107 protein-coding genes, 1 tRNA gene and 5 pseudogenes (1 of these 113 cut by a window edge) are annotated in these 115,343 nt (G+C 46.6%); 51 read left to right on the forward strand and 62 right to left on the reverse strand.

Annotation, left to right across the window (positions count from 1 at the left end; genetic code table 11):
• Positions 1 to 191: the start of a GapS4a family protein gene (gene gapS4a / locus NYE74_RS24050; protein WP_036624160.1), read on the reverse strand. Its footprint begins 733 nt before the window's first position; only the first 191 of its 924 coding nucleotides appear in the window; its start codon is at positions 189 to 191; its stop codon lies beyond the left edge, outside the window.
• A gap of 17 nt (positions 192 to 208) precedes the next feature.
• Positions 209 to 1,261: a nucleoid-associated protein gene (locus tag NYE74_RS24055; protein ID WP_036624161.1), complete on the reverse strand. Its 1,053-nt coding sequence runs from the start codon at positions 1,259 to 1,261 to the stop codon at positions 209 to 211.
• Positions 1,262 to 1,520: 259 nt separating this feature from the next.
• Between NYE74_RS24055 and NYE74_RS24060 the strand changes: the two genes are divergently transcribed.
• The 9 genes from NYE74_RS24060 to NYE74_RS24100 all read left to right on the forward strand — a co-directional run bounded on the left by NYE74_RS24060 (position 1,521) and on the right by NYE74_RS24100 (position 8,984).
• A complete protein-coding gene (locus NYE74_RS24060; protein WP_316560478.1) occupies positions 1,521 to 2,498 on the forward strand; it encodes a DUF3991 and TOPRIM domain-containing protein in 978 nt (325 codons plus the stop codon).
• Between the two features lie 371 nt (positions 2,499 to 2,869).
• Positions 2,870 to 3,349, forward strand: a complete 480-nt coding sequence (locus NYE74_RS24065) for a hypothetical protein (RefSeq protein ID WP_051985565.1) — start codon at positions 2,870 to 2,872, stop codon at positions 3,347 to 3,349.
• Positions 3,327 to 4,565: a MobP3 family relaxase gene (gene mobP3 / locus NYE74_RS24070; protein ID WP_036624164.1), complete on the forward strand. Its 1,239-nt coding sequence runs from the start codon at positions 3,327 to 3,329 to the stop codon at positions 4,563 to 4,565. The genes NYE74_RS24065 and mobP3 overlap by 23 nt, the downstream gene beginning before the upstream one ends.
• A gap of 273 nt (positions 4,566 to 4,838) precedes the next feature.
• A complete protein-coding gene (locus tag NYE74_RS24075; protein ID WP_036624165.1) occupies positions 4,839 to 5,543 on the forward strand; it encodes a hypothetical protein in 705 nt (234 codons plus the stop codon).
• A 13-nt stretch (positions 5,544 to 5,556) separates the two neighbouring features.
• Complete coding sequence (locus NYE74_RS24080) at positions 5,557 to 6,408, forward strand: hypothetical protein (protein WP_036624166.1); 852 nt, start codon at positions 5,557 to 5,559, stop codon at positions 6,406 to 6,408.
• The gene (locus NYE74_RS24085; protein WP_063836316.1) at positions 6,405 to 6,908 is read left to right on the forward strand and encodes a hypothetical protein; all 504 of its coding nucleotides are present in this window, start codon (positions 6,405 to 6,407) and stop codon (positions 6,906 to 6,908) included. The genes NYE74_RS24080 and NYE74_RS24085 overlap by 4 nt, the downstream gene beginning before the upstream one ends.
• Positions 6,868 to 8,457 (forward strand): VirD4-like conjugal transfer protein, CD1115 family, encoded by a 1,590-nt coding sequence (locus NYE74_RS24090; protein ID WP_316560476.1) that lies wholly within the window; start codon positions 6,868 to 6,870, stop codon positions 8,455 to 8,457. Before NYE74_RS24085 ends, NYE74_RS24090 begins: the two co-directional genes overlap by 41 nt.
• 65 nt (positions 8,458 to 8,522) lie before the next feature.
• Positions 8,523 to 8,795, forward strand: a complete 273-nt coding sequence (locus tag NYE74_RS24095; RefSeq protein WP_316560475.1) for an Mbov_0395 family pilin-like conjugal transfer protein — start codon at positions 8,523 to 8,525, stop codon at positions 8,793 to 8,795.
• A gap of 63 nt (positions 8,796 to 8,858) precedes the next feature.
• Complete coding sequence (locus NYE74_RS24100) at positions 8,859 to 8,984, forward strand: hypothetical protein (RefSeq protein WP_316560474.1); 126 nt, start codon at positions 8,859 to 8,861, stop codon at positions 8,982 to 8,984.
• A gap of 275 nt (positions 8,985 to 9,259) precedes the next feature.
• On the opposite strand, the gene NYE74_RS33395 is transcribed toward NYE74_RS24100, so the two are convergent.
• Positions 9,260 to 9,382, reverse strand: a complete 123-nt coding sequence (locus NYE74_RS33395; protein WP_373871801.1) for a 2Fe-2S iron-sulfur cluster-binding protein — start codon at positions 9,380 to 9,382, stop codon at positions 9,260 to 9,262.
• A 255-nt stretch (positions 9,383 to 9,637) separates the two neighbouring features.
• Here NYE74_RS33395 and NYE74_RS24105 point away from each other — a divergent pair, with 255 nt between their 5' ends.
• The 4 genes from NYE74_RS24105 (at position 9,638) to NYE74_RS24120 (ending at position 12,787) form a co-directional block, all read left to right on the forward strand.
• On the forward strand, positions 9,638 to 11,464 hold the full coding sequence (locus NYE74_RS24105) for a reverse transcriptase/maturase family protein (RefSeq protein WP_212978233.1): 1,827 nt from the start codon (positions 9,638 to 9,640) through the stop codon (positions 11,462 to 11,464).
• A 113-nt stretch (positions 11,465 to 11,577) separates the two neighbouring features.
• Positions 11,578 to 11,706, forward strand: coding sequence for a DUF6133 family protein (locus NYE74_RS24110; protein ID WP_316560487.1), 129 nt, complete (start codon positions 11,578 to 11,580; stop codon positions 11,704 to 11,706).
• Positions 11,707 to 11,736: 30 nt separating this feature from the next.
• Complete coding sequence (locus NYE74_RS24115) at positions 11,737 to 12,573, forward strand: conjugal transfer protein TrbL family protein (RefSeq protein ID WP_316560473.1); 837 nt, start codon at positions 11,737 to 11,739, stop codon at positions 12,571 to 12,573.
• Positions 12,574 to 12,577: 4 nt separating this feature from the next.
• Positions 12,578 to 12,787 (forward strand): mercury transporter, encoded by a 210-nt coding sequence (locus tag NYE74_RS24120; protein ID WP_316560472.1) that lies wholly within the window; start codon positions 12,578 to 12,580, stop codon positions 12,785 to 12,787.
• Positions 12,788 to 12,820: 33 nt separating this feature from the next.
• Here NYE74_RS24120 and NYE74_RS24125 read toward each other — a convergent pair whose 3' ends face one another.
• Positions 12,821 to 14,086: a HipA domain-containing protein gene (locus NYE74_RS24125; RefSeq protein ID WP_316560471.1), complete on the reverse strand. Its 1,266-nt coding sequence runs from the start codon at positions 14,084 to 14,086 to the stop codon at positions 12,821 to 12,823.
• 183 nt (positions 14,087 to 14,269) lie between these two features.
• Between NYE74_RS24125 and NYE74_RS24130 the strand changes: the two genes are divergently transcribed.
• From NYE74_RS24130 to NYE74_RS24225, 20 genes are all read left to right on the forward strand, one after another.
• Entirely contained in the window at positions 14,270 to 14,605 is a 336-nt protein-coding gene (locus NYE74_RS24130) for a hypothetical protein (RefSeq protein WP_316560470.1), read from the forward strand.
• Positions 14,602 to 15,039, forward strand: coding sequence for an A24 family peptidase (locus tag NYE74_RS24135; protein ID WP_341005324.1), 438 nt, complete (start codon positions 14,602 to 14,604; stop codon positions 15,037 to 15,039). Before NYE74_RS24130 ends, NYE74_RS24135 begins: the two co-directional genes overlap by 4 nt.
• A gap of 24 nt (positions 15,040 to 15,063) precedes the next feature.
• The gene (gene cpaB / locus NYE74_RS24140; RefSeq protein ID WP_316560468.1) at positions 15,064 to 15,816 is read left to right on the forward strand and encodes a Flp pilus assembly protein CpaB; all 753 of its coding nucleotides are present in this window, start codon (positions 15,064 to 15,066) and stop codon (positions 15,814 to 15,816) included.
• Positions 15,809 to 16,654 carry a hypothetical protein gene (locus NYE74_RS24145; protein ID WP_316560467.1) on the forward strand — a complete coding sequence of 282 codons (846 nt, stop codon included), beginning with the start codon at positions 15,809 to 15,811 and terminating at the stop codon, positions 16,652 to 16,654. The genes cpaB and NYE74_RS24145 overlap by 8 nt, the downstream gene beginning before the upstream one ends.
• Positions 16,651 to 17,994: a CpaF/VirB11 family protein gene (locus NYE74_RS24150; protein WP_316560466.1), complete on the forward strand. Its 1,344-nt coding sequence runs from the start codon at positions 16,651 to 16,653 to the stop codon at positions 17,992 to 17,994. The genes NYE74_RS24145 and NYE74_RS24150 overlap by 4 nt, the downstream gene beginning before the upstream one ends.
• Complete coding sequence (locus NYE74_RS24155; protein ID WP_316560465.1) at positions 17,991 to 18,929, forward strand: hypothetical protein; 939 nt, start codon at positions 17,991 to 17,993, stop codon at positions 18,927 to 18,929. Before NYE74_RS24150 ends, NYE74_RS24155 begins: the two co-directional genes overlap by 4 nt.
• A gap of 11 nt (positions 18,930 to 18,940) precedes the next feature.
• Positions 18,941 to 19,162: a hypothetical protein gene (locus NYE74_RS24160; protein WP_316560464.1), complete on the forward strand. Its 222-nt coding sequence runs from the start codon at positions 18,941 to 18,943 to the stop codon at positions 19,160 to 19,162.
• A 15-nt stretch (positions 19,163 to 19,177) separates the two neighbouring features.
• On the forward strand, positions 19,178 to 19,930 hold the full coding sequence (locus tag NYE74_RS24165) for a JAB domain-containing protein (RefSeq protein ID WP_316560463.1): 753 nt from the start codon (positions 19,178 to 19,180) through the stop codon (positions 19,928 to 19,930).
• A gap of 18 nt (positions 19,931 to 19,948) precedes the next feature.
• A complete protein-coding gene (locus tag NYE74_RS24170; RefSeq protein ID WP_316560462.1) occupies positions 19,949 to 20,821 on the forward strand; it encodes a secretion protein F in 873 nt (290 codons plus the stop codon).
• Between the two features lie 21 nt (positions 20,822 to 20,842).
• Positions 20,843 to 21,238 carry a DUF4320 family protein gene (locus tag NYE74_RS24175; RefSeq protein WP_316560461.1) on the forward strand — a complete coding sequence of 132 codons (396 nt, stop codon included), beginning with the start codon at positions 20,843 to 20,845 and terminating at the stop codon, positions 21,236 to 21,238.
• Positions 21,235 to 21,771, forward strand: a complete 537-nt coding sequence (locus tag NYE74_RS24180; RefSeq protein WP_316560460.1) for a hypothetical protein — start codon at positions 21,235 to 21,237, stop codon at positions 21,769 to 21,771. Before NYE74_RS24175 ends, NYE74_RS24180 begins: the two co-directional genes overlap by 4 nt.
• A 108-nt stretch (positions 21,772 to 21,879) precedes the next feature.
• The gene (locus NYE74_RS24185; RefSeq protein ID WP_316560459.1) at positions 21,880 to 22,455 is read left to right on the forward strand and encodes a DUF6550 family protein; all 576 of its coding nucleotides are present in this window, start codon (positions 21,880 to 21,882) and stop codon (positions 22,453 to 22,455) included.
• Positions 22,456 to 22,526: 71 nt separating this feature from the next.
• The gene (locus NYE74_RS24190) at positions 22,527 to 24,188 is read left to right on the forward strand and encodes a hypothetical protein (RefSeq protein WP_316560458.1); all 1,662 of its coding nucleotides are present in this window, start codon (positions 22,527 to 22,529) and stop codon (positions 24,186 to 24,188) included.
• 21 nt (positions 24,189 to 24,209) lie between these two features.
• The gene (locus NYE74_RS24195) at positions 24,210 to 24,890 is read left to right on the forward strand and encodes a hypothetical protein (protein WP_036624180.1); all 681 of its coding nucleotides are present in this window, start codon (positions 24,210 to 24,212) and stop codon (positions 24,888 to 24,890) included.
• A 3-nt stretch (positions 24,891 to 24,893) separates the two neighbouring features.
• Positions 24,894 to 25,718, forward strand: a complete 825-nt coding sequence (locus tag NYE74_RS24200) for a C39 family peptidase (RefSeq protein ID WP_036624181.1) — start codon at positions 24,894 to 24,896, stop codon at positions 25,716 to 25,718.
• 17 nt (positions 25,719 to 25,735) lie between these two features.
• Positions 25,736 to 27,550, forward strand: coding sequence for a VirB4 family type IV secretion system protein (locus NYE74_RS24205; protein WP_316560457.1), 1,815 nt, complete (start codon positions 25,736 to 25,738; stop codon positions 27,548 to 27,550).
• Positions 27,551 to 27,645: 95 nt separating this feature from the next.
• Positions 27,646 to 28,659, forward strand: coding sequence for a hypothetical protein (locus NYE74_RS24210; RefSeq protein WP_316560456.1), 1,014 nt, complete (start codon positions 27,646 to 27,648; stop codon positions 28,657 to 28,659).
• Between the two features lie 754 nt (positions 28,660 to 29,413).
• Positions 29,414 to 30,208 (forward strand): hypothetical protein, encoded by a 795-nt coding sequence (locus NYE74_RS24215; protein WP_036624184.1) that lies wholly within the window; start codon positions 29,414 to 29,416, stop codon positions 30,206 to 30,208.
• Between the two features lie 545 nt (positions 30,209 to 30,753).
• Positions 30,754 to 30,918: a transposase gene (locus NYE74_RS24220; RefSeq protein ID WP_082207860.1), complete on the forward strand. Its 165-nt coding sequence runs from the start codon at positions 30,754 to 30,756 to the stop codon at positions 30,916 to 30,918.
• Positions 30,919 to 31,726: 808 nt separating this feature from the next.
• Positions 31,727 to 31,945, forward strand: coding sequence for an RHS repeat domain-containing protein (locus tag NYE74_RS24225; RefSeq protein WP_172531697.1), 219 nt, complete (start codon positions 31,727 to 31,729; stop codon positions 31,943 to 31,945).
• A 203-nt stretch (positions 31,946 to 32,148) separates the two neighbouring features.
• Here the strand turns inward: NYE74_RS24225 and NYE74_RS24230 are convergent, their stop codons facing one another.
• From NYE74_RS24230 to NYE74_RS24305, 16 genes are all read right to left on the reverse strand, one after another.
• Entirely contained in the window at positions 32,149 to 32,313 is a 165-nt protein-coding gene (locus NYE74_RS24230; RefSeq protein ID WP_164815214.1) for a hypothetical protein, read from the reverse strand.
• Between the two features lie 64 nt (positions 32,314 to 32,377).
• A complete protein-coding gene (locus NYE74_RS24235; protein WP_036624185.1) occupies positions 32,378 to 32,569 on the reverse strand; it encodes a hypothetical protein in 192 nt (63 codons plus the stop codon).
• Positions 32,570 to 32,809: 240 nt separating this feature from the next.
• Positions 32,810 to 33,370, reverse strand: coding sequence for a helix-turn-helix transcriptional regulator (locus tag NYE74_RS24240; protein ID WP_127463415.1), 561 nt, complete (start codon positions 33,368 to 33,370; stop codon positions 32,810 to 32,812).
• A gap of 77 nt (positions 33,371 to 33,447) precedes the next feature.
• Positions 33,448 to 34,308, reverse strand: coding sequence for an ATP-binding protein (locus NYE74_RS24245; RefSeq protein ID WP_036624187.1), 861 nt, complete (start codon positions 34,306 to 34,308; stop codon positions 33,448 to 33,450).
• A 743-nt stretch (positions 34,309 to 35,051) separates the two neighbouring features.
• Positions 35,052 to 36,806, reverse strand: a complete 1,755-nt coding sequence (locus tag NYE74_RS24250) for a UvrD-helicase domain-containing protein (RefSeq protein WP_051985571.1) — start codon at positions 36,804 to 36,806, stop codon at positions 35,052 to 35,054.
• Between the two features lies 1 nt (position 36,807).
• Positions 36,808 to 38,910 carry an ATP-dependent nuclease gene (locus NYE74_RS24255; RefSeq protein ID WP_036624188.1) on the reverse strand — a complete coding sequence of 701 codons (2,103 nt, stop codon included), beginning with the start codon at positions 38,908 to 38,910 and terminating at the stop codon, positions 36,808 to 36,810.
• A gap of 313 nt (positions 38,911 to 39,223) precedes the next feature.
• On the reverse strand, positions 39,224 to 39,757 hold the full coding sequence (locus NYE74_RS24260) for a hypothetical protein (RefSeq protein WP_316560455.1): 534 nt from the start codon (positions 39,755 to 39,757) through the stop codon (positions 39,224 to 39,226).
• 4 nt (positions 39,758 to 39,761) lie between these two features.
• A complete protein-coding gene (locus NYE74_RS24265; RefSeq protein WP_341005206.1) occupies positions 39,762 to 45,017 on the reverse strand; it encodes a DUF6531 domain-containing protein in 5,256 nt (1,751 codons plus the stop codon).
• Between the two features lie 123 nt (positions 45,018 to 45,140).
• Positions 45,141 to 45,551 carry a hypothetical protein gene (locus NYE74_RS24270; protein ID WP_316560926.1) on the reverse strand — a complete coding sequence of 137 codons (411 nt, stop codon included), beginning with the start codon at positions 45,549 to 45,551 and terminating at the stop codon, positions 45,141 to 45,143.
• A 17-nt stretch (positions 45,552 to 45,568) separates the two neighbouring features.
• A complete protein-coding gene (locus NYE74_RS24275) occupies positions 45,569 to 45,949 on the reverse strand; it encodes a DUF4280 domain-containing protein (RefSeq protein ID WP_051985574.1) in 381 nt (126 codons plus the stop codon).
• The gene (locus NYE74_RS24280) at positions 45,949 to 46,479 is read right to left on the reverse strand and encodes a hypothetical protein (RefSeq protein WP_051985575.1); all 531 of its coding nucleotides are present in this window, start codon (positions 46,477 to 46,479) and stop codon (positions 45,949 to 45,951) included. The genes NYE74_RS24275 and NYE74_RS24280 overlap by 1 nt, the downstream gene beginning before the upstream one ends.
• Positions 46,480 to 46,494: 15 nt before the next feature.
• On the reverse strand, positions 46,495 to 47,241 hold the full coding sequence (locus NYE74_RS24285) for a pentapeptide repeat-containing protein (protein ID WP_316560925.1): 747 nt from the start codon (positions 47,239 to 47,241) through the stop codon (positions 46,495 to 46,497).
• The gene (locus tag NYE74_RS24290) at positions 47,178 to 47,606 is read right to left on the reverse strand and encodes a hypothetical protein (protein WP_316560924.1); all 429 of its coding nucleotides are present in this window, start codon (positions 47,604 to 47,606) and stop codon (positions 47,178 to 47,180) included. Before NYE74_RS24290 ends, NYE74_RS24285 begins: the two co-directional genes overlap by 64 nt.
• Positions 47,607 to 47,622: 16 nt before the next feature.
• Positions 47,623 to 49,122, reverse strand: coding sequence for a phage baseplate assembly protein V (locus tag NYE74_RS24295; protein ID WP_036624191.1), 1,500 nt, complete (start codon positions 49,120 to 49,122; stop codon positions 47,623 to 47,625).
• Between the two features lie 3 nt (positions 49,123 to 49,125).
• The gene (locus NYE74_RS24300; RefSeq protein ID WP_036624192.1) at positions 49,126 to 49,827 is read right to left on the reverse strand and encodes a hypothetical protein; all 702 of its coding nucleotides are present in this window, start codon (positions 49,825 to 49,827) and stop codon (positions 49,126 to 49,128) included.
• 411 nt (positions 49,828 to 50,238) lie between these two features.
• A complete protein-coding gene (locus NYE74_RS24305) occupies positions 50,239 to 51,081 on the reverse strand; it encodes a hypothetical protein (protein WP_036624193.1) in 843 nt (280 codons plus the stop codon).
• 551 nt (positions 51,082 to 51,632) lie between these two features.
• On the opposite strand from NYE74_RS24305, the gene NYE74_RS24310 reads away from it, so the two are divergent.
• Positions 51,633 to 51,971 (forward strand): helix-turn-helix domain-containing protein, encoded by a 339-nt coding sequence (locus NYE74_RS24310; RefSeq protein ID WP_051985576.1) that lies wholly within the window; start codon positions 51,633 to 51,635, stop codon positions 51,969 to 51,971.
• Positions 51,972 to 52,446: 475 nt separating this feature from the next.
• Here NYE74_RS24310 and NYE74_RS24315 read toward each other — a convergent pair whose 3' ends face one another.
• From NYE74_RS24315 to NYE74_RS24330, 4 genes are all read right to left on the reverse strand, one after another.
• Positions 52,447 to 52,758, reverse strand: a complete 312-nt coding sequence (locus NYE74_RS24315) for a hypothetical protein (RefSeq protein ID WP_127463416.1) — start codon at positions 52,756 to 52,758, stop codon at positions 52,447 to 52,449.
• A 260-nt stretch (positions 52,759 to 53,018) separates the two neighbouring features.
• Positions 53,019 to 53,201 (reverse strand): hypothetical protein, encoded by a 183-nt coding sequence (locus tag NYE74_RS24320; RefSeq protein WP_036624196.1) that lies wholly within the window; start codon positions 53,199 to 53,201, stop codon positions 53,019 to 53,021.
• A 345-nt stretch (positions 53,202 to 53,546) separates the two neighbouring features.
• Positions 53,547 to 54,101 (reverse strand): hypothetical protein, encoded by a 555-nt coding sequence (locus NYE74_RS24325; RefSeq protein ID WP_036624197.1) that lies wholly within the window; start codon positions 54,099 to 54,101, stop codon positions 53,547 to 53,549.
• Positions 54,102 to 54,196: 95 nt separating this feature from the next.
• Complete coding sequence (locus NYE74_RS24330) at positions 54,197 to 55,327, reverse strand: hypothetical protein (RefSeq protein ID WP_036624198.1); 1,131 nt, start codon at positions 55,325 to 55,327, stop codon at positions 54,197 to 54,199.
• Positions 55,328 to 55,710: 383 nt separating this feature from the next.
• Here NYE74_RS24330 and NYE74_RS24335 point away from each other — a divergent pair, with 383 nt between their 5' ends.
• A complete protein-coding gene (locus NYE74_RS24335) occupies positions 55,711 to 56,244 on the forward strand; it encodes a hypothetical protein (protein ID WP_036624200.1) in 534 nt (177 codons plus the stop codon).
• Positions 56,245 to 56,326: 82 nt separating this feature from the next.
• Here the strand turns inward: NYE74_RS24335 and NYE74_RS24340 are convergent.
• Positions 56,327 to 56,697: pseudogene (locus NYE74_RS24340) on the reverse strand (transposase); the annotation flags it as partial.
• A 451-nt stretch (positions 56,698 to 57,148) separates the two neighbouring features.
• Between NYE74_RS24340 and NYE74_RS24345 the strand changes: the two are divergent.
• Positions 57,149 to 58,543, forward strand: a complete 1,395-nt coding sequence (locus NYE74_RS24345; RefSeq protein WP_036624201.1) for a helix-turn-helix domain-containing protein — start codon at positions 57,149 to 57,151, stop codon at positions 58,541 to 58,543.
• A 274-nt stretch (positions 58,544 to 58,817) separates the two neighbouring features.
• Here the strand turns inward: NYE74_RS24345 and NYE74_RS24350 are convergent.
• Together NYE74_RS24350 and NYE74_RS33400 are read right to left on the reverse strand one after the other, a co-directional pair.
• A pseudogene (locus NYE74_RS24350) lies at positions 58,818 to 58,958 on the reverse strand (transposase); the annotation flags it as partial.
• Between the two features lie 350 nt (positions 58,959 to 59,308).
• Positions 59,309 to 59,428: pseudogene (locus tag NYE74_RS33400) on the reverse strand (DUF6492 family protein); the annotation flags it as partial.
• A gap of 195 nt (positions 59,429 to 59,623) precedes the next feature.
• On the opposite strand from NYE74_RS33400, the gene NYE74_RS24355 reads away from it, so the two are divergent.
• On the forward strand, positions 59,624 to 60,385 hold the full coding sequence (locus NYE74_RS24355; RefSeq protein WP_036628448.1) for a YheC/YheD family protein: 762 nt from the start codon (positions 59,624 to 59,626) through the stop codon (positions 60,383 to 60,385).
• 244 nt (positions 60,386 to 60,629) lie between these two features.
• Here the strand turns inward: NYE74_RS24355 and NYE74_RS24360 are convergent, their stop codons facing one another.
• The 4 genes and pseudogenes from NYE74_RS24360 to NYE74_RS24375 form a co-directional block, all read right to left on the reverse strand.
• Positions 60,630 to 61,376 carry a succinylglutamate desuccinylase/aspartoacylase family protein gene (locus NYE74_RS24360; protein ID WP_063836318.1) on the reverse strand — a complete coding sequence of 249 codons (747 nt, stop codon included), beginning with the start codon at positions 61,374 to 61,376 and terminating at the stop codon, positions 60,630 to 60,632.
• 445 nt (positions 61,377 to 61,821) lie between these two features.
• On the reverse strand, positions 61,822 to 62,121 hold the full coding sequence (locus NYE74_RS24365; protein WP_316560923.1) for a hypothetical protein: 300 nt from the start codon (positions 62,119 to 62,121) through the stop codon (positions 61,822 to 61,824).
• Between the two features lie 282 nt (positions 62,122 to 62,403).
• Positions 62,404 to 63,928: pseudogene (locus tag NYE74_RS24370) on the reverse strand (NTTRR-F1 domain); the annotation flags it as partial.
• A gap of 164 nt (positions 63,929 to 64,092) precedes the next feature.
• Complete coding sequence (locus NYE74_RS24375; RefSeq protein ID WP_127463417.1) at positions 64,093 to 64,290, reverse strand: hypothetical protein; 198 nt, start codon at positions 64,288 to 64,290, stop codon at positions 64,093 to 64,095.
• A 218-nt stretch (positions 64,291 to 64,508) separates the two neighbouring features.
• Here NYE74_RS24375 and NYE74_RS24380 point away from each other — a divergent pair, with 218 nt between their 5' ends.
• The 4 genes from NYE74_RS24380 to NYE74_RS24395 are packed head-to-tail and all read left to right on the forward strand — an operon-like array spanning position 64,509 to position 68,904.
• Complete coding sequence (locus NYE74_RS24380; protein ID WP_036624202.1) at positions 64,509 to 65,621, forward strand: tetratricopeptide repeat-containing glycosyltransferase family 2 protein; 1,113 nt, start codon at positions 64,509 to 64,511, stop codon at positions 65,619 to 65,621.
• On the forward strand, positions 65,618 to 67,225 hold the full coding sequence (locus NYE74_RS24385) for a glycosyltransferase family 2 protein (protein WP_036624203.1): 1,608 nt from the start codon (positions 65,618 to 65,620) through the stop codon (positions 67,223 to 67,225). The genes NYE74_RS24380 and NYE74_RS24385 overlap by 4 nt, the downstream gene beginning before the upstream one ends.
• A 35-nt stretch (positions 67,226 to 67,260) precedes the next feature.
• A complete protein-coding gene (locus tag NYE74_RS24390) occupies positions 67,261 to 68,202 on the forward strand; it encodes a hypothetical protein (RefSeq protein WP_063836319.1) in 942 nt (313 codons plus the stop codon).
• 36 nt (positions 68,203 to 68,238) lie between these two features.
• Complete coding sequence (locus tag NYE74_RS24395; protein WP_115311215.1) at positions 68,239 to 68,904, forward strand: class I SAM-dependent methyltransferase; 666 nt, start codon at positions 68,239 to 68,241, stop codon at positions 68,902 to 68,904.
• 374 nt (positions 68,905 to 69,278) lie between these two features.
• Here NYE74_RS24395 and NYE74_RS24400 read toward each other — a convergent pair whose 3' ends face one another.
• From NYE74_RS24400 to NYE74_RS24420, 5 genes and pseudogenes are all read right to left on the reverse strand, one after another.
• Positions 69,279 to 69,851: a hypothetical protein gene (locus NYE74_RS24400; protein ID WP_036624204.1), complete on the reverse strand. Its 573-nt coding sequence runs from the start codon at positions 69,849 to 69,851 to the stop codon at positions 69,279 to 69,281.
• A 14-nt stretch (positions 69,852 to 69,865) separates the two neighbouring features.
• Entirely contained in the window at positions 69,866 to 70,249 is a 384-nt protein-coding gene (locus NYE74_RS24405) for a hypothetical protein (protein WP_127463418.1), read from the reverse strand.
• 309 nt (positions 70,250 to 70,558) lie between these two features.
• Positions 70,559 to 70,876 carry an SIMPL domain-containing protein gene (locus NYE74_RS24410; RefSeq protein WP_051985578.1) on the reverse strand — a complete coding sequence of 106 codons (318 nt, stop codon included), beginning with the start codon at positions 70,874 to 70,876 and terminating at the stop codon, positions 70,559 to 70,561.
• A gap of 153 nt (positions 70,877 to 71,029) precedes the next feature.
• A pseudogene (locus NYE74_RS33405) lies at positions 71,030 to 71,200 on the reverse strand (SIMPL domain-containing protein); the annotation flags it as partial.
• 328 nt (positions 71,201 to 71,528) lie between these two features.
• The gene (locus NYE74_RS24420) at positions 71,529 to 71,732 is read right to left on the reverse strand and encodes an AbrB/MazE/SpoVT family DNA-binding domain-containing protein (RefSeq protein ID WP_051985580.1); all 204 of its coding nucleotides are present in this window, start codon (positions 71,730 to 71,732) and stop codon (positions 71,529 to 71,531) included.
• A gap of 622 nt (positions 71,733 to 72,354) precedes the next feature.
• On the opposite strand from NYE74_RS24420, the gene NYE74_RS24425 reads away from it, so the two are divergent.
• Together NYE74_RS24425 and NYE74_RS24430 are read left to right on the forward strand one after the other, a co-directional pair.
• Positions 72,355 to 72,735, forward strand: coding sequence for a sigma-70 family RNA polymerase sigma factor (locus NYE74_RS24425; protein WP_036624205.1), 381 nt, complete (start codon positions 72,355 to 72,357; stop codon positions 72,733 to 72,735).
• A gap of 72 nt (positions 72,736 to 72,807) precedes the next feature.
• On the forward strand, positions 72,808 to 73,008 hold the full coding sequence (locus tag NYE74_RS24430; protein ID WP_240751608.1) for a helix-turn-helix domain-containing protein: 201 nt from the start codon (positions 72,808 to 72,810) through the stop codon (positions 73,006 to 73,008).
• Between the two features lie 1,020 nt (positions 73,009 to 74,028).
• Here the strand turns inward: NYE74_RS24430 and ltrA are convergent.
• Entirely contained in the window at positions 74,029 to 75,429 is a 1,401-nt protein-coding gene (gene ltrA, locus NYE74_RS24435; protein ID WP_036624208.1) for a group II intron reverse transcriptase/maturase, read from the reverse strand.
• Between the two features lie 1,181 nt (positions 75,430 to 76,610).
• On the reverse strand, positions 76,611 to 77,801 hold the full coding sequence (locus NYE74_RS24440) for a M48 family metalloprotease (protein ID WP_036624210.1): 1,191 nt from the start codon (positions 77,799 to 77,801) through the stop codon (positions 76,611 to 76,613).
• Between the two features lie 712 nt (positions 77,802 to 78,513).
• On the opposite strand from NYE74_RS24440, the gene NYE74_RS24445 reads away from it, so the two are divergent.
• Positions 78,514 to 78,759, forward strand: a complete 246-nt coding sequence (locus NYE74_RS24445) for a helix-turn-helix domain-containing protein (RefSeq protein ID WP_036624211.1) — start codon at positions 78,514 to 78,516, stop codon at positions 78,757 to 78,759.
• 80 nt (positions 78,760 to 78,839) lie between these two features.
• A complete protein-coding gene (locus NYE74_RS24450; RefSeq protein ID WP_082207862.1) occupies positions 78,840 to 80,129 on the forward strand; it encodes a tyrosine-type recombinase/integrase in 1,290 nt (429 codons plus the stop codon).
• 2 nt (positions 80,130 to 80,131) lie between these two features.
• Here the strand turns inward: NYE74_RS24450 and NYE74_RS24455 are convergent.
• A tRNA-Leu gene (locus tag NYE74_RS24455) sits at positions 80,132 to 80,219 on the reverse strand.
• Positions 80,220 to 80,907: 688 nt separating this feature from the next.
• Here NYE74_RS24455 and NYE74_RS24460 point away from each other — a divergent pair.
• Positions 80,908 to 82,344 (forward strand): hypothetical protein, encoded by a 1,437-nt coding sequence (locus NYE74_RS24460; protein ID WP_326047996.1) that lies wholly within the window; start codon positions 80,908 to 80,910, stop codon positions 82,342 to 82,344.
• A 90-nt stretch (positions 82,345 to 82,434) separates the two neighbouring features.
• Positions 82,435 to 83,346: a hypothetical protein gene (locus tag NYE74_RS24465; RefSeq protein ID WP_124331547.1), complete on the forward strand. Its 912-nt coding sequence runs from the start codon at positions 82,435 to 82,437 to the stop codon at positions 83,344 to 83,346.
• A 74-nt stretch (positions 83,347 to 83,420) separates the two neighbouring features.
• On the opposite strand, the gene NYE74_RS24470 is transcribed toward NYE74_RS24465, so the two are convergent.
• A complete protein-coding gene (locus NYE74_RS24470) occupies positions 83,421 to 83,798 on the reverse strand; it encodes a hypothetical protein (protein ID WP_124331548.1) in 378 nt (125 codons plus the stop codon).
• An 825-nt stretch (positions 83,799 to 84,623) separates the two neighbouring features.
• Between NYE74_RS24470 and NYE74_RS24475 the strand changes: the two genes are divergently transcribed.
• Positions 84,624 to 85,706, forward strand: coding sequence for a hypothetical protein (locus NYE74_RS24475; protein ID WP_036624075.1), 1,083 nt, complete (start codon positions 84,624 to 84,626; stop codon positions 85,704 to 85,706).
• Between the two features lie 198 nt (positions 85,707 to 85,904).
• Here the strand turns inward: NYE74_RS24475 and uidA are convergent, their stop codons facing one another.
• Genes uidA through NYE74_RS24500 form a run of 5 tightly spaced genes read right to left on the reverse strand, consistent with a single transcriptional unit; the run spans position 85,905 to position 90,865 of the window.
• Positions 85,905 to 87,707: a beta-glucuronidase gene (gene uidA / locus NYE74_RS24480; RefSeq protein WP_155620203.1), complete on the reverse strand. Its 1,803-nt coding sequence runs from the start codon at positions 87,705 to 87,707 to the stop codon at positions 85,905 to 85,907.
• 11 nt (positions 87,708 to 87,718) lie between these two features.
• Positions 87,719 to 89,071, reverse strand: coding sequence for an ABC transporter substrate-binding protein (locus NYE74_RS24485; RefSeq protein WP_155620204.1), 1,353 nt, complete (start codon positions 89,069 to 89,071; stop codon positions 87,719 to 87,721).
• Between the two features lie 60 nt (positions 89,072 to 89,131).
• Positions 89,132 to 89,962 carry a carbohydrate ABC transporter permease gene (locus tag NYE74_RS24490; protein WP_036624077.1) on the reverse strand — a complete coding sequence of 277 codons (831 nt, stop codon included), beginning with the start codon at positions 89,960 to 89,962 and terminating at the stop codon, positions 89,132 to 89,134.
• A gap of 13 nt (positions 89,963 to 89,975) precedes the next feature.
• Entirely contained in the window at positions 89,976 to 90,173 is a 198-nt protein-coding gene (locus NYE74_RS24495) for a hypothetical protein (RefSeq protein ID WP_316560645.1), read from the reverse strand.
• Complete coding sequence (locus NYE74_RS24500; protein WP_341005208.1) at positions 90,161 to 90,865, reverse strand: carbohydrate ABC transporter permease; 705 nt, start codon at positions 90,863 to 90,865, stop codon at positions 90,161 to 90,163. Before NYE74_RS24500 ends, NYE74_RS24495 begins: the two co-directional genes overlap by 13 nt.
• Before the next feature lie 207 nt (positions 90,866 to 91,072).
• On the opposite strand from NYE74_RS24500, the gene NYE74_RS24505 reads away from it, so the two are divergent.
• Together NYE74_RS24505 and NYE74_RS24510 are read left to right on the forward strand one after the other, a co-directional pair.
• Positions 91,073 to 92,845: a sensor histidine kinase gene (locus NYE74_RS24505; protein ID WP_316560647.1), complete on the forward strand. Its 1,773-nt coding sequence runs from the start codon at positions 91,073 to 91,075 to the stop codon at positions 92,843 to 92,845.
• A gap of 14 nt (positions 92,846 to 92,859) precedes the next feature.
• Entirely contained in the window at positions 92,860 to 94,464 is a 1,605-nt protein-coding gene (locus NYE74_RS24510) for a response regulator transcription factor (protein WP_124331553.1), read from the forward strand.
• A 375-nt stretch (positions 94,465 to 94,839) separates the two neighbouring features.
• Here the strand turns inward: NYE74_RS24510 and NYE74_RS24515 are convergent, their stop codons facing one another.
• Together NYE74_RS24515 and NYE74_RS24520 are read right to left on the reverse strand one after the other, a co-directional pair.
• On the reverse strand, positions 94,840 to 95,862 hold the full coding sequence (locus tag NYE74_RS24515) for a Gfo/Idh/MocA family protein (RefSeq protein ID WP_124331554.1): 1,023 nt from the start codon (positions 95,860 to 95,862) through the stop codon (positions 94,840 to 94,842).
• A 47-nt stretch (positions 95,863 to 95,909) separates the two neighbouring features.
• On the reverse strand, positions 95,910 to 96,761 hold the full coding sequence (locus tag NYE74_RS24520; protein WP_155620208.1) for a sugar phosphate isomerase/epimerase family protein: 852 nt from the start codon (positions 96,759 to 96,761) through the stop codon (positions 95,910 to 95,912).
• Positions 96,762 to 96,929: 168 nt separating this feature from the next.
• On the opposite strand from NYE74_RS24520, the gene NYE74_RS24525 reads away from it, so the two are divergent.
• Entirely contained in the window at positions 96,930 to 97,841 is a 912-nt protein-coding gene (locus NYE74_RS24525; protein WP_278739212.1) for an AraC family transcriptional regulator, read from the forward strand.
• 44 nt (positions 97,842 to 97,885) lie between these two features.
• On the opposite strand, the gene NYE74_RS24530 is transcribed toward NYE74_RS24525, so the two are convergent.
• From NYE74_RS24530 to NYE74_RS24600, 15 genes are all read right to left on the reverse strand, one after another.
• Positions 97,886 to 98,914, reverse strand: coding sequence for a LacI family DNA-binding transcriptional regulator (locus NYE74_RS24530; protein WP_124331557.1), 1,029 nt, complete (start codon positions 98,912 to 98,914; stop codon positions 97,886 to 97,888).
• Positions 98,915 to 99,370: 456 nt separating this feature from the next.
• Positions 99,371 to 100,243: a triphosphoribosyl-dephospho-CoA synthase CitG gene (citG, locus tag NYE74_RS24535; RefSeq protein ID WP_227872649.1), complete on the reverse strand. Its 873-nt coding sequence runs from the start codon at positions 100,241 to 100,243 to the stop codon at positions 99,371 to 99,373.
• Complete coding sequence (gene citX, locus NYE74_RS24540) at positions 100,240 to 100,854, reverse strand: citrate lyase holo-[acyl-carrier protein] synthase (protein WP_063836313.1); 615 nt, start codon at positions 100,852 to 100,854, stop codon at positions 100,240 to 100,242. Before citX ends, citG begins: the two co-directional genes overlap by 4 nt.
• Entirely contained in the window at positions 100,851 to 101,912 is a 1,062-nt protein-coding gene (citC, locus tag NYE74_RS24545) for a [citrate (pro-3S)-lyase] ligase (protein ID WP_227872650.1), read from the reverse strand. Before citC ends, citX begins: the two co-directional genes overlap by 4 nt.
• A 5-nt stretch (positions 101,913 to 101,917) precedes the next feature.
• Positions 101,918 to 103,090, reverse strand: coding sequence for an NAD(P)-dependent malic enzyme (locus NYE74_RS24550; protein WP_036624086.1), 1,173 nt, complete (start codon positions 103,088 to 103,090; stop codon positions 101,918 to 101,920).
• Between the two features lie 63 nt (positions 103,091 to 103,153).
• Complete coding sequence (citF, locus tag NYE74_RS24555; RefSeq protein ID WP_213510030.1) at positions 103,154 to 104,704, reverse strand: citrate lyase subunit alpha; 1,551 nt, start codon at positions 104,702 to 104,704, stop codon at positions 103,154 to 103,156.
• A 19-nt stretch (positions 104,705 to 104,723) separates the two neighbouring features.
• Complete coding sequence (citE, locus tag NYE74_RS24560; RefSeq protein ID WP_036624088.1) at positions 104,724 to 105,596, reverse strand: citrate (pro-3S)-lyase subunit beta; 873 nt, start codon at positions 105,594 to 105,596, stop codon at positions 104,724 to 104,726.
• Positions 105,597 to 105,890, reverse strand: coding sequence for a citrate lyase acyl carrier protein (citD, locus tag NYE74_RS24565; RefSeq protein ID WP_036624089.1), 294 nt, complete (start codon positions 105,888 to 105,890; stop codon positions 105,597 to 105,599).
• 42 nt (positions 105,891 to 105,932) lie between these two features.
• Positions 105,933 to 108,179, reverse strand: a complete 2,247-nt coding sequence (locus NYE74_RS24570; protein ID WP_341005215.1) for an ATP-binding protein — start codon at positions 108,177 to 108,179, stop codon at positions 105,933 to 105,935.
• 46 nt (positions 108,180 to 108,225) lie between these two features.
• Positions 108,226 to 109,557, reverse strand: coding sequence for a 2-hydroxycarboxylate transporter family protein (locus tag NYE74_RS24575; RefSeq protein WP_036624090.1), 1,332 nt, complete (start codon positions 109,555 to 109,557; stop codon positions 108,226 to 108,228).
• Positions 109,558 to 109,781: 224 nt separating this feature from the next.
• Positions 109,782 to 110,477 (reverse strand): response regulator transcription factor, encoded by a 696-nt coding sequence (locus NYE74_RS24580; RefSeq protein WP_036624091.1) that lies wholly within the window; start codon positions 110,475 to 110,477, stop codon positions 109,782 to 109,784.
• Between the two features lie 188 nt (positions 110,478 to 110,665).
• The gene (locus NYE74_RS24585) at positions 110,666 to 112,030 is read right to left on the reverse strand and encodes an ABC transporter substrate-binding protein (protein ID WP_036624092.1); all 1,365 of its coding nucleotides are present in this window, start codon (positions 112,028 to 112,030) and stop codon (positions 110,666 to 110,668) included.
• Between the two features lie 120 nt (positions 112,031 to 112,150).
• The gene (locus tag NYE74_RS24590; protein ID WP_155620212.1) at positions 112,151 to 112,993 is read right to left on the reverse strand and encodes a carbohydrate ABC transporter permease; all 843 of its coding nucleotides are present in this window, start codon (positions 112,991 to 112,993) and stop codon (positions 112,151 to 112,153) included.
• 11 nt (positions 112,994 to 113,004) lie between these two features.
• The gene (locus tag NYE74_RS24595) at positions 113,005 to 113,895 is read right to left on the reverse strand and encodes a carbohydrate ABC transporter permease (protein ID WP_155620213.1); all 891 of its coding nucleotides are present in this window, start codon (positions 113,893 to 113,895) and stop codon (positions 113,005 to 113,007) included.
• Complete coding sequence (locus NYE74_RS24600) at positions 113,895 to 115,007, reverse strand: Gfo/Idh/MocA family protein (RefSeq protein WP_124331564.1); 1,113 nt, start codon at positions 115,005 to 115,007, stop codon at positions 113,895 to 113,897. Before NYE74_RS24600 ends, NYE74_RS24595 begins: the two co-directional genes overlap by 1 nt.
• Between the last annotated feature and the right edge of the window lie 336 nt (positions 115,008 to 115,343).

Here is a 115,343-nt window from a genome sequence, read left to right on the forward strand (position 1 = left end):
TGATTAATTAAAGGACTTTCAAATGAAAAAATATAATCGAGACCATGCTCCTTATTTTTTCTATCGTGTTCTTCATTGAAACATTCTATTGTTGGATTGTAATCAGCACTTCCCCAACCGATTAGTTTCAGTAAATTTAGGACAATCTTCTCTCCAAACTCACCAGAACTTTTTGAATTCTCTCCTGACATAAATATCGCTCCTTACTTTACTTTTCGCTACGAAAATAAACCTTATAGAAAGACATGTTTTTTTCTTCGTCAAAGCCCTTCTCTAGATATTTATCATTTACTACTTTTATTTCAAACCCAGTGTCTAACTTGATTTTGCTTTTAAATCGTTCTTTCAATTTCATAACAGTTGTAGGTGATATATTAAATGTTTCAATAGGAATTATGTGATTTTTTTCCTCATACCTTGCTTTATATTCAAGGAACTCATCTTTTAACTCTTCGTTATCAAAAACATCTTCTAGAAAATCGTTCAAAGAACATGTGCTGTTTTGTTCAAAGTAGTTATATGTAGAATTTTTAAACTTGAATGTATCATTGATGGTCGTATTATTCAGTTGATCAACATTAATATTCGACGAAAAGGAATTGCAGATTTTAAGGAATGCATCTGTGGTGTAATTATCATCCATAACCTCTTTTAAATTTAAGAAGCTATTTTTCCAATATTGTGCTTCATTATTTTGTGACTTAGCAGAAGCATCAATAATCAATACTTTAAATCCATTCTGCATTTCATCATTAATTACTAAACAACCTTTGTCTAGCTTATCAATATTAATTCCTCTATCATAATTGATGTTGAAGTTGTCATTGGCTTGATTTACCTTCAAATATGTATCTCTGTTCTCGGTCTTAAAAAGTCCTATTACATCAATTCTTTTATTGGTTAAAGAATGATTTTTAAAATACGCCACATAAAACTCGCCTGACTTAATATTCGGATGGTTTGATTTTTCATATAAGTGTTTTAAAATCCTAACCGATTCATCATAAAAGCTTCCTTTTCCAGTAAAGATATTCTTCACGTAGAAGTAGACTTCGTTTAAATCAAGCTGACCTTCATGTGTAAAATTGAAAAATTTCTCCGCTTTAAATGGTCTCAGGAAAAATTTCAAGAGTATTTCCTTCATACTTGAGTCATTTAAGTCATGCAGCCTCTGAGATATCTCGATTCCTTCATCTCGCATCTTGTTCCCAATTTTATGTACGACTAATTGCTCTATATCCAATTCATCAAATTCAACCATTAAGATTCACCTTCTCTTACTTAAAAATATTTTTATACACTTTACCCCTAAAATTTGATAGTTCAAAATACCGTCCCCAATAGACCTATAAGAACCTCATCGTTAGAACCTGTACTAATTTAAAAAGAGGCTAAAGAATCTTTTTTCATAAATGTAAGTATTATTTTCGACATTTTCCTATGAATTCCTTTTTTCTTTGATGATTTACAATCATCATTTTGAAAATTTTTCTCAATCATCTAATTTTGGAGGAAAAGTCATGAATAAGCCTCCCTTTACAAAATCCCAAATCACCCAAGCGAATAACATCAACCTAATCCAATTCGCCAAATTACATGGTTACATCCTCGAAAATGGCGGCCGCCGCGCGCTTCATGCGAAGCAAAGTGGCGGTCTTTACTTTTTCCGGGATAGCAACAAATACTACCATTTCTCAACCGATTCTCGTGGCGGACCCATCGACTTTGTAATGCAATTTATGCGGATGGATTTTAAAGAGGCCGTTGCGTATTTGCTTGGAACTGACTTACCGCAGCATCAATCCGCACCTATCCTTCCCAAACCTTCCGGCAAGCTGCAGCTCCCGGACAAAGCGCCCAATTATAGGCGTATTTCCTGGTATCTTATCCATGTTCGGGGCATTGAACCAGAAATCGTCTTCCGTTTGATGCGTGAAAAGAAGCTATACCAGCAGGATATGACCGGAAATTGTGTCTTTGTCGGGTACGATCAGGACGGTTCGGCCAAATACTGTTCCCTTCGCGGGACATGGGCGAATCGACCTTTCAAACAGGATCGACCGTTTTCGGATAAAAGTTATCCTTTCCATATTGCCGGAACCAGTCGGAAGGTCTATGTTTGCGAAAGCCCGATCGACGCGATGAGCCATGCCACCTTGTCGAAATTGGACGGTCAGGACTGGAAAGTCGACCATCGAATTTCGCTGGGTTGTTTGTCAGATCAGGCGCTGGAACGCTTCTTGCGGCATCACGACATCAAGAAGATCATTTTTTGCTTGGACAACGATGTTAACGCCACCTTTCAGGACAGCAGCCCGGCTCCCAATTGGGGACAAGAGGCTGCCTTTAAATTTGCCGCTAAGTACGCCTGCCTAGGATATGCAACCTCCGTCGAAACACCTGTAAGCAAAGATGTGAATGAAGATTTGTGTACCCGACGGTATATAATAGAGGAAGAACGAAAACGGAGTGTTCAAGAAGACATGCTTGAACGATAAGAACTAAGCACATCGAAGAGATCCTGCTTCAACACGCGCAGGAAACGGATATTTTATCACTGGTAGACGAATAAGAATTTGAGCATACTGCGATCTGCCACATTCCAAATGAGGGATGTGGCTTTTTGCTGTTCTATCCTTAATAAGGAGCGATGAAATCATGTCCCCCTCCCTTTTTTCTCATCGGATCAAAGAACTGCCGTCCTCCGCCCCGAGAGGCCCGCCTCTTGGGGTGGAGGTTAAAGGCAGGAATAGCAAAATGTCATTTTGCGTGAAACACCGCGTGGAAGCAGAGCTTCCACCGACATTTTTACCGGTTTTGCCCCGATGATCGAATGTCACACGGAATTCACAAAAGGAAGGTGGTGCCATTGGCCAATACCGAGAAAACAGTCCAGATCACCGTCAAGCTTCCCAAAAAGCAATATGAAGCGCTGAAGAAATACGCAGCCTCCAAACATCTTAGCATGGCAGATATTGTACGGGCTTTCGTACAAAAGGGAATGTCCATCGAAGCCTACACCCAGGAGATCGACTTCATCACCGGCATCATTCGGCAAGAGATCTCGATTGCCATTAACGGCCTTAGCAACCGTCTGGCCGGACTTGCCAGCAAAGACCTCATTATGTCCGCCGCGGCGTACTATTCCACCATAGCGATCATTGCCGATCTCATTGATACGAACCGCTATACCACCTTTCGGGAAATCGAGCGGAAAGCACGGCAGCTTGCGGTCGAATATACCAAGATGAAGCTGACCGATGCGGAAAAGCTGTTCCTCTCTGGCGACTCATTCGAGCGTAATTTGGAACGGTTACGCGGAGGTGATGGCGATATCGCTGATCTATAAACAACGTTTTTTTCATCCCAATCACCCGAAAACCGCAGTCAGCAACTATGTGCATATCGGTTATATTGCCACCCGCCCCGGTGCGGTTCGGCATGAAAACATGAGCCACGGATTGTTTGGCAAACTTAAGCCCGGCAGTCTGCAAACATTTGATTCCTGGCAGGAAGTCGCACGAATTGCCCGGCAAATTTCGCGGGAAGGCAAAAATATGTACCGCAGTGTCATTTCATTTCGAACCGAGACCGCGCTTGAACTCGGTTTAACGGATTTCACCGATTGGCAACAGTATATCGAACAGCATATCTCCACCCTTGCCGCTCATAATCGGATCAAGATTGAAAACTTGTGCTGGGCCGCTGCCTTCCATAATGAACGCAATCACCCTCATCTCCATATTGTGTTTTGGGACAAGTCGCAAACTATCATAAAGAACTTCACTCATCCCGAAATTCCGAACCGTATTCGCAAACAGCTCATCAAAGACACCTTCGCGTACAAAATCAGGGAATTTTGCGTGCAACGAGACCAATTCAAAACTGGTATCACCGAAGTGACGGACAGCATCATTGAAGAATTTGAAGCCTATATGAAGCGACTAAATCCAAGAGCTTTTCGAGCGTTACAACATCGATTTGAACAAGATGATGAGGATTCCCTGCTCCGCTACCCCAAGCATCACCTGATCGAACCCGATTCGGTCAAGCAATGGGCCAAAAAATTATTCGAGCTGCGCAGGAACATGCCGAAAAGCGGCAGACTTGTCTACAAGCTATTGCCCCCGGAAACCAAGCTACGAGTGGATGCAATGGTTCATGACATGCTGAATGACAATCGGTATTTGGCACAAATGGTAGAGAACTATGTGCAAGCCAAACTGAAGTTGGCTATGCTCTACGACAGCCATCCGGACCGGCTGGAAAAACTCCGTACGGGTTATCGAAACGAAGCGGAAAAACGTATTGCGAACCGTATTCTTCTAACCGTCCGGACGATGATTCAGTTGGAGAAGGAAGCCAAGTCGAGCATTCGAGAAGCCGATCGGCAATATGCGCTGGCCGAGCAGATGCTACTGGAACTGCTTACTGCGGCGGAAGGTTGGATGATGCGGGCAGAACTAGACTATGACGACAAAGCCAAAGTCATGGGCGGAGACTTCTCCAAGCTCGCCAAAAAGGAATGGCTGCTCCGGCACAAGGATCGCGGTATGGAATGGTAATCATAGGTAAACCTATAAAAAACCGAAAGGATGAAACGACATGCTTTTTACAGATGGACATCTGCAATCCCTGGAACAGTTAATGAAACAGCCTCCGCGCCGAAAATCCGTCCAATCGGACAAGTCCAAGCAAACGAATATGGCCGCTGCGCCTTCCGCTTCTCGGCCTGAGCAAAAGAACGACCGTGAAACCAAATGATCGATTGAATCCCCACGCTATATCCTCTTTCATCTAAAAACAAGCCGTCATATCCGAAAGGAACGAAGCGTTCAATGAAAAGCAAAAGTGAATTTTACAAGGCGTTCTTCACAGCCCTGACGGAACTGGGCATCGAAGTCAAACGCTCAACTTCGGCGGATTATTTGGCAGACCTTTATTTGAAGGACCAACTCGTCGCCTTCTATACCCGTACGGATTCGATCGAGCGCAATCCGTTTGTGACCGTCCCGGATCGGCTGATGTCACAAATACAGGACTTCGCCCGGAAGACGGCGCTGCAGCTTGGGATATGCACCGAAAAACCATATTCCGAGAATACGCCCAAAATTGCAAATGCTGTCTACAAACTCTGCGAATACGACAATGTCGTCCTGGCGTGCAAGCACCATCCGTTGTTTGAATACGTCTTTTCCACGTACCGCTTGTCTCCGGACAACGGCGCGCCGGTACAGCGGCAATACTTCTACAACAAGGAAGAAGCGCTGGAAAACTTCGCGTGCCGCAGCGGATTAGTGAATGAAAAGAAGCTGTTCTTCGAGAACGAACTTATCCTCATTCACGACGAAATGGTTAAATTCCTCATCAGCCCAAACGACAAAACGATCGACCAATTCGAACAGGCACAAATCCTGATAGAGAAACTGGAAGATGTGCTGCCCGAGCTAAAAGATCGGGACATTCAACTAAATTACGATCAGCAATTTGCCCACGATTATGACGGCAACCCTGAAGCACTGGAATTTGCCGAAGACCGCTGAAAGGAGGACTCCCATGCCCAGACCGGAAAGCTCCATCTGGGGCAACATTTTGACCTGCGCGGAGATTGCCCTGCATGTGTATGAAATAATAGCCGAACGGGGCAGCGGAATCGTCATCGACGCCGACCACGCCAAAGAACTGTTAGGCGAAGAAGCGCTCAACATCGGTGAACAACACGGTGACCATGTATACTTTGACGATGCCAAAAGTGTAGTTCCTGCCTACGAATTACTCCAAAATAATGCGATTACGGATCCTGAGTTCAAAGAGCGCTGCGGCAGTCCGGAGCAGCTTGCCAAGGAAGGCAAGTTTTTCGCTCCAGAATATTTCGGCTCACTACAGGCTCCGGAAAATACACCTTGGGGAACGGTGACAAATAGCCAACCTCTCCATAATGGACTGTATTTTTTGGAGAGCGACGGAAAATGGCAGCTTGCCGTGCACCAGACCGTCGCTAACCATTGCTTATCGGACTTTGCACAAGAGCACGCTGCAAATCACGGTGAATATTTGCATTATCCACTGGACCGTTGTGCGGTTCCTGTTTATGAGTTATCTGCCTCTCATCCCGCCGTCATGGCCCAGGTGGTCGATGAAGACAGTTTGCTGCATACGCTCTGCGTGGATGAGCCGCTGTATGTAGCAATGCATAACCAACACACCGAAGAATGGGGGCATATCCACGACCGCCCTGCACCCAAAACTATGTTTTTGCAACTTCAATTGGATCAGGTTGCGGAGCAAGCTCATAAACAGGAATACCGTACACCCCATGCTGCAAACAATCCCACCCTCATAACGTTATGTACCAATGAACTGGAGCCCGACGACTTTTTTGAACCGACCGAGGAACTGGAACTGTGAAAACGAAACAAAGATGGGCTATTTCTTTGCTTCTGTTCGGGATTGGAGGTATTCTAAATCTCTTTATCAGCACCGCCCTTCATCGTCTGTTGTCCGGCTATACGTCCCGACTTGCGTGGCCCCCTATCGAATCGTGCTTGTCTAGTCTGATATCAAATCGACAGCATGTTCTGCTGTTCGTCTGTTTGCAAGGCTTCCTTTTGCTGCTTGCCATTCTGTTTTTCACAGCAAACAGCCGTCCCTATCAAAGCAAGCTGCAACGGGTGGCCCCTGGAATTGAAACCCCGATTCCAACCGGTCAGCATCAACACGGATCGGCTCGCTGGTTAAAGGAAGAGGAATGGTCTCGAGCTTTTGACCATTATTCGCTTGATCTTAGCCATCCGCTGATCCGTCATTTGATCGATACCGGTTATGACGACTTAAACTTTCTAAAACCGCCGAAACAGGAGGAATGGCATGATGAAGCTGTTTCATCCGCAAACGATCCCCAAACCTGATTCACCCGCCAAGGAATATCCGCTCAACCTCAATTCCAGTGGTATCGTGCTGGGAATGAGTCAGGAACGCGGACGTGAGAAGCTTTACTTTGTCGGCGATGATGTGCACACGCTGTGCATTGGAGCAACCCGCAGCGGGAAATCCCGTTCGGTTGTTCTGCAATCCATCGGTTTGCTGGCCCTCGCAGGCGAATCGATGGTGATTTCTGATCCGAAAGCGGAATTGCTTCACTATAGTGGCCCCATGCTGGAGAAACTGGGCTACGAAGTGCTGGAACTCGACTTTCGCCACCCTGAAAAAAGTCACCACTACAATTTGCTTCAGCCGATTATCGATGCCGCTCTTGCTGGCGATCAGGAACAGGCCGAAATGCTCGCTTGGGATATGACAAATGTCTTGGTCGGCAAAGCCCAAGGAGAGAAGATCTGGACCAACGGCGAAATGTCGGTTATAGCTGCTTCCATTCTCAGTGTCGTATGGGATAATATCAAATGGCCCGAATACCAGAACTTGACCAATTCGTATTGGTTTCTGGCCGAGATGAACAAGCAAATCGGTAACAAAACGCCGATGCAAGAGTACGTCAAACGATTGCCGCAGCATCATCCGGCCCGAGCGCTGCTTAGTATCTCCGATATCGCACCTTCCCGTACCAAAGGCAGCTTCTATACGTCGGCATTAACGACGCTGCGGCTGTTCACCTCCAAATCCATATACGCGATTACCCATAAAAGCGACTTTTCTTTAGCCCAGCTCGGCGAAAAGAAACAAGCGCTTTTTATTGTTTTACCGGATGAAAAGACCACGTTCTACCCTGTTGCATCCCTGATGGTCTCGCAGCTTTATGAACTGCTAACAGCCGAGGCTGACAAGCGCGGCGGACGACTGAAACGGCGCGTTAACTTCCTGCTGGACGAGTTTGGCAACTTTACGCCGATCGCCGACTTCACGAACAAGCTGACGGTCGGCGGCGGACGCGGGATGCGTTTCAACCTGTTTCTGCAAAGCTTCGAGCAACTCAAAGAAAAGTATGATGCCCATGCCGCCAGCACAATCAAGTCTAACTGCCAGACGTGGATATATATGCAGGCTGACGACCTCGAAACCTTGCGAGAAATTAGCGAAAAGTTAGGAACATACACCACTTCCAGCTATTCGCTCTCTTCGTCGCACGGCAAATACTCGACACCGAGCACTTCGCATTCGCTCAATTTATTGGAACGCAAGCTGCTCACCGTGGACGAAGTGCGCCGCATCTCGCGTCCCTATCAAATCGTCCTATCCCGCAGTCATCCGGCCATGATGTATGCTCCCGATCTCGGTAAATGGGCATTCAACCGCATGATGGGGCTCGGGGACAAGGAGCATAACCGCAGAGTTCGGGAGGAACGGGAAGCACGGCGGCCGATTCGGACCAACACGCGAGAGGAGGTGAAACTATGGAACATATGGGTGTACTACCACAAGGACATCACCCGGCAACTAGCGGAACAGCAGCGTGCGGCGGCAGCGCAAAACGCTTTTTCCCCCTTTTCGTTCGACGATTGAAGAAAGGAGGGCAAGCGGTAATTCGGTACACGGTATCTGCAGCTTTGACAGGATTCCTTTTCTTTATGTCCGATTCCTCCGCCTTTGCCTCCGACATCAAAGATAGCAAGCTGGCTACCGGCACGGAAAAATTGATTAACGATGTGACCACATGGCTGATGATTTTGTCTCCTGTCGTGTCCGGCGTACTCATCATTTACTTTTTTATTCGTCGGTCCGCAGCAGACGAAATGGATCAGAAAAAATGGAATAATCGAATCATTGCCGCTGTCGTCTCCTGCATTGGCGCGGTACTCGGCTCGGCTACATTGAACATCATCGTTGGCTATTATAAGTAAGGCAAGCCTGCTTAATTACAGCAGGCTTTTTCAATTTTCATACCATTTAGGAGGTTACCCAATATGAAACAATGGCTGAAAGCTGCGAAAAAGAAAATCGCCCACTCGGTTACTCGGACCAAGCAAGCGCTAGGTAATCGGCGCGGTGAAGGGTTTGTTGATACGGCGGGTGCGTCCGTAAGAGCATAGTGACTGCACAAAGTCACTGTGTTCGCGGACGATGAGAAAATCTGCTTTGGCAAGCAGCAATGAAACATATCCAAATCATTGTCATCATCCCATTTATCCAAAAGGGAAACCTGGCGGGGAGTGTAGCATATGGGAAAATCCCTAAGTCAGCCTAACGATCAAGGCTGCGACTGCAAGGGTGAGATGAAACGTCAAAGACGAGGATCAAGGCTGAATTGCTTGAAGGATAGTCCGAGGGGTCATAGTCGAGACCTTAACGCAGGATCGTTGCAGCGTTAAGCGGTGCAGGAGCTGCATAGACTGCGGGTGCAGCCGTCCGGGATATGTGTACCGACCAACTGGAGTAACCAGTAAAGGACGAACGTCCGATCCGACACTTTGACATGCCTGTTTCTCATCGTCTAAACGGAGATTGCCTAAACCGGAACGCCGGAAAATCGGCTATGCGTAATGCCGCGAGGGGATAAATTTCAAGGGCTGACCCCCAAGAAAGATGACGCTGAATATCTGGCAAGGCAACGGAGCTTCCATAGTAGTCCGAGAACCCTGAATGGACAGGGAAAGCCGTAAAATCGGATGCGGATAATGCCGCTCACATGGCGAAGGGAAGCAGTCTGTCTCTTAATACAAAGAATGGAAGGATGCGAGAGGCATTGCGAAATCCAGTTGAAGTATTAAACAGTCTATCTAACCAAGCATGCAAGGAAGGCTATCGCTACGAACGTCTGTACCGCAACCTGTACAACGTAGAGTTCTTTCTGCTGGCTTATCAAAATATCTACGCCAGCGAAGGCAATATGACGGCAGGAACCGATGGTCAAACCATCGACGGTATGGGCGTAGCGAGAATCGAAACACTGATTGCCCGTTTGAAAGACCACAGCTATCAGCCTCATCCGGCGCGGCGTACTTACATCAACAAAAAGAACGGCAAGAAACGCCCGCTGGGTATCCCCTCCTTCGAGGACAAGCTGGTGCAGGAAGTGGTCCGCCTGATACTGGAGAGTATTTATGAGCCGACCTTTTCAAATCTATCTCACGGATTCCGTCCAAAGCGAAGCTGCCATACTGCTCTGCTGCAACTGCAAGCCCATTTTACCGGAACCAAGTGGTTTATTGAGGGAGACATTAAAGGATTCTTCGACAATATTGACCATACTGTATTGATCCAACTTCTGCGCAAACGAATTCGGGATGAATACTTTATCGCACTCATCTGGAAATTCCTTAAAGCGGGTTATGTCGAGGATTGGACCCTTCATGCCACATATTCCGGGACGCCGCAAGGCTCTATTGTCAGTCCGATTCTATCGAACATCTATTTGAACGAACTGGATGGCTACATGGAGCGGTTGATGAGGCAGTTCAACAGCGGCCAAAAGCGAACCAAAAGTGAGGCTTATGCCCATCTGGAACAAAAGCTGAAATACATGCGCTATAATAAGTGTTCCTCTTCCAACTGGGAAAAGCTTGATGCAGCAGAAAAGCAGCAAGCGGTGAAAACAATCAAAGGGATTCGCAGCGCCATGCACCAAACCGCCTACTCTGACCCGCAAGACAGTAGCTACAGGCGTCTTTTCTACATCCGGTATGCAGATGATTGGCTGTGCGGTGTCATCGGCAGCAAGGCGGATGCGGAGGAAATCAAGACGAACATCAAGGCATTTCTGGCCGACACGCTCAAACTGGAGCTATCGGAGGAGAAGACCCTGATTACCCATGCCCATGACAAAGCGCGTTTTCTCGGGTACGACATTTTTGTTGCGGACAATGAAAGCCTGCGAAAAGACAAAAATGGGTATACCCGGCGCACCCGTAATGGCAAGGTTAAATTGTTCGTCCCCCGTGAAAAGTGGCAGAACAAGCTCATCGAATACAAAGCTCTGGAAATCAGCGTTCACAGCGGTCAAGAAGTATTCCGCCCGACTCATCGCACGTACCTCATCAGCAATGACGACCTGGAGATCCTGAACCAATACAATGCTGAAATCCGGGGCATGTACAATTATTACCGCATCGCGGATAACGTAAGTGTCCTCGGTCACTTCAATTATGTGATGAAGTTCAGCATGTTCAAAACCTTTGGGGCCAAATACAAGCTTCGTATCAGCCAAGTGCGGAAGAAGTACGGATATAAACGCTTTGGCGTAAAATACCGCACGAAAGCAGGCAAAAAGACCTTGTATTTTTACGATGGTGGCTTCAAGAAGGATCAAACAGGAACAGCCAACGCCGATGTGGACATGGTTCCCAAAGTGTTTCGCAACAGTAATCCGACAAGTCTGATTACGCGGCTAAAAGCCAGCCGCTGCGAATGGTGTGAGACGGAAAATGTCTGTCTGGAAATTCACCATGTCCGCAAGTTAAAAGACTTGAAGGGCAAAAAACGTTGGGAGCGGCTGATGATCTCCCGAAGACGCAAGACATTGGCCTTGTGCGGTCCATGTCATGATCGTCTGCATGCTGGAAAGCTAGACTGATAGACAGATGGAGAGCCGGATACGCTGAGAGGTGTACGTCCGGTTCGGAGGGGAGTGTTTGAAGACCTGCCGCTCGTAAAACGGCAAGGCGTTGGGCGCTTACCCTACTCAAAATTTTGATGGGTGTTGTCATCGGGGCGCTGGTGCTGGCGGGGCTGTACCTTTTGTTTGAAGACACGATTCTGCCTACGTTATCGGAGCGAATTAAAGCTATGTTCGATTACGGGGGATCCTTACGGTGATCGAAGCAACCTCGTGAAAAGGAGAAGGCGATGGAGAAAATCCTGCTACTGCTCATCGTCGCGATTTTGAACGGTGCCCTAATTTACATGGACACATTGCTAAAAGACATTATGCCGATTTCCTTATACGCGGAACAGTTCATGTCGCTATCAACCGGCGTGGACCTCGCCGAAAGCTTGTACGACATTTTGTTCTCGTTTGGCATCGCTCTAATGATTCTCAAGTTTTTAAAGAAAGGATTTGAAATCTATGTACTGTGGACGGACGGCGACCCTGACGAAGAACCGCTATTTTTGCTAACCAACTTTTTCCGGGCGATGGCGGTTGCCGTTTGTTTTCCCACCATTTACTCTTGGCTTGCTCAAATTGTGGAAGAACTGACCGATTTGCTGCTTAACGCGATTGGGCAATCGACCAGTTATGACTGGCAAGTCTGGGTAGAGGCCATCAGTTCGGCGGGGCTTGTAACCGCGATTTTTGGGCTCATTTTTGTCATCTGCTTCTTCATTCTCTATTTTCAATTCCTGATGCGGGGACTGGAAATGTTCATCTTGCGTGTCGGGATTCCGCTTGCTTGCGCCGGATTGCTAGACAATGACCGAGGCGTCTTTCGTGCTTATGCCCAAAAATTCATGCAGTCCATGCTGGCGGTCGTTATTCAGATCGCCTTGGCCAAGCTAGGCGTCGGGCTGATGCTGCAAAACCACGTATTCTGGGGCATGGCCTGTATGGTGCTGGCTATTCGCACGCCGCGTTTCCTTTCGGATTTCTTGATCACTACAGGCGGCGGAGGCGGCATTGTGAACAATGTATACCACAGCGTCAAACTGGTTGGCATGGCTCGCAAGATGATGAAAGCCGGGTGATCCTATGGTCACTTTGGAAGAATTGGCACAAGCGCTCATTGTCCTGATTCGCCTGGGTTGCTCGGCCCGCTTTATTTATTGCATGGTGCGATTAGCCGGAGCCGATGAAGAGGCTGCTCGCTATAAAAAACGCGCCCGTAACGTGGCGCTGTTTTATGTGCTTACAGAAAGCATTTGGCAAATCAAGGAGTTGATTCTCTATTATTACCGGTAAAGGGAAAAGGACGATGACGCAGGCGCTTTCTCATCATTGTTCAGGTTCCCAATCGTCATCGGATAGCTCGCCGCTATAAGCTGTATTCTCCAGGACATCGGCGCTTCGATCATCCACCCAATAGCGGGTCGTGCGGGAATGCACAATTTCGGCAAGCATGTCTACCCGCTTTTGCAAGGCGGAGCAAAGAGCATCGCATCGAGCATCGTCAATAAACAGCGAACCCTTCAGGATCTCCCTAAACTCTTCATCCAGCCCATGAAGTTGGGACAAATCCAGCCAATCAAAAGATGTAACTAGTTTGATTTGCTCGTTATGGTCATTTTTGAAGGGCTTGCAGGTCAGTTTAACCGTTGGCGAAATGAGCGCCGGCGGCTTGGTAAACCAGAGAGAAGACCCGCTGTCGTAAATCGGAGCGGCCCCGATCCATTCCAGCGTTTCCACATTCCGAATGACACCGAAGTTATTTTGGTGCCTGTCCTCATTGGCAATAAGATAATCCACGACCATCATCCGATCAAGCGCATCGACGATGCCCGGAATGCCTAATGCCTCGCAGCAATTCACATAATGTTGATAAACCGAAATGTGATTCGCTTTTTGCCGGGTCTGCATCACATACCAGGCCGTCACCAGTTCCGTCTGCGGCGTGATGAAATTTTCGCAGACGCTAAATGGATAATTGTCCTGTACAAGAAGCGAGTAAGTAACATGGGGAATGCCCAGTCTCTGCATTAGCCGGCTGGCCAGCACTTCATTATAAGGTTCCTGCTGAATAGCGCCGCTTCCGCCCTTGATAAGGCAACGTTTCCCATCCAAGATCGTCCATTTCTTTTTTAACCAGCCATCCGAAGTGTTATCCGGTGACATCAAGCTTAAACTTTCACCATGTATGCCTCTGCCGAGCAACACATTTCCGACATCTTCAGAAAAAGCGTTGTCAAAAAAATTGACTCGCGACCAATCGACATCTGAATCAGAGGGGCAAATCCAATATTGGTCGGACAAGCTGAGGCCCAAACTTTTATCCAGCAATTTTTGGGTAGTAGCCAGCTTCAACTCGATCAGCGCTTCCTTAATGCCGTCCCGGCTAGCGGGAATGGCGCGGCCCCGCCACCATTCATTGAGCGCTGAACGATCAATGCGTCCTTTTTTAACCGGTATTCCGATGGGAACGTGGCGTTCGTCATATACATCGCCGATAGCGGAAATGGCGCTGGTCGCTTCGTCAAGCTCGATCTCCGCAACCGGAACGTTTTTGTGTTTTAACACATATTTTTTGTTCCATGCATCCGTCATTATCACCACTCCTCTTCCCCTCATCTTGTACGAACCTGCCGTGCATGAATCAATTCATGTACAAGCAGTTGCACGATTACTTCTATCATAGCTCAAATTCCTTTTTTTTGCTTCATTTTTGTCCGACCTTCCTTTGCTTAATAAAACCAGTCTCATCGTCACAAAAAGGAGGTTCCGTATTCCATGGAACAGGATCAATCCTTGTATATTCCTCTCGGCGTGAAACCGGAAGCGGAATGGTTTCCTGGCTTCGGTCAACGTCAGCTTGGTCAAACGGTCATTGGATCGCTTGCTGCCGCACTCACAGCCATCGTGTTATGGCTCGTGTGGGGCGGTGTGCCGATGGCCGTCGTCGTTTTTCTGATCGGGGTATCCGCTTCGGTGATGATGACGACTAAAGACCGGCACAATCTGTCTGTGCTCGATCAGATCACATTTATGATTCGCTTTATCAAAAGTCAGAAAACGTATCCTTATCGCCGCTTGGACGAATGGCCGCTGACGGAGTGCAAATCATGATGCTTACCCTTCTGATTGCCAAAGGTTTGTTGTTCGGTACCCTGCTTCTAGCGGCCAGCTACCATGACATCCGAACCCGTGAAATCCCCAATAGGTTGCCGCTCGCGATCTTCGGCACTGGCATGCTGCAAGTTTCCCTGATCTCAGCCGTTTCCGGGCTTGTTGTTGCCGGCCTTCCCTTTTTGCTTGCGGCTATCATCACCAACGGGAAGATCGGCGGCGGCGATATCAAGCTTATGGCGGCTTCCGGCTTTGTGCTGGGACCTATCGGTGCCTTAATGCAAAGCATCTTAGGTTTGTCACTTGTACTCTTCTTTGCAGCCGGACTTGCTATTTGCGGCGGCAAAGCAAAAGCCGCAAAAACTCCCTTGCCGCTGGCCCCTTTTCTTTCGGCCGGCGGTTTTGCGGCGTTTTGGCTGCTCCATTTTTGTTGAAAAACGAGGAGGATTCGACGGTCAATGAATTGGTTCAAAAATCGCTCCATCCTTGGAGCATGCTGCATTATCCTCTCCCTGATACTTTGCCTCGGCATTGCCCCGCTGCTTAATCAAAGTGCCAACAAAACGGTCGCCATTGTGCGGGTTATCGAAGACGTAGACAAAGGAACACCGATCAAATCCAAACAGGTGGAAACCGTTGAAGTGGGGGCTTTCCATCTGCCTCAAGAGGTACTGAAATCCGTCGACGATGTGGTCGGAAAGTATGCTGCGACGGACCTCAAAAAGGGGGACTACTTGCTGCCGTCCAAGCTATCGGCTGTTCCGCTTGACGCTTACCTGACTCGACTGGACGGACAAAAACAAGCTTTGTCCGTCACGATCAAAAGTCTTGCGGCAGGGCTATCGGGCAAGCTGATGCCCGGCGACATTATCAGTTTGATAGCCGCCGACTACGGCGATCTCCGCACGACAACCCTGCCCCCGGAACTGAAATATGTGGAGGTGTTGTCGGTAACGACCAGCAGCGGTCTCGACGCGCAGACCGGAAACAGCGGGGAAACTCCCGAGGATGACAGGGAACTGCCTTCCACAATTACTCTTCTCGTACTACCGGAGCAAGCGGTGCTTCTGACCGACATCGAAAACAAAGGCAAACTGCATGCAGCACTCGTTTATCGTGGAGATGCAAAAACCGCACAGATGTTTATCGACAAACAGGATGAATATTTTACGTCCAAACAAGTAAACACGGAGGACCTTGCCCATGAGTAACAAACTCATCGCCATCTGGGGCAGTCCAGCCAGCGGAAAAACGATTACTACGCTCAAACTGGCCCAAACTCTCGGCGCTAAAAACAAAAACGTACTCACGATCTTTAGCGATCCGCTTTGTCCCTCCATTCCGTTTTTGGTTCCGCAAATCGCGAACAAACAACAATCTCTCGGAGAACTGCTCAGCTTACCAGCGCTTGCCCAGGATGATCTGCTTCGTTTTTCGCTCTCGATCAAAAGCTCGCCTAGGCTGGGCCTTCTCAGCTACAGCAAGGGAGATCATGCCTTTTCGTATGCCAACTACGATCGGGAGCGGGCCGTGGACTTTCTGACCTTGGCAAGGCATATCGCCGATGTCGTTCTGGTGGATTGCACCAGCTACGTATCCTCAAGCTTGCTTTCCACCGTAGCGCTGGAATTGGCCGATAACGTATTCCGCTTCCATACTTGTGACTTGAAAAGCATGATGTTCTACGCTTCCAATTTGCCTCTGTTGTCCGATGCCCGCTTTCAGCAGGCCCCCTCTGTTTCGGTTCTATCCAACCTTCGGCCCGGACAGGACAGCCGTGCGTACAGTCAGGTTGTCGGCGGTATTCGGATTGAGCTTCCGCATCTCCATACCTTGGAGCAGCAAGCACTCGAAGCCCGTTTGCTGGAAGCACTGCCGGCCAGCAAGGAAACGGCTGCCTACCAACAAGGCATTGCTCAAATGATGCAGCTCATTGTACCCGAAGAACTTTCACCAATTCGGCCCAAAGCGTCCCCCGCACTGAATGGCGCGGCTATTGTTCAGGGTTTCAAGAAACTGCTTTTGAGACGGCGAGGTGAAAGAAAGTGAATCAAGCCGCCCTTTACTTTTCCAGCCAATCCAAACCGTTTGACGACGTATTGAAAGAAGTGCAAGTCTATCTTTCGGGTAAATATGCGACGTTGCTCAGCCGTCATCCGGCTGAACAAAAGCAGCAGCTAATCGCCTATATCAACCAGTACCTGATCGACCATCGCCTGCATGTACCGGGATTTTCTTTTGATGAATTGGCCGATCGATTGTACGCAGAGATGGTAGAGTATTCTTTCTTGACCCGGTATCTGTTTTCACGGGAAGTCGAGGAAATTAATATCAACAGTTATAACGATGTGAAAATCAGCTACACGGATGGTCGTATATTACCTGCCGACGAGCAATTTTCTTCCCCGGAACATGCGCTCAACGTCATCCGGCGTTTGCTGCATCAGTCCGACATGATTCTCGACTACTCGCAACCTATCGTTCGCGGACACCTGGCCAACAATATCCGCATTACCGTGTTCGGTGCGCCGGTTACGGACAAAGACAAAGGCATTTCCGCCTCCATTCGGATTGTCAATCCGCAGAAGCTTGTGCGAGAGGATTTTATCCGCGGCGGCACGGCAACCGGCGATATGCTGGATTTCTTGAGTCTTTGCTTGCGATACGGCTTATCCATCTGTGTCACCGGAGCGACCGGCAGCGGTAAAACGACACTGATGAGCTGGCTGCTATCCACGATTCCATATGACAAGCGTATCTTTACAATCGAAAATGGCACCCGGGAGTTTGACCTCGTTATTACCGACGATGATGGACGTGTATTGAACAATGTGGTGCATACGGTCACCCGTTCCAGCGAAGACCCCCGTCAAAATATCGATCAGGAGAAGCTGCTGGAATTTGCCTTGACAGCCAACCCCGACGTCATTTGCGTCGGGGAAATGAAATCCGCCGAAGCTTTCGCCGCCCAGGAAGCTGCCCGGACCGGCCATACGGTGATAACCACAACTCACGCCAATTCTTGCCCGGCCACGTATTATCGGATGGTAACGCTATGTACGCAAAAATACGAAATGAACGACAAAACGCTGTATAACCTGGTGACCGAAGCATTTCCGATTGTCCTATTCGTAAAAAAGCTGGAAGATAACGTCCGCCGCATTATGGAAATCACCGAATGCCGTATTTTGCCGGATGGAACCCGGGAAATCGTACCGTTATATCGCTACGCTGTCCGCTCCACCAAGCAAAATGCCGGGCAAATTCGCATTGAAGGAGATTTTGAAAAGGTAAACGATATCTCATCCGGACTGCAAAAGCGCTTAGTGGAAAACGGCTTGCCGCTGCCCGTTCTTGAGCAATTACTAGAAAGAGGTGAAGAGCTTTGACGTTCTTGCTGCTGCTCTCCTTTATCGGGTTGTCCGCTGGCATCCTGCTCCTGCTCCGCTTGTCCCCCCGGCTGTTATTTCAGGAGCTTGCCGACCGAATGCAGCACCGGCAAACCCGCAAACTGCCAATCGGCCGACATATCCGCATGGTGCAAAAGCCAAAAAAGCTAAAAGGTTGGCAGGCAACCGTTGCCGAGGCTAGAGCCATCATGCAGCAAACCGGCCACGGGGAGCGGATCGGATGGCTGTTTGTCCTCTCACTTTCGCTCGCTGTTGGCGGCGCAATGTTGGCGCTGCTGCTCAGCAATGTCTGGCTGCTGCCTGTACTCACAGGCGGCTTTGCTATGTTGCCTTTCTGGATCGTATTGTTTGCTGCCACATTCTATAAAAAGCGGCTTCACGCCGAACTCGAAACGGCGTTATCCGTCGTAACGACTTCTTATCTGCGGAGCGAGAACATTATATCTGCCGTAGAAGAAAATCTGCCTTACTTGCATCCGCCTGTTTCCGATGTGTTTCAAGCATTTCTGGCAGAATCCAAACTGATCCATACCAATCTTCGTTTGGCGCTCACGCAGCTGCGCCGGCGAATTGACAATGGCGTGTTCCAGGAGTGGTGTGATGCACTTATGGCATGCCAAGAGGACCGGACATTAAAAACAACGCTGATGCCGATCGTGACCAAGCTGTCGGATATGCGCGTTGTATCCGCTGAATTGGACGTGGCGCTGTACGAACCGCTTAAAGAGTTTCTGACTATGGCGCTATTGCTTATCGGCAATATTCCGCTGCTTTATTTCCTGAACCGGGACTGGTACAGCGCGTTAATGCACACGCTCCCCGGTCAAATTGTGCTGGCGCTATGCGTCTTGACTCTGCTGATCTCGTTGGCTGCGGCCATACGACTGACGCGCCCGTTAGAGTACAAACGATAAGGAGGAAGACCATGAACGACAATGAAATTGCCGTTATAATGGGTACATTGATTGATGCTGATGCCAAGGAATTCGATAGTCTGGAAAAGCTCATTCGGCTGTACGGACTGGACGATTTTTTTCGGCAGCTCCAAGAATGGTCGTCTTTCTCCGCCGCGAGTATAGAGAAGCTGCAGGCGGTGCAAGTCATGATCCGTCACTTTTCCGGACCAGATGCCCCGTCCGCACGCTGAAAGGAGGACACAGGCATGGACGACCTCGCCTCCATGGGGAAATACACCCTAGACTTTATTCAATCTGTTCATAAACTAACCCAAATCCCACTTCGCAAACTGGAACGATACGGTTCTTCAAACAATCTGATGAACGTGCTGGAACGCCCCCTTGCCTTGGAACCTACCGCCTTGCAGTTAAAAAAACTCGATCAGCTCAATGCCTTTCTGCGGGCCTATCGAATCCTGAAATGGGAAGAGGAACACGTCAAGCAAGTCATACGTTCCCCACATGACGCGGGAAGTTACTTTAACGCGCTGCTGGAAGGTGTCCGGGATCGGGAGCGATTTATGGTTGCCTTTTTGGACAACGGCAATCACATCATTGAAACGCGCACGCTTGCCGAGGGCAGCATCGACCAGGCTCCTATTTATCCGCGTTTTGTTTTGAAAGCAGCGCTCAACTGCGACTGTGCTTCGATGATTTTGGCTCACAATCATCCCGGCGGTACGATGAGGCCCACTACCGAAGATATCCTACTAACAAAACGTTTGGTCGACATCTTTGCGCCACTGCATATCGATATTCTTGACCATATCATTATCGGGAATACCGGCTACGTTTCTCTAGCCGAACTGGGGAAATTGCCGAAAATCGCTGAGAGAGTTGCAAATTATGAAGCCATTACCACGAATGTCATGGAACAGGCAGAATGGCCCTCCTACAATGAAACTTTGAAACCCTGGTGCGCCAATCAAGCCCCTCTTGAAGAGGAATGGGAACGGTAAAGGAGGTGTTACCCGAACATGACCGGTCTTCTCTTTAGCTTTGGAATGTGTTTTGCAGCCGGAGCTTATTTGCTGTTGGCCGACCTTTTTCATATCTCAACCCGGGCCAATACGAAAGCTATTTTGCAGGCAGCCAAGCTAGGAAAAACCAATACGTCAGGCTTGGAGGTATTGCTCTTTCGTCTTTCGGCATGGCTGGCCGAACGTTTGCCACTGACAGATTACTACAGGCGCAAAATGGAAGCTACGCTTCGTTCCGCAGGCATTCGTCTCACTCCTGAAGTATTTGTCGCGCAAGCAGTAATTAAGGCAGGACTCATTTTTTGCGCCGGTATCGCATTGCTCCCATTACTCCCGCTCCTCTCACCGCTATTGATCTTTCTGGCAATCGCTCTCTTTTTTAAAGACATTCGCTCCGCAGATGAGGCGGTAAGAAAAAAAAGGGAACAAATCGAGGCGGAACTGCCGCGTTTTGTCGCAACCATTTCCCAAGAACTGAAAGCTTCACGGGACGTCTTACGCATACTGGAAGTCTACGCCAGCAATGCCGGGGAAAGCTTGAACCATGAATTGCAAATGACGATTGCGGATATGAAAAGCGGCAATTTAGAAACGGCGCTGATGCGGCTGGAAACCCGAATCGGCAGCACGATGCTGTCCGATGTGGTACGTGGCCTGCTTGCCGTCCTGCGCGGCGACCAAGGCGTCGTCTATTTCGAAATGCTGGCGCATGATTTCAAGCTGTTGGAAATTCAGCGGTTGAAACGCATCGCGATGAAGCGCCCCGGTAAAATCCGAAAATTTTCGTTTCTGATGCTGGCTTGTTTCATGCTAACATACATGGTCATTATCGGCATGGAAATATTCAGAGCGCTCGGCAAGCTGTTTTAGTAGTTAGAAAGGAGGCTTTCTATGAAGCGAGTGATCGCCTCCCGCCGTGGAGAAGGGTATGTCGATGTGGTTGTTATCGTACTCGTTGCGCTGCTGTGTATCGCCCTTGCGATCAAAGTGTTCCCGGTATTTATAACACAACAGCAGCTTAACACGTTCGCCGATGAACTGGCGCGCGAAGCAGAAACCACTGGCAGAATCGGACCGGAAACGTCGCAGCGGATAAAAGAACTGCAAGAACAAACCGGATTACATCCTGCCATCGAATGGAGCAAAACCGGAAGGATTCAGATTAACGAGGAAGTGACGGTCATCCTTCGAACGAACGTTAACATTGGGTTGTTTGGGAATTTCGGTTCGTTCCCCATCGAACTGTCGGCCACCGCAACCGGAAAGTCCGAGGTATACTGGAAATGAACCTTTTTTGGAACAACCGATCCGGCAGCGGATACCCGTTTGCGGTGACCGTCGTATTATTCATCATGCTTCTCTCCTGCGGTATTTTTGAATATTTTCGGTTAACTATCATCGCCGCACAGGTACGAGACACCACTCAAAGCGCCATTATTGCTGTCGCGACGGAAAACTACAGCCATGTTTACAGTAGTTTGCGTCAAAGTTACTCTGGTGCTTTTAGCCGGTCCGGGAACGAGTGGCGGGAACTATGGTCGGCCGGCGATATTAATGGCCGAATTCGTCGCGATCTGGGGCTTGTGCAAGAGGGGACTGCGTACGTTCGAAAGTCCTCAGACCGAATCGAATACAGCATTTCCGGACTTGATGTCAAGATTCTCAATTCACCTTTTGCCCCGGCATCGCCAGGCTCGGCCCGCCAATTCACCGCCGAGGCGAAGATACATTTGAAGGTTCCGCTCTCTTTTGGTTGGGGCCACCTGCCCCCCATGCAAGCTGATTTGAAAGTGCAAGCCGTATACAGACCACGATTTTAACGACAAATCATATTACGGTTCGAGTTGGAATTTACAGATTTATACAGTATAATAAAAGTGAAATCATTCCTTTTCTCGATCCTCTTACGTAAAAGGAGATGAATCCGTATGAAGCGAAAAGCTTGGATACTGACAGGCGGTATTGTGGTGCTCGGGGCCATCGGAATATGGGTTCTTAGCCTCTCGTCGGATAAACCAGTTCAAACTGAACCCTTAACAAATGCAACTCCTTCCCCTTCTATTCCCAATCCCATTGTTATACCGGAAGATTCAACATCGAATTCTCCCGAAACTGAGCAACCAAGTTCTTCACCTAAAGTGTCAGACGTAAAACCGGAACAGGAACCAACAATTACTGAATCACCTATCCTACAGCCGGAAAAGGGCCCTCAGCACATTGAAGTTCCGATTACCGAACCAGAGTCTACGCCAAAACCGACAAAACCACCCAAATCCAAGCCACAAACGACAGACAAGCCGCAATCCCCGGTCTCTCCTTCGAAAAATGATGAACAGGAACCGAAGCCGAGCAAACCGAAGGAAGAGCCTAAGGCGGGCGAGCAAAATAGCAGCGGAAAGGTGTATTTCCCCGGATTTGGATGGGTTGAAAAAGGAGAGCCTAATCAGGGTAGTAAGAGCGAATCGGACGGGGATTGGGATAAGCAAGTGGGGACCATGGACTAGTCGAAATCTATAATAATACTTCAGGGAGTACAGGTGAAAACCTGTGCTCCTTTGATTTTTTGGAGGTGACTGTGTTGAAGCGGACACTCATCCTTCTCATCATTTCTATAATCACCGTTTCCTTTAGTGCAAATTGGGTTTTGGCGGACGGTGATGGAAATATCGATAACGGCGGAGGTGGAATGGGTTCAGGGACATCTCAAAATAAATGGACTTCTGGTTATGATGGGGTACGAATCACCGTCATCCGCTCAAGTGATAAAGCCGTAGTCTCTAACCCAATCGACTATACGAACAAGACATTACCTAATAATTTATTTCACTTCGGGAAGGTCAGTAAGATACAATACCAAAACCATGGCCGATTAACCCCCTACAATGATAGCTACAAGTACAAACAGCCTGCTGTTCCCCTCCCCAAAATCATCAGCTCCGGCGATTCAGTTACCGACATTGAGGTTATCAAAAGGTACTTTTGTTCAGAAGGCGCCGTTAAAATGGTCGCCAATGATACCGGAATCGATTACAACACATTGACGGACGGAAACTACAAACTTCTTTTGGAGCCCATTGCATATTTTACGTTCCAAGGTGGTTTTATGGGAATGACCGCGCATGAAGCCGCTCTGTACGACCAACTCTTAAATGGCGGTTTACGTTCTAAAATGGTCAGCCTTACGCATCAAAACTTGCCTTTGGCGATGTTTTTGGAAACTCCTGACCTTGGGTATCCCGCGTGGAACGGCTCTTCCAGCGGTCGCGTCAGCAATCATCAGATCATCACTTCCCTAGGGCTTGGTATTGTACGGTTTAATGAGGCGCCAGTGACGCCTCCGCCTAGCCAAAAAAACTTCCAGTACAGAACCAACACCGACGTCATTACTTCCGTATGGCTTTCGACCTCAGACCAGATCACACCCGATTCCCCGGCCAGCGTGACGTTCCGCATCTTGGGAAGCAGCTATAAGGTAACCGATATCGTCATTCCGGAAGGAGAAAGTCAGCTTGTTTGGATGAAGTGGCGTACACCTAGCAAACCGCAGGCTCTTTCCATACATGTTAGTTCCTCCACCGGAAATTTGAATGCTACCTCCATTACCGCCTCCATTGTCGATCTCAATCAAAATGTACCGCCCGACCCCAAAGCTACGGATCGAAATGACAGCTTCCGCCAACCCTCCGTCCCCTCCTACACTACGAAGACATCTTCCTCTTGGGGCGTCTGGTCGGCACATTGGCATTCGGATGGGGAAGGTCACGGCTGGTGGGAATTCGATTGGACAGATTATTTCGCCACGCTGTCTGCATCGCAATCCATTCTCCCCGACTCCAAATCCCCCTCAACAACCAATTTCCTCAAATCCGGATACGGTATTGATCTCCGCACGTCCACCATCTTATCTTCGAATGCACCTGGCAGCCATATCACTGGCGCGCAAACTGCCGTATCCTACTTTCCCGAATTTCTATATCAGTCGTATTGGCGGCTGCACGATCTGAAAACGGGCGGATATAACGTCAGCTTCTGGCTGAAGCCCAATGACTTTTCCACTTATGAGAGCCGCGTGCATTTCACCCCTATTTGGTACCCGGACGGATCGTACACTCCAATCACCCGGGTAATGGATGCATGGACGCCCGACGGCATGCTTACGTTACAACTTCAAACCCCGATAACCATTTCCGGCAACCTGTTTTCCGACTGGCATATCGCCCCACAAAAAAACAAATAGCGAAAGGATGGTGCTACGAACATGCTGCTGCCAATCCTCATGCTGCTTCTCTGCCTGTTCGGCGGAGGAGCAGCTTTCTTTTTTCTCCGTCATGGCAAACGCCGCTCCAAAGAAACGGCGGATCTCGCGGTGCAAACGGCTCAGCAATTTGTCAATGTCAGAGATATTCACGGTCATTTTCTCTACACCAAGGACAGCTACCTGCTCTGCTACCTGCGTATTTTCCCGATCAGTCTGGATTTACTAAGCTTGACCGAAAAGCGGCTGCTAATTCGCAAATTAACGGCTGAACTCTCCTCTATCCGGTTTCCCTTCAAGTTTCTAGCAGTCAGCCGGCCGGTTGACATTTCGCCATTGATCAACGATCTGTCCTCCCTGCTTCCCGCTGCCGACGCCACACAAAAGGAGTTGCTGCGCCATGAAGTGCTGGAAATGAACGCTTTAGCGTTATCGGGCGAGGTGGTGGAGCGTCAATTTTATCTGGCAATCTGGCAAAAGCAGGACACAGGCGGCGAACGGGAGCTTTTGGAGAAAGCCAAGCGGCTGGTTCAGCATTTTGAAGACGCCCAAGTACAGGCTCATCTTTTGAAACAACAAGAAATCGTTCGATTATGTAATCTGGTCAACAATCCGTCCTATACGCATCTGGACCTCGACGAACCGGAGAACGCGATTCCGTTTCTGGTACGAAAGGAGGCGTGATGGTTGGACCCGACAACGGCAAAACTGCTGGCACATCTGGCTGTAAAAGTCGCTCAAGATGAACAAGCCCGCAAGCAAATATTGATGTTGATCATCGCTCCAGCCGTGGCTTTCTTGCTGCTTGCTGCCATGGTGCTACAACTGCTGACCTCGCCTCTTGAAACGCTCAAACTTTGGCTGACCGAAGATGAAGCGTTCGTTGTAGATGAAATGCGAACCGATTACGGGTACACGCAGTTGGTTCAAAAAGACGATGACAGCTACAGGGAGAGCTACGGCCAGCAATACGAAGGTGTTGTGTTCAAAGACGGCAGCCGCGAGGTGGTGTACTACAACCAGCTCGATTCGCGTTGGGCGGATAAGCCTTATGGCCCTCGCGATACGATTGGGGTTGCCGGTTGTGGGCCGACATCACTGGCGATAGTCGTGTCCACGCTTACGGATAAAACCGTCGATCCCGTTTCCATGTCCAAATGGGCCTATGATAACGGCTATTTGGCGGAAGGGACCGGCAGTTACCATAGCTTGATTCCCGACGGAGCCAGACATTTCGGTTTAAAAGTAGATGGAGCTACGGCCAAAGAGCAACAAAAAATCATCGACGCCCTGGCTAGCGGCAAATTGGTCATCGCCATCATGGGCAAAGGCCACTTCACTTCCTCCGGCCATTTTATCGTCCTGCGCGGCGTTACGGATGACGGTCAAATCCTGGTTGCGGACCCAGCAAGCAAGAAACGCAGCGAAAAGGCATGGGATTTCTCCATCATTCTAAAGGAAGCCCGGAAGAACGCCGGTGCCGGCGGTCCGTTTTGGATTATCCATAAGTAAGGAGAGTAATATGTCCAATGAGTACAAAAATACCTGAGCAAAGCGTCAATGCCTCTCTTTTAAATGCGATCACCCCCATGGGCCTTTCCTTTGCCCGGAACGGTCTGACCGTCGGAGAAGAATCAGCCAAAGTTTACGGTGTGATCCAATATCCGCAAAAAGTTGAGATTGGCTGGCTGTCCACGCTGACCAACCTTCCCGCGACAATGGTGGCTATTGGTTTCCACCCTATCGATAACAGCACCTTGATAAATGCCATCTCTAAATCAATCACGCAAAACCGCAGTCTCGCCGATACCGCCAAAGACCCGCTCACAAGGCAACGGGCCGAAAAGGCGGCGGTTGACGGCGAGAATATTATGCTGCAAATCGACCAAAACGGCGAGACGGTAGGACTTATGAATTTAGTCGTCATGCCGTTTGCCCATGAAGAAAGATTGTTCACGCGCGCCTTTCGGCGTGTGGAAAACACATTCAGCATGATGCGCTGCAAAATCCGCACGCTGGCTCATCTGCAAAAAGAAAGTTTCCAACACCTCTCCCCGTTGTACCCCGCACAGGAACAGATTCAGCAGGTGCTGGACAAAATCATGCCGATGAGTTCCTTTGTCGGCGGTTTTCCTTTTGCCAGCTCCGGTTTTAATGACGGAACCGGATATTATTTGGCTAGAGATACGAACGGCGGATTGGTGATCGTCGATCTCTGGAGACGGGGAGGTGATCGGACTAACTCCAATATCGTCGTCATGGGTGTGGCCGGCGTCGGCAAATCAACGGCTGTTAAACATATCGCGCTTAGTGAATACATGAAGGGAACCAAAATTATTTTTATCGACCCGGAGTCCGAGTACAAGGAGTTATGCCAGCGGCTGAACGGCGACTGGATTAATGCGGGCGGCGGAGCAGGCGGAAAAATCAATCCGTTGCAAATCCGCCCCGCTCCCCGCGACGATGAAGACGAACCGCACCCGCTCTACAAGGACGAAGGCAACGGAATGTCTGATTTGGCGCTGCATTTGAAAAACTTGGAGATCTTTTTTAACCTTTACGTCCCCGATTTGACGATGATGCAGAAAGCCGTTCTCAAACAATGCCTGATTGAACTATATAATCAGTTCCAAATCACTTGGAATACCGACATTAGCCAGTTACGCAACACCGACTTTCCTACATTCTCCGATCTGTACGAACTCCTGCAAGCCAAAGAAGAAAAGCACGGCGATGAAATCTATAAAGAGTTGTCACTGCTGCTGCATGATATTGCCCGCGGCGGAGACGCTTTTCTGTGGAACGGCCATAGTACCATTCAAACCCGCATCCGCTGCATTTGTTTGGATACCCACACATTACAAAATACCTCCGACAACATTAAACGAACGCAGTATTTTAACCTATTGTCCTGGTGCTGGGAACAGATGTCACGGGATCGGAATGAGCGGGTACTGCTCATCTGCGATGAATCTTACCTCATGATCGACCCGAACGTACCGCAAAGCCTCGTCTTCCTCCGAAATGTTGAAAAGCGCGCCCGGAAATACGAGGCGGGCCTTGCGATCATCTCCCACAGTGTCGTTGACTTTCTTGCCCCCGAGGTCAAAATGTACGGACAAGCCTTGCTTGACATCCCTTGCATCAAAATACTGATGGGAACCGATGGGAAAAACCTGCAAGAAACACGGGAGCTATACAACCTGACTGAAGCGGAAGAGGAACTATTGGCAAGTAAAAAACGCGAACACGCTTTGCTCATGATCGGCTCCAAACGAATGCATGTTCATTTTGAAATTCCCGAGTATAAGTTTGCTTATATGGGAACAGCGGGAGGGCGATAAAAGTTGGATAAAAAGAAACAGCTTCTTGAGCTTTTCCTCTACGTCGCCCTTGTGGTTGTCGGGACGATTTTATTGTTTATGAAGGAAGGCTGACCATGATTTTGTATCTGACCAGTAACGATCACGTCAATTTATTGGATATGATAGAGCAGGAGCAAAATCTACCGGTAAAGAAACTGATTGGACAGTTTTCGCTCCTTTCTTTTGTGGTCAAAGACATGCGGCATTTCATCCATGTACGATTTGTAGCTATTGATCGAAAAGCGATCCTGGAATCCGATGAGGAAATGGTACAGGCGCTATTATCATTTCAAACGATGTACGAAATTCGTGTTATTGTTATTGCGATCGGGCTTTCAGAAAACACTTCTTTCCTGCAGCAGTTGATACAAGCTGGCATTACGAATATCGCTTCGGCCGCAGAAATTGATCCATTGCGGGAAGAAATCCGAGAGTGCTTTTCTGAACAGGGGATGCAGCGGTTTATCTCCCCTGCTCCATCTATCTTGGAAGTCAATGAACCGAACCTTTTCACTTTTGAAGAACGACAATACCGCTTTGAATGTACCAATATTAGGATCGCCATTGCCGGAAGCGACAGGCGCGTAGGGGTAACAACGACCGCAATGAATTTGATGTGTTGGATCAACCATCATGGAGGCTCTGCTTGTTATGTGGAAGCAAATGTGAGCAAGCATCTGGCGCATATTGTGCAACTCTTTCAACCTGAACAAGAAGGGAACGCTTACGTCATTGAAGGCAACCATCTCTATTTTACTAATGAGCTGACTCGGGAATACAATTTTATTGTGATCGATTGTGGTGTTCTTAGCGAAAAGATGTTACCCGAAACGTTTGTAAATTCAAATATACGTATCCTCTGCGGCTCGGCAATGCCGTATGAATTGCCGGTATTTTATCGGGCAATGCAGCGGTGCAAAGAAATTGAGGTCTATTCTTTGGCGCTGTGCGTCCCAAAAAACATTCGTCCCTATGTGGAGAGCATGAATAATAACTTGATGTTTGGCGAGAATTCGCACGATTTATTTGATGACAAAATCAACGCATCCGTTTATCAGAAATTGCTAAGTAAATATACCTCTAATTAAATGAATAGCAATTCCTAACGGAATGAATTAGGACCCCCATAGCATTAAATATTCCGCATACTCCTCGATCTATTTTCTATAAAATACAAAAAAGCCTGCAATGCTCTATTAACGAGCAACGCAAGGCGTATAAGGGCTTCACACATCTTCCGGAAGGGGGGGAGCCAAGGGGAAGTGTATCAAATCTTGAAGCTAACGGTCTCATTCTGTAAGCTCTTAGTCGATTATTGTATAAAGGAGTCTCTTCTAATCACTGCTCCTTATCTCTATACTTTATCATATGCGGATGACATTATGCTGCAACTCCGATAATAACCCATTTTAGTACAATTTTATGTATCTCGTTTCGTTTGCCAATCATGACAAATGCTCCCCCGGCTGGGGATGTGCCGTGCCCAGCCGGCTCTTGCTCCTGCACTTTTGCTCCGCCTGCAACTGGCTAATCTGACCCAACATATCCCAGGTGATCTCCGTTATCCATTTCTCCCCTGGCTCTGTCGTTTGAATTTTGCCATTAACCACATTTTCCTGAACCTTCAGCTCAAGGTCGTTCCCCCTTCTGGTCATGCTGGCTTTGTTTTCAAATTAATTATGTATCTATTTCAAGACCATTCGCAATCTTTTGCGTCATAGGAATTTACGTCCAGAATTCACACGACGCTTATGCCTGCTGCCTTAATACATTCCTTGGTCATTATTTCCTGAATTACATAAATTTGATTTTGAGTCGATAAATAATATAGGAGGGATGCCAATGAGTAAAAACTCAAGAACTTTTAGAAATAGAAGTAGATCCAGGAACAGAATCTCTGTATCTGATGGGACAAAACATTCGGTTAAAGACCAAAAGTTGAAGCAGAAATTATATAAAATCTGCTTTAAGGAAAATTCTAGATGGTCAATCATAATGGATAAGCGGGCCATTGTCTTTGAAGTTATTGGAATTATCACATTGTGTATTCTTATTATTCTTGTTACGCTAAGTACCATCAACATAGCTGTTAAGGATGTTGATCCGCCTACTTATTATGGCCCAGCTTTCGCAGGACTTCTGTTGATCGGAATCTTTTGTTTGATTGCTACAGGAGTATCATCAAACTTGCATGTAAAAAGAAAGTATAGTGACCTCTCATTTCTAGTCAGTAGACTCTCCATCAAATTCAATACAGATATTCTCTTTTCTGTCCGTTGTGACGCTGTGTATGAGTTTTTAAAGAATGAAAGAAAATTAGATTGTGATTACATTGATTATTTGATTGGACATTACACTGAAAAGAGCGAAACCATCCGGAAACAAAAATGGTTGCCTTTCGCGATTTTCTCTGCGTTCTTATTCCCATTTTGGAATGCAACAGTAAGCAAAACCTTGAACTGGTCTGATATCGATAAAAATATCCTGTTATTTATTTTTGCTATTCTCTTGTCATCTTATATATGGATTTGGAGAAGAAATATTGAAGCTATTCTTTTCTCAAAATCAAACAATTACCTGTATATAGCTAGTATTTTGCGTACAATCAAGTCTTATCCGAAGAGAAAATATGAATAATTACTTAAATAAAAAGAAATCTATGCTTTTATAAAAGAGCATAGATACTTCCTGCTGCGGATCCGCCCAGCCGGTTAATTGGAAAGAAAATCATGGCGTGAGCAGTGTCCGCCATCTTGGCGCGTTTGAGAAGATCGACTATTTCACGTGCTGAAACATTGGTTCGCTTTCGTCGGCCCCAAGCAGCGTTACAGCAGGCCCTCCGGCCCCCAGGCTTTCGAACAAGCCCTAGGTTCATCTCTGCGCATAGTGCCCGGATGCAATAAGCACCAGCGAGCACAGTACAACGCATCGATAATGAGGCAGTCCCCGTAGAATACGAGCAGATCTATAAGCAAGTTTGGAAAGACACAGAAAACTAAGGACCTGGTTTTAGGTGTCAGTGACTTTGCCATTAAGAAAGGGCACACCTGTAACACAGGCATCCACAACCAGAGAGTAGAAGCTATGCTGGTTCTGCTTCCCAACTGCAAGTTGGAGGGTCCCCTTGCCTCTATGCCAATCAATATCCCGGCTTCCTTTTGCTGGATACCGAGGCCGTGGTGATGGATTTAGCTCAGGTATACCACACCTGGATTCGCAAATTTTTTCCGAATGCGGTTCGCATCGCCGATCGCTTCCACGTCCATGGCTATGTGATTGAAAGTGTGCAGGAGATTCGGAAAACCGTCCAGAACTCCCTGTCACCTCGGACGAAAGCCGATCTATAATCCAACCATCGTCTGCTCAATCTGCCCGCAGAATCCCTTGGTAAAGAAAGCGATTGGAAACGTTGCTCAGTTACCATCCGCTTCTGCGCAGTGTATAGGAATGGAAAGAAGCCTTCACGGAGTGTATGACTGCTCTCCTGGCCATGGTGTTGCTAGGCAAGGATTTAAGCGTTGGTGTGAAAAAGGGGGCGAATCAACTATGCCGCCGTTCGTATCCCACCAACTTCTAAATAAACAGAGGGAGAAACGAGTAGACCGGGATGCTGATCTGAAAGCACACATTCTGGGCATTCACCGACTTCGACCCTATTTCGGTTAACTATCCATTCTCTTTTGGAGTATTGTATGTATTTGCCCAGGTGATAGGTACTAGTGATATAAGCAATCCGATCGCTGGGCTGAAATATAATGCAACCGGCAGTTTGATCCAGGAATGGTGGGATAAATATCGGATCACCAGAAGGTATGACTTGGCAACCTGACGGAAGTAAGCAGCAGCTTGGGCGAATACATAAAGATAGACTATGCGCGGACCCGGGCTGGTTGGATACTTCTCAACTTAGATATGAATAAAGCTTTAGTACGAGTAGTTCGTAAAGGTGACAAGAACGTTTACTTTAGCAAACAGGCTCTATTGGGATTTAGAAAGGTATATCTGCAGATCAGGGAAGCAACATGGATCTTACGATCACCAGTCAGATTCTCATCTATATTCTTTTCCTAATAATTCAATATTAGCCATTTTCATATCAAATGGATATAATATTTCAATAGGAAAACCTCCGACGACCTGGGCACCCCGGTAGAAATGTATAATGAACATGGGGAACGCGTATGGTCTTGCGAACTGGACATTTGCGGTAACGTCCAAAATATTTATCTCCAGGGCAAAAGTACCGATTGCCCGTTCCGTTACCCGGGTCAATATAAGCACGAGGAAACAGGTCTATACTACAACCGTTTCCGCTACTATTCGCCTAATGAGGGCATATATACGCAGCAGGACCCGATAGGCTGCGGGGAATAACCCGACGTTGTATGGGTATGTGTATGATCCGAATACGGAAGTGGACGTGTTTGGGTTTAGTAGTAATGGATAGTAGTAATGGATGTGTCCCTAAGGGGAAGGGGGCAGTAGATTATCAAGAATATGATATTTTTTTACATCTTAAAAGTAGCGCGTGATTCCTAAAAAAATAACCCGGTCGATGTTCGGCCGGGCCCTAAAATTCATTTCTCTTTTCTCACTCCCTTAAATTTTCCACCAGATGTTTTTTGGTCTAAAAATCGTCCTGTCTCAACATCTCTCTTTATATAGTTACCATTAGGTCCTTGAAACTGCGAACGTTTATCTACAGCGCCACGACGGAAGCCCTCTCCAGTATTTTTTGCCATTTATTAGTTGCCTTCTTTCAAACAAAATAGGTTTTGGCCGCACAAAACCTTTAAACTAAATGCCTTACTCAGTATCTTTATCTTTAACTTTATCTTTAGTTATATTTGATGATTTGCTATTTCTTTTATCTTTTTTCTCCAAGTATTTTTTATGCTGCTCTTCAGAAACCTCAAAGCAAAAAACCTCGAGACCTTTTTCATGAGCATAAAGTTTTTGCCCATTCTTAAGAGTAATATATGGAGTACAAACTAACATTACACAACACCTCTGATATTTTTCTTGTCAGAGGCCAACGACAATGATAAAATTAAAACCAATCATTTCTCAGGTGAAGGTCTTAATTTGCGGCTATCACTGCTGCAAAACTATTTGACCGTTGGTCCTCTAACAGGCTGACGGTTTTTTTCTTCCCGCATATTTCTACTCCTTCTCATAATGGTTTAAACAGATTTTATTTAAACCATTATGTAATTTTTGATCCCACTTTTAGTAGGATCAAACTAATGATTTATAAATATATTGTGCTCCTTCAGAAGATTTCTCTTCGATGCGTCGCACTAAACCATGATCATACAACTTTTTTAATTTTGTACTTTGACTGTTTATATCCTCATTTAATTCATCGGCGAGTTGCCTAGCAGTTATTGTTTTCTTTTCTCTAATTACTTGAGCTAATTCAGTCAGATGTTTAGGCAATTTTTCTCCTAATAATGTCCAATATGATCCGTTGTAATACCATATTGCTTGTTTTTTTCGATCAAGAGCAATTAATATGTTTTCAATGTGATTCTTAGATAAATTTTGAAGAACAAGCCCCTTACCCTTCAAATTGTTTACATGTTCTTGAAAAAAGACAACAACTTCATCAGAACATGAAAAATCCAAGGCTTTTACATTTGAAAAATCAAGTGCAACAACATCATGTTCAGCATTATGTATCAATGGTTCTATAGCAGCACGAATCTTTGCGCCTTGTTCACGGAGAAACATAAGATCGGAACCAATGATATTTCGACTTATTACTCCAACATCGATGATAGTCATATTTGTATTCATTTCGGCGCACCCTTTAAACATATTTTATTTAACACCTTATGTACAAGCTTACGTTATTTTTATCTATATGTCAATAACTACCTCTGTGGAAGTATAAGCTCAATTTGAGTCCCATAAAATGAAGAACGCCTGTCGGTGATTTTAGGCTTACTTTTTCCACTAATAAGGATCTCGGCTGAACCAGATCTAACATAAAGTGAACCGCCGAATTTTTTTAGTTTTTCTTTAATACCTTTATATCCACATCCCCCATTTTTTTTACTTGTTACTTCATCAATAATTGCAATTCTTAATGCTGATCTATCTGAACAATTGGTAGCCCCAATATATTTACTTTCATTTATTGATTGTTTTATTCCTATTCCATTATCTGAAATACAGACTGACGCAAATTTTCTATTGGAATTTGGGTATTTATAAACTTGAGCACAAACATAACCGTAAGATTTGCTATGTCGTGTTATATTATTAAGAAGCTCTGACAAAATAGTCAGGAAATCAATTGTATCATCGAAATTGTAATACAATTCTTTTTCCAAAATTATTCCTGTTTGATTGTTTACTTTGTTTAGTACCTGAACTATATCATTCATATTTGAAATTTTAGTTATTTCCAGCATTGAAGTATTGTTATTATTTCTAACCACTTTCTCATTAAGATCTAAAATTTCTTGATTTAATCGAATATATGAGGTCACGTTCGAGAAGAATCCCACACGTTCTAAATAAGTTAATGCAACATTATCTGGAAAAATAATTTCATCGATACCTTTTAAATAATCAAAAAGATGTAACAGCAATATCATTCCATACGGATCCGCAAAGGATACTGTTGAAAGATCAAGTTTTTTCAATCTTGTTATTTTCTTTAAGGTTACGTCATCAATTGTGTTGTTAATTGTAAATCGAGTTAACTTATTACGAATTTTTAATTCCACTTACTGACCCCTTCCCTTAAAGTCAAATCGCCTAAATAACTGGCAATAATTACTGAAATAGGTATATATAATTATATATTTAGTTCTTGTTTACTGCAAAAGAAAAATATCCACCGGAAACCGATGGACTATTTCAAAACAACCTTTGATAATAATGATCTACATATCTCTGAAGGAATTATATATAATCCTGAAATTCTAAACCAACAACATAACGCTACTCATAAATATGGTACAATTACCCGAGTTCGCCTGGCATTAGCGGCAACTAGTGCCTTATGTTATTACACTAAACAAACGTTCTTTTAGTTATTTATACGACTCAAACTGAGATCTTATCCAAATCCGATACTGCTCTAGCATGTACTGTTCTGCATTTACGAATAATTTAACAAGTTCTTTCTTTGAAAGTTACATATATCTTCCTTTAACCCTTTCGATATCCCGACCTAACTTAATATTTTAAAATCAAGTTCACCTACTTTTATTTCTGTAGTTTTGAATTTTTCAGATTTTTCGAGTGTTTCAGGTAGTATATTCATATAATTTTTTTATTGTTTTTAACACTATTTGTATCAGATAATCATCCGAAAAAAAGCTGATTTAGATATTCACTGATAAATGAAAGTGATATTTCAGAATTAAGAACATTTTCGAAATATACAATATTTTAAAAAGAGGCAAGTAATCATTATTTTTCATGATTTACTTGCCTCTTTTAATGTGAAAACCTTTTGTTTCTACTAACGAAAGACCTCAATTAAATGACGATTTGCGTTGTAAGGTGTGCCTCGAGTTGTTCTTCTACCTGACTCTGCAATCAAAAACAGATTATTCTTTGCTCTTGATGAGAGGACGTAAAGTAACTTTCTTGATATTTCATTTTCATCTGTTTCATGTGAGAATATGTTGGTCCAATGAGGAAGGTATCCCCATAATAAACAAAATCCAATTACCGTATCGAATTCAAGTCCTTTACATTTATGAGTGGTGATAAATGTTATTCCTCCCGATTTTGCAAATCCATTCTTATATATAGCAATCGAATCCCCTATACCATTTCTTGTCTGCCTTTTGATGCACTTTTTCTCAAATTCATTCAGTTCCAACACCAAATTTGAAAACAAATTAATGTCGATATTTATCCTGTTAAAGAAATACGAAAAACCTTCTTTTAAGTACTCTATCCCCAATACACTGGAAGAAGAAAATGAGTTGATTACTTTTAAAATTTTTTGCGGACTGAGATTTGAGTCAGATATTTGCGGTAATTTTTCTTCCAAAGACTCGAGTAGAACATTTGCCCATCTCATGCGCAATATTACCTTATCTGGTGCTGGAGTGGATAAGAGTAGTTTTGCAAGATGATAAAATAAATTATTATCATCTCTGTAAAGTGGAGATAGTCCAGCAGCATCTAAAGGTAAATTTGGATCTAATTGTTTTATTGATCTTGCCATATTTATTAATTCTTGCCATCGTGGAGCTATCACAGCTATTTCATTATACGGTATACCTTTACTATTATGTAATTCATAAATTAGGTTTCTGATATACTGGGCTAAACTCTCTACTTTTACATCTCTATTAAAAGAAATAAGTGAAGTATTATCTTTATTCTTGCCCTTTGCTTCTATTGAATCTCCATAAATTTGAAAATTTTTATAGATATTAATAATTTGTTGAGTAGACCTATAATTACCATTTAAACTTTTCTCATTAATTTGATAGCCACCTATACATTCAACAATTTCTTGTTTTGTTTTTGAAACCCCACCTAATGTCTGATAAATTCCTTGGTTCGGGTCTCCTACAATTAACAGTTTCGTTTCATTATAACCAGCTTTTATTATTTCACCAATTATTAAGTACTGCAATTCTTGAGTATCTTGATACTCATCAATAAGAATCCATTTAAATATAGTCGATAAGTTCTTCGCTATCGAGGTGTTTTTCTTTAATATCTTATAGGAATAAAATAATATTAAGTCAAAATCAACAAGTCTTTCTTTCTTTAGCTTGCGGTCGTATTCTTTAAGTATTAAATCGTTTTCATCATTAATGCTTATAAAATCTCCATTTTGATTACGTCGAGTATTAAAATCTATATTTCTTAAATTTAGGGTATCCATAATATTATCAGTAATTTCTTGAACATCGTCTTCGTCCAAAAAGGAGTATCCATATTTTAATTCATCGAGAACATGAGAAAAGGGCTTAATTATCCAATTTGTACAAAAAGAATGTATCGTTCCACCCCAATAAAATTGATTATCGACAAAGTTAGCCTCAAGCCTAAGCTCTATTTCTTCAGCAGCTAAATTTGTATACGTTATTGCAGCGACTTTCTCATTTTTCTTTAGTTTCATCCCCTCATAGATTAATTTGGCTACAAGCGTTCTTGTTTTCCCACTACCGGGACAAGCAATAACTAGCAAGTTATCATTAAATTCGACGATTTCCCTTTGTTCAGTGCTTAATGTATTAAGGAGAATCAAACTATCCCCTCCCCATCAAAGTGATAAACTTAGTTACCATACTATCTTTATGAAGTGAACAAAATGATTCAATAATCTCCGTCTCAGTTGGTTTCTCTCCGTAAAGCATCTTAACTGTGCTAATAAAGCTTTTATACCCATTCCCCAAATGATGTTTAATAACCGATGTAATTTGATCTTTTTGTAAAGTGGCAACGAATGCTAACGCTTCTAGTAAATACTCAGGAAATACAACATTCTTATCTGACCTAGCTGCAATAGCTAATGCTAACCATCCTTTACCTTCTTTATTTGCTAAACGCAGAATTTCTTTCCCGTAAACACTCAGATCCGGGCTATTTATTTTTTCAACAGAACTATCTTGATCCGTTTTTCGTTTGTAAATATCTTTTCTTATAACATTTTCTATAACGTTTCTATTTCCTTCCTTAAGTAATTCCACTTCAAATGTATTAGTTGCATAAAATACCGAAATAAAACTATTGTCCTGGCAAAACTCATCAAGTTTTTTTCTTCGTTCTTCTCCAGACTCTTGCGATTGTTTGCATTTTTTTTGAAATTCTTTATCCGCATACGTTTCGTCATTTAATGGTACGATTGAAATATCATTGTCCGTGACTATAGCACATCTTCTTCTAATTCGTTCTTTAGAGAACAGGATTGCTAAATTTGTAAATTGTGTACTCCCAACATTAATTAGACTAACTCCTATTTCATCCAACGTAATTCCAAATGCCTTCTTTACCATTTCAGGAATGAGTATTAATTCAGCATCGCCCTCAACCAATATCGCAGACTTTGCAAATAGCAATGTCGATCTTGTGGCATCTAAAAAACGTTCAATTCTTTTTACATCGTCGACATCCAATCCACTACTAGGTTGTGAAACTTCACAGCAATTGTCCTCAACATATAGAATATTTACGGAATCGAGTGAACACGATGAAGAAATATGACTTGAATGAGTCGTTAATATAATTTGGGTGTTTTCATGGTCATGATATTTTTGAAATAAGGTTTTTTGGATATGGTTGTGTAAGTGAGCTTCGGGTTCTTCTATTAGCAAGAAATGAGCTGCTTTATTTTGTTCATGGTCAAGTCGATTATACTCCTCGAGTTTCAGAGCTAAGTAAAGCAAGTTAGCCCCACCCAGGCTCATTTCATATAAATCACCAATATAGTCTTCACCTGCAAATTCACCAGCTTTTATATTTAATGCTCTTAAAGTATTTTTGAAATCATCAGATAAGTTTGAGTTGATTTCGATTCTAGGCGCATAAGTGTAACCAACTGTTTTATGTAATGACTGAGAAACTCCATCTGCCAATTCTCTAATTTCTGGTAAGTTAGTTATATGCCAATTTAAATCTTTTATCGTTCTACTGACAGTTTCAGTGCTTGTTTCATTAATGTTTAAGTTACTTAGCATTCTAAGCAACGGTGATGTTCGTGGGTTTTTCAAATCCCCTATTACGTCTCTTAGGGCTTTAGCATATGTACAAGCAAAATCATTTTTAAATACATATTGGTTAGCAGGTGTGCCAAGGAGACTATTATCTTCTTCATCTGGATTAGGAAAATTGTAACTAGAGAAGTCACCAACTAACGTTGTATATACATCATCCTGACTAAAGTCAGCTAATCCTCTCCCATATAAAACTGATTCGTACTGATTAATTTTTATAGATGAGAGGTACTCTAAAAACTGTTCATCTTCCACAAATTCCTGACTCATTTCAAATAATCTTTTACGAACTTCGTACTTTGGCCTAAAGTAAAGATTTAATGAACCGCTATTTTCAGTTGTATGCGTACCCTGAAAAACGAGGGCTTGAGACGAATCATCATTAGAGAGGTTATCGAAATGCAGACTAATGACAATCCAATGCCCACGCCAATTCAAAAGAGAACGGTTAAAATCCGTATCGAGCAGGTTTGTAGACGATCTTGGTAAACTATCGTCTATTATGAGTCTAAGTGCAAACAAGGCATTTGTTTTTCCCGATCCATTGGCACCTATTATTGTATTAACGCCTTCCTTAAAAATAAAGTTAGCTCTCTTGAAGTTTCTAAAGTTCCTGATTTTCAGACTGGATATATGCATAAAAAATCCTCCATTCGTAGTATTATCCTGTTTCTTCTAATAGGAAATTCTACCATAATACTCGTTTTCTATATAGGTCTATTACACTATAAAATGCAACATAAGGCAGTCCTATTATTCATCTGTGTATTGTGTCACAACCCATAAATCATCACAGTATAATGTCATTATTTATCGAAAGTGTATATGTAGATTACATAAAAAAAGCACGAGATAGACCTCCGACTCCGTGCTGGAATAATCAACCACCCCACGTAAGTCAAACTCAGTATACCCCGCGCTCATTTGAATTATTTTTGTGACTTTAAAAGGTTTATAGTTCAAATGGATAAATACTCGATAACCCTTTTTTTATTTCTTCAATTTCAGTAAGCAGCTCTTGTCTATACTCGGCCTTAAGGTTCAAATATTCATCAAAATAAATGTCGGCTTGTGTATCTATAAGTCCTTCCATTTGTGATATTAGATCAGCCAATATAAACCATTCTTCTAAATTTATATTTAAATTCAATGCATGTTCAGAAAGAAAACCTCCAATGTCATGATCATAGAAATAAATCAAACTATTAAAATTATTGTTTAAATTAATTAACCATAGATCCCCTTGTCCGCTTTCCCCAAATATCCAAAAATTTTCGTCAAATTCAGTAAAATCTTTACGATAATCTTTGTTATACTGTTTTGCTTTTTCATACGAAAGGAGAATGCAGTCTTCGGATATTTTATTATCAGCTAAATTTTCACAAACCCATAAGTACTCCTTCGGAAATAATTCGCTAACAGCAATTGAGTTTTTTCTTCTTTGCAATCCGTTTACTACTTCCTCAAAGCTTCTCTTTTTAAACACAGTCTCACCTCTTATACGAATAATTTTTAATTGACGTGGAACTTCTGGAGTTTATTTTACTTTTCTTTGCCATACTGTCTAAAACCATCTCAAAATAAGTTTTCATTTCTTGTTTTGAAGCATTTGAAAATTTAATTTTAGATTCATTCAAAATATTCTTCCAAACAATATTCCAGTTTTTACCCAACTTACTACTATTAGTATGAATTCCAGGCTTTTTAGTATGTTGTTTCTTGCTTAAATCGTAAAAATATTTAGGATCATTAACATCAATGTCTGCCATTTGTTTAAAAATATCTTTATATTGTTCCGGAAAACCATGATGTATATCTCCAGATGCATTCTCTCCGGTAAACATTTTCCATAATTTTTGAAGTTTATACGTTGGGGTTTTGGCTAACCCAAACTCATCAACCCAGACATTCGGATCATCCACATACCCATACAACGTCGGGTTATTCCCTGCCAGCCCTATCGGGTCCTGCTGCGTATACATCCCCTCATGCGGCGAGTAGTAGCGGAAGCGGTTGTAGTACAGGCCTGTTTCCTCGTCCTCATATTGACCTGGGTAACGGAACGGACAATCGGATCTTTTGCCCTGGAGATAAATATTTTGGACGTTGCCGTAAATGTCCAGTTGACAAGACCATACTCGTTCCCCATGTTCATTATACATTTCTACCGGGGTGCCCAGGTGGTCAGTGATGATGCTGTACGTACCGTTAGCCGTGATTTTGGCGGCCGGGCGGAAGGTTCCGTCTTCAAACACCCAGGTCGTCATTGTGGTAGGGTCGGGCTCTTGTGGAGAAGGTTGAGATAATAGGGACCTAAATTTTTCTGCCGCTCCTTGAGGTGCAGCTAAGTCAAACTCCAGTTTTTCCTCATGCTTGTCCTGCTTACTCACCGCTGTCCATTCATGCAAAATTTGGTTCCCATCCCACATATAACAGTATACTACGCCGTTGAAGTGCTTCTCAATCCGGCGTCCTAGGCTATCATAGGTGAACACCACTTCCTTGCCGTCTGGACGAACGACCCTGCTCATCATGCCGTTGCCGTAATACTCATAGCACCAGCGACTGCCGTCCTGCTCCAGTTTTTCGATCAGTTGGCCTTCTTCATCATAGTTGTATTTCGTTCCTTGGAATTCGAGCAATCGCCCGTCTGCGCCGTATTTCCGGTCCGTGCGATGGCCGCTGCTGTACAAGTTCCCTACATCGTCCGCCATGCGGAAGATTTTATCGAACTCGTCGCTAGCCCCGATCAAGGTGCCGAAATCGTCATAGTTATAGCGGATCGCCTTACCTGTCAGTTCGTTCGTCAGCGATTTCAGGCGGTAATTGATATCCCAGGCATACCTTCTTTTTCGGCTTTCGCGGCCACCGCTACTAACACTGTGCCGTTCCGGTCTTCCGATAATATCGTATTGCCATTTACTCACTACTCCGCCGGGAAGCAGCCTTTCGATCTCTTGACCCAGCTTGTTATAGATCATTTCCGCAGTCCAAGGTATGCCCGTTCCGGCTGGGCCGTGACCAGCCTGCTCTTGCTCCTGCACTTTTTGCTCTGCCTGCAACTGGCTAATCTGACCCAGCATATCCCGGTCTATCTTGATGCGAGCACCCAGGCTGCTGATTACTTCCGTCCGGTTGCCGAGTTCATCATACTTGCTGGCGATCCAATATTTGTCGCGCCATTCCTGGATCAGATGGCCGGTTGCATCATACTCCAGCTTGACCGTGGCAAACGGATTGGTGGTCTCCAGCAAAGCCCCGATCCGGTTGTACTTGAACGTTTCGGTCATATCGTCACTGTAGGCTGTTTGCGTTATGCGGCCCATGTCATCATAGCTGAATGCCGTCCACCGGCCGCCGGGACGCTCTACCCTTTCCAGCACACCGCCAGGACTACGCACATATTGTCTGACGATGCCGTCGAACCCGGTTTCTCGAACGATTTCACCGTTGGCATCACGTTCCAACTCATACCGCTCCCCATGCTCATTAACGACTGCCGTCAACTCTTCCTCGTTGTTATATACCAGCTCAACCCGCTTGCCTTTTGCTTCGCGCCAGGTCATTTGTCCGAGCGGTGTATACCCGAACGTAACGCGCTGCTTGGAATCCTCCGCGACGATGACATCTTCGTACGCATTATACTGCAGCTTGACCACGTTGCCATCCGGCAGTTCGGCCCGGACTACCCGTCCCAAAGCATCGTAGGTAAAATACTGATTTGCGCCCAGCGGACTCGTTGTTTGCAAACATTCTCCTCGGTGATTGTAGCTCCACTCGGCACTCGTTCCATCCGGCAGCGTCATTCGGGTTAGATTATGGTGATCGTCGTACGTCAGCAACGTCGCCGCGTCCTGCGGGTTCCGCACCTCGCAAATCCGATGACGTTCATCGTACATGAACGTTGCCACGGTCCCATCCGCGCTAGCGACCCTGTTTAATCTCCCCTGTTCATCATAATCCCACGATTGGCTCCCGCCTTCCGGGTCGGTCACTTGCAGCAGTTGCCCCTGCTCGCTGTACATATACTGCCAACTGCCGCCGTCCGGCTGGATCGTCTGAACCAATTGTCCAAGCTCGTCATACACATACTGCGTCAATCGGCCATTCTCATCTGTTTCGCTCAGCAGGTCGGCCGTATCACTATAGGTATATTCGTATCTGCCGCCTAGCGGGTTGGTGATCGCTGTACAGTAATACTCCGGCGTATATTCATACTTTGTCGTATGCCCCTGACTGTTCGTCACCTCGTTGTATCCGTCAAAATAAGCGATGCGCCCTTCAAGCAGCCCGTCTTCGCCCCACGTATGCACGCAGCGCGCTCCCGTGGTTGGGCCGTCATAGCGCCAGTAGAAGCTATACCCGTTGCGATCCTTTTTCTCGGTCATCAGATGCTGGTCATAGGTTTGATACGTCGTCTGGCCCAGCGCGTCCGTAATGGCGATCAGATCACCCGCTTCGTTGTACCGGTATTGCACCAACACTTCGCGCCGTTCGCTCAGCGGGCTGTCCGGATTCGTGCGGTACAAATGGGTGACCTTCGTAATTCGTCCCGCCGTATCCGTAGTGATATCCAGCACCCGTCCCACACTGTCGATGACCTGCTGCAAAAAGCCCCGCTCGTCATAATGCAGCTCAATGCGCTGTCCGAGCTCATTTTCTACCCGCACCAACTGGTACGGAACGGAAACTTCATTTTCCATTTCAGTGTCTACATCCGCTTCAACTTCCGCCTTGGCTCCCGCTCCGACCTTTACTTTCGCTCCTGCTGTTATAGCCCACACCTTCGATTCAGCTTGTTCCTTCGCTTCTGCTTGCAGCATCCCCTGCGCCTTCGAACCCGTTTCCATACCCCGAGGCGAACCGTCGGCTAACGCGGCAGGTGCCCGCCAACCCCCGTTCCCGGTCACAGGTGCAAAATAATACGTCAACCGCCGCTCATGCTCAAACATCGCATAGTTGTGTCCCATACGGCGCAGCGTCAACCGCTCGGAGCGGTTAAACGTCTCCACGCGGCCACGATGCAGAAGTTCAAACGCCGCCGCCCGGCCATCGCCGAGCAGTACCCCGATGCCCTCCTTCAACACGGCTAAACGCATATCCAGCGCATGATGCACGCCATGGCCCAGCCATCCGCTGAACCGGCTGTCGCTGATCCATCGGCGTTCCCAGACCAAGGGCAGCGGGCCAGGGAATTCAAAGTCGGTCGCTTGGCTCATCATCGCCCCGGTGATCAAGTCCACCGGTTCAAAGCCCCAGTGACAAAACTTATCCTTAAGCTTTTTCGTGCAATTGAAATTAGCCAGTACCTTGTGATTTAGAGCGGTCAACGCCTTATCCAAACCGGATTTCTCCAAGGCCGCTTGCACCAGCTTGCCCGTTCTCTCCGCCAGCTCGTCCTGCATTTTCGCCAGCTTTTCCGCGACCTGCTTCTGAATGACATCGGTCTGACCCATGACCTTTTTCGCGGCCGTGAGCACCTTGTCCATCTGGCTTTTGCCTAACTTCAATACTTTCTCGCCGCCAACCTTCATCACCGCTTTGCCGATCTTGCTGGCGGCTTTCCCCGCCAGGCGGGCGGCCCCAAAGGCGTCTCCGACCCCGGGAATCATACAGACGAGCGATAACCCCGCGCCGACAAAATCGCCGCGCGCCAGACTAACCCCCGCATTAATCACATCAAATACGGCGCCGACGCCCGGCAACATGCCAAGCACGTCCAGCCCCATTTGAACCTTATCCCAAAACCCTTCCTTCTCCTTATCGATCTTCGCCTGCTCGGCTTCCGGATTGGTCAGCTTCGCAAACGACTGCCGATCCCGGCCCTCGGCCACAATGACCTCGCCGGATGTTTCCACATTGTCGTTAATGATCACGCTGCCGCCCTTGCCGACGACGATGATCTCCTCCTCCGCGACGGCCTGAAACTGCTTAAATCCGCTAAAGTCGATCTCCTCCGGCGCCATCCAGATGATATCCTGTTCACTATGCAGCTCTATCCCCGTATCTTCATGAATCGACAGGAACAGCGAGCCCTCCTTGGCCGTAAAAGAAATGTCCTGCTGCCCCAGCATAAAATCCTTACCATAGCTGGTCGTAAACGACTTTACCGTGGAATCGGCCATTTTCTGATTGGCTTTGGCGGCCGCTTCCCCGCCGGCGGACAGAGGCGTGCGCACCGAATTGATCAGCATCGCGTCGTCTTCGTCTTTTCCCGGAAAATACAGCTTAACCCGCGCCCCGACCTGCGGCATCGTATGCAGCAAGTGGCTGAACGGCGAAGAATAAGGGAACCAGACAGCTTCCGCTTCATCCTGCTCCTGATCTATATCCAGATGCACTTTGGCCCTGTTCGGTGCGACCCCGATGACCTTGCCTTCAACCGCAAGCCCGACCAGATACGGATTATACCGCTGATTTTGCCGGATCCCTTCCGGAAGAGCGCACAAATAATCAAACTCCAGAATTCCCTTGTGTAGTTCCGCTTCCAGGCCCATCACCGTAAACCATATTCCGTTCAGTTCCACCTGATCGCCTAACTGCAGCAGTTGCTCCAGTCTGACCACACAACGGGTAAAAGATCTCTCCTGCAGCCTTTCGTTCGGCGCCGCAATCGCAGTCAAGAAAGCGTCAACCTTGCGTCCGATCCGGTAAGCCGTCCCTTCCGGCAGTTTCAGCCGCCCCGATCCGGCCGGGGCTCCGATCCAGATCCGCGCCTCATGGCCGGCCACATCCGGGGTTAACACCGCCCCCGCTTGAGAAGCGACTCGCTGCAGAAACTCCCAATCCGTTTCCTCGTACTGCAGCAGCAGCTTGCCGATGGACCGCGACGTATCGAACGTATTTTCCTGAAGCTGGTGCCGATAAGGCTATAACACCTCATCGACGACTTCGCGGTAGCGCATATTCATCTGCTGGAACGAGCGGCTTTTGCGCTCAACATCCAGTTGATATGTAGGCGAGATCACGACCAGCTCCACGTATTGATTATTCTGCACCTCATGCAGGTCAAGCTGATGAAGCTGCCCGAGGAACAGCGGATAGTCCTGCCGGCCGTCTCGGCCATGCCCCCATAACCCGATAGGATCGTCACTGCTTGCCCGCTCGACAATTTGCTCGCCGTTATGCTCCGGCAAGAGGCCCCGCAGCAGCATTCGCGCGTGATCCCCTGGATGGCGGATAATCTTGATCCGTTCCAGGCGAAGCTGGCCGTAAGGCCACTTTAGATAAAGATCCCGGAGCGTCAGACTCTCGTACTTTCGTTCTTTTTGATCCAGCATCCCGCTCCTCCTTCCTTTTATTTCTGACCGTCGTCTTCCACATAAATAATGCCATTCTCATGATGCACACAATTGACGTAAGAGCAGCTCAGCAGCGCGGGTTTGCCCTCGACCAAGAGGTCCGGCTTGCCGTTTACCCACTCCATATGCACCTCCGGCTCACACGGCTTGTCTCTCGCATCGCAGACCCCGAAGGTGGAAATATTATCGTCGACCTTGCTGTCGGCCACATTCATCAGCGGCTGGCCTTTGATATACATGCCGTGGCATGTAGGTAAATTCAGCATGTTCGGATGACTGCCGCACGCGCAACGCAGCATCGCTCCACGCACCACGTAGCTGAACTCCTCGCTGGCCCCTTCCTGCACGACGGTGCGTGCCATTTTTGCAGATACCATCATTTAGCCCCCTTCTGGTTCCTTAAGATGTCCAATCCACCGTCCACTTCCACCGGAATCAAACGCAGCCCCGTATAAGCCCGGCGCAGCAGGCTTTCGGCTACGTCCAGATGGACAACCACATGCCCTTCCGCGCAAAACAACCGCTCCCGCCGCAGCCGATTTCCGTCCAGGACCAACGCGGTCACCCTGCCGAACTGATCGCGCTTGCTTTTTTTCGATAACACATCCCGTTCTTTCGGTTCCAAAAACCAGTACAGCTCTTGCCGCTTTGCTTCTTTTGCCGTTAGAATAACGGAAGTCCAGCCCAAGCCGAATTCATATAATTCCAGCAGTTGCTTCATCCGGTTGGACACCAGACGCCGTGGCCCCTCCACGTAATCGATAAACTCGACTTCCGCTTCCTCCCGGACATACAAACTGTTGTATTCCTGCCCACCGTTACCGCTGCCGCTATCGCTATCCCGCTGGCCGCCGATCACCAGCAGCGGCTTGCTCCGTTCATCCTGCTCCAGTAAAAAATAATGCATAGCCACCTTCCCTTCTTATCCCCCAGCCGGTACGGGAACGCCGTTTTCGTCTTCCTCCATCCAGATGATGCTGCGCTTTTGCTCCTCGCTGAGCTGCCATTTCATGGAATCTTGTTTCATCACCGTAACCCCGGCTAAATTTGCGCCCTGAAAATCAGCCCCGCCCAAATCGGCATACAGCAGGCTCGCTCCCTCCAGGTTGGCATCGTTAAACCGGACGCCGCCAAACCCCAGCACCATCCCCTCGTGGATAAACCGTTCCCCGCCCACAGCTTCCGTAAACCGGGCACCGCGCAGATCGCTTCCGCTGAAATCGGCATCGTACAGCAAACTTTGGCTTAAGTCGGCGCCACTCAGGTTGCTGCCGCTAAAATCGGTGCCGATACAGACGCTTCGCTGCAACCGCGAACCGCTAAAATCGCTCCCCGTGCAGTGGCTGTAGCGCAGATCGATGTCTTCATAACTCCCTCCGCTCAAATTCAATCCACGGAAGTCGCTGTTCATATAAACATTCGGCAATTTTTGCTCCAGCCAGCGCTTCAGGACCGCCGCATCCTTCTCCGAAACGTCTTCCATCCAAATCTGTTCACTGAAGTCCTTATACTCCCCGGTGCGGAATCTAAGCACATCGGCCCGCTCCACCAGCCGGAATTCCGGCAGGTCTAGCAGCCGCGGCACAATCCGCCGTATCCACTCTCTTACAAACTGGTGAAGAACCGCGATCTCCCGCAGCAGGATCGCATCCTGGTCCAGCTCAGGCAAAATCTGAGCAGTTTTTTACGCAATTCTTGCTTAAAGTCCTGTAAAAACAAGTGCAACCAAGGCAGTTCAACCAGCTCCATACACTCGCTTCGGTCCACATACCAGCGGTCATCGTAAGCTTCCAGGCTGTAAACCAGCTTCCCCTGCAGCAGCCAGGACCGCAAATAAGAAAAATGAATAAAGGCGATTCCAGCTTTCGTCCCGCCTACCTGCTGCTCGCGGATACGCAAGCAGAGCTTGCGAAACGCTTCGATCAGCTCGGCGGAATGCGGCTCCATCATCCCGCTGCGCCAAATCCCGTCGGCTTTAAGCAGCAGCGCGTCCCGCAGTGCGGCAATCTCCTGTTCTACTACCGGATCCGTCAAGCTCTTCCCCCCTGTCCTAATTGTTTCGCACCTGATTTCCTTTCAGCACGACATCGTTTTCGATCACCAGCGAGCTGTCCTTGCAGCTCATCTCCACCTTCTCGCTCGCCGCCAGCGTAATGTTCTTTGACTGCAAAATCACATTTTCTGTCGCGGTCACTTTAATATCCTTGCTGCTGGTCAAGGTGATGCCGTTCTCATCCTCCAGCAGAATCGATACACCGTCCCCGGAAATCATAATGTAATCCGGTGCCAGCACGATCATTTTTCCGTTCTTCGTCTTGAGCGTTTTGATTTCCGGGTCCTGCATCGGATCGCTGCCTCCCGCGCCGGCCGAACCGCCAGAGCCGCTAGTCCCCGCTCTCGCCGCGCCTACGCCCGAACCGGCTGCTCCACCACCCGAAGCGCCGCCGCCGGAACTTCCGGATTTCGCCACTGAACTGGTGGCAAAGGCGTCCTTCTCCTCATGCGTCGGAAAATAAATCCGCACATTATCCCCCTGCTCTGGCATGAAGTACCATCCGGCATTGTCCGCAGATGCGTAAATCGTCGAGTACGGTAGCCAGCAGGCCGTTCCTTCATCCTGAGCTGAATCCATGTTCAGATGTACCTTGACCGTATCCTTGCTTACGGCGAGGACTTGCCCCTGGACCGAAGCACCGACGATCATGGTGTTATACTGTTTCGGGATCACCAACCCGCCTTCTCTGGCTAACGTATATCTGCGTTTTAAAACCCCTTGTTCCAGGACCATCCCGACCTGGCTCACAAGCAGCTTTTTCCCGTTAAACTCCACCTCATGCCCGACATCCAGCACCTGCGGCGACTCCACTTCATAGAACACAAAATCATGCTGCGAGACCCCTGGAATACGGGCACGCTGCGCCTGCTGATACAGGTCCATCCGTTTTTGAACGCGGTAATTGTGCACGGTCAGCTTGCCTTTGCTGCCGAGCTCGGGCAGCCCGACATAACACAAGATCCGCTCATCCATGGCAGCGGGGACAATCCCCGTATGAAAATGCGAAGCCAGCCGCTTAAGCAGTTGCCAATCGCTTTCTTGATACTGCAAAATCATGCTCTCCAGCGAGGACCCGTTCGACGCGTAATCGATTAAGTCCGCCTGGGGATAGGCGCCGATGACTTGATTCATCAAGGACCGGTAGGCCAAACCGATTTGCTGAAAAGACCGGTCCACCGGCTGTAAGTCCAGCTTATAGGTGTTTGACACCGCATCCACGGAAATGAAGTGCACCCCTTGAGCCATCTGGATTTCAACATCCAGAATCATGCCGTGGAACAGCGTCACCCGCTTGCCTTGCTCATCGACCTCCTTCACCACGATCTCCGTCTGCGCGTCAGCCATTTGCACGTAACTGTCTTTACGGCTCTCCGGAACGATCCCTTTAAACGTCAGTTTGACATGCTCGTTCATCCGCTTGTCGATCTTCAGTTCCTGCAACCGCTCCAGCTCAAACGGTTCGATCACAATGTACGAATTCAGCGTCTGTTCCATGCCTTATCCCTCCCCTTTGTGTTCCTGGCCAATCACCTGTAAGGATGCCATCATACCGTGGGCGATCGGACGCCATAACTTCATCTCTTTTTCCATGCAATTCACCCCGAAGAAAAGCCCTTTTTCTTCCCAGGCCATAAAAAAAGTCAAGTTATAAATGTTCCCGTCCATCGCCGGGGAAACAAACTCGTAATATCCGGCCCGTTTTTTGCCCTGTTGTTCCGTCTGCACGGGTCGTCCCTGGGAATGCTGTCCTGCTTCCGGTTCAACCTCGCCCAACGCAAACACCCCGTTGGACAACCAGGAGGCATTGGGCTGCATGCGCTTCAGCATCTTCAGCAATTCCGCCTGATACACCTCCATCTCATCGTCAAACAGCCGATTCTCCGTAGGATTGACCGTCACATTGACCGTCAGGGTATCATTGGTGTAAATCAGCTTGGGACGCCGTTCGGACGGGTATTTGATTTTCGCATAGGCCTCTGGCATTTCGCTAAAAGACACCGGCAAACGCAAGGCTACCTGCCCCGGGACCACCTCCGTTACAGTAAACTCAATGCTTTCCTTTTCAAGTTCCAGCTCCCCGGCAAGAACCGCTCTTGTTACCTCCGGAATGGAAAGCCGATTCTCCCGAACCCGTTCTTGTTCCTGCTGTTCTTCCTCCTGAATCATCCTCAGAAACTGCTCATCGATAAAGTTGGTCATTTAAGCACCTCTTTCGCCATATGTACTCGCTTAAGACCTAACAACTTCCGCCGCTCCCCCCAGCCAACACCCCGACAGTTACAAAAAACAGCGACCCCATCCCGATAAAACCGTCGAGAAAGCAATCGCTGTCTAAGCTGCGCAGGTACGTCCTTTCTTGCACTAACCGTTGGAGATGTATAGGATAAAGGAATGACAAAACCCTTTCTTATGTATATCGGTATAAACTTCCATTTGTTTTACACCGATCTCCGTAATTTGGGGTAATTTTCAAGCGGGCATAAAAAAAGAAACCGGCCCCCTTCCGGGTTCCGGTCTCCAGTGAAAGCTATCCAGCCAGCTTAATGTTCCAACCCATGATTTGCAGTTATTGTTCCGGGCGTACTCGGTACAACAGGTGCTACGACAACACTAATTAATCCCAATACGACGACCATCGAAAAAAATGCCTTTTTCATTGCTTAATTCCTCCTTGAGAGTTTCATTCATGAAAACAATGTACCGCTTTTGCTGATCTTCGTTGGCATGTTCTCTAAATGACTCAAACAGAGCAGTAAACTTTTTGAACGCTACTGTGTCTTTTAGTATATCAGATAATTCCAAACCTTGAAATGTTTTGTCTATTGCAACACTGTATTGCTGACGAACAAAGTAATACAGCGATAATCTATAGAATACTTTCATCAGGTATAATGCTCGCCGTTGTTTGTAATATTCGATTGCCTTATTTATATCGTTTTCAAAAGATTCTAATATCTCTTCAACATCGAAATTATGTTTTATTGCTGCTTCGGTAATGTTAAGTAATCCTGGCATCAACTCATCAATTCTAGATTCTCTCAGGAATTGAACATATGGATCCAGATATTCTAAATTGCCTTGAAGCACGTTTACAGCGAACATGTTTGCTTTGGCGAACATTTTAAAAAAATTAATTTCTTCGCGGGCTTCCTTGCTTCCGTCATCTAACCAGGATAGATCGCTGTACTTCTCGATAAGGGCCTTTGCTTCTTTATATAGCCCCTTATTCTGCAGCGCAACGCCTTTTGCCAGTTGGCTAAATCCAAAATAATAGATTGGATGCCTGTCATAGGTTTTGTGTTTGGTTGTTTTTTCCTCTTCAAGTCCTAGTGCAGACAAGTGAAGCTTATTCGCTATTTCGATCATCTTGTCCCAATCTTCCAGGGCATATGTGGCTTTTAACAGATCAACCAGGGAATCGATTTTCAAATCATCCAGGCGTAATTCACTCACTGAAATTACCTCCTACCCCATTTTATTCCTAAAAATAATATAAGGCATAATTTACCTGCAGTCAATTAAAGTGTCCTGAAATGTATAATTTTAACACTAAAGATGTTTTATGAACTTTAGGTCACACTCTCTCCCTAGTCGTTCATGGAATAAGCTACTTAACGATTGATTACCCAGTTCCATTTACATCATCCATATCGCAGTTTTTTGATCTTTTCTCGATGAATTATGCAATCGACCAAGAGAACCTGTAATAAGCAACTGTACCAAAAAATAAAAATATCCTTCTGGCGAATAGTACTGCACAATTGGATCTGGTATCCCTCCCCTAATAGAACAAAACAGGAAAATTGTTTATTCTATATAGATTTGGCTAACAATTTGGATAAGAACCTTGGTTGTATTAACATATGATTTTCGTAAAAAAAATGGAGGTCTATGGAAAATTATACCTAACCATTCCTAAAACATCAATCTTATTTATTAATTTGACTCTATAAGGCCTCCAACTTAAAGCATTCCATCGTCTACACTGACTAAGAGGTGTAGTTATGTTAAATATAATGCAACATATCGGTGCAAAAATCCGCTTATACCGTTTGGCCAAGCATTTGACTCAGGAACAATTAGCAGATTGCATTGGCTCAACAGGCACATACATAGGGCGGTTAGAACGCGGAGAAAAAAATGTACGAATCCAAACGCTTGTTAAAATCGCTGAAGCACTTGATATCAGCATATTTGCGCTACTCGAAAACGATCATGAAGAGTATCTTTACCAGAAAAAGTGGGTCTGGGATAGCTTAACACTCATGCTCCAACAAAGCGATGCTAAGCAAAAGATGATTTATCATGTAATTCATGCAATAGTGAATGAGGAAAATAATTAGCCCCTACTCATTCACCTATACTTATCATATCAACTCCGCTTTCACCGTCTTCTTTTTCTGCCGCGGCCGCATGTCCATAAGACTGAGATTCATTCCTGATCCTTTTCTATAGAAAAAGACGTGTTTCTTAGCACGTCTTTTCGAACTAGTAGAACAATCCTGAAAGCGGTCCGACCTGAAGGAGGCTTTCCGCTTCGCTACAGAAAGCAAAGTCGTGCCGATCATAAGCAAAACTCCTGTTGGCAAGTTTCTCATTAATTGTTATTTCTTTTCCATTAATTTTCCATGTGTTAGGTCATCACGGAGGTATGTAGAACGAAGGCTTTAAAATTTTTATAGAGAAAAAAAAAGACCAGTTCATAAGCTGGTCCTCTTAATTTTATGACATCATTTTATCTTAATAAATTCTTTGTTGATCACATCATTATTTTATAGAAGGGTTTAATAATGAATCAGATCCCAACTTGATTTAATTCTAAAAATATTTACCTTGGCTTAGTTGGGGTATAAAAAGGTTTATTGTTTCTTCGCGAAACTTTTTTAATGCCAAATTTTTTCCTTCCCCTAACCAGTAATCAGGCTCGGCTAAAATTTGATTTAATTCATCAATTATCATTTCCGCGTATGCTTCTGAATTTCTCTCCTTGCTAATAACTCTTCTCAAAATATTACCCTGACGACTAGTAAGATTATCTAAACTTCCAGTTTTAATATCTAATGGATGTCTAAATTCAGCTTGATATAAACCGGTTTGGCTTAACTTTTTAGTAGCTCGATATTTCCACAATTTTTTTGTGGAAAATTTTCCTTAATGCCTTCGATAATTTTATAACAATTAGCTCCAGTATCGCCTTCAAAATAAATATCTTCGAGTATTCGATCGTATTTCGGATTGCCTTCAGGATATAAACCGCAAATAATACACATGAGTCTGAATCAGAATATGGAAATCTGTATCCCCATGTCAAACAGATTATATGCTTATATTTTGTACCCATAAAACACCTCACTATTAGAATGGCTTTAACTCTTTGGGAACCACAAGCTCTATCTAAAGTATAAGAAAAGAAGAAGTCCTACAATGATGACTATGGTAGTCAAATAACCGCCCTTTGCTAAGGCGTTCCAATCACCGATCTCAGCACGATTCATCGAATCAGCAAAATTGATGAAAGGCTTACGTTTATACTCTTCAAACTTATTTTTTTCTTGTTTTTCCCATTTGTCCATTGCACTCCCCCCCATAATCTTGTGTGCTCTTGTCATAGACAACTCTAATTCTTGTTGGTGTCCCCACTTCGGGTTTGGAACCTTCTTTTTGCATATTCTCTTACTGCCATAATCACAAATACTGTCCCTTCTGGTGTAGGCACCGATTGTTTAACCTTTGCTTGGCTACCCACGTCAAATATCTTGCCAATGCTCAGAAAAAAATCCTTTGTTCAAAACACTACCTATTTACAAGTTATAAACCGTTTGGTATATATTTGTAAATATAATTATTTATTTTGGAGGATTCATTATGAAGGACTCAATTGAAATCTACGCTCCTATACGTAAATGGGAAGACCTTCGTTATTGTTTTTTTTCTAAGTTTACGAAATTCTCCATAAGTCTGTTGGATATTTTCAACGCGTCGGCTTTGTTAGAAGCTGGTGCAGTTATTAAGTTTCCTTCGCCCTGAACCCACCGTTCAACACTTTTTTCGTTTAATTCATTCAATTGAATTGTTAATTCTTTTCTATTAAAATCTGCAAAAATGATACCATATCTGTAGTTCTCAGGCTTCCAATCAGCCTGTTGATTAACTTGTGTTGACATCATCTTACCATACCCCTCAGGATCAAACAGAATATCTACTTTCCTCATATTTTTTTGTAACTCTAACTCATTTTTTCCACTACCTAAAGTACCTGAAAAGGTACGCTCGCCATTCAACTTTCTTTTTAAAGTCCCTTGCATAACGACAGTTTCAGTTTGGATAATAGACTCATCATTCAAAACCGTTGAGTAACGAACTCCATTTAGTTTTATGTCCACTGAGATAGGACGTATGTAGATTAAAAGCAATACAATAGTACTTACTACACAAATGATTAATATAAATGTAACTGTCCCCTTCTTACTCATTAAGAGCCTCCTTTTTGTATATAAATATGGATAAATACAAAATAAAGAATAGAAAACTGATAATTTTCAGTTTTCTATTCAGCAATAACTATTTATTAATATACATCTGCCATAAAAGAAGCCATAGGTGGATAGTATTCTTTAATAATATCCTGATCAGGGTCACTGTGTGTTCCGCTGTAGTACTTAAGTGTAGGAATGGCACTAACTACATGTCCGGCGGTCTGTGACTCAATATAAAACTGCCGGGCACGTATTACCGACTCCCAGTAACTTGATTGAATAGTATCGTATGTAGGTATTGATACCGCAATAGCCTCACCATTTTTCCCAACTCCTCTTAAATTATGCAAAACAGCTAGACTTAATGAGTGTGATGTGAGTGTTAAATGATAATAGGTATCTTCTTTTTTCTCAGGTTTTACAAATGCAAAGCAAACTGTTGTAGCCGCAGAGCCATAAATATTATAATCAGAACCTGAAAGACTCTCCGGTTGACCTCCATCTGGCCAAAGCAGCTCCCAAGGGTACCAAGAAATTGCCCTAACAGTAGCAACAATTTTTTGAGCATAAATAGAGATTAATTTGTTTAAAAGTCTTTCGGCATTGTCCTGTTTATACCACATATCGAAGTCTACTCTATCCGCCATACTACTTGTTAAATTTTTAGGTACAGCATAGATAGAATAAACATTATAGTATTGTTTGGTCTTACTATCGTAAGTCCTAGAAGGTCCTTTCGAATACCAAGTATTTGAACTCGTACTGTCAGGTACTTCTGGAAACTCTGGTATGGCATTGATTGAGTATTTCCCTTCATTTTCTAATAACGTCTTCACCTCATTATTGTTCAACTTTTTCATCCCCATAGAAACCAATTCAGCCTCAACCCTATTGTACTCTTCTCGTTTTGCTTCTACTGTGAACGGAAGCTCTCCTGAAATACCTTTTTCCTCTATCGCTTCAGCTAAAAGCAGTTCTGAATTTATCCTACTAAGTTCATCCATTTTAGACTCAAAATTCTTCTCATTTGAACTAATTTCATAAGCTGATTGTTCTATAGAGTTACTAACAATACTTTCAAATATGTCAGCTTCGATTTTCACAGGGGTACTCTCGCGAAAAGGAACAATTTGTTCATCTTCAGCTATTTCATCTGCACCTGCTAATGGAACTGCTCCGAATAAAATTACTAGAGAAAGTGTAGCGGTAAGCAATTTCTTCACTAATTCCATCCTCCCTACAAAATATATTTTTGAGATATTTACCATGTTATTCCACATACTACCATGTTGGTTCAAGTCGGTATATAGTACATTAATATTAAAAAATTATAACTCCAGCCTCATCGGGAGAGTAGCGTTTGTAAGCGGATAGATAGCGTATATGAGATGGGGCGGAGATAAGCTGACATTGTCCGAATCAGTTGCCGCTCGTCATATTGTGAGCGAACCTCTATAAGCACTAGGTTCTACTAACAGGAAGGGCTATCCACATTCGCAGGGTGGGTATCTAAACAAATCATTAATAATAAAGATGAGATAAGGGGATTATAGGGAATAATCATATCAACAGAAAGTACTGAAAGCCGGCTTGGAGGAGGATATTTATGAAGAAGTTTCTCATGAAGTGTTCTTTAGCATTAGTTGCATTGGTTGGGCTGACAGATACTTCCTATGTTTTGGCATCGCCAAAAGCGAATGGGGAGTGCTATCCGATAACATTTTTTGATACTCTTGAAAAAGCTGTTACAGAATATAAAGAATTAACGGCTTCTTCGAGTCCTGTATTAATGCCAACATGGTTACCATTTGATGCAACTTTAAAAAGTGTACGTATTGTAGGATGTGGATCTGTCCTAAAAACGGAATATGTAAGTGATAATCAGAAAATCCGTGTTCACGTTAATGCTCAAATTGAGAATTCCAAATTAAGCGGGAGTTACGCCGTCTCTTTAAGTGATGGAACAAAAGCTGAATACAAGGATGGCAAATTATTTTATGTATTGCGGTTTGATAAAGAAGAGAGGAACTACATGATCGTCATTGATAAAATAAATGGTAAGCATATCAAAGAAGACGCAGTTATAGAATACTTGCAAAAAATTGCAAATTCTTTGGCTGTGGTTAAGGGAGATAGATAATTTTTCAAATAACCTCTCTCATGGTTTGTACATACAAGAAAAGACGGTTGAGAATTTTACTCAACCGTCTTTTTTCTCGATCCAATATCTCCATTAGTTGTTCCACCCATTCATCGCCGTAGCGTTTGCGAGCTTTGATTAAAGTCGTGGAATCCGGCATCTTCTCGTCAATAGAGATCCGGCAAAAACGACGCCAAGTGAGGCTGTCACCGACTTCCTGAACGAGTGTCTCGTAACCAAAGTTGTACCGACGTTTCAAGTACATTAATCGCAGGAAGGATTCAATTGTTTTGTAGGACGACCTCGTCGGGTGTTGTGCTTTTCTATGAAGGGCTGCATAAATCGCTTATCGTTAAGTAGCGCATCGACTTTTGTTAGTTCGGGCAGTGACCATACAGATTCTGGAATGATGGTATCCCATAAGGTCAACTGTTCTTCACGAAGTTTCAACACTTTCATCACCTCAAAAGGAATTTCCGAGGTTATGTTGAATTCATGAACAAAGGGAATTCAACTCACCTCAAAACGCATTGTTATCTGGTCAATAACAATTTCCGTTTTAAGTGTTTGAATTCCTTTTTATTTTTGCTCCAGTCCTGATTTTTTCAGGGGAAACTAACTACAGGATTGCTTGGTCCTCCCCTCGACTGAACTTATAATTGGTTATGTCTAACTTTGCCAATTGCACAACAGTTATCATAACACTTAAACAGAAGCATCTTTTTCGTCGTTTTCCGTTTTGAGCTAGACTTCTGGATTTATCTTAAAATCAACCCTCAAAATGTATTTTATTGACAAATGGTAACATTTGTAATAGATTATTAGTAGAAATTGACCGTTGATCAAAAAGAAAATTTATAATTTGGGGTTCCTAGTCTGCATGGTCCTAATAGGGGGGGTTTGAATGATTCAGACAACCACGATTATCGCAGAAATTAATAAATTTATGCAGCAGAATAATCTAAACCTTACACAATTGGCAAGGAGATCCGAGATCAACACGGGAACTATTAGCGCAGTTCTAAGCGGTGCACGTCCGCTGGCGGTCGATCAAATGGATCGGATAACTGGAGCAATGGGGCTTTCAAAAGGGCATTTTTATAAGACCTATATTCGGGATTATCTTCAGGAGATGAACCCTGACTGGCGAAGAGTAAGACCTTTTATACATAATTGTGCCGAACTGGACAAGTTAGATCATATACGCGAAGTTGTGGCTTTACTGCTCGATAATTTGTTATACTCCCCGCTTTTGTTTGATCTGGCTGAGGAATTGTTTGAAATAGGCAAACATGAAGCGGCGGCGATTCTTTACGAAAATGTGGCTATGAGCGAACGAAATCAGCATTCTGAACGGTTGGCCTTGTGCCAATATCGCCTATTTAAGATTAGGCTTGGCAATAACCAGTCTCACAATATGCTGCTATCCCATCAGTTTGAACCATATGTAGAGCGTCTGGATGAAATAGATCAACTGGATGCATTGAAGGATTTGGCAAACATTTACCGTGCACTTTATAATTGGGATAAGGTTGAGGAATTGGCGGTAATTTTGGAGTGTAAGGGAAGGATTCAATATAAATTAGCACATCAAATCAAAAAAAGAGAAACTTCCAAAAAGCCTGGGAGACCATTATTCTTTTATTGTGCATATGCCAATCTTCTCCGTGCTTGTGTATGTGAGGCAAGGAAAGATTATAAGCAGGCGTTGCATTATACGAATATTTACTCTGATTTGGAATGGGTAGAGGAAAAAGATAACGATGCGCTTCACTGGCTTCATTTATTTAAAGAATGGGCCAGAGTCAATACTTATGCGTATACGCTTCTATCAGGGGATTCAAGTGTAATTCCGAAGTATATCGATTACATGGAAACGAATAAAGATGAGGTTTTGCCTGGATTGTTCAATATTATTGAAGCAGCAAACCGATTTGATCTCGAAATAGATGATATCCTGGAACGATTTGATTCATATATCGTCGACTATATAAAGGATCAGCACACTATTGGTTTATATACAGACCAATTGATCGCTACAGCTTTCGCTGACTTCTTGCACGAATTAGCGGCTTATTATTTTAATCGTAATCTGTATCCGTTTGGATTTAAATATTTATTGCACTGTTTGGAATTATCTGCAAAAATCAATAAGAGATCATGTATAATTAAATCAGTTGGATTGTTTGAACGCTTTAGAGCTGCAGCTTCATCTGAAACGAAATCAACCTATCAAAATCTGATTAATGAGGTGTATGAAGATGAAAAAGACAAGGCCGCTTCTCTATTTGGCAACTAGTTTGCTTTTTGTTACTTCCGTTCTTGTTAACACACAAAACCTCATTCAACTTTTGGGTTTCACTCATGGAGGCGGCTGATTGAAAAGAAAACCTGAAAGCTGCGGTTTATTTGACTCCGATTATGTAAATACACAGCTGAAATAAGAAAAGGAGTGTGGATACCCACTTCAGGCTATTGGCAAAGCTCTGTTTTTTGAGTTCGTTTGAATAAGTTGGATGAATTTCTGAAGTATTGAGTATTAAAATATAAGAAGATCGCCCCACCTGGCCAGCTTAACCAGATAGGGCGATCTTCTTGATTTTTTGACATATAGCGGTCATGAGCGCTTGCTCTAAGACTTTTTTCTTGCTGCGAAACCGACAATAGTGAAGTCCGTGGAGCTCTTTGGCATCCGCGAAACTTCGCTCAATCGTGCAGAAGTCTATTGATTATCGCCAAACCAAATGTTTTCCGTTCCTGTGCGAGTATCTGTCCAAACGCTGACAAGACGGTCTGTTTGGGGGACAACCGCATTTCCAGTATAATCTCCAATTAAAGTGAGACCTGCAACGCTTCTGGATGCGGAGTTCGAACGGCGCTTTGCCGAAGAAATCGAAGGAATGCTTGATCAAAATAAGGTGGATGTATACTATTTTCGTTTATACGATTTTTGGAATGCAACACATTACTGGGAAGATGCCTACTGGCGCTCGCATTTGACCTACCATCCGTTTCTAGTTCGTTACCGCCCATCTTCAATAAAAATGTGTCCAATCGGATGCTATACATAACGGCGAACGCTATCGATAACGTAGGGAAGGGTACCTAAATCTTTTTCGATAGCAGGTATTAGCACATCGATCATAGGCGCACGATTTAACTGTCTTCTACGCTGAACTTCCATCTCCTCATTCCTTGCACAAATGATTACATTTTTTTCATGGTATGTGTACAAATACGGTTTGGTCAGGGCGTAAGCGAGTATGCCTTTTTTAAAATAGGGGGGCTTTTGCTTAGGGTTGCTTTATCATTACTGCATATAATGCATGGTCATGGTGAAGTCGCAGGTCTATTGCATCTGCTGAAGGGAGAGGTAAATGTGAAGGTTGGAAAATTGCAGCCTTTAAGAAGCAAATGGGTGAAAACAAAAGTAATTCTCAATAACAGCTTCATTAAACCGTTTATCCCTGACACACAGAGGTATAACAAGGCCAATCTGAAGTCTATGATTAGCAAATACGGTATGGTGTACATTAAACCTGAGAGCGGTACTTACGGAATGGGTGTCATTAAAGCAGAGAAGGTGAATCCTCAAAGTTTTGCCTACCAAATTGAGCAAAAACGACTGACGTTCGACAACTTTGAATCGTTCCATGCAAGTCTAGAACGTCTGGTGCGCAAAAAAAGCTATCTAGTTCAGAAAGGTATCCATCTGCTCAAGCACAATAACAGACGTTTTGACATCCGGGTCATGATCCAGTTAAACCCAAGCCATCAGTGGGAAGCTACCGGCATTATCGGTCGCCTTGGTCATCCGAAAAAAATCGTAACCAATTATCATAGCGGCGGTAAGCCGATGGATGTTCATAAGCTGTTGGAATCCCATGCATCCCCAAAACGAAGAAAAGAACTGGTTCGGGAAATGAATGAGCTTAGCCTGCACATAGCCCGTCATATGAAGAAAAAATACCCTCACCTGAAGCAAATCGGCGTGGATATTGGGCTGGACCGTGGTATGAAGCCCTGGATTATTGAGGTGAATGTCAAACCGGATCCCTTTATTTTTAATCAATTAAAGGACAAGACGATGTATCGTAGGGTCAGGCAATGCTACCGGCGCGCTGCTTCAAAAGTGAAATAAAAAAATGGCATTGCTTTAATTTATGTATTCTACTTTAAGTAGGAATTAACTTATACTTCTCCATATAACTAAACGAGAACATGAGTATGATTGCTTATTAAAGACAAAATACGCTATCTCCAAAAGCGGGCATATCCTCTGTTGAGGATAACGCCCGCTTTTGATTTTTAAGTTTTTGTATATAATTGCATTTTATTCGTCATTGTTAAGCATATAATGATATACGCTTCATTCATTACATGATCTAGAATAGCGTTGCCCCAACAAAACCATAATTAACATGCTTTCTGTTGTTTGTTTTTGGAGGACGCTTCCCCATTAAATTTGCTTCTTCAAGAAAATAATGAATGATACGAGCTTGATAATGAACTCTTTTGGATAGGGGCAGGCTCCAGCATGTCTCTACAGTTATGGCTTTGGCATGAAGCAGCCGGCTTGCTGCCGTACGCCCTGTACCTTCCTTATGTTTAATACGTGAGCTAAAGCGATGTTTTGGAATATCGATACTGCTATTTATCTTGCCCACAATTCTTCTAACTGTAGGCTGAGCTTTACTGCCAGGGTTGATTATGAGTGTCTGACCCAGTCTTTTGGGATTTACTTTAGACAACCCGTTTGCTTCATGAAGATCAATATACCAATTGGGGCGATGTTTTTTTGCTAATTCAAACAACTCTTTAGCGAGCGGATGCTTGGCCGATTTATGCACGCTCCTAGGAAAAGTCCTATTCAAATCAGGAATGCCGCGAATGCGTTTTTTATATGCTTGATTATTTACTGTCGGAACGAGAATGAGTTTGCCTTTTTCTATCTTCAAGTTTCCTCTACGCAACCTATCCAATAATTGCTGGGCCGCACGGATACTGGCTATTTCATTGCCGTGAATTCCCGCAGTAATAAAGACGGTTTCTCCCGGATTTTTACCTTCAATAACATAATACGGTGTTTTATAACTGGAATTTTGCGCTAGAAACTGTTTCCTGATCATCATAAGGCTCTCACCTCCTGTGTGATAAGATATCATACGGGTATGTTTTATTGGGAGACACGTACAGAATGACCGAGCAATCTGCGGATTATTGGGGTTAGATATGTTAAGGAAATGCCCTTGATAAGACTAAGAGGTATCGTACGAATATCACTTGGTGTGACGGTCACTCCGCTCGATACAGAATGGTGGAACTCCATTACACAACTGTACGTCGGGTTTTGCCTTCAAAAAGGCAAACTGATGTAAAATTCTTTCAGGACAGCAGTACCAAAGCTAACTAACCCGCTCCGATGTCTCCAAATCTTCCTTTAATGTTGATGGCGAACAAGACAAAATAAAAAACCGCTTCTGATCACAATTCAGAGGCGGTTTTTTGCTTAATTAAATAAAGTATACACAAGGATTGCTGCATAAAATTATGGCAAGACAGCATCACTTTTTGTGCCTAAATCAATGCCCCGGTAAAAGTAATGGCTCCAATAGCATTCGCAGTACCTTCCAAAGTTAAAGCATCTAAGGAATACGTAATATTTCCTGTTCCGTGGGTTAAATCTACATGATCGACACTGGTGACTTCAAATGTGTTATTTGCAGTTGCATGTTGATTAATGCTGAAAATTATAGTCGCCCCACGAAGAATTTGTAGCTGAATTGCAGTAGCTCCTGCCGTTGATTCCCATCCGACAATTCCGGTTAACCAAACACTGCTTCCTGCTGTTACTCCAGTAATTGTGATTGTTTTCAAGGTGGTTGCAACTGTGGTGATTGGGATAGCTGAACTACCTGTTGTATTAGGTGAATTTTCAGATACTTGAAATTCTCTAAAAGACCCTGTTACACCAGTGGCTCCTGTTGCTCCTGTTGCACCTGTGGCTCCTGTGGCTCCTGTTGCACCTGTTGCTCCGGTCGCTCCTGTTGCTCCGGTTGCTCCTGTTGCACCCGTTGCTCCGGTCGCTCCTGTTGCACCTGTTGCTCCGGTTGCCCCTGTGGCTCCCGTTGCACCTGTCGCTCCTGTTGCTCCTGTCTCTCCCGTTGCTCCAGTTGCACCCGTGGCTCCAGTTGCTCCCGTTTCCCCTGTTGCTCCTGTGGCTCCCGTTCCTCCTGTTGCTCCGGTCGCTCCTGTTGCTCCCGTCGATCCAGTTGCCCCTGTTCACACCTGTCGCACCCGTTGCACCTGTGGCACCAGTCTCTCCAGTTGCTCCAGTCTCTCCAGTTGCTCCCGTGGCTCCTGTCGCTCCTGTTGCTCCAGTCTCTCCAGTTGCTCCAGTCGGACCCGTTGCACCTGTTGCTCCCGTAGCTCCTGTTCCTCCTGTTGCCCCCGTTTCTCCTGTTGCCCCTGTTGCTCCGGTTGCCCCTGTGGCTCCCGTTGCTCCAGTTTCTCCGGTCGCTCCTGTGGCTCCTGTTGTTCCTGTTGCCCCTGTGGCTCCCGTTGCTCCGGTTGCTCCTGTTGCCCCTGTCGCACCTGTCGCTCCCGTGGCACCCGTCGCTCCTGTGGCACCTGTTGCTCCTGTTGCTCCTGTCGCTCCCGTTGCACCCGTTGCTCCCGTAGCTCCCGTCGCTCCTGTGGCACCTGTTGCTCCCGTCGCTCCCGTCGCTCCTGTTGCACCTGTTGCTCCCGTTGCTCCCGTTGCTCCCGTCGCTCCTGTGGCACCTGTTGCTCCAGTCTCTCCAGTTGCTCCAGCCGGACCCGTCACTCCTGTTGCTCCTGTCGCACCCGTGGCACCAGTTGCTCCTGTGGCACCTGTTGCTCCCGTTGCTCCAGTCTCTCCAGTTGCTCCAGTCGGACCCGTCGCTCCCGTTGCTCCCGTAGCTCCTGTTGCTCCTGTGGCTCCCGTTGCTCCAGTCTCTCCAGTCTCTCCAGTTGCTCCAGTCGGACCCGTCGCTCCTGTCGCTCCCGTGGCACCTGTGGCACCAGTCTCTCCAGTTGCTCCAGTCTCTCCAGTTGCTCCCGTGGCTCCCGTGGCTCCTGTCGCTCCTGTTGCTCCAGTCGGACCCGTTGCACCTGTTGCTCCCGTAGCTCCTGTTCCTCCTGTTGCCCCCGTTTCTCCTGTTGCCCCTGTTGCTCCGGTTGCTCCCGTTACTCCTGTCGCTCCCGTTGCTCCAGTTTCTCCGGTCGCTCCCGTTGCCCCTGTCGCACCTGTCGCTCCCGTGGCACCCGTCGCTCCTGTGGCACCTGTTGCTCCTGTTGCTCCTGTTGCTCCCGTTGCTCCCGTCGCTCCTGTGGCACCTGTGGCTCCTGTAGCACCCGTCGATCCAGTTGCCCCTATAGCTCCTGCCCCTGGCACCGGATCTTCTATTCTTACATTTGCCGATCCCGGGGTTACTTCAATTTCCAAGGTATCAGACAAGAACGTTATCTTCTCCCCAGCCCCAACACTGGCCGCCCCCGTCGTGCCGATAACATTAAAAAGATGCTGTCCGAGACTTAGCCCTCCGTTAGGGCCAGTGGAACCGGTCGGCCCTGGTACACCAACTGGTCCAGGTGCTTTCGTTGGGGGAGCACCCACTTGTAATGGTCTTGTTCGCTCCTTTATCTTTCTTATTTCATGCATATCGATACATCTTAATGCTTGACTTAGATAAAGAAGAGATTTTGCAACTTTCCGCTTAGCTGAGCTTATTTTTTGTTGTTTTGCAAGTTTCTTCGCTACTCGCAGTAACCTCCTGGTTAATTTTATTTTTCTTATCCCCTTTTTCCCCGAGCGTTCCATGTTATTCATGTTGTACTCTTCCTCATTTTTTTCTTAGCTCTCCTGCGTTTTAAACTCACAAGCGCACGACTCAAAATGTTAATGGAATCGACAATATCATTTCTTGCTTGCTTAACTTTTCCGCAATTTAAAAAACGCTCTGCTTTGTATAAACGACAATTAGCATCTTTCAACAATTGGTTAAAACTTCGTCGGCTGGTCATTAATCCTCCCCCATCTAGCTGATTTATTCGGTTAGCCCAGAACTTCCATGTATCATAATAGTCTATGGTTGGGAGGCGAATATCACCACGGTGTTAACCTATATTCAATTTAAAAACACCGTAACGACACTCACACCAGATGTACCAGTAACCAGTTAGGCAATTTCTGAATACATAGCAGTAATTTAGATTAACTCGACCTAGATGGAGGGCATGGAGTGATTACTATAAGCCTGTGCATGATCGTGAAGAACGAAGAAGCTGCCATCGGGCGATGCCTGGAAACGGCGGCTGACCTCGTCGATGAAATTGTGATTGTCGATACCGGTTCGACTGACGACACTAAATCCGTTGTCAGCCGTTTTACCTCGCAGTTTTATACGTTCAACTGGGTCGACGATTTTGCCGCCGCACGGAATTACGCCTTCGAACAGGCGACGATGGATTTTATTCTTTGGCTGGACGCGGATGATGTCATCGAGCCGGCGGACCGGGACAAACTGCGCGAATTAAAGCAAACGCTTGATCCTAACGCGGATTCCGTTACCATGTTGTATCATCTTAGCAAGGACGAGTACGGGAACGTTACGTTCAGTCTGAGGCGTAACCGGCTCGTCCGGCGATCACGGAATTTCCGCTGGATCGGCCCGGTTCATGAATACTTGGAAGTCGGCGGCCATACCGTACACAGCGATATCGCCATTACCCATCTCAGCAAAAATGACGGGAAAGATTCGGATCGCAATTTAAAAATATATGAACGCCGCCTGTCCGTAGAAGAAGAACTCACTCCCAGGGATATCTATTATTATGCTAACGAACTAAAGGATCACGGGTTTCACCGCAAAGCAATCCGGTATTATGAGACGTTCTTGAACGGAGGCAAGGGCTGGATCGAAGATAATATTTCAGCCTGCGGCAAGCTGGCCGACTGTTACCATGCCTTGGGGGACCGCCAATCAGAGCTGGAAGCTACCCTGCGTTCCTTGCAATATGACCACCCACGGGCTGAATTCTGCTGTAGGCTCGGGTACCATTTTCTTAACGAACAAAACTATAAAGCCGCTATTTTCTGGTATAGGTCGGCGATTCAAGCAAAACCGGAGGATGATCACTTAGGATTTGCCAATCCCGCCTTCTGGACCTGGCTGCCGCATTTGCAATTAAGCGTATGCTACGACCGGATCGGCAAATACGAACTTGCTTCCCAGCACAATGAACTTGCCCTGCATTACCGGCCGGAGGACCCGCGGATGCTGAAGAACCGGGAATACTTCCGAACGAGACTTGAGCAGCCCCTTGAAGCAGCAGCAGGGGGAATGTCTTCATGAGCGGGGGAATACTTCGTATTTTGATTGGAAGTCCGATCCGCCAGCAGCCCGAAATTCTCCAAAGATTTCTAGCCTCGCTCGCGAACCTTGAACGAACTTCCTATGAGGCTGTCTTCTTTTTTATCGACGATAACGACGATCCGGCATCTGCCGAACTGCTTCAAAAATTTTCTTCTCATCACGCCGGAACGATCATCAAGCGGATGACCTCGTCCTCCGATTACATCCGCAACGACACAACTCATTATTGGAACGAGCATTTAGTCTGGAAAGTGGCGGGTTATAAAAATATATTTATTCAGCATGCCCGAGAGCAGCAATTCGACGGCCTTTTTCTCGTCGATTCGGATATTCTGCTTCACCCGCATACGATAGAACAGCTTCTGGAGGCCAAGGTGGACATCGTTTCGGAAGTGTTCTGGACCCGGTGGCAGCCCGAGGCCGAACCCCAGCCCCAGGTTTGGTTGCAAGATGAGTACACCCAGTGGGTGCAAAAACGGGGCGAGCAGCTTAACGATGAACAAATTGCAGAGCGATATAAATCGTTCATAGACATGCTGCGTACTCCGGGGTTTTATGAAGTAGGAGGACTGGGCGCTTGCACCTTGATCGGCAGACGGGCACTGGATGCCGGCGTGAACTTTCGGCCGATTCCGAATTTGTCGTTCTGGGGTGAAGACCGTCATTTTTGCATCCGTGCCGCCGCTCTTGGCTTGTCTTTATATGCGGATACTCATTTTCCCGCGTACCACATTTATCGGAATAGCGATTTGCCTGGGGCCGACGACTTTCTTGCTCATTATGAGAAGCCAACCCCCATTCCTGTCCGATCCGAAAAAAACACTAAGGCAGCAATTCCTTCCGCGAGCCAACCGGATGGGTCCGGATGCGCGGATTTCCTTCGCCGTCACCTCCCCCTCACCTTGTCAATGATCGTGAGAAACGAGGCCGGACGGTATCTGAAGCAAGCCTTGCAAGAACATAGCGCCTATATCGGTCAAGCGGTCGTCATTGACGACGGAAGCACCGATGAGTCGGTTGATGTGGTTATGGATACGCTGCAGGGACTTCCCGTCAAACTCGTCCGCAACTCAAGGTCCAAATTCGACAATGAAGTCGAGCTGCGCCGGCAGCAATGGCAGGAGACGATTCGTACCGATCCAACATGGATTCTTAATCTGGATGCCGATGAATGGTTTGAACGGCGCTTCGCCGAAGAAATCGAAGGAATGCTTCAGCAAAACGAGACGGATGTGTTCTGTTTCCGTTTATACGATTTTTGGAACGCAACGCATTACCGGGAAGACGCCTACTGGCGTTCGCATTTGACCTACCGTCCGTTTCTGGTTCGTTACCGCCCATCCTTCACCTACCGTTGGAAAGAAACGCCTCAGCACTGCGGCCGATTTCCCGCAAATATATTTGAATTGCCGCATCGGCTTTCTCCCCTTCGAGTGAAGCACTTCGGCTGGGCCAAGGAAGAGGATCGGCACGAAAAGCTGCACCGCTACCGGGAGCTGGATCCCGGCGGCGCTTACGGCTGGCGGGAACAATACGACTCGATTTTAGATCCCGTGCCGAATTTGGTGGAATGGACTGAGTAAGCGGCTTATCGCAATGAAAGGAGATAACAACTGAAATGGATGTTATTCATACGTTGCCCTTGTTCATCCGCCCGGAAAACCGGGAAGCGGACATCGCGATGGCTTTCGAGTGCTTGAAAAGCCTTGGCGCTTCCCGCGACCATCATGTTGTCATTTACAACCAAGGATCGCTGTCATTCGAGGAAGTGGAATCCCTAGTCACACGAAGCGAAGTGTCGGCCGACATTCTCGGAAGCGGCAACAATGATGGGATCGCGTTCGCCCGCCAGGCATGCTTCAACTATATCGAGCAGCAATATCCGAGTGTTCCGTTTATATCGGAGATTCACGTCGACATGCTGTTTCCTCGGAATTGGTATGCACCTCTAATTTCTTTCTTAACGTCATCCGATGAACCCATGATTTGTCCAGGCCTTCTAACGGCCTACGGAGAGCTGCAGCCGCTGGGAAAACGGATCGATCTTCCCTCTTCGCCCGAAGCCATTTTGCAGCTTCTGGAGCAATTGCCTCGGGAGGGGCTGAAACCGGGATTTGTACATCCGGTCCTGCATCGTGCTGAGCTTCTCCGCGAGTTTGGGGGTTACGATGTTCGTTTTTTGCAGGGCACACAGGGATTCGAGGATGACAGTCTGTTGTTGGCTTATGCCTACTACATGGGCACCCGTAGCGGATGGCGCCCCAAATGCTGTTTATCCAGTTGGGTTTACCACGCCACGCTCGCTCAGCGCATGTCTTTGCCCAATTTTGGAACGGAAGTTCTTCGCAACGAAGAAGGTCTGGCAAGCCAGTATGGTGCTTACGGTTTCCGGCAATTGTCCCGCCTTCATGGAGATCATTCCGGCTTCCGGGATCTCTTCCATAAATACATCCCTTTGAGAAAGAGTGAGGAACTTATGACTTGCGAAATGCAAGGGACATATCAGAATCAGGTTTGGGATCGAATTTGGTCGGGAAATGTCTCTTACGAGTGGGATTAGCTCAGCCAAACGATCTACGAGCAAATTCGAGAAGTAATCACCTTGAATGACCGTGTACAAATTGCTGAAGCTGGTTCGGGGACGGGCAAAGTCTCCTTAAAACTGGCGGAAGAAGGTGCTAACGTAACTTTGATCGACCTTTCGGAACAAGCCCTGAGAAACAGCCGGCAAGCCTTTTTCGAGAGACATGTCCCCGCGACCTTTCTTCAAGCCGACATTCGGAATACCGGACTTCCAGATGCCCGATTCGACTTGACCTGGAATGCCGGTGTGCTTGAACACTTCGAAGAGGATGAGCAAGTCGCGATGCTGCGGGAAATGGCCCGGATTACCAAGCCGGGAGGGACAATACTGGTGATGACGCCAAACGCGAGATGCTTGCCTTATGTGGTGGGGAAAGCGATCGCGGAAAAAGAAGGAACATGGATGTACGGCAAAGAACATCCGGTGACTAGCTTGCGGACCGTTGCCGAACGGAGCGGGCTTGTATTTCTGGAAGAGAAGCACACCGGGTTTCTTGACAGCCTTGCTTTTCTCGATTTCATTCATGAGTCCGAACCTGTTAAAACAGCCTTCCGTTCATGGTATGAGTCGCTTCATTCATCGCAGAAGGATAACTTCCCCGGTTATCTGCTCGTTACCATTTGTCGGGTTCCGCTGCTTGAATATGAAAAACAAATTGAAATGGTAAACCCTTCCTGACCAAGCGAACAGAACTGTCATTACCAGAAAAAAATTTCCCCTTCTCAGAATGTTTAACCAGGCCAACCATTCCTTGTAGAAAGGAAGTCAATAATGCGGTAAACTGGGTAAAGTAAAATAGAGCAGAGCCGGGAGAACTCTGCTCTTTGTTTATTTTTGTAACAAAATTCCCTTCTGCGATGATGTTTTTTACCTTCTCGTTGGAGGTGACGCTTAGCTGTCTCTGCAAAACTCCGTTATCATTTTTCATCAGACCTTCGACCGTGGCCTAAAATAAAAAACTAAACCACCCTATGCGGGTGGTTTTAACTAATTAACTGTACCGAAATAGCCACAACTGACTATTTCTTTAGCAGCATCTTTTTATCAGAAAATTATCGGAGTTCTGTGGCCGTTCCATTAGACCAACTGCCTGTTCCGTTGACACTTTTGGTACCGGTTGATTTGGACAATTCAATATAAACAATATTGCCATTTTTACGTTCCCAAAATAGTATGGCTTCATCAGAGGAGTTGCTTAAGAGAAGGGCTGGAAAACGATCACCAACTTGCAAAGAGTTCTTTCTCTCTTCACTGAAAAAAGCCTTATTAAATGAGCTGGCTTCTTCTTTACTAAGATTTTTGACAAATTCAATATCGACATCACCAACATTTATTAATTTCCAATCTTTAATCTTTTCACCTTTAATCTCTATTAACTTGTTCTTTCCCTTTTCCCAACTCTTGTTCAAAAAATCCAATACTTCCGGTTTTGTGACTTCAGTAAAAGGTTTGTGATCGCGAACTTCTGCTTTTTCATCCAGTAACTGTGGTTTAATATCGGTATAAGGTTTCTGATCATTTATTTCCACCTGTTCTTGATCATTGCTTGCAAATGAGTAGGATGCAAAACCGATTGCCAATATAGAAACTGTGGAAAGCAAGGCTATTATTTTTTTAGCTTTCATTGGAAATCATCTCCTTATGGCCAGTATTCATTACCGCCGAAATCGTCACCTTCACCTGAATCCGTCTCACGGTAGATATTGTACGGCATCCAGTAACTTGACGAACTAGGGTGCGTGCAATATGCCGTTTTGGCTCCAGATGCCGGATAACCATCATCTTCTTTTGAGCCTACAAATTCACCGTCCTGATAAAATTCAAAATAGACGCGAGTATATACATAAACTGGGTCTCCTGGGCCGTCATCCGCTGATACAGCACCCTGAACATAGTCCCGACTACAACCATAACTAATACCGGCGCTATATTCCAACCAAGCACTTGCATTTGACACAAATGAAAAACTTAAGATTAATGCGAGTATTGAAATTGCAGTTAATCGTTTCCGTAGTCCCCTCATTTGTCCTGTCCCCTTTCCTATTTACTTAGCATCACTAGTGGCTTGGCACTATTTAAAAACTTTATTCCCTCCCAAAGACACCTCCAACTACCCTTATTTAGTTTCCACCACCAGCAATTGGTACAGTATAATTATAAAAGGGAAGTATACCCAATTCAAGTCCTGTTTTCCAAAATTGGATTAATGAATGCCTGACAACTTTAACCGTCTATCACTTAAACATTGTAAGAATTAACCCTCATCATTTCACAGTTTGGGCGAACTTTACCTTTTAGTCGCTCATAGGTCGGCAACTATAAATATTGATAGTTACTTCATCTCATAAACCACGTTGATCATTGCTTGCACTTCGATTTCTCCTGCTTCTACGTGGGCACTTCCCGCACTGTCCATGGCAGCCTCGTTAACCGTCTTGTACTGCACCGAAATGCTCGGCATGCTGGCGTTCTCCATGTTGATGCTTACCGCCTGACCCAAGGTGAGGCCAACCGCTTTGACAAGGATGCCCGCTTTCCGGCCCGCATCGGCCATTGCTTTTTGGATGACTTCCTCTTCGTATTGATCCGGTTTCTCGGTGCCAAAGCGGATGTCTTCGATTTGATTGGCCCCCGGCAGCGGAAGTCGCATCCAGGAGCTCTCCTACCTTATCCAGGTTGCGGTAGGTCACATCCAGCGAATAACAGGCCATATACCCGCTGATGGATTCCGCTCCCGTTTTATCGTTATACGTATAATCGGGGCGGACCGAGAATTGACTGGCTTAGATATTTTTTTATTAATGCCACAAGTTTCCTTGAGCAGTTTGGTCAGTTTGGCCGCTTTCTCGCTGTTCGATTTCTTCGCTTCCTGGGCTGTTTTCGCTTTGGTGACGACGCCGATGGACAAATAAGCCACATCCGGCTTCACGGTAATCTCGCCTTTTCCTTGAACGCTGACAACGTTAGTATTAATACTGCTCTCGGGGGCGTTGGTTGAATTTAACTACTAAACACGCTCCACGGACAAATGTTTCAGCAAATAAGAATAATCGGCGAATAAATTAATTCTAGCCTTTTTCACCCAAACAAGCGTGAATTCAACTGTTAGAAATTGAAATCCCGTCTTTTCGGTTAAATAAGCTCGATCGTTAACGACATACTACTGATCCGGGATGTAAGCCCTCGCTAGCTCCAAAAAATGGATTGGCCCACTGATTTTCCGCAAGAGTAAAGGGCATATGATTTTCTGCCCCCATCAAACCGTACGTGAGGTTTTCCCTCATACGGCTTTCCGATGTTCGTCATTCATGGGCATGCAGATTGAGGATTTGACAGAATATGCATGTTTGTCCCTGATACTTGCGAAACATAATCTGCTTAGCATCATGATCAACGAAAATCTCCATAGGGTCCTTTTCTTCGATTTCCAACAATCGCCTTAATTCAATGGGCAACACGACACGCCCCAACTCATCTATCGTCCGAACAATCCCTGTACTTTTCATGAGTTATCCCCCAAATATTTCTTCATATTCCTAACCTTTGTATATTTTATCTTATTATATACTGAATCATGAATAAAAGGGATTTTGTAGCTTCATACAAAGGAATTTCATTCAGAACCGGAATTCAATTTCATTTTATTTTTCTCCATCCATTTGCTTTTCTTCCGCTGTTAGTGCGTCGGAGTAAGGCATATAAGACAGATCAATAACACCACCATCAAATTCTGGAGTCTTGATTCATTATAGATATAAAGACCTACCAAGCAGTTGGAAAACCAGAGATTATTTGTTATTCTAAAAAAAGTAATCAGGGTCGTCAAGTACCATTGGTAGCGGAATTTGAATCACCTTTAGGACACGTATTTACTGACGAAGGGCAGGTTCGTTGTTTGTGGTGTCCTTCCTGCATTCAGATCTTCAACTGCGTGTACTCGAACAGTACATAACTTTTCATATAAAAGAATCGCATAGTTTAGCTATAATATATCCCTCCAATTTCTAGAGATCAAACTCAAATATGGTCTCTAGTTGTTCTGAGGGATATTTTTATGTCTTTTGAGTTGCCTTTTTGCCACCTAGTTCCTATTTACCAAATAAGAGACAAATGAAAGGAGAGGTACAAATGGGCTCAAAACTTGGGGCTTGTGAAGCAGTTGAAAAAGGGTTTAGCAACTATATTAAAGTATGTCTTAAACACGCTAGCAGGGATTATTTCAAGAAGCTATATCGAGATTCTGTTCTTGTACCGTTTGATGAATGTGAGCCAAAGATCGCCATTAACATCCGGACAAGTACTACAATAACTTTTGAAGATTATGCAGCACTCTCACAAGCCATTGAGTCTTTGAGCTCCTCAGAAAAAAAGGTGCTATATCTGAAATTTTTTCAGGACAAAACAGATAAAGAAGTCGCTCAATTTATTGGTGTTACGAGACAGGCCATCACTAAATCAAAATCGAATGTATTGGTGAAGCTTAAAAGTCACCTGGAGGTTCAATCATAATTTTTACTGTCGCATGCGTGCTCCTCCTTCTTTAATTGTGATGAAAACATTAATCAAAGGAGGGCATTGCTTATGCGTGAAGTTATAGATCTGATTCAACTCGCTCAAAACGGTGATACACAGGCTGAAGCCGAACTTATTCATCGTTACGAGCCGCTAATTAATAAATACTCGAGACAAAATGGGAGACTTAATGAAGATTGCAAGCAACAATTAATTCTGGAGTTCATTCTTGCTGTTCGTCGTTTCGATCTCAATCGGTATTATCATTAAAATAATAAATAAGCGCTGTATAAGTAATCGGAGCTTGTTTTTATATACTTTTTTTCACCTGCAAGTAGGCTTTTGTGAAATAAATGCGGTCCCTTGAAATTAGGGAGTCGAAAAGAATCCTCACCCCCAATTTTTCCTTTTAAAATTTAAAACAATTGCTATTTTCAGTTGACTTCATTGCGGCAACCTAGCGAAAAATAGATATTGCAGCCTATGGAGATTATCAGTTTTATCGTCTTGGTCGAAAAGGGGGAGCCCCTATGCTTCCCCTTTCTTTTTTATGATGGTTATAAGCGTTCGATTTTTTAACTCATTGCGTAACTAATTACTATCACAAAATTAAAAGATGCTTGTTGATAAAGCTGTCGGGGAAATTGCGGATGAATTAGACTTTGTAGCAAGTCTAGGTGATGCTCTCGAAGGAACTGTACAAAACGCAATTGTACAAGCTATAATAAGTGTTACCTGTGGATCAATCAATAGTTCTGTCGCTAATAGGATCGCTAATGTCTTAGTATTAATTTTCTTATAATTGAGAGGTTAAACAACATGAGTGAAACTATGGAAAAAAAAGTTGAGGCCTTAGAAAAAAGGTTGAGCGACTGGAATTATACTTACAACTGTTCCGGCAAATTGTACTTGAGCCAGAAGAGTATCGGCTCTGGGATTGGATTATTGCAAACGAATTAACTCCTGATCAAGTGACTGCAATTAAAACCGTTTTAAAAAAGCATGTTCTGATCCACCTAGACAATAAACCTGTTCAGTTGAAAGAATTAAAGACTGAACTAATTCAGGCCCTTTCTCCCATGCAACACCTTATGAATGAAAAAAAAGCCACAGAGCTTCTTAGAAGTGCTGTTAAAATGACACCGTATCATGCCTTGACTACTTATCTGGAATAGGAATACATTACATTGCAGTATTACCTTCACCATCCATTAATCGAGTAGGAGGCTATTCATTAGATGAGTAGCCGACCTCTCACACCACCGTACGTACCGTTCGGTATACGGCGGTTCAACCGCATAAGTGCAATTTACGTAGACGCTCGTATTGCGCAGGAAAGTCATAATATCCTGCCTGTACGAGCTTTTTGTTTGTTATAGAACGAGACAACACTGGACTTCCGGCGATGCGCCAGTACCCGAGACGGGAATTGCCCCACTGGTAAGCCTGCCATTCCGGTATCCCCAGCTTCCGCAGGTTTTGTGCTTTTGTTCGCGGCTTTTTCCACTGTTTCCAGATGTACATCCGCAGTCGTCTTCGCAACCATTCGCTCCAGCTTTGCAAGATCCGTTTCATGTCGGCCACATAGTAGTAACCAATCCATCCCCGAATGTAGACTTTCACCTTTTCCATGACTTGGCGAACATTTCTGCCCTGGCTGCGACTCGTGAGTTCTTTCAACTTCTTCTTCGCTTTTGCGAGGGATTGTCCATGGGCACGGATGTACACACCATTCTTGTTCTTTCCCAGGGCAAAGCCGAGAAATTTGAAGTGCTTTCGGGCCACTACGCTAACGACCTTGCTTTTCTGCGTATTTATCTGGAGTCTCAGTTTGGTCTCGAGGTACTTCCCGCAGGATTCCAGTAGCCGCACCGCTGCCCGTTTGCTTTTGGCAAGCACCACAATATCGTCTGCATAGCGGATGACGTTCACTCCGCGGCCTTTCATCTCTTGGTCAAATTCGTTCAGGTAGATGTTCGCCAGAAGCGGCGACAGGGGGCCTCCCTGAGGGGAACCTTCTTCTGTTTTGCAGTGCACCCCGTTCTCCATAACCCCACTTTTCAGATATCTCTTAATCAGCTCGGTTACGCGCCTGTCCTGAATTTGTTTGCGCAAAAGATGCATAAGCAGCTCATGATTCAGCGTGTCGAAGTATTTGGAGAGGTCGATTTCTACTGCGTAACCGTATCCCTGTTCTGCATAATCTTTCACCTTACGAATGGCCTGTTGTGCGCTCCGACCGGGGCGGTAGCCATAGCTTTCCTCCGAGAAGAGCGGCTCGAACAGGGGCTGGAGCTGCTGGGCGACTGCCTGCTGAATCACTCGGTCCACGACCGTGGGTATTCCAAGCTTCCGTACTCCGCTTCCATCCGCTTTGGGAATTTCCTTGCGCCGTACCGGGCTGGGCTTGTATCTGCCTTCCCGGATCTTTTGCAACAGCTCGTCTCTATGTTCCTGCAGCCATGGTAGCGCGTCTTCTACGGTCATTCCGTCGATTCCTGGCGCTCCATGGTTGCGTTTGACCTGCTTGTAGGCTCTGTTCAAATTGTCTCTGTCCAGAATCTGCTCCAGCAGGTCTGTTGCACCGCCTCTTTCTTTACGTTCCCGAATGCCGGCGCTCCGCACTCCCGCATGCTCTTCGCGTTCCACGCTATCCCTTTGCAGGTAGCCCTTTCGGTATTCTGCTTTCATCGCGTCGACTCTCCTTTCGGTATGTACTCGAGACTTACGATTGTTCGGCCCTTCCCCGAAAAAAAACCTTCCGGGTACTATGGCCTCTGCTGACTTCTCACAGCAAGCTTTACTCCGTCTTTCGGATTTTTTTTTTTCCTACTTGTCGTCTGTGAGACCTCCCCGGGTAAGAGCGATAACTTTCCCCTCATCTATCTGCCACATTTACACCATGGGATTCGGGCAGTATTGGACTTTGCTTTGTAGTGCAAGCTCGTCCGTCCCATGATGCCTTCTATGTGATTTCTGTTCGTCAGACCGAGGGTTTGCCTCCGGCTTCCTTCAGATTCCGCCTCGCGGCGGACACCCTTGCCTTCAGCTAGCAGTTCCTACTGCCAAGCCTGTAGCGGACTTTCACCGCCGAGTTATCGCCCATGCCGGGCGCACACCCAAAAAAGCTCATCGTTTGCATTTGGAAACGATGAGCTTTTGTAAATTGGAGGTATAAATTATGAAGCCCTTTCGTTTTTTAATGAAATCATTTCGATTTTGGTTAGTTTTAATTTCATTTTTCATTATAATTGTAAATATTTCGGGAAATGATGACTACAACATACTATTTGCCATATTTAGTCCGTTGGTCTGGTTATACGAATCCTCTCTTTTTGTACGAAAAGTAGATATTCCAATAACGGTAGTTTATCTCACCACATTAGTTTTCTGGTATCTTGTTGGTTTCATTTTAGATCGACTATTACAAAAACTAAGAAAATAAACAAATCCTAAATAAATTTATTCAAAATTCATCCATATAAATCCATTTTCAGAAAATATGGTAATATAAGCACGTAAACCAATCTGTTGTATTCTATCGTTTATAGCATCCCAATAATAAAATTCAAGAAATCTATTATTAGTTATCGTATTTCCGAAGAAGTGGGCGTTTTCTTCCGATGGTGTTGGTGTGCGGTCGAGAATTGAAGCGAGTCTAATTTAATACTGGAGAAGGGGGTGTCCGGTTATTGGATTCTGGAACCGGTAGGAAAATTAAAAAGGTAGGCCATATATAAGCGATTTGCCAAGGATCGAGGGAAGTCTGACTATCATTAGTTTTCCCCCACCCAAATACCATGGAGCTACTAATTGTATTTTGGAATCGACTCTTGCATTGACATTTTAAGTCTCATCGTTGCAATAAGCAATTAATCCCCACTCCATCCTTTTCCAGTAATTGCCCATTTTAATGTCTGAAAGAAATGCCTTATATATTCTTTATATGACCATTTCTTATAATTCTGAAGTAAGTGAATCCTGTAGTCTAAACTAGGGTGTGTATGCCACCTGCTATATCTTTCCGGAAGCTTCCTATACCAAGGTATATTTGTCTCCATATTTTCATTCTGCATTCTTTTAAGCAGCTTTATCAACCCTAATCTGATTTCAGGAATTAACTCACATGCTTTTCTATCTGCACGCATTTCTCGAATCTGATACCAATATCCATGTTTGGCGTACAGCAAGTAAATTAACATACCCAAAAAAACAATCATCATAACAGGGATTGCTAAAACCAAAACAAGTGCTACATAGACTAAGTACGCACTAATAATGCCTACGATATATACATAAGTGAGCATCCCAGCGATAAACAAAAAAATTGTACTCGTAGAAAACAAAGTACTTTTAAAATCATAATCCTTATACTTAATATGTATCAATTCATGAGCAATTAAAGCTTTCAACTCTTCATCTGAGAATTCTTCACAAGCTTCAGTCGTTAAAACAACAGCGTTCCTTCCTTTACGGAACCATGGTTTTAAATATGCATAACCTGGCGATCGACTACTAATTGTTATAAAAAGCTCTATACCGTGCATCCCCAACTGTTCTTGGGTATCCATAAAAATTTTTACTACTCGTTTGTTTGGAGGGAATAGTAGAGTTTCCGACATCAACTTTTCAATCAATAGTTTGCGCTTAAAAAGTACGATTAAAATACGGTTAATGAATAAAATCAACTGCTTCTTAAATCTCGAAATAAATTGCTCTTTAATTGACCTTTGATTAATATTTGTGTGGTTGAAGGGCGGTTCGCTTTCATTGAGATCGAGTTGTTCTTCAAACTTATCTAACACTTCAGACCATATTTTTGTCCACCTATTTCCTGTCATTACTAAAGCAGCTATCATGATTAGATGATAAAAAATCGACACGTTCGATTGAAAAAACATTACAACAATTATTGCGGGGACCAGATGCGATAATAGAATAAGTAAAAATGAATATAAATGCTGGATATCCCTTTTTTGAACAACTAGTTTTGCTAATGAAAGTAATCGAGCATAAGCAAATAGGTTGCCAAACATAAAACTAATGGAATAAATGACTCCCATTCTCTTTCCCTCACATGTTGTACCCAATTGTATTCTACTTTTCTAAAGCTCGTTCTTCGAAAGGAATCTGAACTTCAAAATAATCAAAAGTCAACTATTCTAAAAACGACATAAATCTTTAAAATCACTACTTGGAATTTGAAATGATCTTTCCGCAGTCTCCCTGCCGCTTATACTGATCTCTCCTTCATTATCATGTAGTCCATCCAACATAAAAAGGCACTTTCGCTATTTAACTCATATAATCGTACAACCATTGGTTGCTTTTTTGACGGGAAACCCCATTTAAGTATGTAGAAGATCATTGATGATCTTCCCTGTGTTCATTCTCTAAAATCACGTTCCTTGACAAATTCATACTGCCTATTTCAAGTACGTTCCTCGGCCTCCGTAAATAGCGGAAGCGACGAAGCGGTAGCGCCATGACTGTTTCTAACACGAGCGACCAACTACCGGCTGAAATCAATCTGTGGCGGGTTGAATCGCGATAACTGGCATGAGGGATAATGATACTTCTGCCTGGCCAACGTCACGGTATTGGGGGCAGCCCGCTCGGATGAGGGGGAGCTTCGGAAAACCGAAGTTATGATGCAGGCTTGCCACCTGTAGCTTGAAACAGGCATTCATTCCCTTTTCCACATGATTTCTCTGTTACTCTCATTTCTCCTTCTTCCTACATAAAAAAATTTATTTAAGAGAGGAGATTATTAGTATGTGCCCGCCTGAGCTTTTCAAACTGATGTTTCAAAATTACCCCGATGTCGTCAATGTTCCGCAACTTTGCGAGATGCTAGGCGGCATTAGCACCAAATCGGCTTACAAGCTCCTGCAAGAAAACAAAATCAAACATTTTAGAATCGGCAGAGCTTACAAAATCCCCAAAGCCAACATCATCTCCTACCTTCACAGCATTATGACCGATTCTCTTACTATTCACTGCGACGCTTTAGTGCATTGAACCAATCTCAGCACTATGATATGCTAATAGTGTCAATGGTAGGAGATCGGGCTGCTAACCAAGGAGGGATATCTTCAAATATGGTAGCAGGCCACCTACAGGAAAAGAAGGGGCTTTTTTATATCGTTCTGAACTACAAAGATGGCGGAAAACGAAAAAGCAAATGGATTCCCACCAAGCTTCCGGTAAAAGGCAACAAGAAAAAAGCGGAAAGCATGTTGCTAGAGGCGCGCAAGAATTTTGTGCCCCCCTCAGAAGCTGTCCTGGAGAATGCGGAAGAGCTGGTTGCTGAAGAAAAAATCGAGGAGACATTGGAACTCCAAGAAAACGAAAAAATGGAAGAGGACAACGTTTTATTCGCCGACTTCATGGTGGAATGGCTTGAAATGATGAAATACCAAGTTGAAATCACCACCCATTCGGCTTATAGTTTTGCAGTTAACACCAGGATCGTCCCGTACTTCCGGGAAAAAGGAATTTATCTGAAGGAACTGCAACCCAAACACCTTCACGATTTTTATCAGTATGTCTTGAAAGAATTTGGGCTGACTACAAACACTGTACTGCATTATCATGCCAACATCAGACAGGCCTTGCAGCATGCTTTTGAATTGGACATGATTCCTTCGAATCCAGCAGACAAAGTCAAGCGGCTCAAGAAAAACCAATTTATCGGAAGCTACTACACGAGCGATGAACTAAACGATTTGTTCGAAGTCGTGAAAGGCGATCCGGTTGAGTTGGCTGTCATTCTGGCAGCTTTTTACGGGCTGCGGCGAAGTGAAATTGTTGGACTTAAATGGGGCGCCATCAACTTTCAACACAAGACGATTACCATTAAGCACACAGTTATCCCTGTGTCGTATCAGGGCAAACAAATTATAGTGGAAAAGGACCGGGCCAAGAACAAATCGAGTTATCGTACTTTGCCGCTCGTTCCTGTCTTCCTAGAGTTGCTACTGCGACTGCTTGAAGAGCAGCAAGTGAATCAGGCTATGTACAAGGACTCTTACAGCAACCAATATCAGGACTATATTTACGTCAATAAGTTGGGAGAGCGAATTAAGCCGGGTTACATTACTCAACATTTTCCGCTCGTCCTGAAAAAGCATAATTTACGGCGGATTCGGTTTCACGATCTTCGGCACAGTTGCGCCAGCTTACTGCTTGCGAACGGTGTCAGCTTAAAGGAAATTCAGGCATGGTTAGGGCATAGCCATTATTCCACTACCGCCAATATTTATGTTCATCTTGAATACAGCTCAAAGCTTTCTTCAGCTCAAGTGATGAGTAATACTTTGCAAATTCCAAGTATGCAAAAAGCTCCTGAATCTCCACAAGAGGAAGCTCAAGAGCTCGTTAATTGTTAGATTGGTGCGGTCGAGAGGACTCGAACCTCCACGGGGGGTTAGCCCACACGGACCTGAACCGTGCGCGTCTGCCAATTCCGCCACGACCGCATTTTTTACCTCTCCGATCGCTCCTCAGAAAAAGGAGAGAACTACAGGAGAGAACTTGAAACCACTACTTACGAAAAACCGCATAACACCAAGGTTTTTGAGGGCAAATCCTTGACATCCGCACTAGAACCTGAACCGTGCGCGTCTGCCAATTCCGCCACGACCGCGTGTTTCGTCGATGCATTGTTTTGCAGCAACGAAATTTATAATATCATGCATCTCCAGAAGAGTCAACAAAAAATTCACACCCGCAGCAGCAGTTCAAAAGTGGTTAAGCACATAAACCCGCCAAATAAGATTCCAGGATTTTTTCCAGCCTTTCCGCCGGCAGCCGGTCCGGCTGCATGGGCTGCATGATTCTATGCACGACCAATCCGTCGATGAGCGCAGCCGGAACTGGTCGTGAACACAATTCTCGATGTATTGCCGGGGCGGTGAAACCTGATTCTAACAAAATCCTAAATTTTTCTATAAATTTCCTTGATTTTCTATTAATAAAAGCGCTTTAATAGATAGTAGTACCTGTGAAAACAGTAGATTAAACAACCGTGAACTTCATCGGCTACGGGCAGGCAGTTCAACGGATGAAGCACAAACGGACAGGTTAGGAGGCCTAAAGTAGAAAGCCGTCACCTGCTTTAGAACTTGAACTCCTCCACATTTCCTTATTACGAAAGGAGTTATAATCATGAAGGCTGCTAGGATGTCTATGGTCATGATTTTAAGCCTCGTGTTGTTGCTTGCGTTTAATCTCACTGTATTTGCCGCCGAACCCGAACCCGGAACCGGAACCGAAACCGCGAATCAACCTGATGTTATTGACCATCTTGTTAAGGCCGAACCAGGGGTTGACGTTAGCGAAGCCAATCAGCATAAAATTGTCAGTGATTTGGATAGTATTGAAAGTTCTCAACGCATAGCCTCACATGCCGCCCGTACACTTGCTAAAACAAGCACCGTTTCCGCCACAACGGCCACTTATGCCACTTACACGGGGGTATTGGCCAGGGAAGGGGAGTCCGCGTACTTATACCCCATTTATGTACAAGCCGGCGAAATATTGCAGGCCCAGCTCGACCTTCCCCGCTCGGAGCAGCTGGACTATGATCTGTATTTATATGAACTCGATGCGTCTACAAATACCCCGGTTGCTCTAATCGACTACTCCATCTACGGCACCTATTTTAACAATTATAGTTACGGAAGATCCACCATTTCGGAAAATGTCGGAGTAAACAACGCTTCTGCGTCGGAAAAAGCTTATTTGCTTGAAGTTCACGCCAAAAAGGGCGGCAGCATCAATGATCCGTTTTATCTGACCGTTGCTATAAGTAGGGTGTACGACAGCTTCGAAACGGACGAAAATGCTTTTCATGCTTATGGGATCACGGTAAATACGGGCGGGTCCTATCTCTCCAGCCGTTCGCTTAACTCCATCGTTGATAACGACTGGTATGTACTGACCGTGCCAAGCAGCCGGAATTATGATGCCATGAATATCACTTTAGACAGCGCTTCTGCCGCGAAAGGTTATAAAGCGGAGGTCTATGCGGTGCTGAGCGACAACCGGCTGCAGTTAATCACGCCGGCCAACAATAACGTACCGCTAGGCACCGGCTCATATTATCTCCGCGTTTATACCACAGGGACATACTCTGAAACTACCAATTATACTTTGGCCCTGACGCCCGTATTGCGAGCCGAAAAAATTCAGATTACCGGATTCAACTCGGACGGCGGACCTAACGATTATCCATCTTATTATTACGGAAAAAAATATAGAATCACCGGACGAACATTTACGGTGAACGGCAAGGTTTCCACTGCGGATAATGTTCCGGTTGCGAACACAAGCGTCATCGTCCTTTGGGAAAATCCGTATTGGTCCGAATCCAGCGGTAACCGCACGAGAGTCGGGTACGCGAATACCAACAGCGCCGGAGAGTTTTCCGTAACCCTGAGTTTACCGCCCTCGACGGGAAGCATCAGCAATTATTTGCCCGGTCCGATCAGCTTCACCCATTATTACGATATATGCGGAGTAATCGCGGCGGTAGCCGACAATATCGACGTTAATGCTCAGCAAGAAGTTTATCATTTTGCGTACAGCATCTACGGAGGATAAATGAGATTAAGTTAAAAGTATGGGAAAATATGCCGATATATTTATGTATATCGGCATATTTTTTTATGGGGTTGTACAAGGAGGTATAACATGAAAATCGAAAGTAATGCGATCTCATCGCTTCCTAGACTCTACACTCAAAATCGGGATAACAACCAAGCGAACAACGAATTGAAACTGGAAACGGGCTTCGCCCTGCCGGGGCACGACAGCGTGGAAATCAGCGAGGCGGCCAAGCGGCTGGCTGAAGGGGTTAGCAGTCGCGAATTGCCTGTAGGCGCGATTAAGCACCATTCGATAAGGCCGTTTTTTACTGCTGAAATTGATACTTCCTTAGAGCAATTGCTTAAAGGAAAAGCGCCGGAAGTGGAAGAAGCCGTAAACTACTTAATTAGCTCCAACTTTGTTCCGGACGGCTCCGTCGCGGATGAAAGCAAACGGGCGGCGCTGCTTGAGAGCGGTCTGTCTCAGGCGAAATTTATCGCGGACAATTACATGACAAAGGGCGAAGCGGCCGAGTTCCTTGCCACTATGGATAAGATCGCCGCATATGCCAAAACGAGAACGGTCGATCCAAAGACCGGCCAGGCAAGCTATATCGATATCCCCCGCAAGCCTGAAGGAGCGCCTGATGATTATGTCAATATCGACTCCTTGATGAAAAAATATGATCCGGAATCCGCCAATAAAATAGCCGAGATTCTCAAAGATGCGGTGAATGGCGGCAGCGGCGCGGGCTTTGCGGAAATTCTGCGGGAATTTAATCAGAAGCTGGCGAAGAATCCGCAATGGTCGAACAGCTACCGCGCTGAAAACAACCATTTGAATTCGGTTTTGAACAACACGAAAATCGACAATCGGTTTGCAGGCGCCGACACCTCAGATATGGCAACGTTCTTAGAAGATATGAACAGCAAGTTCCAGAATACAGCCTTTGAGAACAAAGACTTTTTAACAAGAAATATAGAGTACTTCGCGCTTATCCTCGGAAAGCAGATATGAGAAACCGGCCCGCAAATGGCTTATACAGCATTTGCGGGCCGGTTTTATACTCGATCGCAGGCGAAATCATATTCTTATTTACTATATGCTTTTAGTTTGGCAGCCTCGCTAACAGCAACATCGATGTCTTTGTGGATATCTCTACCTGCAAAGGGTCCGCCCTGACCGAGCCATAGAAAAAATTCCTTCGTTCCTTTATTCCCAGTAACCGGGCTGTTCGTGATACCCAAAACGCGAAGCCCGATGCTTTCTGTAAAACCGACAAGCTCTTTGAGAATTTGTCGATATATTCCGGGATTGTCTATTATCCCAGTTCTACGGATTTGCGGATCCGCAACCTCAAACAAAGGTTTTACCAAGCAAAGCATTTCACCGTCTGGTTCCAGCAATCGAATTACAAGCGGAATCGCCTCCTTCAATGACAACAACATACCATTTTCTCTGGGATTCATATATATTTTTATATTCTATTCACCATCCGTATTTATAAGTTGACTGTGCTGACCATCTTGCACAAGTTACTCCCCTATGTATATTATTTAGTCCGGCCAATGAAATAAATAGACGAATAATCAGTCTTACTATTAGAAAGATCGTCGCTGTATTGATAACATTAGCTAAGCAGGTATAAACGAATTTAGAATCGTTATTAGAATAGTATAAATAGTTGGCACCGGTAATATTTTTAATGGTACAATTATGAAATCCAATGTCGTATATTTTTTTGATTTAAGCATTTTGCCTCCAATATTTAAACCTGAAAAACAGCCCTTCCTCTTTCGGGAAATATACTCTAATTTCTGCATTAACTCTAAGTCACAATAATAAGCCCTTACTTGAGCTACATAATCAAAAAATTACATTTGCACATTTAACATTGTCAAAAATAACTTCAAATTCCAACTTCCAATACTTTACAAACAAAAACTTACTCCAAATCAAACCATAAGTCAATAATTATTATTTACATTTGCATAAAATTATAAGTCATAAAATCATCTTAATGCTTAAAATACTGCACATTTTTATGTTCAATTGTTTATTTCTTTTGACTTTTTGCACAATTCCACTTCTATGTACTGCCAGTAAAATGATGGTGGTAAGCTTTTTCGGGATTTTTTATTAAGATTGTTTCTTAAAATTTGCATATACAAATGAGATCAATAAAAAGCAAATGCAGCAACAATAAAGGATACTGTGTTCAAATTTGACAATTGCTCACCGCTTTGTAATTATATTCACAAGTTCTGTGCTGTAAATAATGGGAGGATGGAAAAATGAGTTTAGAACGGAAACTCCCGGTAGAGTACCCGGGAATCAATTGTTACCCTTATTATGCCAACCCTTTGGCGATTATGTCTGCTACAGGTGAGGAATTTATGCCCTGGATGTTAAGCAACTTTATACAATTATCTTCTCACCCAGAGGGCTCACATCTTAAGCTTGATTTCTTTCAACAATGGATCACGTGGGTACCTTACTATTGTCCTTTTCTGGACGTGCAAATCATCAATAAAGAAGTACTGGGAAATTTCAATGCCATTTCGTTTATCGTGAATTGTATTAATTCAGGATACTATATTCATATGAAGGTGAATCATAAATTCCTCTCGGCTTCCAACCTTAAATGGTATAAACAAGCTGATCATGCACATGAATTACTGATTTATGGCTATGACACAAATATGCAAACAATAAAGATTGCAGACAATTTCGGGGGCAAGTATAAGTTTACAACGTGCACTTTTGAAGAATTCGATCAGGCTTATTCGAGTCCGCCGATTTATAACATCGATAATTACGAGAAGGTACTTTTACTCAAACCTAAACAAAATGTAAAATTTCAATTTGATCTGCTTAAAGTCAAAGACTCATTAGAGGACTTTTTGGCATCGAGAGATACCCGAATACGGGACGATCAAAGTTTAAGTTGGGCCAAAAATTTAACTTTAGGTGTAGCGGTTTACGATAAGGTAGTCGAGTACTTGTTTCTATTAATCGAGAATAAGGTTAGCATAGACCTTAGACTTTTTCATGTTTTATGGGAACATAAGAAATGTATGATAGACAGAATTAGATATATGGAGACGCTAGGAATCATAAGGAACCCGGACATCGCTAAAACTTACCAAGAACTTGAGAGAACCGCTCTAATTTATCGAAATCAAATGATAAAGCAAACTATGAGAAAAGACACTAAAAAAATCAATGAAATGATTCAAGGCGTAAAATCCCTTTCTATTACTGAAATAAGCCTAATTCATAAAGTGTTAGAGCAAATTTATGTGAACGTTAAACAAGAAGAACATATTATTCTTGGGAATTCAAATCGTTATGAACTGAAATGGTTTTTAAGCTAACTTCTTTAATCAGTTCTTTTATGATCGACTTACCAAGTAAAAAACGGCAAATCGGCTTAACAACAAATGCATCCCCCCCAAGCAAAGCGCTCGAAGATGATTATAGCGTTAAACAAGGCGATCGAACAGGGTAACCGTCTCGATCGCCTTTACTTATTTTTTTCTTATATAAAAATACTAATAAACGCCCCAAAAAAATTAAGGTTTATAATCAAAATCGGGAATCGAATGCCATCTCTTCCTCAACTCGTGTGCGGCGGATTTCGGTTTGCGGTCGCGGGTAAAGACCCCTTTCTTGTTGCCCTGAACCCGAATAATATTTTGGCTGGTATGGAAGTCGGCGAAATTCCAGACGTGTTCCCCGGCGAAATTGCCGCACTCGTCGAAAACCTCATGATTTGCCCGCAAAAACTCAACCTGGAATTCTTCGGTGAACATGACGGGGTCGATATCGTGGAACCCGGCGATCGTATCCGCGCCGTACTCCGTCATGATGATCGGTTTATCCGGGCAGCGTTTTTGCCAACCAGCGAATTCCTGGCGGAGCTTAGCTTTAGCCAGCTCCCACTCCCCGCCCTCCACATACCAGCCGTAATAGCGGTTTAAGCACAGAACATCCGCCAAATCCGATACTTTGCAGTGCTCGGGGCTCCCTTCCTGCAAGGTCACCACGGTGACCGGGCGGCGCTGGGGGTCGCATTCCTTCGCCAGCCGGAACAGCGGTTCGAAATACTCGTACGCCCCGTCCTCCGCCGTCGCCGGTTCGTTGGCGATCGACCACATCACGACGCATGCGTGGTTTTTATCCCTAGCGATCAATTCGCGGATCGCCTGCCGGTGCGCCTCGTGGGTTTTGATTTCCCGCCATGTGTCCCGTTTCGGGCCGCCCGATTGAACCGCCATAAAGTTCAAATGCAAGCCGACGGCCGCCACCTCGTCGATGACGACGAATCCTTCCCGGTCGGCCAAGCGCATAAGCTCTTCCGAATACGGATAATGGGACGTACGGAACGAATTGGCGCCGATCCATTTCATCAAACGAAAATCCATCACATTGGCCGCCTCGTTGAATCCTCTGCCGTGAATCGGGGAATCCTCATGCTTGCCGAATCCTTTAAAATAAAACGGTTTTCCGTTGATGAGGAACTTGCCTTTTTTCACCTCCACGGTGCGGATTCCGAAGGGCTGCTCGTATTCGTCGATCGTCTCGCCGTTTTGCCGCAGCTCGATTTTCAGCGTGTACAAGTAAGCGCGCAGCGGCTCCCAGAGCTTTGCTTCCGCGACAAGCAGGCTGCCTTGCGCCCCTTCCCCCGCCGCGACAACGGCTCCGTCCTCATCCAGGATACTGACCTTTGCTGCGGCCGTCCCGCCGCCGATGTCCGCCTTATAATGCACCGCGGCGGAACCGTCCGGCCGCAGGTCGGATACGATTTCAACATCCCGAACGTAGACCCAAGGCGTCGTATAGATTTTGACCGGCCGGTGAAGTCCCGCGTAATTAAAGAAATCGAAATTCGGACGATTGCGGACGATTTTGCCGAGACCTTCCACCTCTTGCTCCGTATAGTTGCCGACGGGCAGCGTCGATTCATCCAGCACGTTATGGACCGCAACGGTAAGCCGGTTTTTCCCCGCGGCCAAAAGTCCGTTGATTTCCGCCTCGAACGGCGTAAACCCGCCGACATGCGTGGCCGCCAGCCGGCCGTTGACGTACACCTTCGCTTCATGCGTGGCCGAACCGAAGCGGAGAACGATCCGCTCTGAGGAAAGCGCGCTCGGCACGGCGAATTCCCGCTCGTACCAAACCCAGCCGACATGATGGCGAATCTCGGCGCTAACGCCCGCGTCGTTGTACGAAGAAGGAACCGCCATCGGGATCGTAGCGGAGAGCGGCTGTTCATGCCATTTCTCGGCGAATCCGCGGCCGGGATCGAGTTTGAAATTCCATATTCCGCTTAAATCAATGACCGACCGGGAAGCGGTTACAATAGGGTAAAGCAAGGAAATCCCTCCTATTTGGAATCAATGATTTTCTGAATGCGTTCCTGGGCGTTTTTAACGGTCGTATCCAGGTCCTGGGCCGACAGCATCATCGCGTCGAATTCTTCCACAAACACTTTTTCCAGTTCCGCATGGAACGGCACCGCGACCGCCGCCGTCGATTGCTTCGTATTTTCAAGAACGTAGAGCAAGGAATCCTTGTCGATCATTTCCGGGGTTTTTGTGCCGGCAATAATACGATCGACGACTTCGTTCATATTTGCTTTCTTCCAGGAAGGGAAGTATTTCCCTTGCAGCGTAATTCCCTCCGTCGTGTACCAGCGGATGAACGTGTACGCTTCCTCCTTGTGTTTCGATTTGCTGTAGATCCCCAACACATCGCCGCTGACATTGCCCGAAATCGAATCTTCCTTGTTCACTTTTGGAAGGGGAGCGAATACCGTTTTGAACGTGGCCGGCACTTGTTCCGTCCCCCCGGCTTCCGGAACCAGGAACGAGCCCATCGTAATCATACTGGTTTCTTGATTAAAATATTGCGGACGATAGTTCAATTTCTGGCTGACGACTTCGGCATACGGCGTCACGATGCCCTCCTTCTCCCCTTGCAGCCGGAGCTCCAACGACTTGCGAACGTTCGGCGTATCCACGTTCGCTTTTGTTCCATCCTCTGTGGTTAGGTTTGCGCCGACAGCTTGATTCATATTTTGAATAAAGTACGCCTGCGTGGCCCAACTATGAAAATAAGTTCCGTATCTTGTTTTGCCGCCATCGGTTTTCGTCATCGCCTTGGCATACTGCATATACTCCTCCCACGTCCAGTCCTTCGGCAGCTCAAGCCCCGCCTCTTTGAGGTGGTTTTCATTGATGAACACCATCGGCAGGACGGATTTGCCCGGCAACCCGTACGTTTTTCCCGCGATTCCGGTATCTACCGTATACTCGTCCGCAAGCACGACGCCTTCCTTCTCCAAATAGCCGTCGATCGGCTCCAGCATGCCGAGCTCCATGCGCTGGCTGAGGTAGTTCATGTTGCTGAACATCATCACGTCCAGATCCTCCCCGGAGGCGGCCGCCAGATCAAGCTTCTTGTAATATTCGTTGGAATTGTTGTCTTCCGCGGAAACGAACTCCACTTTAATATTCGGATATTTTTTTTCAAATTCCGCGATGGCAACATCCCAATTGTCGGTTTTCTTCGGGTACCAGGTATGCAGTTTGATGGTTACCGTACCGTTCTCCGGCGCGCCGCCGTTCGAACCGGCCCCCTGCTTCTGACTTTCTCCCGAACCGGAAGCACATCCCGAAACGACGAGCGCAAGGATTGCCGACGCGGCGATAAAACGAGTCCATTTTCTTTTCAACATGCGATTTCCCCCTTGGTTTGTTAAAATTCGTGATCAAAAGATGACTTTTTGATTTCCTCTTTATCCTTTGACACTTCCCGAGGCCACCCCTTCAATGACTTGCTTCTGGCCTGCGATGAAGATGATCAACAACGGCAAGATTGCGGACACGGCGCCCGCCATCATAAGCGAATAAAATTCGCCGTTAAAATCGGCAAATTTACGGATGCCAAGCTGCAGTGTAAACAACGAATCGGTACGCAGGAAGATAAGCGGGTTCTGATAGTCGTTCCAAGTCCAAATGAAACGGAGAATCATATAAGTCGCAAGCGCAGGTTTGACCAGCGGCAACCCGATCCGGAAAAAGATTCGCCAGTGATTCGCTCCGTCGATCCTTGCCGATTCGATAATTTCGTTATGAACCCCCATGAAAAACTGCCGCAGCAAAAACGTCCCCAGCACCCCCGAGCCGCCCAACAGCACAAGGCCAAGGTGATTGTCGAACAACCCAAGCCAGCGAAACATGATAAATTGCGGTACGAGAATGGCTTGATGCGGAATCATGTACGTGGCCAGCACCAGCATAAACACCACGTCCCGTCCTTTGAAATTAACCTTGGAGAATCCGTAGGCTGCCATGGCGGAAATGATCAAAGACAATGCGGTCGTCAGCAAGGTCACTTCGATGCTGTTCAGGTAATAAAGCGCGAACGGGATGCTTCCAAGCCAGACCTGGCTGTAGTTTTCAACGATTTTCCACGTGCTCGGGATCCACTGAATCGGATAAGTCATCACCTCAAGCTCCGGCTTGAACGATGCCGACAACATCCACAGGAACGGCAGGATAAAGAAGATTCCCGCGATGCCCATAAGCGCCGTGATGATGACCCGGTTTAGACGTATGGATTTCATGTTTAACGGCCTCCTAATAATTTACCCACTTCTTCTGTCCGACCCATTGGATCAGGGTGATAAACAAAATCAGAATTAAAAGAACGATGCCCATGGCGGAAGCATATCCGGATTCCAGATTCACGAAAGCCGCTTCATACAGGTAGAACACGATGACAGAGGTCGAGCCGGCCGGCCCGCCGTTCGTCAACACCATAATCAGGTCAAACACCTTGAAAGATCCCACCCCCCCCCCGTAATCAACAGGAAAAAGGTCGTCGGCGACAGCATAGGCAGCGTAATGCTGAAGAATTGGCGGAGCGGCGAAGCACCGTCCACGTCGGCCGCCTCGTAGAGATCCTGGGGAATCCCTTGCAGTCCGGCCAGATAAATGATCATGTTAAACCCTAGCGAAGTCCAGACCATGATGATCATGACGGCCAGCAGCGCATAATTCGGATCCGCCAGCCACATCGGCGGGTGATCGATGCCGATCGACCGCAAAAAACCGTTAATCGGGCCGCTGTTCGGATGAAACAGCACTCTCCAAAGCAAAGCGATCGCCACAATACTGGAAATAAACGGCATAAAATAAATGACTTTGAAAAAACTCTTAAAGTACGTTCCTTTGTTGATCAGCGCCGCGAGCACCATTGCGATGAACATGGACACCGGAACGACCGCGATCAACACCACGTTGTTCCGCAAGGAGCGGTGAAACGCTTCGTCCTGAAACAGATTGATATAGTTGTCCCATCCGACGAATTTCAGTCCGCCGATGCCAGCAATGAAATTCCAGTCCGAGAAACTGATCACCCCCGACAGCAGAATCGGAATGACGACCAGCGTCATTGTCAGAGCGAGCATCGGTAAAATAAACAGATATCCGGTAACGGTTTCATAAAACGCTTGCTTTCGAGTCACCTTCATCACCTCATTGTCGTTCTATGTTTCTCCCTCATTATAGGCGCGGCGTGTCCGGCGCACATGGAACGATTTTTTCTAATCGAAAAAAATTTTGCGATATTTTTTTCCGCTTAGAAAAAAATGTTGAATGAATCGGCCCAAGAAATGCTTTAATATTTCCTTATAACACAATCGATTCATTGCGGCCGAGGTGGTGGACAACAAATGGGAATAAGGCTGAACTTCAAGCATGTGTCCCTGCGGAAAAAACTGATTCTTACTTCAATCGCCTGCCTTGTACTGCCTGCGCTCGGCATGCTTTACACGACCGGCGTTTATTCCAAAATCATTATTCGCGAGCATACGCTGGGAAAAGCGAGGCAATCGCTTATGATTGTACAGTCTCAAGTGGAATCGATATTGGAAGAAATGGTTTCCATATCGAATTTCGTGCAATTTGATCCGGAAATTAAAACGTTATTGGAAGAGGCGAAAGAAAGTCCGGTCGCCGCGCGGCAGCTGACGACCCGGTTGGAGCAAATCGCCGGCGAGAAGCGGGACCTGCGCCTGACTTTACTGACGAGGGACGGCCGGGCCTATTCCGATTACTCGTTCTATGACTTTGAGCCGCAGCTTTTTTTCCGGGAGGACTGGTTTTCAAAGGCGGAGCACCTGACGGCTTACGAGACGTTGTTTTTAGGCGGACTCGAAAACTACCTGCCTCCGCTGTATCCTGAACAGAAGTACGTGTATATGACCGCACGGGCCTTGACCGAGACCGTAAATAAACCGCCGTTTGCCTATCTCATGGTCAGCCGTACGGAAAACACCATCCGTGAGCTTTTTGCCGGTATGGAGGAGGACGTGTTCCTGCTGGACGAAAACAACCGGATCATCTCAAATCGGAATCCCGATTTGATCGGAAGCCGGTTTGAGAGCGTACTGCCGCGGGAGGTGCCCGCTTCGCCGGAGATCATTCAAGCAGGCGGAGAAAATCAATTGTTTCTTTCGCTCCCGCTGCGTTTTTCGGGATGGAAGCTCGTGAGCGTGGCTCCTTACGAGCAGCTTACGGGAAAATTAAACGGAATGTATCGAACGATGTTAATACTGCAAGCCATGTTCGCGATCGGCTTTTTGCTCGCCCTAACCTATTTGTTGCGGCGCTTCACCAGGCCGGTGCTGGCGCTCGGGGAAGCGGCGAAGAAAGTGGAGTCCGGGGATTTGAGCGTGCGTTCCAACATTCGCGGCCCCGATGAAATCGGCCGGCTTGGCCGTTCGTTCGACTTTATGCTCGATCGCATCGAGCAAATCCTGACGCAAGTGAAGATGGAGCAGGAATTAAAGCGTCAAGCGGAAATGGCGATGCTGCAGGCGCAAGTTCATCCGCATTTTCTATTTAACGTCCTGAGCTCGATCCGCTTGAAATTGCTGATGAAAGGCGATGAAGAAACCGCCCTCGTCGTCGGTTCGCTGTCCTCGTTGCTGCGGGCAAGCCTTTCCAAGCAGGATGAATTCGCCCTTCTCTACGCCGAAATCGAAACGGCCAAGCAATATACGGACTTAATGAAATTTACCACAAGATTTCCAATCGAGACCCGTTGGGAAATTCATGCCGACCCGTTTGCCGTTACCGTTCCGCGTTTTATCTTGCAGCCGATTATCGAGAACGCTTACAAACATGGATTTTCCCGGAGCGGCGGGATGATCTCGGTCAAGGCGCAGAGCGCCGGTTCCTCCTTAAAAATAACGGTTGAAGATAACGGCCAGGGCATGACTCCAGAAACGCTTGAAGCATTAAAAAAGCGGCTGAACTTCCAAAAGCGGGAGCTGATTGAGCAAATGGCCCTAGGAGAAGAAATCCCGTCCGCCGGAATCGGACTGTTTAACGTTTACAGCCGCTTGAAATTGCTGTACGGGGATCGGTTCGATATGGACATTCAAAGCGAACGGGGCCGGGGCACCAGCGTGGAGCTGCTGTTGCCGGTCGAGAAAACGTAAGGAGGATGACCATCATGTTTAAAGTTCTTATCGCTGACGATCATTATACGGTATTGGAATATTTGAGCGCCGGCATCCCCTGGCCGAACCTTGGCCTGGAATTGGCCGCCGTTTGTTCCGATGGCGGCCAAGCCTGGGAGGCTTGCCAACTCCATCGTCCGGACATTCTCGTTACGGATATCGGAATGCCCGTGATGGACGGCCTGGAATTAATCGAAAAAGCGCGCGCGCTCAACCCTCGGCTGAAGGCGGTCATCTTGTCTTGTCACGAAGATTTTCACTACGCGCAGTCGGCCGTAAAGCTGAACGTAAGCGATTATATTTTGAAGGAAAGTCTCCGGATCGATCAGGTCGTTTCCGTACTGGACCGGTTGACGAATCAATTGACCGAGGAAAAACGCTTGGAAAACGACCGGAACCAACTCCAAAACGTAGTTCAGCAGAATTTATCCGCTATACGTTCCCGATTCATCCGCAAGTTTCTTGAACAGCCGGTCTGGAACGAAGTGGAATGGGCAAAAGAATTTCAAAATTTCGGAATCCTTCTCCGGGGCGGCGTTCCTTATCTTCCGGTTGCCGCCTGGCCGGAACGGGCCGCTGAATTGGAAATCCGCTTTGGCGGAGCCGTCAACATGCAGTTCGTCATCGATAACGCCTTGCAGGAGTTAGTCCGGTTGAGCGAAAGCTTTATATTTGTGCTGAACGAACAGCAATACCTGTTTTTGTTCCCCTTTCCGCATACGTTAAAACGAAATCTTTACGAGGACGTGCGGGAAGAACTGCTCCGCGTTCAACAACAGATGTATCAACATCTGCGCGTCGGCATGTCGTTTGTCCGCGGTGAGGTCAGCGGCGATTTGCTCCAATTGAAAAAAGAAATTCAGCGGTTGTTTGACGCCAAAACGTTCCGTTTCTATGCGGGCGAGCGTATCTATGCGAAAATGCTGCCTGTAGAGACGACGAAAGAGGACATCTTCCTGCATTATTCCAAAGCCCTGCAGGAGATGAAAGATTGCATTGTTGCCGGGGATAAGGCCCGGATATCGCTGGCTGTCAAGGAATGGAAAGAATTTATCGAAAGCAGAGTCTATCCCGTCGAAGCCGTTAAATGCTGGGTGCTGAAAATGACCATGGAGCTCCAGCTCAAGTACACCGTCATGCAAAACTTCGTCACGAGCTTCAACACCGAAATGCTGCAGCGGAAAATCGCTTCGATCGAAACGCTGGACCATCTGCTGGAATGGCTTCAGGCATTTCTCGAAAAAAAATCCGTCGAAATAGAGGCGCTGCGGGAACAGACCGTTCGCCGGGAAATTGCCGAGGCGCAGCGATACGTTCAGATCCATACGGGAGAGAAAATCGCGATGGAAGAAATGGCGCATCGTCTAAACCTGAACCCGTCTCATTTCAGCCGGATTTTCAAGCAGGAAACCGGGGAAACCTTCGTCGAATTTGTTACCCGTACGAAAATGGAAAGAGCGCAGGAATTGTTGAACCAGTCCGATTTGAACGTTGCGGAAATTTCCGAGCAGCTTGGTTATGAGCATACGAGCTACTTTATCAAGCTTTTCCGGAATTTCGCCGGCATGTCCCCGAACGAGTTCCGGAAGTCGATTTAGCTTGTTCTAAATTGAGTTTACTTATTCAGACGATGCAGCAGGCGAAAAAGCTTCCAACCCCACTCAAGCAGTGGTCTGGAAGCTTTTTTGAAGATTGCGGAATTCGCAGCTTAACTGTCGTAGAGACAAAATCACCCTATGCTTTGACGAATAATTGCAAATCATACAACTAACTTATATCTATCTACCCGATCATTCGTTGTAATTGCACTTCATGCAATTATAACCTCGTCTCTCCCCCTATTCTTCAAAAGATAGCGGAGTAATTGTATGTTTTACAATTACCCGAGCGCTGTGGCCGCATTGCCCGATAAGTAACTGTCTATTTTGCAACTATTCCATTCAACAGCAGACCAAGAGCAATGAATCGCGGCTTTACCCCATTACATCAACGCTTACCCAAGCCCCACCAGCATTGGCCGACTTCTCTTCCGCTTCGACCAGCGCGACCGAGGCGGCGGCGCTTTCCGGCGTGCAAATGACGAGCGGTTGATCGTGGATAATCGCCGCGATGAAATGCTTCAACTCCCGGTAATAGCCGTCATCCGCGGGCAGTTCCGGCTTAAAGCCCGGCTGGTCATTGGGATTTACGGTTACGGAGCTGCCGTCGAATACGATGTTCCCCCGTTCAAAGTTGACCCGGTAGCCCATGTAAAAACCGAAATCTCCCTCCAGCGTCCAGTCAACCTGGGCGTTGATCACCTTGCCGTCCGGGTAGGCGTAATGGGTGGACGCGATATCGTAGCCGCTGCCCGGGATGACATTGCGCCCGATGGTCGACACTTTCTCCGGGGGTCCAAACAGCCACTGGATCATATCGGCATCGTGAATATGCATATCCAGCAGAGCCGCACCGCTTAATTGCTCGGTGAGAAACCAATTTTTCGGCGCTCCCGAGCCGCGGTAGAAATATCCGGCCGTCGGCTGGCCAAAACGTTGGTCCTCAATCACTTCTTTCAGGTATACGTAACCCGGCCAAAAGCGCAGGCACTGTCCGATCATCAGCTTGCGGCCGTGCTTCTTGGCGGTTTCCGCCATTTGGCGGGCATCGGCGGAATAGCGGGCCATCGGCTTTTCGCAGAATACATGGTACCCGCGTTCCAGAAGCGAGCAAGCCATCTCCGCATGCAGGTAGGTGGGAACGGCCAGATCGATCATATCGAGCTGCTCTGCGGCAAGCATTTTTTCCACATGATCATACAGCCGATAGGAAGACAGATCATAAATCTCCTGCTCCGTCGACATGTTGCCGTTCGCTTTGCTGTCCTTCAACTCATCGATCCTCAGATCGCAAATCGCCGCAAGCTCAATCGGCTCCCCTTCGGCCATCAGACGAACATAATTGTCAAAATGCATCCGGCCCATAAAGCCGAAGCCGACAAGACCAATTTTCAGCATCGCGCTGCCTCCTTAAAGTACGCGTTCAATAAAACTGCCTCTTAAAGTTAATAAGCCTCTTTTCGTCCCAAAATGGCATCCATAGCCGCCGAAGTATTGAAAATGATCTGTTCGGAATAATGTTCATAATGCGGGATCATTTCGGCCGTGACGTAATTGGTGTAGCCAACCTCGCGCAGCGCGGCCACAACGGAGGGGTAATCTACATTGCCCGCCAAGAGGTCCACAAATCCATGCAGCCCGCCGGCTTCGCGGCGGTAATCCTTGAAGTGCACCTTTTTGATGCGCGGCCCCAGGATGCGAACCCAATGCTCCGGATAACCCGCGTACAGAACATTGCCGATGTCCAAATAGGAACCGACATAAGGCGAGCCCACGGCGTCAAGAAAACCGCGCATTTCCAGCGGCGACAACAGGAATTTGTTCCACACATTTTCGATGCCGATGGAGACGCCGGCCTTCTCCGCTTCCCCCGCCAGCTTGCCGATCGCTTCCAAAGCACGGTCGTAAGCTGTGTCGTAAGGCACCACCTCGGAGCCGGGAATGAAATCCACGCCGACCGCCCCTGGAATCACCAGAATCGCGTCAACTCCAAGCGCCGCCGCCAGCTCCAACTGCTTTTTGCAGATATCGGACGCCTTGCTACGGACTGACACCTGCTCGCTGGTCATGGAATAAGACCAATACAAGCCGGTAGCCAGGCCGCATATTTCCAAACCTGCGTCCTCCACTTGCCGGCGGATTTGAACGGCTTCTTTTTCCGTAGTCTGCAGCCCAAGCTCGCCTTCCTCGTTCAAGGACAGTTCAATCCCTTCAAAGCCGGCCGCCTTCGCCAGGCGCGCGCTTTCCGCAATGGCTGTACCTTCGCGGAACGACCAGATGTTAATTCCCTTCTTCATCGCCAATCCTCCCTATTTGCATTTTTCCGTTAAGGTGATACCATGAATATAAATTCTAATTATTTGTGTTTATATCCTAATTATATTGACTTTGAGACATGATTTATTTAGCGAAAAAAGTTAATTTTTATCCTATTCCGTGATTTTATGAGCAGGGAGGTTCTTCCCATGAGTGAACATCGCCCTTTATCGAAGAAAACGCGCACCGCCCCCTTCACGGCGTGGTCGCCCAGCATTCATTACGCCCAATTTCAAACCCTCCCCCCATGCCGGTTTCCCGTAAGGAGGTTGTACGATTTCGAGCTGCTGTACGTTTGCCATGGCCAAATGTCCACAACGATGAACGGACAGCGCTATTTGCTTTCGGCCGGGCAGCTCATTTTCCTGCCGTGCGGGGTCTACCATCAAAACGAAATTGTTTCCGTGCCTGAAGCCAAGCTGATGGGCATTCACTTTGATTTTTTCAGCGATGTGACGATTCAAAAGGAGGAGGATCTGCTGATCCCCGAGGAAGGAATGGTATGGGACAAGCTCGCCGCCGAGGCCGTGACGGGAACGGATCGAGGGCTGGCCTTTTCCGCGGATCCCGTCTATTCGCCGTCTGTGGAGTGCGTTCAGGCGATGGAACAGCTTATCCATGAATTTGCCAGGCGTTCTCTGGGGTTTGAGCTGGTATGCAAGGGGTTAATGTTGGAGATTTTGGCGCATTTACTGCGTTCCCAAATGGCCCGCCGGATCGCCGGGGCTTCGGAGCATGGAGAGCGCATCAAGCGCCTGGCAGAACGTATCGACGCCGCTCCTGCGGAGGACTGGTCGGGCAGACGGATTGCCGCCGAGCTGCAGATGAGCGTGGATCATGCCGCCAAGCTGTTCCGGCAAATCATCGGCGTGCCTCCCGGGGAATTCCTGCGCACCGTCCGGCATCGCGAGGCATGCAGACTGCTTCGGGATACGGACTGGACGATTGAAGAAGTAGGAGCTCAGGTGGGGTATTCCGATATTCATTATTTCAGCCGTTTATTTAACGCAAACGAAGGAATCTCGCCGCGCGCTTACCGCAAGCTTTCACGGATTCTCTAAAGTACGGATTTGGCGCAAAGCGAAAAAAGGCCCTACGGCCAGCTTCATTCGCTGCTGCCGCCCGAGGACCGGCGAAGCATCATGGTGTAAGGTACGATCAGTTTGACCGGAACGGTATACCGGTTGTTCAGGTAATCCAGCAGCATTTTAACGGCAAACATGCCCATTTCCAGCTTGGGTACATGGATGGTGGATAAAGGGGGCGAGGTAAACTCCGATATTTCGATATTGTCCACACCAAAAAAAGCGATATCCTCGGGAATTTTCAGTCCCTGCTCGGCGGCCGCCCGCATCGCGGCAATCGCCATCATATCGCTGGCGGCAAAAATAGCCGTTGGCCGATCGTTATTTTTCTCGAAGGCCTGCTTGGTCAGCTCATAGCTCAAGGAAACATCCCATTTTACATCGATCACCCACTCTTCCTGGATTGGCAATCCGGCCTCTTGCATCGCGCTTTGGTAGCCGAGAAAACGTTTTTCGCTGCGGAAATCGTCATCGAGCTCCGCGCCGCCGATATAAGCGATCCGCTTGTGGCCTTGGGCAATGAGATATTGCACGGCTTCCTTCGCCGCAGCCGACCGATCATAGCTGACCACAGGGATCTCCTTGTCCGCCAGATCAATCCCCACGATGATGCCGACGTTCGCTTTCAGCCACTTGTACGCCTCCTGCTCGATCCGCTCCACAACCAGCAAGCCGTCAAGGCGGCGTTCCTTCACCAAAGTTTGCAGCTGCTGGAGGTCGCCTTGCTTTTCCAGACTGTGCACAAACTCCAGACGCATTCCGGAAGCGGCCAGTTCTTTCTCGATCCCTTCCAGAATAATCGAAAAATAAGGATTGTTATATTTGTTCTGGGGCATCGCTACAACGCAACCGACCCGAAAACCGTGTTTGGGTTGGTTCTTTTTTGCCTTGGCGGCGCGCTGCGAATGATAGCCCATTTGCTCTGCCGTTTCCCAGATTTTCCGCCGTGTTTCCTCACTCACCGAGTGGTTGGCATCATTTTTCATTACCCTTGAAACCGTTGAGATCGACACTCCCACCTGTTCGGCTATATCTTTTAATCTCGCCATTTTTGCTGTTCCTCTCTACAATCCCGCTTCAAGTAATAAGGACATTTTATTTATGCAACTCGCAAAGAAAATTGCGCAAAGTTGCGGCAAACTCATTTTATAGTTCATGTCATGATATGTCAAGTTCTTCCTGATTACCTGAGTTAGGCGGAGGCGGGCAGTTTTAGATTGGAAAAATCCAATAGAATGACGGTAATAAAATGCCTTTCTGAACTCTCATTGGAAATATCCAATAGATTTCGCTCAAGTCGCCCGATTTGCGCCCTGCTGAGTCTGATCTATTGGAAATTTCCAATCAATCGGCCGTATGACCACTCAAGTTCCCATTCTATTGGATAAATCCAATGAGAATGATGATACCTCCCAGTTTCACTGTCAGAAAATGCCTCTCAACATATATTCATACTACGCAGGGAGGAAATAGGGAAAGGACCGGACCGAAAGGCCGGCCCCAAATTAAAGGCAAATCCGATCCAGCATGACGGTAACGGCCAACAAATCTGCCGACCCGCCAGGGCTGATATTTCTTTTGATGAATTCTTTATCCATAAGAAGAACCATTGATTTGCCCGCTTCCGTCAGCACCCCTCCGGCTTCCAAAACTCGGCGGGCATACTGCCGGACATACTCCAGCGTATCCAAATCATGTCTTGCCACAACATTCGTATCCTCATTAACAGCCATTAAGTGAAGCAGGGTCTGCACGCAGATCTCGTTCATATGGTGCGCGTTCGCCGCCTTTAACTGCCGGAAAACCGGGAGTGATCCGTTTCTGACCGTGGGAAATCCCCTTTCCACTTCTCCGCGTATCCCCTTTAAGCCGTATTTACGGTACAGCTTCTCCCCGTTGGAGAGTCCTGCGGATTTGTTCATGGATGCCAGCTCACTGCGGCTTAACCCCTCCGTCATGTTGGCGATCAGTCCGCAGAGTTCTTCCGCATCCAGCAGTTCCGTTTCAAGCACCGCCATGAGGTGTGCCGCAGCCGCGCATAAGATCCCGAGCGAAAATACAAGACCTTTATGGGTATTCACGCCTCCCGTGGCTTGAAACATCGCCCTTTCGGCTGCAATTCCGACAGGGCGCAATCTGCGGAACAGTTCCTTAGGATGATCTCCCTGAAATTCCGTGCCCAGCAGCGCGCATTTGACGAAATAGCCGGATAAGGCGGCCGAACTCTCCATAAAGGTGAAAAAGTCCATATCCCGGTGAGCGCCGCAATTAAACCGGTCAACCAGGCCCGGTTTCGGGCTGGAGGAAACTTCAAGCAACAGCGACAGCAACGCCGTCTTTTCCAGCTTCCCGCTAATTTCCGTCTTCTGCATTTTCATCGATAGACATACTCCCCTTCTGTTTCCCCCACTTCCTTGATGGTTTTCCCGCAGCGAATATCGGCCCGCGTACCGCATGCTGCCTGAAAATAGGCATCAGCGATAGAACGAATGGCGTACAAAAGTTCATTTACGGAATGGGCCTTGCTTCTTCCGCAAATGTGCGCATCCTGCCTGCACAACAGACACTTTCGGCGTGGATAACCCAAATCGCTTCTCGAAATGGGTTGACCGGCTCTTCCCAGAACGTCAATATCAAGCAATCTGCCGAGAGGGTGAATCGTCTCTGTTTGAACGGCAAACTGCTTCAGGATCCGTTCATCCGCATTGACAATAATATATCCTTCGGGACCTGTGATCAGGTCGTCTATCTGTTTAAAGACCAGCTTCATATCGGTCCCGGCAAGCCGCTCAAGCAACGCATCGTAACCTTCCCGAAAAATCCGCCGGCTCATTAAAGTCGATTTCCTGGGACCGGGAATATTGACCGTCATGGAAATCAGCGGCAGCGAATGGGTCAGGAGGAGTTGTCTCTGTTTTGCCGCTCTGCGGTCCCGCGCTTTCAGCATCTCTTCCAGCGTAACTTCAAACTCATCATCCGCATCTGTCATCGCAATTCTCCCCGTATGCAACGAATGACCTCACCGGCCTCGGGTGACTGCAGGAACCGGTAAGTGGTCTCCGGAACAAGCTCTTTCACCGCAGTCACATCCCCCTTCCGGATCAGCTCCCGCACCCGTGATGCGCTTATCGCTTCCTGGCCGTTGCAAATCCGGGGCACTTCCTCCACTTCGATCCCCCATGCAGGAAGCAGCTTTTTCATGACTCTGTTATAGGTTCGGGTTACTTTACAGGAGGGTTCCTCCCCGACAAACCGCTTGGTGATCCGCAAATGGGGGGCGATATGCCGGGAAAACAAGGTCAGATCCAGCTCGGCATGGACCTCGGCCGCATCCGCATCTTTTTTGAGGAAGTAAGACGGGAAGGTCGCGGCGGATATAATATAGTCCCGCCCTTGGTGAAGCACCACGTTGGATAGATGCCTGGTGCCCTCCTCAATCAGCCTGTATCTGATTTCCTGCGGAAACACGGACCGGTCTTCCCATATCACGAATACGTGAAGCTTTTGTGCCCTCGCGGCAGCGTATTCGATCAAATACCGATGCCCCAGCGTAAAAGGATTGCCGTTGAGAACTACCGCGCCTGCATTATGAATCTCTTCCACATGAACTTCATCCCCGTACCCGCACTCTCTCCCGATTTCATCCAGATACCGGCTTAAGCCATCCTTCCGGTTCTCCAACAGAACAGCAGTAGGTGTCTCGACAACGATGTGAAAGCCGAGTTCGGAGAATATCATCTTGTTCTTGGGTTTCGTGAACATAAAGAGACGGGATCGGCCTCTTCTATACTGCTCACGGATCAAGTGGTTCATAATACGGGCGGACAATCCCCTGCCTGCATACGCTTCGTCTACAGCGATGCATTTCAGCACCCTTCCCGAAAAAGCTCCCGTTGCGACAATACGTCCCTCCTCTTCAATCGCCACAGCGTACTGAATGTCGTTATCCAGCGTAAGACCCCGGGTTTTCAAAAAAGCAATCAGTCTGTCCTTATCCCTGCCCGATTCCAGCTTGAGAACCTGCTCCTCCATTTCCAATATCCACATGCGAATTATTTCCCTGCGGCTCCCGCCGCCCGGGCGATTCGGATCACCGCTTCGCTGACGGCACGGCTCACGCTCTTGTCGAAAGCGTCCGGAACGATGTAGTGTTCATTCCGTTCCTCATCCTTCACCAGCCCGGCGATGCCTTGAGCTGCGGCAAGCTTCATCTCGTCCGTAATATCCCGGGCTCTTGCCTCCAAAGCGCCTCTGAAAATACCCGGGAATACCAGCAGATTATTGATTTGATTGGGAAAATCGGATCTGCCTGTCGCCACAATTCTTGCTCCGCCTTGATAAGCATCCTCTGGCATAATTTCCGGCACCGGGTTGGCGAGAGCGAAAACGATGCTGTCCGGATTCATCGTTTGCACCATTTCCTTTGTCAACACCCCTTCAACCGACACCCCAATGAAGACATCCTTGCCTTTAATGATTTCATCAAGAGTTCCTGTCTCAAAATCTCTGTTCGTGACTTTTGCGATTCTTTCCTGGGCCTCGTTCATTGATCCGGCGTTTTCCGAAATCGCGCCGTCGATATCGCACAGCACAATATGCTTCGCCCCCGCCGCAAGCAGCAGTTTCGCGATGGCGATACCCGACGCGCCCGCGCCGTTGATCACGATGCGTATGCCATCCAGAGCTTTATCAACAATCTTCATGGCGTTGTACAGACCCGCGAGCACCGCAACCGCAGTCCCGTGCTGGTCGTCATGGTATACGGGAATATTCAGCGTTTCCTTCAGCTTATCCTCGATGTAGAAGCATTCAGGCGCTTTAATATCCTCCAGATGAATACCTCCGAAACCGGGTGCGATGACTTGAACGGTTCTTACAATTTCATCGGGATCAAGGCTGTCGATACAGATTGGGAATGCGTTTACGTTGCCAAACTCCTTAAGCAGCAGCGCTTTGCCTTCTATGACGGGCAACCCCCCCTCGGGACCGATATTGCCAAGCCCCAAAACGGCCGTCCCGTTCGTTAGAATGGCGACGGTGTTGCCTTTAATCGTGTACTCATAGGCCTTTTCTTTGTCTTTAGCAATTTCTTTGCAAGGTTCCGCTACCCCCGGCGTATACGCCAGCGCTAGATCGTGCTTGTTATTAAGCGGAATTTTCGCTGCAATTTGCAGCTTGCCGTTGCTCACCCTGTGCGCCTGCAGCGCTTCTTCCCTTATGCTCATTTGTCCCAACCTCCAGCATGAACATGTAATATTGATCCAGATCCGTTCGGCTCTTATCGTTCCTTACTTGACCTGGCGTATAACATCGATAACCGACCCGTCCCTGTATTTGACAATGCCTACGACCTTATCCGCCCACTTGATCGGCTCAGGATGGCCAACGACCCGGTTTGCCTTTTCCTTTAGCTCTTCGATGGACACAACCGGGAGTTTGGCCGACTTCAGGTTATTCAGCAAATCTTGCCGCAGCGGATTGACCGCAATGCCTTGGTCTGTTACCAGAACATCCACCGTATGACCCGGCGTTATAATCGTATTGACCCTGTCCAAAATCGATGGCATGCGACCGCGGATGAGCGGCGCGACAATAATGGATACGGCCGCTCCCGCTGCTGTATCGCAATGGCCTCCGGAGGCTCCCCGAATCATACCGTCGGAGCCTGTGATAACATTCACATTAAACTCCAGATCAATCTCAAGGGCGCTCAATACAACCACGTCCAACTGGTGGGCCGCACATCCCGCGTTGTCGGGGCTCGCATAATACTCGGCGTCGATTTGGTGGTGGAACCTGTTGTTCTTTAAGGATTCCACCGCCCTCAGGTCAAAGCTCTGGACATCCAGCAGCCTGTGAATCAACCCCTCTTCATGGAGATCGACGATTTGCTGGGTAATTCCGCCAAGAGCGAAACTGGCCTTGACGTTCGCGGCAAGCATCTTTTCCCGCAAGAACCGTGTAGTAGCCAGAGAGGCTCCTCCGGACCCGGTCTGCATCGAAAAGCCGTCGTAAAAATAGCCGGAGGCACCGATTACGTCGGCAGCATGCCTTGCGATCAGCAGTTCCTTCGGATTGCTGGTGTACCGGGTTGCACCCGATACAATGCCCTTGGGATCGCCGATACAATCCACCACCACCACATAATCCACCTGAGATTCAGGTATCGCAAAGGGCACATTCGGGTAACTTACAAGATTGTCAGTAATGAGAACGACATTCTTGGCATGCTGGGCGTCTACTTTGGCATAACCGAGCGAACCGCACGCGGAGGCCGCATCGTTTCCTCTGGAATAGCCGTTGGCGTTTCCGTAAGGATCGCAGGAAGGCACGCCCAGAAAGGCGACGTCAATCGGACAATCTCCCGACGCAATAGCACGCGCCCGTCCGCCATGGGAATTGATTATGACGGGAATGTCAAACATCCCGCGGGAGTAAGCATGGGCAAGCTCGCCTCTCAGTCCGCTTGTTTCGATTCTGCGGACAACACCGCTTTGGATATGCTTTACCAGAGGGGCATGGATGTCGGTGAGGGAACTGGCCGCAACGGTAAGATCGCGAATACCCATTTTGGCGATAACATCCATAACCATATTGACGATATAATCCCCGTTCCGGAAGTGATGGTGGAAGGATATCGTCATTCCATCCTTTAAGCCGGTCGCTTCAATGACCTGTTCGATGGAGCCCATGACTTTGTCCCTGGACGGGTTATGCTGTCGGTCCTTCGATCTCTCCGTATTTTTATACTGGCCGTTGGCCGCTTTCTCGCGGTAGGGGACAAGCGGTCCGATCCCGTCAATAAACGATGGAATCTCTCTTCCCGCCTCGTTAAACATAACATTCACCTTTTTTCGCTTATATTTTTACAGCAGCCGCAAGATCCAGCACCCTGCGGGCCCGCTCCACGATCGGTTTGTCAATCATCTTCCCGTTCAGGCTGATGACACCGGAACCGTTGGCTTCCGCTTCTTCTATAGCTTCAATAACATGCTGCGCTTTCTCCACTTCATCTTCCGTCGGCGAATAGATCCGATGGACAATTTCGATCTGGCGCGGATTGATGATCGATTTACCGTCAAAACCAAGCTGCTTGATCAGCTTCACTTCCCCCGCGAATCCTTCATCATCCTTCACGTTGGAGAATACGGTATCGACCGCGGCTATCCCCGCTGCCCTGGCGGCGAATAAGACGAAGCTGCGGGCCGTAAGCAGTTCGATTCCCTCCCGGGAACGGGTTGTCTTCAGATCCGTTACGAAATCTTCCGCTCCGATCGCGATCCCGATCAGTCGGCTGCTTGCCGTGGCAATCCGCTCGGCGTTCAAGGCCCCCTTGGCGCTTTCGATAGCCGCAAACAGTTTGATGGTGCCGCAAGGCAAACCAATCTTTGTCTCAATCTCGGATATCAGCTCATCCGCTTCGACCACATCTGCGGGCGTTTCGGTTTTGGGCAGCCGGATTGCATCCGGCTTGGCTCTTACGATGGCTTCGAAATCGTCTCTTCCGTAGGGGGTATTAAGCGGGTTGACTCTTACCAGGATCTCGGTGCTGCCGAAATCCAATGTCTTCAAGGCATGATAGACGAGAAGACGTGCGGCGTCCTTCTCATTCAGCGAAACGGAATCCTCCAGGTCAATCATTATGGAATCCGCGCCGTATATATGAGCATCCCGGATCATTCCCGGGTTATTGCCAGGTACATAAAGCATCGTTCTTCTAAGCCTGCTCATTTATTTCTCCTCCCATGGGCGGAGGTTCCCATCAACCGCACGGCCTACCGCTGTCTTGACTCTTGCTTGAATGGTGCAATCCAGAGCGCCTTTGTCATTGGCCCGCACCAATACGTCCTTGACTCCCAATCCTTCCAGCGTTTCCCGGATTACTTTGCGGATTTGACCGCCAAACTGGTTTTCAACCGTGCTGACAAGTTCGATCTCGATCCCTCTGCCATCATTATCTTCGACGGCAATGGATATGTCGCTTGATTCCAGCGTGCCTGCAATAGCCGTCTGTTTGATCTTCACATGAAACACCTCTTTTGATAATGTGCTTTTTGTAATGCCGATTTACGAGGACCGGAAAATGTCACCGATCACCCTTGCCAATCCCGAGCCCGTAACTGGTTTGCACATATAATCGTCTATAATCAGACGTTCCTTGTACCGGGTAACATTTTCCTCGACCAATCCCGTCACCAGGATGATCTTGATCCGGGGATGCAGCGCCTTCATCCGTTCCGCAAGCTCCAGACCTTTAAGGTAAGGCATAGCCTGGTCAGTAATGACAACGTCAAACCGGGTCGGAGCCTGCTCGAAAATTTTCAGCGCTTCGATGCTGTCTTGCTCAGGGAACACCTTGTAGCCCACCGACTCAAGAGCTCTTCTCATGGCCCTCAATACTTTCCTGTCGTCATCGATCAACAGAATGCTTTTAGGCTCTACAGTAACGGGCGGCAAATCCGATTGCCGGCCGGCAATCAGCGAACGTGCCTGAGCGAGGTAGACCGTAAAGGAGCTTCCTTTCCCTTCTGCACTATCCACGGTAATAAAGCCATTGTGATTTTTGATGATGCCGTAAACGATGAACAGTCCCAGCCCTGTGCCTTCGCCTGCAACCTTTGTCGTAAAGAACGGGTCGAAGATTCGAGACATGGTGTCCTTGCTCATCCCGTGACCCGTATCGGAAATAGAAAGTTTCACATATGCGCCAGACGTATCAGTTACTTCGTCCTGAATTTGCTCAAGCTCCTGTGCGGGCACATTCTCCAGCGTGACATTCAATACTCCGCCGTTATATTTCATGGCATGACAGGCATTGTTGCACAGATTCATAATTACCTGCTGAATCTGTACTTTATTGGCAAGAATCGCCGATGAGCCGCCCTTCTTTTCGAAAATCACTTTGATATTGGGGGAAATAATCGGCTTCACCAGATTCAGCGTTTCAGCAATAAGTTCTTCTAAACTTACGGCTGCATGCTTGCCTTTACCGCTGTCGGTACGGCTGAAGACGAGAATCTGCTCGATGATGTTCCTGCCCTTCTCGGAAGCTTCGTAGATTTCGTTCACATACTCATGGATCTCATCCTTGGGGTCAAGCTTGTGCAAAATGATTTCAGAATAACCCTGAATCGGAGTCAACAGGTTGTTGAAATTATGGGCAATGCCCCCGGTAAGCATGCCGAGTTCCTGAAGTTTCTGGGAATGCAGCAGCTGCATATCTTTCTTTCTTAATTCCTCGTTGGTGGAATTCAGCTTCCGCAAATATTTGGTTTCCACTTCCAGTGCCGCTTTTTTTCGCTGAGTCTTCATAATAATGAAGAAAGCGCAGGAAAGGATCAGCAGAATCGTGGCAAAGATCTCAAGGAGCCTAATCCTGCTTTGAGCGATCGGGCCTTTTACCTCTTCATAATCCATAACGGCGGTAACGACCCAAAAGAACTCATTAAATCGGAGCCTGGAAAAAGATTCGAATTTCTTTGTTTTTTTGAAATCCTTATCCATCCACCAGTAAGAATTGTATTCCGCGGACCCTTCCTCCCGGCTCATCTGTATATCTATCAGCCTGTCTAGGTCCTTGTAATCCAGGTTCGGATAGATCCTCTTCAAGGTCTCAACGGACTTCCCGATATTGTCCCGTTTCGGATTCATAAGATAAATCCCCCGAGCGTTCTTCACATGAATGTAACCTTTCATCCCAACCTTGACGGGTTTGACGAGCTGTTCATACAAGGCGTTCAGATCCACGCTGCTGATCAGCATGCCTTCATATTCATTGTCCAGAAATACCGGATGAATAATAGGCAATACATACGATTCCGGCTGTTCAAGCTTCTCATCCCCGATCAAAGGTCTCTTTTCCTTCATGGCCCGCTTGATATCCTCGTTGACCAGGTCATAAATTTTTTGGGCTTCGGCATCGTTCATTCGGGGATAGGTGTTCATTATGCTTCCCGCTCTGTTGATCACAATAATGCTGTTAACCCTTTCTTTCTTGGCCTTGTAATAAGCTTCTATCGCTTGTTGTACAGGCCCCGGGTCACTATCCGCCAAACCGGCAGCGACACTGCGGTTTCCCGCCACAATTTCGAGATTGCGGATTTGCTCCTCAAAGGAAGCCTCCAAATTTTTGCTTGTCAGTTTGGCTATGGTCAGCAGTTGCTCCTCTTGCTGGCGGATCACCGTCCGTTCGCTGTCCATATAAACCGAATAAGCCATCCGGACGAGGATCAGAACGATGAATGGAAGCGCAAATAATACTAGGTTATAAGGCAAGCTTTTTCGTTTCAGCTGCTTTCTCAAGTTGAAATGCATACAGGCTCATTCCCTCCGGGCTGTTCCATAAACGGCAAGAAATTGCTCAGAGCGTTAGCCAGCGAAGCAGGAAGATAGCCGCGGTTACAGTAGCCGCGCCGCCTAGACGGGTACACACCTGTGCGAAGGGCATCAATTGCAGCCGGTCACAAGCGGTCAGAATCGCCACATCGCCCGTTCCTCCCTGGCTGCAGCGGGTTCCGGTAATAATCGCCGCTTCAACCGGGTACATATTCATCCACTTTCCTATAAAATAGCCCGTTGCAACCATGGTGATGACGGTTACGGCAATTGTAATCAAATAAGCGGGACTCAATACGGAAACTAGGCTTTCCCAAGGTGTTTTAGCCACGCCCATACCAAGCAGCAGCGGGTAAGTTACAGCGACGACGAAGAAACGCTGCATCATTTGCGCTCCGTCTTGAAGCTGCTTTGGCAGAAGATTGAAGTACTTCACAATAACAGCAGCGAATAGCATAACGATTACACCAGGCAGCCCAACAGCTTCAGCCGCCAAGTTGCCGAGCATGAAAAAACCGACGGCCATGACGGCACCTGTTGCCATTTGGTTCAGGTTGATCGGTTTTTTGTCCTTGTCTTCCGCATACTTTAATACGTCGCTGTCTCCTGATTTGAGCAATGTGCCATTCCCTGACAGCTCCGGTTTCTTTTGCCCCAATTTGTTCAACAACCCCGATAAAATAATCGCGCATAAGCTGCCCAGCATCACTGCCGGTAGAACGGCCGCGAAATTTTCTTCCTGTGTTGTGCCTAGAATTTGGCTATAGCCAATGGACAGCGGAATCGCACCTTCCCCTACGCCGCCGGCCATAATCGGAACAAGCACATAGAAGAATGTTTTGTAGGCGCCGAGCCCAAGACCGATGCCTGTAAGCATGCCTGCACCTGTGGCAAGAAGGGTACCGGCAATAATCGGCACGAACAGCTTTACGATCGCATTCACCATTAAATCCCGATTCATCCCGAGAATGCTGCCGCAAATGACGATGGCAATGTACAGGTACAGGAAGTTGGTTTGTTCCATGAATACGGTAACGGTATCAATTGCTGCTTGCGGCATCAGTCCGGCATAGACCATATAGGACGGTACGAATGTCGCCAAAATGGGAGCGCCTCCGAGATCCTTAAGGATCGGAATTCGCTTGCCGATTTCGCCCAGAATAAAACCATAAAGCATCATAATGGATGCGGCCCCGAGCATATCTTGCGGAAAATGACCGCTGTGAATCAGAAAATAGACCACCAGCATAAACGGAATATACACCCCTACCGGTATGACGCCTCCAATCCGGTAGCTTAACACCTTTTTCCAAACCGGTTGTTGCTGCAGAGGGAGTTCTAACGGATTATTGATCATATTCTTCCTCCTCTTAATTAGGGCATTTTTTCACAATCATAAACAAACGCTTTCATCTCCTGTTGTGATCCAAGTTTGATACTGTCTCGAGACACATCCTCATCATAAAGAGCAAAGCTTAAAGTATTCTGACCGATTCTTAAAATATTTTAAGAATCCCGCCATACAAAAAAACGGCCGGATCGGGAAATCTCCCAATCCAACCGCTTGTATTTCGAGCCTGCTTAATCCACGGCGAAACGGTATCCAATACCCCATACGGTCTGTATATGCTTGGGCTTCTCGGGGTTATCCTCGATTTTCATTCGCAAATGCCGGATGTAGACCATGATCGTATTATCGTCGATCACCGTTTCCTTCCAAACGTTTTGGTACAACTGCTCCTTGCTGAATACTTGGTTGGGATTCTCCATGAAAAATTTCATCAGCAGAGCTTCCTTGGAAGAAAGCGGCACTTCAGCACCGTTTTTATAAAATGTATAGGATTTCAGATTAAACAGGAACGGACCTTGAGTCAGCTTCGTATACGCGTCCTTTAATTCGATCAGCTCGCGGTAGCGCTTAATATGGTTTTTGACCTGTGCGCTAAGCACCGACGGACTGAACGGTTTCGTAATATAAGCGTCGGCTCCCAGACCAAAACCGATAATCTGATCTGTGTCTTCCTTTTTGCCGCTAAGAAAGATGATGGGCGTATAGATGCCCATGGCCCGGGTTTTTCCAAGCACGTCATACCCGTCGTAATCATCCATCACGATATCCAATATGATCAGATCAATAGCCTGATTCCGGATTATACTGAGCGCTTCACTTCCGTTTTCCGCTTGAACCACCTGCATGTTATCGCTTTCAAGTACATTTTTGACAAGCTTTCGAATATAATCTTCATCGTCGGCGATAAGCACCTTGGCTTTACTCATTCCCTTGCTGCACTCCCTTTGTCAAAAATCATGCCTCTCCCCTGTTAAGAAAACATCCGCTCCCTATTATAACATTAACTTGTGAATAAATGCACAAGTCAATGGAAAAAATGGGACAATTGACTGGTACTAGGAATCAGCTCCCTGGAACGAAAAAAGCCCGCTCGTGGAGCGGGCTTATAGCTACCTCATTTGATCTGTGCCGCCAAATCCTGAAGCGCGGCCTGCAGATCGCCCTCGCCCGCCAGCGGAAGCTTCAGCGCCTGCTCGCCGTAGGTCCAGACGAGATCGGTTTTCTTCGCCGTAAACGGCGAGATAATGCCGAACTTCTGAGCGTCGAGGAAAATTTGATTCGCCTCGCCCGTGGTTTGCACATACGTGCCGGCTGCCGCTTTGTTGGCGGGCAAGGAATATCCCTGCTTCGCCAGCGCAATCTGGCCTTCGGGACCCGCCAGCCAGGACAGCAGCTTATAAGCCGCCTCCTCATATTTCGTATTCGCACTGATCGCTACGCCGGCCGGCTGCACCACCGTCTGCGCCGTTTTAAACTTGGGCAGGTAAGTTATCCCGTAATCGATGCCCGCTTCTTTATAGTTCGTCGTATTCCAGTTGCCGCCCGGGTTCATGGCTACCTTTCCTGTGGTAATGCTCAGGTTCACCTGGCCGCCAAGCCCCTCAATCTGGGCGGGGGTCGTGTTGATCTTTTTGTTTTTCGTCAGATCGATAAACAGTTCAAGCACCTCTTGCGCCTCCGGAGTATCCAGCGCCAGCGAACCGTCCTCGTTGACAAGCTTGGCCCCGTTCGACCACAGCTCCGGCTCAAGAAACCAGTCCATCGATGAGCCCGGAGAGATCGACATCCCCCATTGGACGATTGATTTGGCATCAAAGCCGGCCTCATCCGCGCTTTTGCCGTTTTTGTCGAGCGTCATTTTCGCGGCAATGTCGATGATCTCATCCCAGGTCGGTTCAAGCGATGGGACCGCCGCGCCCTTTGGATTTGTTTTGGGATCGTCAAACAGCGCTTTGTTGTAATACCAGACAATCACGTTGCCGTCGATCGGCAGCGATACCTGTTTATCTTTATATTTATGCAAACTCAGCAAGCTTGCATCGATATGGTTCAAATCAAACGAACCGGCGGACAGCAAGCCGTCCAGTTCTTTATAGATGCCAAGCTCGGCGTATTTTTCAATGTAGGCGTAGCTCGTTTTAAAAACATCGGGCAGCGTGCCGCCGGCGGCGTTCGCGGTCAGCCCGTCCCAGTAGCTTCCCCAAGCCTTGCCTTCCAGCTTCACGGTGATGTTCGGATTGGCCTCCATAAATTGATCAAGCAGCTCTTGCACGCGCTGCAGTTCCTCAGCCGTTCCCCACTGGGAATACGTGATCGTGACGGGTTCTCCAGCCCCGCTACCGGCCGTTTGTCCGGCAGAATCAGAATCCGCCGCCGCCGCCGAGGGTTTATCCGCTCCTTGGGAGCAGCCTGCCAGCCCCATCACCAAAGTCAATATCAGAACCCAGCTGCCGATCAACCATTTGCGCTTTGTTTTCAAGCAAATTACCCCCTATTTGGATAGTAAGAAAAACGTCTATCGAGGTACTTTCAAGGAAGCTCTAGACCGCGTTTAAAGGTAGTTTTTCTTGCGATTATAGAATTGCTCAGCTCCGCTGAATTATCCTTTCGTTCCGGTCAGCACCACCCCCTCGACAATGTAGCGTTGGGCGAAGAGATAAAGCAGGCCGATCGGAATGATGCTGATGAAGGCTCCGGCCGCAAGCGCCGGAAAGTCCTGGCTGGTCTGCCCGATCAGCAGCTGCAGCCCCACGCTGAGCGTAAACTTGAGGTTGTCCTTGATGTACAGGAAAGGTCCGAGGAAATCAAGCCAGGAGTTAACGAAAGCAAAAATAATCGTGGTGATAATAATCGGCTTCGATAACGGCATCATCACCCGCGCATAAACCGTCCAGCGGTTCCCGCCATCCAAATAGGTGGCTTCATCCAGTTCCAAAGGAATGGTCAGGAAAAACTGGCGAAACAAAAAGATGTAGTATGCGCTTCCAAGCCAAGCTGGAACGATGAGCGGCAACCACGTATCGATCCACCCGAGCTTGGTATACAGCACATAGGACGGAATCATCATGATGGAGGGCGGGATCATCAAGGTCACGAGCACAATCGCAAACAGCCTGTCTTTGTATTTCGTCGTGAACCGCGAGAATCCGTAGGCCACAATCGAGCTTGAAAAGACGGCCCCGAGGACGACAAGAATGGAGATGGCAAAAGAGTTTTGAATCCAGCGCCACATCAGCGGCTGTACGGCAAACAACCGTTCAAAAGCTTCAAAGGTAAAATGCTCGGGCAATAAAGCGGGAGGTACCTTGTAGGTCTCCGCCTTGGTTTTCATCATCGTGGAGAGAAGCCACACCAGAGGTCCGACAAACAACAAAAGCGTTGCCGAGAGCAGCAAATACTTGGATAAGATCGCAGCGAAACTGCTTTTTCGTCCATCATTCATTCGTGTTCCCCCTAATTTTCGGCTTCATAGTAAACATACCGGTTGGATAATTTCATAAGCGCAGCGGTCACCAGAGCGATCAGAACAAACAGGAACAGCGATTGCGCCATCGCCATGCTGAACTTCAGATCGGTAAATGCGGATTTATAAATGTTGTAGACGAAGGTGTAGGAGGCATAATTCGGCCCGCCTTTGGACAGCAGCATCGCTTCCGTAAACATCTGAAAGTTGTACATCGTTTGAATAATGACCACGAACAAAATGGACGGGCTGATCATGGGCAGCGTGATCGAAAAAAATCGCCGGACGCCGCTTGCTCCGTCCAGTTCGGCCGCTTCATAAAGATGCCGGGGAACATTTTTTAAGGCGGCCAGGAAGATGAGCACGCCGCTGCCGGAAATCCACACCTGGAGCAGGATGATGACCGGCTTGATGGTATGCTCTCCGCCGAGCCAATCGATTTTATCGGCACCAAACATACCGAGGACCGCGTTCAATATCCCGAATTCCGAGTTGAACACCAGCCGCCAGATAATCACAGTGGCCACAATCGGCACCAAAGTGGGCAAATAATAAAACGTCCGGTACAAGGCGATTCCCTTCACCTTGAAATTCAGCAGCATCGCCAGCAGCAACATCCCGGCACAGACGATCGGAACCCCGATGATCACAAAAAACATCGTATTAAACAAGCTTTTGCTGAAGATGGGATCGCTCAGCATTTCGACGAAGTTGCCGAGGCCGATGAATTGATAATTGACCGCACCGGGCAGCTTCGCATCCGTAAAGGCGTAGAAGATCGAGGTGCCGAACGGAACCAGAAAAAAGACGGTAAACCCGATGATCCAGGGCAGGATAAAAAGAAAGAAGACCAGTGTGTCATATTTGCGTAATTGGTTCATCACGACACCCCGTGATTGGTTAATTCCTTCAAATAAACGTACCGCTCCTCGGTAATCGATTTCTCCGCGGCCAAAGCGATCAGCAAAGCATTCCTTCCCACCTCGGCGCTGGCAAAAGGCTGCCTGTTGCTGCGGATGCAATTCAGGAAATCAATGCGCTGAGCTTGCCCGCCGGTGTGTCCGCCCGTAATCGAGTCCGAAATGACGTCGATGTCGAGATGGTCCCGGGTGGAATTCTCCCCGCCGGCGATATCGATCGTTTTGTCGTTTTTCACCACCATCTGCGCGCCATTGCTGCCGATCAGGCCGATTTCCAGCCCGTCTCCCATTAAATTCATCGGCTTCAAGTAGAGGCACAAACCGAGATTGGCCTTGCTTCCGTTATCGTAGTCGATCGTAATAAAGGCGTGGTCCACCACCGTGGGATTGTCGATATTTTTCGCCGGATAGTGGCTGTATGAATTGGTGATCAGGTTTGGCTGCCCCTGCTTGATCATGTGTTGTCCGCCGGAGGCAAACACCCGCACCGGGTTCGCCCCGATCATCCAGTTGAAAATATCAAAGTGGTGGCAATCCTTCTCCACGATCGATCCGCCCGATTTCGTCTTATCATAAAACCAGTCCGCCGGCGGAAAAGAATCGCGGAATTCCTTGCACCACATCATTTTCACCTCGCCGAGCCGTCCCATCCCCACTTCATGCGCCAGTCTGCGGTAGACATTCGAATAGCGGTAGACCAAACCGATCTGCAGGATGCGCTGATGCTTCTCCGCGGCCGCGATGATGGCATCGCAATCTTCCAGCGTGTGCGCGACCGGCTTTTCCAGAAAAACATGCTTGCCCGCCTCCAGGAAAGCCACCGCGATCGGCCGGTGCATATAGTTCGGCACGCTGATAACGACGGCATCCAGATCTTCCTTGTCCAGCAGTTCGCGGTAATCGGAGCAGATAACCGGCTTGCTGTTATGAAGTTCCTTTAACGCCCGGGCTACGTTCCCTTCGTTCATATCGCATATGTACAGCACCTCACAGTCGTCCAGTTGGTCAAACCCCAGGGCGTGGTGTGATCCCATATCGCCAACACCGATAAATCCCATTCTGATCTTCCCCATAGCAGCACACTCCTTTTTCGCATTGATTTGCCGCAAATTGTCCGATTGAATACGTGATGGTTATCGCCGCGTTTTTCCTTGCAAAGGATTCGGATTTAGCGAATGTCATCCTGAATAAAATATTGCCCTAAGAAGACACACTGCTTAGATACCATTGTTTTACGCACTCTCCATTCTGTAACGCAAGAAAAAACGGGTTCACGCCATAGGCAAATTTCACGAAATATTTCACTTATATTTGCGGCAAATTTGATATTATTAACATAAATTATTGCACGTTTTTTTCGTTTGTCAACGATTTTTTGCCATTATTGTTTGCGCCTTTTTGCACATATT

Source organism: Paenibacillus sp. FSL P4-0127 (genome assembly GCF_038007325.1).
GTDB lineage: Bacteria > Bacillota > Bacilli > Paenibacillales > Paenibacillaceae > Fontibacillus > Fontibacillus macerans.

Coding starts and splice junctions, on each gene's coding strand:
- NYE74_RS24375 (WP_127463417.1), bottom strand. CDS start 64,290: ATGACCAGCCGACGAAGTTTTAACCAATTGTTGAAAGATGCTAATTGT.
- NYE74_RS24055 (WP_036624161.1), bottom strand. CDS start 1,261: ATGGTTGAATTTGATGAATTGGATATAGAGCAATTAGTCGTACATAAA.
- NYE74_RS24135 (WP_341005324.1), top strand. CDS start 14,602: ATGATGCTTACCCTTCTGATTGCCAAAGGTTTGTTGTTCGGTACCCTG.
- NYE74_RS24230 (WP_164815214.1), bottom strand. CDS start 32,313: ATGGCAAAAAATACTGGAGAGGGCTTCCGTCGTGGCGCTGTAGATAAA.
- NYE74_RS24550 (WP_036624086.1), bottom strand. CDS start 103,090: ATGAGCATAAGGGAAGAAGCGCTGCAGGCGCACAGGGTGAGCAACGGC.
- NYE74_RS24170 (WP_316560462.1), top strand. CDS start 19,949: ATGACCGGTCTTCTCTTTAGCTTTGGAATGTGTTTTGCAGCCGGAGCT.
- NYE74_RS24460 (WP_326047996.1), top strand. CDS start 80,908: ATGAAGGCTGCTAGGATGTCTATGGTCATGATTTTAAGCCTCGTGTTG.
- NYE74_RS24580 (WP_036624091.1), bottom strand. CDS start 110,477: ATGAGTAAAGCCAAGGTGCTTATCGCCGACGATGAAGATTATATTCGA.
- NYE74_RS24220 (WP_082207860.1), top strand. CDS start 30,754: ATGGATTTAGCTCAGGTATACCACACCTGGATTCGCAAATTTTTTCCG.
- NYE74_RS24515 (WP_124331554.1), bottom strand. CDS start 95,862: ATGCTGAAAATTGGTCTTGTCGGCTTCGGCTTTATGGGCCGGATGCAT.
- NYE74_RS24345 (WP_036624201.1), top strand. CDS start 57,149: ATGATTCAGACAACCACGATTATCGCAGAAATTAATAAATTTATGCAG.
- NYE74_RS24160 (WP_316560464.1), top strand. CDS start 18,941: ATGAACGACAATGAAATTGCCGTTATAATGGGTACATTGATTGATGCT.
- NYE74_RS24175 (WP_316560461.1), top strand. CDS start 20,843: ATGAAGCGAGTGATCGCCTCCCGCCGTGGAGAAGGGTATGTCGATGTG.
- NYE74_RS24385 (WP_036624203.1), top strand. CDS start 65,618: ATGAGCGGGGGAATACTTCGTATTTTGATTGGAAGTCCGATCCGCCAG.
- citX (WP_063836313.1), bottom strand. CDS start 100,854: ATGACAGATGCGGATGATGAGTTTGAAGTTACGCTGGAAGAGATGCTG.
- NYE74_RS24165 (WP_316560463.1), top strand. CDS start 19,178: ATGGACGACCTCGCCTCCATGGGGAAATACACCCTAGACTTTATTCAA.
- NYE74_RS24060 (WP_316560478.1), top strand. CDS start 1,521: ATGAATAAGCCTCCCTTTACAAAATCCCAAATCACCCAAGCGAATAAC.
- NYE74_RS24570 (WP_341005215.1), bottom strand. CDS start 108,179: ATGCATTTCAACTTGAGAAAGCAGCTGAAACGAAAAAGCTTGCCTTAT.
- NYE74_RS33395 (WP_373871801.1), bottom strand. CDS start 9,382: ATGAGAAACAGGCATGTCAAAGTGTCGGATCGGACGTTCGTCCTTTAC.
- NYE74_RS24430 (WP_240751608.1), top strand. CDS start 72,808: ATGCGTGAAGTTATAGATCTGATTCAACTCGCTCAAAACGGTGATACA.
- NYE74_RS24225 (WP_172531697.1), top strand. CDS start 31,727: ATGTATAATGAACATGGGGAACGCGTATGGTCTTGCGAACTGGACATT.
- NYE74_RS24295 (WP_036624191.1), bottom strand. CDS start 49,122: ATGGAACAGACGCTGAATTCGTACATTGTGATCGAACCGTTTGAGCTG.
- NYE74_RS24195 (WP_036624180.1), top strand. CDS start 24,210: ATGCTGCTGCCAATCCTCATGCTGCTTCTCTGCCTGTTCGGCGGAGGA.
- NYE74_RS24520 (WP_155620208.1), bottom strand. CDS start 96,761: ATGAAGAAGGGAATTAACATCTGGTCGTTCCGCGAAGGTACAGCCATT.
- NYE74_RS24420 (WP_051985580.1), bottom strand. CDS start 71,732: ATGAAAAGTACAGGGATTGTTCGGACGATAGATGAGTTGGGGCGTGTC.
- NYE74_RS24100 (WP_316560474.1), top strand. CDS start 8,859: ATGAAACAATGGCTGAAAGCTGCGAAAAAGAAAATCGCCCACTCGGTT.
- NYE74_RS24325 (WP_036624197.1), bottom strand. CDS start 54,101: ATGAGTAAGAAGGGGACAGTTACATTTATATTAATCATTTGTGTAGTA.
- NYE74_RS24335 (WP_036624200.1), top strand. CDS start 55,711: ATGAAGAAGTTTCTCATGAAGTGTTCTTTAGCATTAGTTGCATTGGTT.
- cpaB (WP_316560468.1), top strand. CDS start 15,064: ATGAATTGGTTCAAAAATCGCTCCATCCTTGGAGCATGCTGCATTATC.
- NYE74_RS24215 (WP_036624184.1), top strand. CDS start 29,414: ATGAGTAAAAACTCAAGAACTTTTAGAAATAGAAGTAGATCCAGGAAC.
- NYE74_RS24280 (WP_051985575.1), bottom strand. CDS start 46,479: ATGCATTATTTTTTACTGGAGCAGGATGAACGGAGCAAGCCGCTGCTG.
- NYE74_RS24505 (WP_316560647.1), top strand. CDS start 91,073: ATGGGAATAAGGCTGAACTTCAAGCATGTGTCCCTGCGGAAAAAACTG.
- citC (WP_227872650.1), bottom strand. CDS start 101,912: ATGTGGATATTGGAAATGGAGGAGCAGGTTCTCAAGCTGGAATCGGGC.
- NYE74_RS24510 (WP_124331553.1), top strand. CDS start 92,860: ATGTTTAAAGTTCTTATCGCTGACGATCATTATACGGTATTGGAATAT.
- mobP3 (WP_036624164.1), top strand. CDS start 3,327: ATGGCGATATCGCTGATCTATAAACAACGTTTTTTTCATCCCAATCAC.
- NYE74_RS24185 (WP_316560459.1), top strand. CDS start 21,880: ATGAAGCGAAAAGCTTGGATACTGACAGGCGGTATTGTGGTGCTCGGG.
- NYE74_RS24450 (WP_082207862.1), top strand. CDS start 78,840: ATGGTAGCAGGCCACCTACAGGAAAAGAAGGGGCTTTTTTATATCGTT.
- citF (WP_213510030.1), bottom strand. CDS start 104,704: ATGTTTAACGAGGCGGGAAGAGAGATTCCATCGTTTATTGACGGGATC.
- NYE74_RS24440 (WP_036624210.1), bottom strand. CDS start 77,801: ATGGGAGTCATTTATTCCATTAGTTTTATGTTTGGCAACCTATTTGCT.
- NYE74_RS24310 (WP_051985576.1), top strand. CDS start 51,633: ATGTTAAATATAATGCAACATATCGGTGCAAAAATCCGCTTATACCGT.
- NYE74_RS24270 (WP_316560926.1), bottom strand. CDS start 45,551: ATGCTGGATCAAAAAGAACGAAAGTACGAGAGTCTGACGCTCCGGGAT.
- NYE74_RS24275 (WP_051985574.1), bottom strand. CDS start 45,949: ATGGTATCTGCAAAAATGGCACGCACCGTCGTGCAGGAAGGGGCCAGC.
- NYE74_RS24490 (WP_036624077.1), bottom strand. CDS start 89,962: ATGAAATCCATACGTCTAAACCGGGTCATCATCACGGCGCTTATGGGC.
- NYE74_RS24360 (WP_063836318.1), bottom strand. CDS start 61,376: ATGATGATCAGGAAACAGTTTCTAGCGCAAAATTCCAGTTATAAAACA.
- NYE74_RS24525 (WP_278739212.1), top strand. CDS start 96,930: ATGAGTGAACATCGCCCTTTATCGAAGAAAACGCGCACCGCCCCCTTC.
- NYE74_RS24095 (WP_316560475.1), top strand. CDS start 8,523: ATGTCCGATTCCTCCGCCTTTGCCTCCGACATCAAAGATAGCAAGCTG.
- NYE74_RS24240 (WP_127463415.1), bottom strand. CDS start 33,370: ATGAATACAAATATGACTATCATCGATGTTGGAGTAATAAGTCGAAAT.
- NYE74_RS24475 (WP_036624075.1), top strand. CDS start 84,624: ATGAGTTTAGAACGGAAACTCCCGGTAGAGTACCCGGGAATCAATTGT.
- NYE74_RS24405 (WP_127463418.1), bottom strand. CDS start 70,249: ATGAGGGGACTACGGAAACGATTAACTGCAATTTCAATACTCGCATTA.
- NYE74_RS24075 (WP_036624165.1), top strand. CDS start 4,839: ATGAAAAGCAAAAGTGAATTTTACAAGGCGTTCTTCACAGCCCTGACG.
- NYE74_RS24425 (WP_036624205.1), top strand. CDS start 72,355: ATGGGCTCAAAACTTGGGGCTTGTGAAGCAGTTGAAAAAGGGTTTAGC.
- NYE74_RS24320 (WP_036624196.1), bottom strand. CDS start 53,201: ATGGACAAATGGGAAAAACAAGAAAAAAATAAGTTTGAAGAGTATAAA.
- NYE74_RS24115 (WP_316560473.1), top strand. CDS start 11,737: ATGGAGAAAATCCTGCTACTGCTCATCGTCGCGATTTTGAACGGTGCC.
- NYE74_RS24180 (WP_316560460.1), top strand. CDS start 21,235: ATGAACCTTTTTTGGAACAACCGATCCGGCAGCGGATACCCGTTTGCG.
- NYE74_RS24445 (WP_036624211.1), top strand. CDS start 78,514: ATGTGCCCGCCTGAGCTTTTCAAACTGATGTTTCAAAATTACCCCGAT.
- NYE74_RS24210 (WP_316560456.1), top strand. CDS start 27,646: ATGATTTTGTATCTGACCAGTAACGATCACGTCAATTTATTGGATATG.
- NYE74_RS24120 (WP_316560472.1), top strand. CDS start 12,578: ATGGTCACTTTGGAAGAATTGGCACAAGCGCTCATTGTCCTGATTCGC.
- NYE74_RS24590 (WP_155620212.1), bottom strand. CDS start 112,993: ATGAATGATGGACGAAAAAGCAGTTTCGCTGCGATCTTATCCAAGTAT.
- NYE74_RS24530 (WP_124331557.1), bottom strand. CDS start 98,914: ATGGCGAGATTAAAAGATATAGCCGAACAGGTGGGAGTGTCGATCTCA.
- NYE74_RS24390 (WP_063836319.1), top strand. CDS start 67,261: ATGGATGTTATTCATACGTTGCCCTTGTTCATCCGCCCGGAAAACCGG.
- ltrA (WP_036624208.1), bottom strand. CDS start 75,429: ATGAAAGCAGAATACCGAAAGGGCTACCTGCAAAGGGATAGCGTGGAA.
- NYE74_RS24485 (WP_155620204.1), bottom strand. CDS start 89,071: ATGTTGAAAAGAAAATGGACTCGTTTTATCGCCGCGTCGGCAATCCTT.
- NYE74_RS24595 (WP_155620213.1), bottom strand. CDS start 113,895: ATGAACCAATTACGCAAATATGACACACTGGTCTTCTTTCTTTTTATC.
- NYE74_RS24400 (WP_036624204.1), bottom strand. CDS start 69,851: ATGAAAGCTAAAAAAATAATAGCCTTGCTTTCCACAGTTTCTATATTG.
- NYE74_RS24300 (WP_036624192.1), bottom strand. CDS start 49,827: ATGACCAACTTTATCGATGAGCAGTTTCTGAGGATGATTCAGGAGGAA.
- NYE74_RS24575 (WP_036624090.1), bottom strand. CDS start 109,557: ATGATCAATAATCCGTTAGAACTCCCTCTGCAGCAACAACCGGTTTGG.
- citE (WP_036624088.1), bottom strand. CDS start 105,596: ATGAGCAGGCTTAGAAGAACGATGCTTTATGTACCTGGCAATAACCCG.
- NYE74_RS24205 (WP_316560457.1), top strand. CDS start 25,736: ATGAGTACAAAAATACCTGAGCAAAGCGTCAATGCCTCTCTTTTAAAT.
- NYE74_RS24080 (WP_036624166.1), top strand. CDS start 5,557: ATGCCCAGACCGGAAAGCTCCATCTGGGGCAACATTTTGACCTGCGCG.
- NYE74_RS24130 (WP_316560470.1), top strand. CDS start 14,270: ATGGAACAGGATCAATCCTTGTATATTCCTCTCGGCGTGAAACCGGAA.
- NYE74_RS24235 (WP_036624185.1), bottom strand. CDS start 32,569: ATGTTAGTTTGTACTCCATATATTACTCTTAAGAATGGGCAAAAACTT.
- NYE74_RS24600 (WP_124331564.1), bottom strand. CDS start 115,007: ATGGGGAAGATCAGAATGGGATTTATCGGTGTTGGCGATATGGGATCA.
- NYE74_RS24465 (WP_124331547.1), top strand. CDS start 82,435: ATGAAAATCGAAAGTAATGCGATCTCATCGCTTCCTAGACTCTACACT.
- NYE74_RS24470 (WP_124331548.1), bottom strand. CDS start 83,798: ATGAATCCCAGAGAAAATGGTATGTTGTTGTCATTGAAGGAGGCGATT.
- NYE74_RS24410 (WP_051985578.1), bottom strand. CDS start 70,876: ATGCGACTTCCGCTGCCGGGGGCCAATCAAATCGAAGACATCCGCTTT.
- NYE74_RS24255 (WP_036624188.1), bottom strand. CDS start 38,910: ATGCATATATCCAGTCTGAAAATCAGGAACTTTAGAAACTTCAAGAGA.
- citG (WP_227872649.1), bottom strand. CDS start 100,243: ATGAAAATGCAGAAGACGGAAATTAGCGGGAAGCTGGAAAAGACGGCG.
- NYE74_RS24145 (WP_316560467.1), top strand. CDS start 15,809: ATGAGTAACAAACTCATCGCCATCTGGGGCAGTCCAGCCAGCGGAAAA.
- NYE74_RS24090 (WP_316560476.1), top strand. CDS start 6,868: ATGATGAAGCTGTTTCATCCGCAAACGATCCCCAAACCTGATTCACCC.
- NYE74_RS24125 (WP_316560471.1), bottom strand. CDS start 14,086: ATGACGGATGCATGGAACAAAAAATATGTGTTAAAACACAAAAACGTT.